We start from the raw sequence: 110117 nt of genomic DNA, 5'->3' as shown, positions 1-110117 counted from the left end.
GGATCCGTGGCCGGGCTTTTCCATCGGCCTCTCCAACTGCCGCCCGTCCAGCCGCGGCGAGATCATGATCCGCTCCAGCAATCCGCTGGACTATCCCAGGATCGTCGCCAACGCCTATTCCACCAACGCCGATGTCGACGAGATGCTGGCGGCGGTGAAATTCGTGCGCAAGATAGCCTCGATGCCCGCCATGGCCGAGATCATCACTGAGGAGGTTTTGCCGGGCCCATCGATCCAATCGGATGCCGATCTGATCCAGGATTTCAGGAAGCGCTCAGGCACCGTCTATCACCCGGTCTCGACGTGCCGCATGGGGCCGGGCGCCGGGGCCGCCGTCGTCGACCCGCGCCTGAAAGTGCACGGGCTCGCAGGTCTGCGTGTCATCGACGCCTCGATCTTTCCCGCCAACATCACCGGCAACACCAACGCCGCCTCGGTCATGACCGGATGGAAGGGCGCCGAACTGGTTCTGGAGGACCAAAAATGAAGATCACCGACGTCAAGACCTGGGTAGTCGGCAACCCGCCGCCCGGCATCGGCGGCAAGTATTTCATCTTCGTCAAGCTGACCACCGATGGCGGCGTCGTCGGTTACGGCGAGGCCTACAACGCCACCTTCTCGGCTCACATAACAGCGAAGCTGGTCGAGGACATGGCCGAGCGTTACCTGATCGGCCACGATCCGCATGACATCGAGACCTTCTTCCGCCGCGCCTATTCCTCAGGATTTACCCAGCGCCCCGACGTTACCGGCATGGGCTGTTTCTCGGCGCTGGAAATGGCCTGCTGGGACATTGTCGGCAAGGAAGCCGACAAGCCGGTCTACAAACTGCTCGGCGGCCAGGTGCACGAGACGCTGCGCTCCTACACCTATCTCTATCCGCACACCGGCAGCGTCCATTCGGAGGACGCGCCGGACGGCCGGAACGTCTACAATGACCCCGAATTGGCGGCCGCCTGCGCGCTCGAATATGTCGAGCAGGGGTTCAACGCCGTCAAGCTCGACCCGGCAGGCCCCTACACCGCCTTCGACGGCCACCAGCCGCGCCTGATCGACATCGATGTCTCCACCCGCATGGTCAAGTCGATCCGCGAAGCCGTCGGCACCCGCGCCGATATTCTGTTCGGCACGCATGGCCAGTTCACCGCATCGGGTGCGCTGCGCATGGCACGCGCCATCGAGCCCTACGATCCCTTGTGGTTCGAAGAGCCGGTGCCGCCCGACATGCCCGAAGTGATGGCTCAGGTGGCGCGAGGCACGTCGATCCCGATCGCCACCGGCGAGCGGTTGACGACCAAGTTCGAATTCGCCCGAATCATCGAGAACCGCGCCGCCACCATCCTGCAACCGGACCTTGGCCGTTCCGGCGGCATTCTCGAAACCAAGAAGATCGCCGCCATGGCCGAGGCATACCACATCCAGATCGCGCCGCACTGCTATTGTGGGCCGATCGTTGGGGCCGCCAACATCCAGCTGGCGGTGACGCTGCCCAATTTCCTCATCCTGGAATCGCTGAAGCAGTGGGACGGCTTCCACGCGACACTGCTCAAGAAGAAGATCGAATGGCAGGACGGCAATGTCATTCCATCGAAGGAGCCGGGCCTCGGCGTCGAGCTGGACGAAGCGGTCTGCGACGCGCATCCCTACACCGGCAAGGACCTGCATTTGCAGATGATGCAAACGCCGCTGATGCCGTGAGCGAACGCTACGCCTTCATCGGGCTTGGCCATCTCGGCGGCAACCTTGCCGCCAGCCTGTTGCGCAACGGTTTTGTCGTCATCGTCTTCGACCGCGACCCCGCCGCCGTCGAGCGCCTCGTGGCGCTCGGCGCCACGGCCGCGACCAGCCCGGCCGAAGCGGCGGCACAGGCCGGCAATGCCATTACTTGCCTGCCCTCGCCCAAGGTCAGCGAAGCGGTGCTGGCTAATGCCGGCGGCCTGCTCGAGGGTCTGCCCAGGGGCGGCTCCTGGATCGAGATGTCGACCAACGGCCGCGACGAGATCCTGCGCCTCGCCGCCCTCGCCGCGGCCAAAGGCATCGAGACGCTGGAGTGCCCGGTCACCGGCGGCGTGCATCTGGCCGCGGTCGGAAAGATCACCGCGCTTGTCGGCGGCGATGCTGCGCTTTACGAGCGCCATCGTCCGGCCATCGAAGCGATGTGCGCAAAGTCGTTCCTGATGGGTCCGGTCGGCTCCGCGGCGGTGATCAAGGTGATCACCAACATGCTGGCCTTCATCCATCTCGTCGCCGCCGGCGAGGCGCTGATGTTGGCCAAGCAAGGCGGCCTCGACCTCGCGCAATCCTACCACGCCATCGTCGCCTCCTCCGGCAACAGCTTCGTCCATGAGACCGAAAGCCAGCTCATCCTCAACGGCTCCTACGACATTGGCTTCACCATGGACCTGGCACTGAAGGACCTCGGCTTTGCGCTTGCGATGGGCAGAGAGTTCAGACTGCCACTCCAACTGGCGCCGCTTGTGAGTGAGATTTTCCTGATGGGCAAACAGGAATATGGCGGCGGCGCCTGGTCGACCCAGATCGTCAAACTGCTCGAGGATGCCGTCGACATGGATCTGCGCGCGCCCGGTTTCCCAGCCAAGCTGGAAAGCTAAGCCGGGTAAATATGTCCTGCGATTTCAGGCCTTTGGCCGGTTCGCCGGAATCGCCGCTCAAACCACCTGAATCAATCCCTCAACGCCTTGATTCAATATCTCAGCGTCAGCGCTCCGGGCAGGATCTCAAACGTCGCGGGTATACGCCCCGGCGACTCGCCATCTATGTCGACCAGCGCGCCGTTCTTCTCGACATCGCCGATAGGTTCGACCACCACTTTCCGGCCACGCAATATGGTGATGGCCGGATGGTTGCGGTGCCGGCCGCCATAGAGCAGCCGAATATCCCAGATCAGCTTCAGCTTGCCGGCCGCGCGCAGGATGACGATGTCGAACTGGCCGTCGGCGAGTTCGGCGTCCGGGGCGATCATCATGCCGCCGCCGAAGAACTTTCCGTTGGCGACCGCCACCAGCGCCATGCGCGCCTCGACCGGGGTGCCATCGTCGACGGTGATCCTGACGTCCTGGAAGCGGTAGCGGATGAACTCGACCACGGTGCGCCAGAAAAACAGCGCCTTGGCCGACATCCTGCCCTTGCGCTTGTCGGCATTGACCGCACGGTCCGTGGCGCCGGATAGGCCGAGGCTGGCGATATTGATGAAGTGCCGGCTGGCCAGCGCGCCATGGTCGTCGATGTAGCAGATGCGCCCTGCATCGACCTTGCGCGCCTTGGCTTCGGCGATCCGCTTCAGCACCGCATCCACCTCTTTCGGCAGCCCGAGCCCGCGCGCGAAATCGATGCCGGTGCCGCAAGGCAGCAAGGCAAGTTCGGTTGTCCGGCCGCTCTCATCGAAAGCCTGCAGCAATCCGTCGGCCACTTCGCTGGCGGTGCCGTCGCCGCCGGCCGCGATCACCAGCTCGAAGCCGCTTGCCGCGAGGTCGAGCGCCAGCCTTTCGGCGTCGCCCTCGGCCTGCGTCTCGCGCAGCTCGAATTCGCCGAAATGCTTTTTCAGCGAAGCAGCCACCTCCGGCCAATGCCGTTTCAGCCGGCCGCCGCCGGCAATCGGATTGAGCACCACCCCGACTTTCAATGCGCACCCTCCCCGCACCGAGCCGATAGGCTTGATGCTTTGCCGGCATTGAAGCCCGCGCCAGCCGGCGGAGCAAGGGGCACAGCCGATCAGGCGCCAAAAAGCGGGCGGGCTGTCTAATGCAGCTGGAGTCGAAATTCCGAGCTTTGTGGCAAACGATCCCCGATAATCCCGTTATCCACAGGCTCACGCCCATTCCCCAAAACCCTTACCCAGCGTAAGTTTAGCCCATCTCAGGCGGCTACCGATCGCCACGCCGAAAGGCAAAGCGAAAAGGCGGATTTCCTGAGGCCCGTACGGCCCGAAGCGAGAGCAGGCTTGCCTGTTCGAGGGACGGATGCCGAGACCTACGGGGCCGCGGAAAGCGTGCGAACGCCAACGGCGGACCGATGCTGCCATGAAGGACGGCGAAAACCTTCGATGGCGCGCCGAACGAAGCTCGCAAGGGTGGAGAACGGCGTGGTCTGGAACGGGCACTGCCCTCGGGCGGTGACTGGCAGGACCGTCAAAATCAAGGCCGGCATGGCGCGACGACTTCACGGAAGTTGCTGCCGCGACCGTGTCCTGATTTGACAGGGAGGCGCTGGGAGAAATCCCGGCGCCGACTGTCTTTTGGGCCAAGGGTCCGGTCGGCGAAGCGACGCGTAAGAAGCCGATACTTTGCTGGAACGCGATTTCGGCGCTGACGGCACCATCTTCATCACCAGGCGCGGTCAGCAATTCACCGACATGATCCCGCGCCTGATCGACAGAGGCGTGTCCTTCGTCGAGATCGGTGGCAACGACGCGATCATGCTCACCGTGCTTTCGGCGGCAGACTTCGCTCCGCCCGAAGGCGCCCGGGCGCTGTTCAGCCAACCGTTCCGATCGATCCGGCCACCCGTCGCACCGGGCTGATCGTCGCCGTGCGCAAGCTGCACATCGTGCTGCCGGCGCTGTTCGAAGCAGGCGCGAGGCTGGAGCGCGTCTACAACTGAAGCCGCGCCCTGCACCGCGGCCTGCCCGGCGGGCCAAGCTACTTCTTCGGGCCGATGCCCGGGATCAAATTGAGGCCAGCGTTTATATATTCCGGCCGTATGGCGCCGCTGATGAGCGTGAAGGTGGCGAGCATGATGCTGGCCAGCGCACCGTCATGCCATGGCCTGAGGGCCAGCGCGTTTACGGCATAGGCCCAGAATGGGAAGGCGAGCATCGACATGACGATGTTGGCTCCCGGAGCCTCCGCATTGTCGGCTGAATCGCTGACCGATTTCAGATACACCGGCGTCATCGCCAGCGCGACGATCAACATGATCCATGAAATGGTCCAGACGCTGATACCGGCCATTTCAATCTTATAGATGGCTGCCTGCACCTTACCCGGAATGTCCCCCGGATTGCCTTTGGTCTCTTCCGCCACCGCATCGGTCAACGCCTTGGCAACCGGCTGCTCAGTGGCATTGACCAGGATGGAGTTGACGAAGATGAAAAATGCCACGACTTCGGCAGGCACGTACTTCGCCACCCGGTCGAGATAGCCGTCGCCGCCTTTCGATCCTTGATCTTCTTGCTTGTCATCGTCGACGCCGAGCGGAGCATCGCCTGGAATGCCCTCGAGCGTTGAATCCCTTTTCGGCACAGGCTCAGCGGACCGAACAATTCTTCCCATGACAAACCCCTCCTATATTGTTGTATCGCCCCGTGAGTATCGTAGTAGAAAACCGGGCCAAGAAACAGTTGTCGCGGCCATAGCCAACAAGATTTATTCAGGCTTCTTCCTGCAAATGCATCACGCTCCCGCCCTATCTGCTACCGGGTGTCTCGAAATCCACCTATAGTGAGCCGTACCCGAAAAACGCATCCCCCGGCTCATCGCGTGATCGCGGCCAAAATCCCGCCTTGTTCGCGCGCGATGGAAGGACTGGCTGCCGGGGGGCAATCCGAAGGACAAGACCGTGATCAAGACCGCCCTTGTCGCCATGACCATTGTCGGCTGCGACTGCGACGCCAAGCTTTGCGAATATATCGGCGAGACGCCGGCGAAGTGGGCGACTATCGCCGACTGCGAAGCGGCGATGAAAAGCCAGATGCTGCACCAGAAGAACTTCGACTATCCGCTGGTCTCTGGCATCTGCCGCAGCAAGGGGTCGGCGTCTTCTTCGCAACTGGCGGCGGCCGCATCCCGCCCGGAACTGAAGCCGGCCAGCCGGAATGTCCAAACCCCGTTGCCGCCGGAACTGAGCCATCGGCCGAGCGTTCCCGTCGGCTCCCCGACGACGGCCATGGAGGCAGCAGCGGTACGGCCCGTCGCCTACGAGCAAGTGGTCGATGGCGGAACAGGCGTGCTCTACCGCACCAGGAACGGCTACGCCGTGGTCAAGACAGATCTCGGCCGCGTCGCGTCGGCAACGGTCGGCATTGCCAAGCGGTCCGCGAACTGGCTGGCAGGGCTGGTGCCGAGCGGGTTGTGAGCGGCCTGCCGTTCGGACCATACCACGCTGTCGCACTGCCGTTGAAAACTCCAGATAGATGCATGATGGTGTCAGGCATCGACACGCAGGAGCGCCATTTCATGAAGCATGCAGTTCGAACCGTGCTGTCCCTGGTGCTGGCCTTGGCGCCGATTCCGGCCGGTGCGCAGGATTCCGGCCAGGGCGGCGACAAGGTTGTAGGCGTCGCCAGGGACGATCCGGAAATGGCGGCGGCCATTGCGCAGGCGCGCGCCAGCCTCGATGAATTCCTGTCCTTGTCGGATGCGCCGCCAGCCGGGACAACCAGCTACAAATTGAAGGTCGAGGTCAGGGACGGAGACGCCTCGGAACATTTCTGGATCATCCCCTTCCACAAGACCGCGACCGGCTTTGCAGGAACATTGGCCAATGAGCCGCAAGCGGTGCACAATGTCGTGGCCGGCCAGGAACTCGAATTTAACCGGAACGATATTTCCGACTGGGGCTACACCAGAAACGGTCGCCAGGTCGGCAGCTTCACCGTCTGCGTGATGTTCAAGACGATGGCGCAAGAAGATGTCGAATATTATCGCCAGAACTACGGCTTCGACTGCTGAGGCGCGGCGACATGAAAGGGGCTGAATATCCCGGCGAAAAATGGAACGTCGTATCGGCGGCCGATGCCGGATGGAACGTCGATCTCCTCGCCGAGGCGAAAGCAGCGGCACGGCAATTTGGTTCGATAGCGTCTGTGGCCATCCATCGCGGATCTGTCGTCGCATCCAGCGGTTCGGCCTCGAAAAAAGTCGTCATCCGCTCGGTCCGCAAAAGCCTGCTGAGCGCTCTAATCGGCATCGAGGTCAAGCGCGGACGCATTCGTCTGGACAACACGCTGGGCGAGCTCGGCATCGATGATGTCGCGCCGTCGTTGAGCGAAGCCGAAAAGCAGGCAACAGTCGGCGATCTCATCAAGGCTCGGTCCGGGATTTACCACCCGGCGCTCGCCGAATCCGAACAGATGAAAGCCAACCGGCCCGTCCGCGGCAGCCACCCCAGGGACAGCCACTGGTATTACAACAATTGGGACTTCAACGCCCTTGGCACCATCTATGAGAGGGCAACCGGCCGCTCCGTTTTTGACGGCTTCCATGCCGACATCGCCGTCCCGCTCGGCATGCAGGATTTTCACCCTGACGACGGCGCGTATTTGCGCGGCCCCGAATCGGAGCACCCCGCCTATCATTTTCGCATGACCGCGCGCGATCTTGCCCGATTCGGCCTTCTGTACCTGCGCAAAGGCAGCTGGCGCGGCACGGAGATCGTGCCGCGGGCGTGGATCGAAGACAGCACAAAGGCTTATTCGATCACTCCAGACGGAAGCGGCTATGGTTACATGTGGTGGACGACCGGCCGTGATGGCGAAGCCCAGTCCGAAGCCACCGTTCTTCGCAATGCGGATTTGCCCAGGGTTCGCTATTTCGCCCATGGCGGTTTCGGTCAGATGATCGGCGTCTTGCCGGCAGCCGAACTGGTAGTCGTCAACCTCGCGGTCAGCCGCTCCAGATCCGCCGAGGAGCAGCGCAGGCTCGGCGATATTGTCCGCCTTGTCGCGAGAGCCGCACCCGGATGAATGGCGGCTTGTTGCAATCGGGAACTGCCTAGCTTGCGGCCGCCTCGCCATCCGTCGCGCCGATCTTGCGCACCAGCGCCGCGGTCGCCAGGATCGCGCCCATATCGGCGATCATCGGGGCGATGTGCTTGGTGTAATCGAGTGGCACGGAAATGGCGGGCAGTTCGAAGAAATTCTTCGGCTGCGGCAAGAGCAGGAAACCATCGCTGCCATTAAGTGCCACCCGCGCCGGATCATCGCGCCATGTCTCGTGCAGCCATTTCAGCGCCTGCGCCAACCGGCCGCTCACCAGCGGCTGCGCGGCGGCGACATTGTCGGTGCGAAATTCGTAGTCGCCGTCGAGCAGCGGATCGCCGCTGGACAGTTCCTGCATCTTGCCGGCGAAGATGCCGCGGAAGAAACCGACCACCGCGTTGCTGCGGCGCGTCGCGACCAATATGCCGGGGAACGGCGCGATCGTCTCGAACGCAACGATGACGCCCTTGAAGACCGTCGACGAGCCTTTGCCCGAACCTTGGCGCAACTCCGCCTCGTAGAGCTCGAACGGAAAATCCTCGTAGCGGCCTGACACGATGTCGTCGAAGCTCTGCCGGTTGAAGGCGCCGACCACGGCGCGCGGCAGCCGGTCGAAGGAATTCGGCGTCACGCTGTGCTGATAGCGCACATCCCTGATGAAGCCGAAGATGATCGGCAGCAGCGTGTCACGGAACGATTGCTGCAGCCGCGTCGCCGGCCTGATCGCCAGGAAGTACAGCAGCAGCGCCGCGAAGAAACCGCCGACATAGAGGAACACATGCGGCGTCGAGAACCATTGCTCGTTCAAGTCGGCGACCTTGTTGAACAGCCAGGCCACCAGCACGACAAAAACCAGCAGCAGCCCCAGAAACACCGGCACCCGCCAGCGCACCTGGCGGCAGGCCGAAGCCCGTCCAGCCTCATAGATCTCGATATTCTTCCTGATGCCGGCGACCACCGCTTCATCAGGCATGAACTCAGCTGCTTCCATCGCCCCCTCGCAAAGTCCTATTATACCTATGATAACGGGAAAGTTGTCAGTCGCCAAAGATCGCCTTCAGCCTGGCCTGGACCTTGCCCTTCATCCGGCCAGTCAGCGCCTCGACCGGAACCAGCCGCTCATGCCCGCCTGCGCGCAGCCGCATGAAGGGATGCATCCGGTACCCGGCGATCGCACCGCGCATGCCGAGATCTGCGCTGACATCGACGACGAAAATGCCGGCGATGCGGCCGGGCCAGGGCTGCCGCGCCAGCGCCGTGCCGAGGAAGTCGCCAAGCCCGTAAGCCACGAGCGTCTTGCCGACCCATTGCACCGGCTGCACGACATGGGCGTGGTGCCCGGCAATCAGCCCCACGCCGTGACCGGCCAGCAACCTCGCCAGCGTTTGCGTTTGCGGCTGCGGAAAATGCCGGAACTCCCAGTCCCAGTGCGGCACCGCACAGGTGAGATCGATGTTCTTGTCGGCCGCGCCTCTCGGCCATGCCGCCGGATCGCCTTGCATCGAGACAAGCTCGGTGAATGGCCCGGCGTCACCATTGCGCCACAGTGTGAAGGCGGCAAAGCCGATCGTCAGCGGCCCGGCCTTGACCTGCTCGACCGATCCTTTTTTCGCGGTGCCGATGGTGCGGATTCCAAGCCGCTTCAACGCCGCAACGGTCTCGTCGAAACCGGCGACGCCCTGGTCGAGCACATGGTTGTTGGCCAGCGACAGCACGAGCTTTTCACGCGCGATGCCTACGGCAGCAAGCGCCGCGGCAAGAAACCGCTCGCTCATCGCATGGTGAGTGCCAAGCCGCGTGCCAAACGCCACGCTCGGCCGCTCGACGACCGGACTTTCGCAATTGCCGATCACCAGATCGGCTGAGCCCAAGAGCTTTGCGATTTCCGGATCGCACTCCGGCGCACTACGGTTGGCCACCGCCGAAATATCGCCGACAAAGGCCAGCCGCACCTTCCGCCCCGGCGGCGGATCGATGATCGTCGTCGCCGCCCTCGGTGCGAGATCCCTGACATCGCCGCCGAGAGACGGTTTCAGGAAGCGCGGCAGCCATGACAGTTTGTAGGAAAGCGGATAGTTCGACACGCGACGCCCAATCGTTTGCCCAATCGGTTAGCTTGTGTAGACGGTCTGCCCGGGGAGTGTCGACCGTCAGTCCTTGAAACACTGCCGCCGGCAGACACGGCGCCAAATGCGTGTAATGTCTGCGCATCACATAGTGGAGGGATGAGATGACACGTTTTGCAGGCCTGCTGGCGTCCGCCTTCCTCCTGTTGCTGCCGCTATCTTCGGCCCGCGCCGCCGCGCCCAAAGCGGCAACCGCTTTGGTCGAGGCCAAAACGGTGACCGAGCGCAACCGTGCGCTCACAACGCTTGAGTCTGCAGCGAAAGGCGATCCGGCGTCAGCCTACGCCGCCGGCGCCGGCGAATTCTTCACCGCCCTGGAAATCCTGGCCGGCGGCCTGCACCGCCACGGGTTCGAAAGCCCGCAATCCTTCATGCTGCCGCTGATGCGGCTGCCGATTCCGGACAATCCCAATCCCGAACCGCTGACCTATGAGCAGTTCCGCGCCATTCTGGTCGCCTTCCGCGACCGGCTGGAGACATCCGCGGCCACTCTGGGCTCGGTACCCGCCGATGCCGATATCGGCATGGTCGTCGACCTCACCCATGCCGGCATCGATCTCAACGAAGACGGTGCCATCGCGCCGGATGAAAGCATGGCCGCGATCATGGCCTCGCTGTCGCGCGGCGGTATCTCGTCGGACGGCGCCGCTCCCTCGCTCACATTCCGCTTCGACCGGGCCGACGGTTTCTGGCTGCAGGGCTATGCCGAATTCCTGATGGCGCAGGCCGATTTCTGGCTGGCGCATGATTTCAGGACCATGTTCGACGGCTCGTTCCACATGCTGTTCCCGCGCGCCAAACTGCCGCTGCAGGACGTTCTGGTGCCTCCCGCCGGGGACATGGGCAGCAGCATCTTCTCATCGGAATGGCGCATCGCGGATTTCATCTCCATGGTTCACCTCGTCAACTGGCCGGTGGTCGAGCCCGAGCGACGTCAAGCGGCGCGCCGCCATCTGCTCGAAATGATCCGGCTGTCGCGCCAGGACTGGAAGGCGATCCGCGCCGAGACCGACAATGACCGCGAATGGCTGCCGGGACCGCAGCAGAAGGGCGAGAACCCGCTCACCGGGCTCGAAGTCGGCGAGGAGCAGGTCGAGGCCTGGCTCGCCACTCTGACCATGGCCGAAGACCTTTTGGAAGGCCGCAAGCTGCTGCCGCATTTCCGCATCACGGTCAGCACCGGCCAGGGCATCAACATGAAGCGTTTCTTCGAAGAACCGAAGCCTTTCGACCTAGTGCTGTCGATTACCGGCCCGGCCATCGCGCCCTACCTCGAGAGCGGTGAGATCGTAACCAGCGGCGAGTTCGACCAGATCCAGCGCCAGTTCGGTGGCGGTGGGTTTTTGACCTTCGCGCTGTGGTTCAATTGAGCAGGCGGCCTGGCTTCGCGTAACACAGCTCCTGACACCCTTGTGTCAGGAGCTTCGACCCCGCTTAGCGCCCTTCGCCACTGCACTCTTTCCATTTTGGCGGACTCTGCCCATATTTGGGGCATGGCCAAACTCCCTGACAAAAAGACACCGTCTCCGGCGGGTGACAACGGCGCTTCGCCGCCGAAGCGGCGCAGCCCGCTGACCGATTTCCTCGATGCCTCGGAGCCTCTGCACAGAGGCGGCTTCGCCGAGGCGCCGCAGGCCGACTTCACCGGCACGCCGCTGAGCGGCTCGATTGCCGACTGGGCAGAGCAGATAGAGCAGGAGGCCGAGAAGGAAGGGCGTAGTTCCGGCGGCGCCAAGCCGCCGAAGGTGGCGAAGAAGATTCCGGAACGCTCAACCTCCCCCGGCCGCAGTTCGCGCGGCACCTCGATGGGCGGCGCGGCCACGGCCCGCGAGCGCACCGCCGCCGGCCTCAACCCGGTCGCCGGTCTCGACATCTCGCTGGAAGACGCCGAGACGATGGCCTCGGGCAGCGTCACCGCGACGGTCGCGGCGCTGTCGGCGCTGATCGAATCCGGCAACCCGCTGCACAAGGACGGCGTGCTGTGGACGCCGCACCGCCCTGCCCGCCCGGAAAAATCCGAAGGCGGCATCGCCATCAAGATGGTGTCGGATTTCGAGCCGGCCGGCGACCAGCCGACCGCCATCAAGGATCTTGTCGAGGGCGTCGACAACAATGATCGCACTCAGGTGCTGCTCGGCGTCACCGGCTCCGGCAAAACCTTCACCATGGCCAAGGTGATCGAGCAGACGCAGCGCCCTGCTTTGATCCTGGCGCCCAACAAAACGCTGGCCGCGCAGCTCTATTCCGAGTTCAAGAAATTCTTCCCCGACAATGCGGTCGAGTATTTCGTCTCCTACTACGACTACTACCAGCCGGAAGCCTACGTTCCGCGCACCGACACCTTCATCGAGAAGGAATCCTCGATCAACGAGCAGATCGACCGGATGCGCCATTCGGCCACGCGTTCGCTGCTCGAGCGCGACGACGTCATCATCGTCGCCTCGGTGTCCTGCATCTACGGTATCGGCTCGGTCGAGACCTACACGGCGATGACCTTCCAGATGCAGATCGGCGACCGGCTCGACCAGCGGGCTCTGCTCGCGGATCTCGTCGCCCAGCAATACAAACGCCAGGACATCAATTTCGTCCGCGGCTCGTTCCGCGTGCGCGGCGACACGATCGAAATCTTCCCGGCTCACCTTGAAGACCGGGCGTGGCGCATCTCGATGTTCGGCGACGAGATCGAGGCGATCACCGAATTCGATCCGCTCACCGGCCAGAAGACCGGCGAGCTGAAGAGCGTCAAGATCTACGCCAACTCGCACTATGTGACGCCGCGTCCAACGCTCAACCAGGCGATCAAGTCGATCAAGGAGGAGCTCAAGCACCGGCTGGTCGAGCTCGAGCGCGCCGGCCGCCTGCTGGAGGCACAGCGGCTCGAACAGCGCTGCCGCTTCGATCTTGAGATGCTGGAAGCCACCGGCTCCTGCGCCGGCATCGAGAACTATTCGCGCTATCTCACGGGACGCCAGCCGGGCGATCCGCCGCCGACTTTGTTCGAATATATCCCCGACAACGCGCTGGTCTTCATCGACGAAAGCCACGTCACCGTGCCGCAGATCGGCGGCATGTATCGTGGCGACTTTCGGCGCAAGGCGACACTGGCGGAGTATGGTTTTCGCCTGCCCTCCTGCATGGATAATCGCCCGTTGCGCTTCGAGGAATGGGACGCCATGCGTCCGCTCTCCGTCGCGGTTTCTGCGACACCCGGCGCCTGGGAGATGGAACAGGCCGGCGGCGTGTTCGCCGAGCAGGTCATCCGCCCGACCGGCCTGATCGATCCGCCGGTCGAAGTCCGCCCGGCGAAAAGCCAGGTCGACGATGTCGTCGGCGAAATCCGCGACACCACGGCCGCCGGCTACCGCACGCTGGTCACCGTTTTGACCAAGCGCATGGCCGAAGACCTGACCGAATATTTGCATGAGCAAGGCGTGCGCGTTCGCTACATGCACTCCGACATCGACACGCTGGAGCGCATCGAGATTCTACGCGATCTCCGCCTCGGCGCTTTCGACGTGCTGGTCGGCATCAACCTGCTGCGCGAAGGCCTCGACATTCCTGAATGCGGTTTCGTCGCCATCCTCGACGCCGACAAGGAGGGCTTCCTGCGCTCCGAGACGTCGCTGATCCAGACCATCGGTCGCGCCGCCCGCAACGTCGACGGCAAGGTCATCCTCTATGCCGACCAGGTCACCGGCTCGATGGAGCGGGCGATGGCCGAGACCAACCGCCGCCGCGAAAAGCAGATGGAATGGAACGCGGCCAACGGCATCACCCCGGAATCGGTGAAGTCGCGCATCTCCGACATTCTGGACTCGGTCTACGAGAAGGACCATGTCCGCGCCGATATCTCGCAGTTCACCGACGGCGCCGGTGCGATGATGGGCAACAATCTCAAGGCTCATCTCGACGCCATGGAAAAGCAGATGCGCGACGCCGCCGCCAATCTCGACTTCGAGAAGGCCGCCCGCATCCGTGACGAGATCAAGCGGCTGCGCGAGATGGAACTGTCCATCTCGGAAGACCCGCTGGCCAAATACGCCGACATGGAAAGCCCGGTCTCCGGCCGCGAGAAGGGCAAGCACAACAAGGGCGTGGCCAAGCACCGTACGGCTGAGGAACAGGAGCGTTTCCGCAAGTTCGACGACGCACGCGCGGCTGAAGAGGCGGCCAGGGCTGCCCGGTCCAACCTCTTCCGCAAGCCGGCGCTCGACGAAATGGGTGCCGAGGGCGCCGTGCCGGTGAAGAAGCCGCTATTTGCCAAGCCGTCGATCGACGATATGGGGCCTGGTACCGACATGCCGACGCCGTCAGGCGCGGTGTCGCGCTCGCTGTTCAAGAAACAGTCGGCGCAGGAAGCGCACGGCTCCGACTTCGGCATTCCGGGCGACGCGACTAGGCCCCTGTTCAAGAAGAACTCACTGGACGAGATGACGGTTCGGCGGACCGAAAAGCCGGTCGAAGGAAAAATGCCGGCCAAGCCCCAGCCAATCTCCCCCCAGCTGGGGGAGATGTCCGGCGGGACAGGCGCGAAGGATCGCGACGCCAAGCCAATGATTCGCCAGCGCGCCGGCATCGGCTCCTACGAAGACCCAGGCGACGCCCGCCGCGAAAAGCGCCGGCCGGGCAAGACGGGACGGCCGGGGAAATAGACCTCTTCCCTTCTCCCCTTGTGGGAGAAGGGAAGAGCGCTCCACCACCGCCGCATCCGTCGCCCACTTGCCTCCACCCCCGCCTTTGGTGTAATCGCTCCACACACTCAAAGTTTTGTCTTGAAAGGAGGGCTGCGTGTCTATCGATCACCATCGTCAGCGTGGCCCGATTTCTGCCCTGCGAGTTCGCTTGCAGGGCTGACCAGGGACATCACGGGTTTTTTCCCGCTTCGATTTTTTTGGTCTGCCCTTCGTGGTGCGCAAAGCTGAGCCTGATGGCCGGCACGCGCACCGTCAAAGTGCATTGAGCCGGACACCGGCAAGACCAGAGAAATCACAATGGCCCTGATCAGCCTCAAATCCCTCGGCGTCACCATGAGTGCGCCGCTGTTTTCCAACCTCGACCTCACCATCGGCACCGGCGACCGGCTCGGCATCGTTGCCGCCAATGGCCGTGGCAAGTCGACCTTGCTGAAGTGCCTGACCGGCGCAATGGAGCCGACCTCCGGCGACATTTCCCGCACGCGCGGCCTGCGCGTCGGCCATGTCGAACAATCCGTTCCTCCTGCCCTTCTCGGCCGCAGCTTCCACCAGGTGGTGGCCGACGCCTTGCCGGCGGGGCAGGCCGACAGCGAGATGTGGCGGGTCGACGTGGCGCTGGATTCGCTCGACGTGCCCGAGCCGATGCGCGAACGGCCGATGCAGGCGCTGAGCGGCGGATGGCAGCGGCTGGCGCTGATTGCCCGCGTCTGGGTCACCGACCCCGATGTGCTTTTGCTCGACGAGCCCACCAACCATCTCGACCTCGCCAAGATCAGCCAGCTGGAAAGCTGGCTGAACGCCCTGCCTCGCGAGGTGCCGGTGGTCATCGCCAGTCACGACCGCGCCTTTCTCGACGCCGTCACCAACCGCACGCTGTTCTTGCGCCCGGAGGACTCGCCGGTGTTTGCACTGCCCTATTCCAGGGCGAGGCAAGCGCTCGACGACCTGGACGCTTCGACGGCGCGCCGGTTCGAGCGCGACATGAAGGTGGCGCAGCAACTGCGCAAGCAGGCCGCCAAGCTCAACAACATCGGCATCAATTCCGGCAGCGACCTTTTGACGGTGAAGACCAAGCAACTCAGGGAACGGGCGGAGAAGCTGGAAGACGCCGCGGTATCGGCGCATCGCGAGAAATCAGCCGGCGCGATCCGGCTGGCCAACCGCGGCACCCATGCCAAGGTGCTGATTACGCTGGACGACGCCACGGTGGAAACGCCGGACGGCATGCTGCTGTTCAAGACCGGCAAGCGCCACATCTGCCAGGGCGATCGCATCGTGCTGCTCGGCCGCAACGGCGTCGGCAAGTCGCGTTTCGTCAACCTGATCCGCAATGCCATCTCCGAGCCTGACACGGTGCCGAACGTCAAAGTGACGCCGTCGACGGCGCTCGGTTACAGCGACCAGGCGCTGGCCGGCATCAGTGGCGACGACACGCCGCTGGCCATGGTCTCGCGCCGCTACGATGTCGGCGAGCAGCGCGCCCGTTCGCTGCTTGCCGGCGCCGGCGTTGTCATTGAGATGCAGGAGAAGAAGATCGGCGTGCTGTCCGGCGGCCAGAAGGCGCGGCTGATGATGCTGGCGCTGAGACTCGCCAACCCCAACTTCTACCTGCTCGACGAGCCGACCAACCATCTCGACATCGACGGCCAGGAAGCGCTGGAGGAGGAACTGCTCAAGCACCAGGCGAGCTGTGTGCTCGCCTCGCACGACCGTTCCTTCATCCGCGCCATCGGCAACCGCTTCTGGCTGATCGACAAGCGGAAGCTGACCGAAGTCGAAGACCCCGAGGATTTCTTCCGCTCAGTGGCTGAAACGGCGGGCTGAGGAACTACCACCATGGGCCGCACTGTGTTGCGGCCCATGGTTTCACATCTCCCAGAATATTTTCAGCGCTCTGTCGGATCGCCTGAACCTGCTGCGTCCTTGGGATGCCGACACGATGATGCCGGCTTCATCTGAGGAGAACGCATCATGTCCATCCTGTCATCCATAGGCCGCGTCGCCGCCCGTTACGCACAGAACCGCGCCCGCTATCGCAGCGAGCGCGAGCTTCTGGCCCTGCCGATCGAACTGCGCAAGGATATCGGCTGGCCGGAAATCCTCATCGACGCGCAAAACGGCCCGCGGATCTGCAGGGCGCCCTGACCATGGGTCGGGAAAGATCGATGCAGGCCGCCGCGGGGCGACCGTTGCTCAGTCATGCGTATCGCCCGACAGCGGCGTCGCCTGCATCGATCGACGCTTTTCGAACGCCTCGAACCAGCGCGTCAGCCGCGCCCGCGCGCGAAAGGACGGCAGCTGGCGGAACGCCATCCAGGACAGCGTGGTGGCAAGCGCTATATGGCCGACATGGAGCGGTGTCTCGTCGTCCAGCGCGCTTTCGATCCAGTCATAGCTGGCCTCGATTTTTTCCCGGTAGCCTTCGGCAAGCGCTGCATAGCGCAACTGTTCGGGCCGCCTTTCCGTCTCCCAGCGCAGGCCTATGCCCGTCTGCGCCAGGCCTTGGGCGACCGCCTGCAACCGCAACGCCTGCCAGCGCGCTTCGCCGTCCTGCGGCAGCAATTTGCGGCCGTCATGCAGCGTATCGAGATAGGCGCAGATGACATCGGAATCGAAGAGCGGCGGCGCATCCGGCCGCAGCAGCACCGGCACCTTGCCGAGCGGGTTTTCGGCGTAGACACTGGCATTGCGCAAGGTCGGGCTGGTCTCGTGATGAATGACCTCGAGCCGGTCGGCAAGCCCGACCTCATGGGCGAAGACGAGCGCTTTGCGCGCAAAGGGCGAATGGGTCTGGTAATAGAGGATCATTGTCGTCTTAGCGGGGTTAAAGGAGCAGTCCCCTTTCTAGCCTGCTGACAGCGAGCATTGCGCTCTGATTGGGCGCCGCCGACGCAAGTTCGTTTCGCCAGAAAATCGCATCAGACATGTAGGATCGCGGCCGGCTCGTTCGTCCTAGGGTTCGCAAGGCCAAACCAAATGCCCAGACCAAACCCAAAGAGGAACAAGACATGACCGACCAGACCCCCATTCAGCCGGCCGCGAAAGTTCTCGGTGGATTGACCCCCTATCTGCAGCTGGACGGCGCCTTCAAGGCCGCCGAATTCTACAAGAAGGCTTTCGGCGCCGAACAGGTGTTCTTCTATCCGCCCGATGAGCAGGGCCGCACGATGCACATCCATCTCCACATCAACGGCTCGACGCTGATGATTTCCGATTTCTACCCCGAAAACGGCATGCCTGCCGTCAAGCCGCAGGGCTATACCATGCAGCTCCATCTCGGCGCCGACGAGATCGATGGCTGGTGGAAGCGCGCGGTCGGTGCCGGCTGCGAAGTCGCAGTGCCGCTGCAGCTGATGTTCTGGGGCGACCAGTGGGGCAACATGCGCGACCCCTTCGGGGTCGAATGGGCGATGAACGCGCCGGCGAAGAAAGACTGACCACCGCTGACAAAGCTCCTCACCGGCTGACGCCGGTAAGGAGCTTTGTGAGATACTCCAAGGAAAACCCAATGTCCTATGTCGATGGTTTCGTGCTCGCCGTGCCGAAGGCAAATATCGATGACTACAAGAAGCTGGCCAACCTCGCAGGCCCGATATGGAAGGAACACGGAGCGCTCGCCTACGTCGAATGTACCGCCGACGACGTGCCCTATGGCGAGTTGACCTCGTTTCCGCGTGCCGTTCAGGCAAAAGACGACGAGATCGTCGTCTTCGCCTGGGCCGTCTATTCGTCCAGGCAAAGCCGCGACGCGGTAATGGCCAAGGTTATGGCCGATCCGCGTTTGACGCCCGATTCGGGGCCCATGCCCTTCGATATGAAGCGCATGATCTTCGGCGGCTTCCAGCCCTTCATCGAGCTTTAGCCGCTGCTCAGGCCAGCTTGTCCAGCAGCGGCTTCAACCTGTCGCCATAGCGCTTCCAGAGATCGACCGAGCCCTGATACATCGGCTGGCGCACCTGCGCGGCCGAGGCCGTGCGCACCGGGCGGTCGGTCTCGTGGAACGACAGCGCCTTGTCGTCCCAGGACAGGCCGAGATGCCCGATCAGCGCCCGCGTCTGTCCCTCCTGGTCGGCCACGAAATCCTCGTAACGCACGTCATGGACGACGCCCGGCAGAACATCGTGCCAATGCGCCATGATGTCGGTGTAGATGTTGTGGAAATCGGCGAGCTCGCCCAGATCATAGCCGTAGCGGTGGTTGTCGCCGCGGAAATGCACCTTGTAGATCGAAAGGCAGGTCGCCGCCGCATCGCGCGCGCAATGGATGATCTTGGCTTTCGGCAGCATCATATGGATGAAGCCGATGAGCAGGAAGTTGCCGGGCATCTTGTCGGTGACATGCCTGAAGTTGGGATAGCGCTCATGCAGCATGTCGAGATAGGCTTGGCCCGCCTCCGCAAACTCCGCGTCGGATACATCGACCAGTCCCCAGGGGAAACCTCCCGGCATGGTCAGCGGAAATTGCTTGCCGACCGCGGTTTTCAACATGCTGAGCTCGCCCGCGCCATAGACTTGTGGATGGCTGGCGATGATCTGTTCGACCAGCGTGGTGCCGGAGCGCGGCATGCCGACGACGAAAATCGGCGTGTCGTCGGAGATTGCACTTGGCTTGTGCTTTTCGAAAAAGCCGGCGTTGAACACCGTCTTCATCGCCTCGAATTCGGCCCGCGTCCTGACCGGATCATAATCGATGCCCTTGCGGCGGATCGCATTGCCTTCAGCGAAATAGTCGAAGGCCCTGTTGTAGTCCTTCAAATCGTCATTGGCCTTGCCGAGACCGAAGGACAGCTGCATGCGCGCCAGGCTGTCGGCCGGCGCCTTGGCATGCTGGGCCTCCATGCCGGCGAGTTCGGCGTCGCGCTCCTTCTGGCGCTTGACCTGCGTCAGCATCAGCCAGGCTTTTGCCATGCCTGGCGTGATCGCCAGCGCCTGCCGGAACAGGTCGGCCGCCTCATCGAGCTTGCCTTTTTCCATCAGCCCGACGCCGAGCCCGTGCAACAGGTCGGCATCCCTGGGCCGGATCGTCAGCGCCTCGCGAAAGGTCGCCAGCGCCTCGTCCAGACGACCGGCTTCCTGCAACGTTTCGGCAAGCCCGATGCGGGCGCGGACATGGAAGGGATTGCGCCCGATTGTGCCGCGATAGATGTCCTCCGCAGCCTCGAACTGGCCGAGCTGTTTCAACGCCGAACCCAGATTGTCGCGTGCCGCGAGCTGGTCGGGCTTGAGATCTACCGCGCCGCGGAAGAAATCGGCGGCCGCTGCGATGCGGCCGAGATCGCGCATCACCGTGCCGAGATTGTTGAGGAAATCGGGATTCTTCGGCTGCAGACGCACAGACTGCTCGATCAGCTCCAGGCCTTCGGGGTTGCGCCCGGTCTGGTGCAGCAACAGGCCCAGGAAATGCGCCGCTGCCGGGTGATTGGCCTTGCGCGCCAGCACCTGCCGGTACAGCGTCTCGGCCTCCTGCCGGCGCCCGGCCTGATGCAGCTGCAGCGCCTGCTGCACATATTGGTCGAGGCCCAGCGGCGGCTGTCCGCCAGCTCCAGCACCCGCCGCTCTTCTCTGATCTCTGTTGATGGGAAACCTGCCGTGTTTTGTCCGCTTGCCGCGATCTAGGCCATCGGCGCTGCAGGTTCAAGGGAAGAGTGGGCTCGCCAAGGGCGCGGACCTCTTCGAAACTCTAGAGGAATTCCAGGAAATGTAGCGTTCAAATCAGCCGGTTGCTCTCGGCGAGCCGGCGCTCCCGCCGTTGCGTGCCGTCGGTGTCGGCAATCTTGCGCCGTGCCGCTTCGTCGCTTCTTATCGTCAGGCGCACTGATATTGCCTTGGGGAAGAGGACGATTGGCTCGATTGTTGCGGTCGGACGATCCGGCGTTTTCATGAATCTCATATATTTTTGCCTTTCGTAAAAAATAATCTTAGGGGCACCGGAATAATTATTCCGATGCGCTCTAAATAAGAAATTGGCTGATATTGTTCCACGATAGCAGATTTATTAGGGGTTTATACGAGAAATTTTTTATACCGGTCGAGCCGTGGCGGAAATCAGCTTGAATAGCCAACAATTTCGGATTATTGATCTGAGATCGTTTTTTGGGTCAAGCTTGGCATATAGCGGCGTCGGAGATACTCGACCCGCCAAACTCATTCCAATCGCCGATGGTTGAGTTCCCGGTTGATGCCGGAAAGCATCGACGAACCAGAGCCAAGCCAATGCCGGATCGCACCACCCGTTCCATCGCCCATTTCGCGGCACCCTTCGTGCTTGGCGGGCTGGAAGGGCAACTGCCGGCCGGCGACTATGACATCGATCACGACGAAGAGCTGATCGAGGGCATGTCGCGGCTTGCCTGGCGTCGCGTCGCCACCTTCATCCATTTGCCGGCAAGGGCGGTGAAGAACCCGGCCACCAGCCAGCTTGTCGCCATCGACTACCTCGAACTCGAAACAGCGCTGAGGCGCGACCAGGAGAACGCAGCATGATCCGCTTCCAGCAGAATGCGCGTCCGCGCACCGACACGCCCTCGCACCTCTTCGCCATCGGCCAGACCGTGCGCATGAAGAGCCGCAGCGGGCTCGCCCAGAAGACCGCCGAGCTGTTTCAGATCAAGAGCAGATTGCCGGTCAAGGATGGCTCGCCGCAATATCGCATCCGCAGCGAGGAGGAGACCTATGAGCGGGTCACCACGGAAGACAACCTCGAAGTAGCGGACGCCCCGGCTGTCCCCGACAGCCAGGCAGTCTGACACCGCACCCACCCAGCACGTACGAAGGAGCAGACGGATGGCCAAGGGTCAGCAGCGCAGCAATCGCGAAACGCGCAAGCCCAAGAAAGACAAGGTGGTGGCCAAGGCCGCCTCCCCGTTCGGTTCCTCGGTCAAGCAGGCAGAGAGCAGCCTGAAGCCGAAGTCGAAGGGCTGACCAGGCAGGGCGCGCCTGGCGCACCTGCCGGCAATGGACTGACGATCTCGGACTGACGATCTCGCCCAAAACTCTGCAACGGAGGCTTGCTTGACGTTCTTCGTCGAGCCGCTCGCGCGACGTCGACGAAGCCACGCTCGACAAGGTATCGCTGGACGCGCCGAACCTGCGCGCCGCCCTGCAGGGCGCCACCGCGCTGTTCCACAGCCTCGCCATGCCGCAGATCCCCGACCGTCTGCGCATTTGCGACGAGGACGGCGCAGAGCTTTATGCCGGCCCGGCCGACGGGGCGTATTCGGCGTAGGCAACCACTCCGATCCGCGACCTTGCCTTCTCCCTTGGGGGTGAGAAGCGGTCCGCGCAGCAGACGAAAAGCCAATTGTTGGCTTTTCGAGTTTCGAACGCCCTGAGCCTGCGAAGGACCAAGGGTGGTCCGGTCCACCCGCCCGGTCCCCGCTGCTTCGCAGGGTCCCGGCATTCGCCGCCTTTTTTATCGTGTCAGTGGGACGGTGAATTCGCCTCCGGCGGACTCACCCGACAGGGGAGAAGGAAAAATCAGCAGGGGCCGTCCTCGACGACGCGGTAGTCGGCGGCACGGGCCTCGCAGGCGTTGGGAAAGGTGCGCAGCTCGCCATGGCGGCGGGCGCAGACCGGGGCGTATTCGCGCGTGCAGAATGTCGGCTCTTCGCCACCACCGCCACCACCGCCGCCGTCGCGGCAAGGGCCGTCGCGAACGATGCGGTAGCCTTCCCGTTCGGCAAGGCAGGCATTGGCGAAGGTCTGGCGGTCACCGCCGCGCCGCGCGCAGACCGGCTCGTATTGCCTGGTGCAGAATTCCGGTTCCGGCCGTGGCGGGCGCGGACGTGGTCCCGGCCCGTCATCAACGACGACGGTGCAGGCCGCAAGAAGACCCGACAGGAAGAGAATAGTAAAACCCTGGCGCGAGAAGATCGTCGCAAGAAATCTCATGAATATGCCTCCCTCGAGACCCCCGTCCCCGGCGCAAAACGCGCCTGTCGATCCTCGCCATTCCCTTGCCAAATGCAACCCCCGTTTGCGGCGCGGGAGCCATGCGATGCCCGGCCCGCGCATTGCTTTGGCCCTGGACCAAACCGCTGGACCATGCGTGGCCGGGCTCTGGCTGATGAACTCTTAAGAACCCAGGTTTATCGAAACGCCTTCGTTGGGATGCGTCGATGGACGCGGCCCGCGGCGCTATCTTGCAACGATCACGTTTCCGTGCGATAAATTTTGTGTTCGGGCATTTGCGACCCGGAGAGCGGAACGTTTTGGACGACCTTTCCCCGATACTGTGAATCTCTGACGGCCCCATTTTCGGCGGGGGGTTTTACCATGCGCAAATGCAGGACTGCCGAAGCAACCACCGGGACTTGCCCACGATGCCAGGCGGCGGGCAAACCATAAGACTGACACGGGTGAAGGAGTTTCCCCAATGGCCCAGACCGGCACCGTTAAATTCTTCAACGCGACCAAAGGCTTCGGCTTCATCACGCCCGACGGCGGCGCCAAGGATGTGTTCGTCCACATTTCCGCGATCGAGGCCTCGGGCCTGCGTACCCTCGTCGACGGCCAGAAGGTCACCTTCGACGTTGAACCCGACCGCATGGGCAAGGGTCCGAAGGCGGTCAACCTCCGCGCGGCCTGAACCGGCGGTGCCCGCGCGCCCGTCAGGGCGCTCGAAAAAGCACCTAAAGCGTGTTTGAACCGGCTTTGTCAGCCGTCCAGAGTTTCGAAGGCGCGACGTTTCCCGTTGCGCCTTTTTCATGACGCCGTCGCCGGAGGCAAAGGACGCTTTATCGGTCAATGCCGTGGCTGATCGCCGGAGCAATCGTCTGGCGCGAATTGCCTTCGGTGCCACGATCTATTTGAGCAGCCTTCAGCGTTGCCGCCGTCGCCAAAACTTTCTCTTGCCGATAGCGCTAAAATAAAGGACAAATTTCCCTTCGGGCATTTGCCGGCCCGAAACTGGACTTTATGGGATCAAAGGGAGCTTCCCATGCCGCAGACCGGCACCGTCAAATTCTTCAATCATGCCAAAGGCTTCGGCTTCATTACGCCCGACGACGGGCAGAAGGATGTCTTCGTTCATATTTCGGCCGTGCAGGCTTCGGGTCTTTCCGGTCTGGAGGATGGACAAAAAGTGACATTCGACACCGAGCCGGACAAGCGCGGCAAGGGTCCAAAGGCCGTCAACCTGTCGGTCGGCTAAGCCGGCTCAAGACAGTCCGGACGGAGATTGACGAGGCGGAGCGCCTTGCGTACGCGCTTGGTTTTGCCGCAAGAACTGGATCGTATCAGCCAATTCCGTTCAGCCCCCGTTCAGCCACGGTCTTCTATTAATCGTCCCCTAGGCTGGACCGCATCCCCGAAAACTATCCGGGCCGGCACGAAGGAGACCAAAATGAATCGCATTTTCAAGACCGCCATCCTGGGCGCCGCTCTCGCCGCGACCACCCTCGCCACCTTGCCTGCCGCCAATGCCAAGGACTGGAACCACTGGCATCATGGCCATGGTCGTCATCATAATGGCGACGCGCTTGCGGCCGGTGTCGTCGGCCTTGCGGCCGGCGCTCTGATCGCCGGTGCGCTGAGCAACCCGCAGCCGCGCTACAGCAGCTATGATGACGATTACGACTACCGCGAAGTGCGGCCGGCGCCGGTGCGCCGTTACTATGCCGAACCGCGGGTCGTCTATGCCGACCGCTATGCCGAGCCGTGGACCCGCGACTGGTACGAATACTGCTCGGACCGCTACCGGAGCTTCAATGCCCGCAGCGGCACGTTCACCGGCAATGACGGTGAGCAGCATTTCTGCGTCGCGAATTGAGCTTCCCTGTCCCACAAAAAGCGCTGACCGCAAGGCCAGCGCTTTTTTTTTGGCAGAAAGACATCGCTAAGTCAGGAAGGGATTGGTCCGCCTCTCCTCGCCAAAGCGGCCACCCGGGCCGTGGCCGCAGATGAAGCCGATCTCGTCACCGAGCGGCAAAAGCTTGTTCTTAATCGAGGCGATCAGCGCCGCATGGTCGCCGCCCGGCAGGTCGGTGCGCCCGACCGAGCCGCGAAACAGCACGTCGCCGACATGAGCGAACTTCGCCGCGCGATTGTAGTATACGACATGGCCGGGCGCATGGCCGGGGCAGTGCAGCACCTCGAACATATGTGAGCCGAACGAAACCGTCTCGCCCTCTGCGAGAAACCGGTCGGGCACGCAGTTGCGCGCCCCGGCAATGCCGTAGCGCTGGCCCTGGTTCTCGAGATTGTCGAGCAATAGCTTGTCGGCTTCGTGCGGGCCGATGATCTCGATGCCGAGTGCTTCCTTCAGCTCCATGGCGCCGCCGGCGTGATCGATGTGGCCATGGGTGATCCAGATCGCAGCGGCGGTGATCGCATTGTCCTTCAGCACCGCCAGCACCTTGTCGATGTCGCCGCCCGGATCGACGACGACGCCATGCTTGTCATCCATGTCGAACAGGATGGTGCAGTTCTGCTGGAAAGGCGTGACCGGCACGATGCCGGCATTGAGCTGACCCATGATTGTCCTTTCGCTGTTCCAGCGTGATGTAGAGGCGCGGGCGAAGGCCGTCCACTGCTGAAAGGCAAACAGTCCGTCCCAAAACAGAAATGGGCGGCCCAACGGCCGCCCATTTGACGAAGCCTGAGTCTCGAGCAATTCCAGGAAAAGTGTAAAGCGGTTTTCCGTCCGGAATTGGGTAAAACAACAAACTAGATCATTCGCCGTGAAACGGTGAATGATCTAGAGGCTTACTTCTTCATCGCGCCCATGACCGCACCGATGATGCCGGTCAGGATGGCGCCGCCGCCGGCGCCGCCGAGCAGGTTTTTGAGGTTCAGCGTATCGCCCAATCCGCCCGCTGCCGTTGCAGCCGCTGCCGGGTCGGCCGTGCCGCCGAGCAGGCTGCCGAGGATCGCCGCCCCGCCAACGCCGCCAACCGCGCCGCCGAGGATTTTGGTCAACTGGCCCATCGCCGCATTCTTCAGCGCAACGCCGACCGCCTGACCACCGACAACACCTGCAATTACCTGTACAACGAGCGCAATGAGCGTATTCGTATCCATGTACCTAGTCCCTCCATAGCTGCCAGCCTCCCGGGCCGACACCATCATGAGACGCTGAATTGTACGAAAGTCAAATGCACAGATGCTGAAATAAAGGGGCCGGCCTCAAAACCGCCCCTGCTTGCGAAAAAAGCTGTGACTTTCGTTATTCTGCGGCTATCGCATGCTTAGGTTGCACCGCAGCAGAATAGTCGTTCATCAAAGTCTTGGCGATCTCGCCGACCTCGAATCGGTACGGACCGATCTCGGAGACCGGCGTCACTTCCGCTGCCGTTCCGGTGAGGAAGCACTGTTCGAAGCCTTCGAGTTCCTCAGGCATGATGGCGCGCTCGACGACTTCAAGGCCGCGGTCCTTGGCGAGGCCGATGACGGTGCGGCGGGTGATGCCGTCGAGGAAGCAATCGGGCTTCGGCGTGTGGATCTTGCCATCCTTGACGAAGAAGATGTTGGCGCCCGTTGCTTCGGCGACCTGGCCGCGCCAGTCGAGCATCATGGCATCGGCATAGCCCTTGGCCTCGGCGGCATGCTTGGACATGGTGCAGATCATGTAGAGGCCGGCGGCTTTCGACTTCGACGGCGCGGTGCGCGGATCGGGCCGGCGCCATTCCGCCAGATCGAGACGGATGCCCTTGAGCTTCTGCGCCGGGTCGAAATAGCTCGGCCATTGCCAGATGGCGATGGCGCAGTTGATGCGGCTGTTCTGCGCCGACACCCCCATCTGTTCGCTGCCGCGCCAGGCGATCGGCCTGACATAGGCGTCCTGGAAACCCTGCTTCTTCAGAAGCGTGGTCGAGGCGTCATTGAGCTCGGCCACGGAATAGGGAATATTGAAGCCGAGCAGGCGCGCCGATTCATGCAGACGCTCGGTGTGCTCGTTGAGCTTGAAGATGGCGCCGCCATAGGCGCGCTCGCCCTCGAAGACGGCGCTGGCATAGTGCAGGCCGTGGGTCAGCACGTGGATCTTGGCATCGGCCCATTTGACGAACTCGCCGTTGATCCAGATGAAGCCGTCCAGTTGGTCGAAGGGAACGGATGCCATGGAAACCTCCCGCGGGCGGCGACCCGCACATCATTAGTGTTGTTCTTGTTGCGCGACAGCCGCGTCGGGCGGCCCTTGAAGCGTAAGCGGAGAATCGAACTCTGGCAAACTCAGGAAGTTCCGGAAAAACCGCACTCCCTTGCCTTTTCGTTCGCATTCAGCCGAAAAGCTTGTCAAAAATTACCATTGCGGGGAAATTACGTCAATAGTACTGACATAATTTCCCTCTATGGACGGAGAAATGATGACGGATCGAAGCCCAGCTGCCGGAAAACCGATCAAGACGCCGATCACCGACGAGGACGGCATCGACTTCGCCATCATCGAACTGTTCTTCTTTGCGTATCGCGATTTCACTTCCGATCCGGACCAGATCCTGGCCGATTACGGCTTTGGCCGCGCCCATCACCGGGTGCTGCATTTCGTCAACCGCCGGCCGGGACTGACGGTCGCTGAACTGCTCGACGTGCTCAAGATCACCAAGCAGAGCCTGGCGCGGGTGCTCAAGCAGTTGATCGACACCGACCATATCGTGCAATTGCAGGGTCCGCGCGACCGCCGCCAGCGGGAGCTCTATCCGACAGCCAAGGGGCGCGCCCTGGCGCTGGCCCTGGCGCGGCCACAGTCACGCCGCATCCGTGCTGCATTGGAAGATTCCGGAGCCAGCGAGCGTCCCTTGATCGAACGATTCCTGGAAGCCATGGTCAATCCGGAACTAAGGGCGCAGATCGACATTGTGCCTGCAAACATGTCAGGGAAAAGCCATGGAGACCATTGAGAGGGTGGACCAGCCGACGGCGCCGGACGATGACGCGCCGCATCTGCTTGTGGTCGACGACGACACCCGCATTCGCAATTTGCTCAAGCAGTATCTGACCGAAAATGGTTTTCGCGTCACAGTCGCCGGAAATGCCGGCGAGGCCAGGCGAAAGCTTGCAGGACTCGACTTCGACCTCCTTGTCCTCGACGTCATGATGCCCGGAGAGACCGGCGTCGACCTCACCAAGGCGCTGCGGGCGGAGAAGAACGTACCGATCCTGATGCTCACCGCGCTATCGGAAACCGACAGCCGCATCACTGGGCTCGAGGCCGGCGCCGACGACTATCTGCCCAAGCCCTTCGACCCGCGCGAACTGATCCTGCGCATCAATAACATTCTGCGCCGCGGCGGCCCGGCGACGACGCCCAAGGTCGAGCAGCTGGTCTTCGGCCCCTACACCTTCCAGATCGCCAGGCGCGAGCTGAAGCGGGGCGGCGAGGCGCTGAAGCTGACCGACCGCGAGCAGGAGATCTTGGCGATCTTTGCCGCGCGGGCCGGCGAAACGATCCCGCGTCACGAGCTTGTCGGCGACGATTCGGAAGTCGGCGAGCGCACCATCGACGTCCAGATCAACCGCCTGCGCCGCAAGATCGAGCGCGATCCGTCCAATCCGGTCTGGCTGCAGACGGTGCGCGGTATTGGGTATCGGCTCAGCGTGGAATAGAATGCCGCTGACGGCCGCCCTTGGCCATAGATGTGTGGCCATCGACCAGCGGCCATCGACCCAGCGAAAGGACAAATGGCGACCACGCAACTGGAACGGCCGGAACAGGGCGGCTTTGGCGCGCGCGTATCACGCGCGCTGAAAGCAATGCCGCGTGCCTGGAAGCGGTTCTGGCGGCTGGTTGCGTTCTATATGCCCAAGCGGCTTTATGCCCGCTCGCTGATCATCGTCATCGCGCCGATGATCCTTCTGCAGTCGGTCGTCGCCTTCGACTTCATGGAACGCCACTGGGCAACCGTGACGCAGCGCCTGTCGCAGGCCACCGTGCGCGACATCGCCGCGATCATCGACATGATCGAGACCTATCCGCACGATGGCGACTACGCGAACATCATCCGCATCGCCCAGGACCGCATGCAGTTGAAGGTCGACCTCTTGCCGCCCGACCCGTTGCCGGCGCCTGGACCCAAGCCCTTCTTCTCGATCCTTGACGACGTCCTTTCCACCGAGATCACCCGCCAGATCAACCGCCCGTTCTGGATCGACACGGTCGGCAATTCCAACATCGTCGAGGTCCGCATCCAGCTCGAGGGCAAGGTGCTGCGCGTCTTCGTGCGCCGCAGCCAGGCCTATGCCTCCAACACCCACATCTTCCTGATCTGGATGGTCGGGACGTCACTGGTGCTGCTGACGATTGCCATCCCCTTCCTTCGCAACCAGATCCGGCCGATCCTGTCTCTGGCCGAGGCCGCCGAAAGCTTCGGCAAGGGCCGGCCGATGCCGCGCGATTTCCGCCCACGCGGCGCCGAGGAGGTTCGCCGGGCCGGCTTTGCCTTCATCCAGATGCGCGAGCGCATCGAACGCCAGCTGGAACAGCGCACCGCCATGCTGACCGGCGTCAGCCACGATCTCAGAACCATCCTCACCCGCTTCAAGCTGCAGCTGGCGCTGGCCGGCGGCAAGCCCGAGACCAAGGCCGCGCTCAACCAGGACATCGACGACATGCAGTCGATGCTGGAAGGCTATATCGCTTTTGCCCGCGGCGAAGCGTCGGAAGATGCCGGCCATTTCGATCTCGAGGCCTATTTCCAAAAGCTCGGCGAGGAGGCGTCGCTGCACAAGCGCAAGCTATCGACCGTGCTTGCCGGTGATCCGGACGTGCATGTGCGCCCGCACGCTTTCGCCCGGCTGTTGTCCAATGTCGCCGGCAATGCCTTGCGCTATGCCAAGACGGTGGAGATCAGCGCCGATCACGGCCGCGGCTCACTCGTCGTCACCATCGACGATGACGGTCCGGGCATCCCGCCGGAAAAGCGCGAGGACGTGTTCAAACCGTTCGTGCGGCTCGACGAGGCGCGCAACCTCGACGCCAGCGGCACCGGCCTTGGTCTCTCTATCGCCCGCGATATTGCCCGCAGCCATGGCGGCGACATCATGCTGGAAGACAGCCCGCTCGGCGGCCTGCGGGCGGTGATCAAGGTGCCCGCCTGACCAAAGCATGATCTGGAAGTCGGGCTCGGCCAAAAACCACCTTCATCCGCGCGTCATGAAACCATGGTCAAGAGCGCGCATGAAGCGCGCGACCTCAGTTGATTCGGCTCAGCCGCCTTACTTCGACCTCGTGCCTGCCCGGGTGCGGTGGAGCGAAGCGAGGGCAGCCGGGCCGTACCGCTATCGCATCAAGGCAACCGTCGACCCGAGCAAAGGACCGCCATGCGCATCCTGATGGTCACCGACGCCTGGCGGCCGCAAGTCAACGGCGTCGTCCACACGCTGGAGCGGCTCACCGAAACGCTGAAAACCTTCGACGTTGCGGTCGACTTCCTGACCCCGAACATCTTTCGCACCTTGCCGTTGCCGACCTACCCCGACATCAGGCTGGCGCTGACCACGCCCGGCCATGTCGCGCGGCTGATCGAGGCTCGCAAGGCCGACCATATCCATATCGTCACCGAAGGCCCGCTCGGCATCATGGCGCGGCGCTATTGCCGCAATGCCGGCCGTCCCTTCACCACCAGCTATCACACCCGCTTTCCCGAATATCTCAGCGCCCGCCTGCCGGTGCCGGAGAGCTGGGCCTATCGCTGGCTGCGTGATTTCCACAATTCCGGACAAGGCACGCTGGTCGCCACCCAGTCGCTGGCGGAGGACCTTGCGTCGCGAGGCTTCACCAAGCTCAGGCCGTGGACGCGGGGCGTCGACACCGATCACTTCCGCCCCGACAAGAAGAAGGACCTCGGCTTCCCTGGCCCGGTATTCCTGTGCGTCGGCCGCGTCGCCATCGAGAAGAACCTGAGCGCCTTCCTCGATCTCGACCTGCCCGGCAGCAAGGTGATCGTCGGCGAAGGACCGGAACTGGCCAGGCTCAGGGCGAAGTACCCGCAGGCGCATTTCCTCGGCCATCGCCCGAACGATGAGCTGGCCGAGATCTACGCCTCGGCTGATGTTTTCGTCTTCCCCAGCCGCACCGACACGTTCGGCAACGTCATCATCGAGGCGCTGGCCAGCGGCACGCCGGTGGCCGCCTATCCGGTCACCGGACCGATCGACATTGTCGGCGACGGCATCGGCGGCTCGGTGTCGACCGATCTGCGCGAGGCCTCGCTCGCCGCGCTCAATGTCGACCGCGCCGAGGCGCGCGAACGCGCCATGCGCTACAGTTGGAAAGCCTGCGCCGAAATGTTCATGGACACGGTCGAAGAGGCGCTGAGCACAAGGCGCAAGCTGGCCGCCTGACGCAATCTTCCTAAAACAACCTGCCGCCGTCCGGCACCTTGCGCTCGATGGCGCCAAGGACCACGGCGCCTTCCTCATCAGGGAAGCCGAGCGTGAGCACTTCCGACATGAACGGACCGATCTGGCGCGGCGGGAAATTCACCACCGCAAACACCTGCCGTCCCACCAGCGTTTCCGGCGCATAGTATTTCGTGATCTGTGCCGAGGATTTCTTCACGCCGATCTCAGGGCCGAAATCGATCTTCAGCTTGAACGCGGGTTTGCGCGCCTCGGGGAAAGGCTCGGCCTCGACGATCGTGCCGGCACGGATGTCGACACGATCAAAATCGGCAAAGCTGATCTCGGGCTTGCGCGCGCTGCTCGAACTCATGGAAGCTCAAGCGTTACCATAGGTCTCGAACAGGACGCCGGCCAGCGCATCCTTGGCCGAGGTTCCCGACCAGACAACGAACTGGAAGGCCTGGAAATAGCACTCGCAGGCTTCAAGCGCCGACGACAAAAGCACCTCGACCTGCTGGCTCGACGGTTCGACCCCGCCGGCGAGCAGCAGCGACTGGCGAAACATGATCGCGCCCTCCTGCTCCCAGAGATCGAAATGGCCAAACAGCATCTGCTCGTTGATCAGCGACAAAAGCCGCATCACTTCCAGCGCGCGGGCTTCCGGCACCTTGATGTCGAAAGCACAGGCCAGATGCAGCGCCTCGAAGTCCTCCATCCACGAGAAGGAGACGTGATAATCGGTCCAGCTGCCGGCAACCGAGATCGAGATTTCGTCATCGCCGGCCCGTTCGAAGGACCAGTCATTGTTATGGGCGACCTGCTCGATGACATCCACCGGATGGATTTCGCGGGAGAATTCGAGTTCGAGAAGTTCCATGGAATGCTTCCTGTGTTCAGGGGAGCGCCACACGCTCCGCGGGGCACACACGACGAACAATCTTGTCTTGAACTCGGACGGCCAGGACTTCACGACACAAAGACCCCGGACCGGACCCCACCGCCCGGCCGCATGACCCTGCTCCGAATCATGCAACAAATTCAGTCTATTGATCGGGAGTCGCGTGAACAGCCTAATTTTTCGCACTGCGTCATCAGCATGTGGAAAGGCGCTGTCACAAAGATTCATGCATTGCCGGTAAACGATTCACGGCAAAGCATTTTTTCGGATTGTGCTTTGTGGAAAAGTTCAAATTTTATTTTTTTGCTTTGGGCTTTGCCGCAGCCGCAGGTGCGGCCTGTCCGGTCAATTCGGCAAGCCTGGCCTCGAGCGCGTCGATGCGGGCGGCCAGCCTGGTGTTTTCTTCGCGGGCCTTGGCAGCCATGTCGCGGGCAGCCTCGAACTCCTCGCGCTGCACCACATCCATGGTGTTGAGGATGCGCTCGGCCTGCCCCTTGAAGGCAGTCTCCACCTCGCGGCGCACGCCTTGTGCGGCACCCGCGGCATCGGTCATCAGCTTGGCGAATTCATCGAGAATGCGGTTCGGTCCGGTCGACATGGCAAATCCTCGCTTGCTGGAATTGACGTAGTGGCACTGCCTGCGGAATGCAAGAACGTTGAAGCTGGTGCGGCTTCATGTCGGACGCGATTTGGCTCACGGTCCGGCCGACAGATTGCTATTATCGCAAATGGATTCTTGGAACGACGGTTGCCGTGACGGACAGTGCGGACTTGGAGAAGCGCTTTGCAGCACTCGATGCAGCACTCGCAAAGGGCATTTCGGATGCCGGTGCGGGCCGGGTCTAGCCTGGCGACGAGGTGCTGGACAGGCTTGAAGCCAAATACAGGGCAATGGCAGAGAGAACCAAGTGAAGTTACTGGTCTTCACAGACCAGCGGCCTAGTTTTCCTCACGACTTGCTCCAGGCAAGAGTCACTCTCATTCAGGATCAACCAATGGCAACGCCCCCGCGCCGACCGACCAATCCGATGGAAGCCGCTGAAGCGGCCTTCAAGCCGGTCAAGAAACCCGCGCCTCCCATTCGCGAACCCTCCGCCGCACCAAACGTTCGCGAGCTTGTCTCGATCAGGATCGATCGCGCCGTGCTCGACCATTTCCAGGAAGATGGCCCCGGCTGGCAAGACAGGATCAACGATGCGCTCAGGCAATTGGTCGCCGGCAAGCCGCAGGGTTGAGCCCATTATCTCTGACGATCAGGCTACCGTCACCTTGCCTTGACCCCGCCAAAGCCCTGCCGCATGGTCCGCGCCCTAACGCGAGCCCTCCCAGGAGATCCTGTTGAACGACTATTTCCCGCTGCCGATGGCGTCGCTGTCCTTCCCCAACATCGACCCGATCCTGGTTCAGATCGGCCCGCTGGCTGTGCACTGGTACGGCATCGGCTATATCGTCGGCATCCTGTTCGCCTGGTGGTACGCCAAGCGGCTCGTCACCAACACAAGGCTGTGGCCTGATGGCGTCTTGCCGATGAAGCCGATCGACCTCGACGATTTCATCGTCTGGGCTGCCGTCGGCGTCGTGCTTGGCGGACGCACCGGCTATGTGCTTTTCTACGATTTAAAGCGCTATATCGACCACCCGCTCGACATCTTCGCCGTTTGGCAGGGCGGCATGTCGTTCCATGGCGGCCTGCTTGGCGTCATCCTCGCCATGACGCTGTTTTCCCTCAAGCGCGGCATCCGCACCTGGACGCTGTTCGACGTGGTGGCAGCCGGCGTGCCGGTCGGGCTCGGCCTCGTCCGCATCGCGAACTTCGTCAATGCCGAACTCTGGGGTCGCGTGACCGACGTGTCGTGGGGCGTCGTCTTCTGCAACGAGCGTCTCCAGCAGACCGTGGCGGGTTGTGTCGCGGGCCTGGAGCCTCGCCATCCGAGCCAGCTCTACGAAGCGCTGCTCGAGGGCGCGGTGCTGTTCCTGGTCCTGCGCTTCCTCACCCATTCGCGGCTGAAGCTGAAGACGCCGCGCTTTGTCGGCGGCGCCTTCATTTGCGGCTACGGCCTGTCACGCATCTTCGTCGAGTTCTTCCGCGAGCCCGACCAGCAGCTCGGCTACCTCCTCGGCGGCTGGCTCACCATGGGCATGGTGCTGTCGCTGCCGATGGTGCTGGCCGGTATCTGGGCGATGGCCACAGCCAAACCGGCGCCGCAACCACAGCCGGCATGACACGGCTGAAGACCCGCATCGTCGACCTGATCGGCGCGCTCGGCCCCCTCCCCGTCAACGAGTACATGGCGCTCTGCCTGTTCGATCCCAGCGACGGCTACTACACCACGCGCGAGCCGTTCGGCGCCGCCGGCGACTTCGTCACCGCACCCGAGATCAGCCAGATGTTCGGCGAACTCGTCGCCGTCTGGCTCTATCAGGCCTGGCTGGCGATCGGCCGACCCCTGCCGGTCACCATCGCGGAGATCGGGCCTGGCCGCGGCACGCTGATGAAGGACATGCTTCGCACCCTGACGCGGCTCGATCCGGCTATCGCCGCCGGAGCATCCTTCGCTCTGGTCGAGACCAGTCCGCGGCTGACTGAAATCCAGAAGCAGACGCTTGCCGAAACTTCGGTTGAGCTCGGCTGGCACGAAACCATCGCCACACTACCGCAGGCGCCGTTGCTGATTGTCGGCAACGAATTGTTCGACGCTGTGCCGATCCGCCAGTTCATCCGCGCCGGCGCCGGCTGGCGCGAACGGGTGATCGGCCTCGATGTCTCAGACGAGTTGAGCTTCTTCGCCGGCGCCGGCTCGGTCGAGGCGATGCTGCTGCCGGAAGACGCCGCCGAGGCGCCACAAGGCTCTATTTTCGAAATAGCACCGGCCCGCGCGGCACTGATGGCGACCATTGCCGAACGCATAGCCGACCACGGCGGCGCCGGGCTGTTCCCTGATTACGGCCATCTCCAGCCCGGTTTCGGCGACACATTGCAGGCCGTGCGCAGGCACGCCCCAGAAGATGTGCTGGCCAATCCCGGCGAAGCCGATCTCACCGCCCATGTCGACTTCGCGGCACTGGCCGCCGTCGTGCGGGCGCATGGCCTCGATGTGGAATTGGCGACGCAGGGCGACTTTCTGCTTGGCATGGGATTGCTTGAGCGAGCTGGCCAGTTGGGCAGCCAGGCAAGCCAAGAGGCACGACAAACCATTGCCGATGCCGTCGAGCGCCTGGCCGGACCCGACGGCATGGGCACGCTGTTCAAAATCCTGAAAATCCTGCCGCATCAGCCAGTCTGACCCTCAGAGATCGTTACAAGCCGTCCCGCCATGTCGCTTGTGGTCGCATGCCTGCTTTTGGCCAATGCAAAGTCGACGCGGCAGCACTGTCGCAATCACTCGGCCGAACTTCGCCTTGACGAAAACGCCGGCGCGGACAACAAACCCATCCATGCTGAATCAGACCAAACCGGATCCTGTTCGCTCGCCGCTGCTGGAAGCGGCCAAGCCACGAGGTATCCGCCATGGCTATTTCACCCGTATCGGCGGCGTCTCCGGCGGCATCTATCAGGGACTTAACATCGGCACCGGGTCGGATGACGATCAGATGCTGGTCGCCGAGAACCGCCGCCGCGTCGCTGCCTGGATGGGTGTGCCGGCCAGCCATCTCCTGACCGCGCATCAGGTCCACTCGCCCGATGTCGTTATTGCCAGGGAACCCTTTCCCGGCCCGCGGCCCAAGGCCGACGCCATCGTCACCGACCGGCCGGGCATCGCCATCGGCGCCTCGACGGCCGATTGCGGCCCGGTGCTGTTCGCCGATGCGCAAGCGCGCATCATTGGCGCTGCACACGCCGGCTGGAAGGGTGCTTTCACCGGTGTGCTTGAAAACACCATTGCCGCGATGGAAAGCCTCGGCGCCCGCCGTGAGCGCATCATTGCGGTTCTCGGTCCTTCGATCGGCCCCGACAATTACGAGGTCGGGCCGGAATTCGTCGCCCGTTTCGTCGAAGCCGATGCCGAAAACATCGGCTATTTCGCGCCTTCGGCCAATCCGGCGCATGCAATGTTCGATCTCAACCTCTATACGGTCGACCGGCTGAAGAAGGCTGGCGTGACCGCCGAGGGGCTTGGCCGCTGCACCTATGCCGAGGAGGATCTCTTCTTTTCCTACCGGCGCGCGACGCATCGCAAGGAACCGGACTACGGTCGGCAGGTTTCGGCAATTGTTTTGGAGAACGGATAATGGCGCTGCATTTCGAACGGTCGGAATTTGACGCCCGGCGTGACCGGTTGATGATCGAGATGACGGAAAAGAAGCTCGATGCTGTACTGCTTTTCGCCCAGGAGAGCATGTACTGGCTAACCGGCTACGACACGTTCGGCTTCTGTTTCTTCCAGTGCCTGGTTGTGAAGGCTGACGGCTCGATGGTGCTGCTCACCCGCTCGGCCGATTTGCGCCAGGCGCGCCACACATCGATCGTCGACAACATCGTGCTGTGGACCGACCGCGACGGCGCCAACCCGGCGGTCGACCTCCGCAACCTGCTCAACGACCTCAATCTCCTCGGCGCCCGCATCGGCGTCGAATACGACACCCATGGCCTGACCGCCTTCAATGGCCGCCGCGTCGACGAGCAGCTGCAGACCTTCGGCCAGATCGCCGACGCCTCCGGTATTGTCGGCCGTCTGCGCCTGTTCAAGAGCCCGGCTGAAATCGCCAAGGCCGAAAAGGCCGCCAACCTTTCCGATGACGCGCTCGAAGCGGCCCTGCCGCTGATCAAGCAGGGCGGCGACGAAGCGCTGATCCTTGCCGCCATGCAGGGCGCGGTGTTTGCCGGCGGCGGCGACTATCCGGCCAATGAATTCATCATCGGCTCGGGCATCGACGCGCTGCTCTGCCGCTACAAGGCCGGGCGCCGCAAGCTGACCAAGAACGATCAGCTGACGCTCGAATGGGCCGGCGTGTTCCATCACTATCACGCGCCGATGATGCGCACCGTGCTGACCGGCAAGGCGTCGAAGCGCCATCAGGAGCTGTTCGACGCCGCCCGCGCGGCTCTTCTGGCGGTCGAGAAGGCGATGACGCCCGGCAACACCTTCGGCGACGTGTTCGACGCGCATGCCCGCACGCTGGAGGCGCACAGCCTGACCAAGCATCGGTTGAACGCCTGCGGCTATTCCGTCGGCGCCCGCTTCACCCCGTCCTGGATGGACATGCCGATGTTCTACCAGGGGAATCCCGAGCCGATCGCGCCCAACATGACATTGTTCGCGCACATGATCATCATGGACTCCGAAACCGAGACGGCGATGACGCTTGGCCGCACCTACCTGACCACCGAATCCCAGCCGAAGCCGCTTTCGCGCCATGATCTCGACTTGATCGTACAGTGAATCCATAATGGTTGGTCCACGCGGGGGCGTTCGCGACTAAGGAGTTTTCGGGCAGATGAGACGATCGCATGTGACGACCGTGTCATTGCTCGCAGCGCTTGTGCTGGCCGCTTGCACCAATGCCAAGGACGTCCTTGAGCCGTCCGCCATCACGCCGCCGGCAGCCTCGGCCCAACCGGCTCAGCCCTTGGCTGCCCCGGGCATCGCGCCCGCCGCCACACCAGCGCCGGCCGTCGGCGCCACGACACCCGCCAATCCCGCGCAGAGCGCCGCCGCTTTGTCGAAGACCCGGCTGCAGATCGCGCCGATCGTCGGCGCCTCGGTGGAAGCGGCAACGCCGCTGACGGCCGAACTGCAGACACGCGCCAAGCAGCGCGGCATCACCCTTGCCGGCAGCGCCGACCAAGCCGCCACCCATGTGCTGAAGGGCTACTTCTCGACGATGACGGAAGCCAAGGACACCACCGTTATCTATGTCTGGGACGTCTATGACCCCGCGGGCAACCGGCTACACCGCATCAATGGCCAGCAGAAGGCGCCCTCGGTCAATGCCGCCGAAGGCTGGCCCGCGGTTGCACCCGCTACCATGCAGGCGATCGCCGACCAGACGATCGACCAGTTCGCGGCCTGGCTCGGCGGCAGCGCCGGCTGATCCGCCTGTTACCGGCTTCCGTTCACTGTTGACGTTTTTGAGATTAGCCGGCGGATTCCCGTCAACGAGGCTTGCAATACCGGCACGGCTCGCTACAAGCCCGATTAAGAGGACCTCCCCATCCTTCGCCAGGAACGGTGCATGAAGCTTTTCGCGGGCAATTCCAACCGGGTGCTGGCCGAAGCGGTCGCCCGCTATCTCAATGTCCCGCTGGGCAAGGCCAGCGTCAGACGCTTCGCCGATCAGGAAATCTTCGTCGAAATCCAGGAAAACGTGCGCGGCGAGGATGTCTTCATCCTGCAGTCGACCTCGTTCCCGACCAACGATCATCTGATGGAACTGCTCATCATGATCGATGCCTTCATGCGCTCCTCGGCCAAGCGCATCACCGCGGTCATCCCATATTTCGGTTACGCCAGGCAGGATCGCCGGGCCTCGGGCCGCACACCGATCTCGGCGAAGCTGGTCGCCAACATGATCACCCGCGCCGGCGTCGACCGCGTCTTGACGCTCGACCTCCATGCCGGCCAGATCCAGGGTTTTTTCGACATTCCGACCGACAATCTGTTCTCGGTGCCGGTGATGGCCCGTGACGTGAAGGCAAAATACAAACAGCTTGCCAATGTCGTCGTCGTCTCGCCCGACATCGGCGGCGTGGTGCGCGCCCGCGCGCTCGCCAAACGCTTCGACGCACAACTGGCCATCGTCGACAAGCGCCGCGAACGTCCCGGTGAATCCGAAGTGATGAACATCATCGGCGCGGTCGCCGGCAAGGATTGCCTGCTGATCGACGACATCGTCGATTCCGGCGGCACGCTGTGCAACGCCGCCGATGCGCTGCTCGCCAACGGCGCTACCAGCGTCACCGCCTATATCACCCACGGCGTGCTGTCGGGCGGTGCGGTCGCCCGGATCAGCGGCTCGAAGCTGCAGGAACTGGTGATCACCGATTCCATCCAGCCGACGCAAGGCGTGCTCGACGCCCCGAATATCCGCGTCATCTCCATCGCCGACCTGATGGGCGAGGCGATTTCGCGCACAGCGACCGAAGAGTCCGTGTCGAGCCTGTTCGATTGATCCATGTTGCCCAAAAGCGTGCCCACGGGCCCTAGCTCGGGGGGTGATCTCGTTTTTGGAATCTGCCCAAACCCGTCGCGGAAGGAGCGCAGCTGATGCGCAATCGAATCAAGGCTGCAGGCATCGCAGGAATGCTTCTCGCAATCGGCATCGCCAGCGCGGCCTATGCGCCGACAATCGCTCCGGTTTCGACCGCGCAGGCGCAAACGGAATATCTTCCCACCGAAAAGGATTTCATCGGCAAATGGAGCATCGCAGGGTCCGCAATCCGGCCACCGCGTGATCTGAAAGAGCCGGCGAAGCCCGACCAGGAAGCGGCTGCGACCGAATTTCAGCAGACTGTGACCGCCTTTTATGGCGCCTTCGACTATCTGGAGATCACGGCGGACGGCCGCTACAATTTTCACCAACCGGGTGACCCGGCATCGGGGCCTTGCGTCTGGTGCGGGACATGGTCGTTCAAGAACGATTCCGTGTGGCTCGAACTGGACACGGCACCCAGGCTTGACATCTACACCGAGGGCGGCGACATGCAGATGACCTACACGGCCGAGCCTGAAGAGACGTCACGATACAAATGGCTTGTTTTCAGCTGGACCAAGGCTGATTGAACTGAGGGGTGAGGCGTTCTCGCGCACGCCAACCGAAGCATCGGTGTCAAGCCCGATCTCCTGAGGCGGGCAGTCAGTCCATGGTTGCATTGTGCGAGGAGTTCACCATGGCCATACTGCCCCTCCAATCAACGGAGGAGTAGCAGATGCGGCGTAGGACTTTGCTCGGGCTCGCGGTTTCCATCGCAGCCACCCTTTCAGTACCGGCGGCCTGGGCCGCCGATTTTCCGGACCGGACCATCACCATGGTTGTCCCCTTTTCCGCCGGTGGCTCGACGGATCTGGTCGCGCGCCTAGTCGCCAACAAGATATCCGAAAAGCTGGGCCAGCAGATTGTCGTCGAAAATGTCGGCGGCGCCGGGGGCAGCATCGGCGCTGCCCAGGTCGCCCGAGCCGAACCGGACGGCTACACGATCCTGATGGGCACGGTCGCAACCCACGCGCTCAACCCGCTGATCCTGAAGACAAAGCCCTACGACGCGGAGAAGGATTTTGCGCCGATATCGTTGCTCGTGCTGGTGCCAAACGTCCTGGTCGTAAACCCTGAATTCCCCGCCAAGGACGTCAAGGAACTGATCGAGATGCTGAAGAAGGACCCGGACAAATATGCCTACGCCTCATCAGGCAATGGCACCCCGCTGCATCTCTCCGGCGAGCTTTTCAAGACGATGGCCGGCGTCAGTATGCAGCACATTCCCTACAAGGGCGCCGGACCGGCCTTGAACGACGTTATCGGCAATCAGGTGCCGATGATGTTCGACAACCTCCCCTCTTCATCGGGCCATATCAAGAGCGGGACGCTGAGAGCGCTTGGCGTCACCACCAAGGAGCGCGTTCCCTCCTTCCCCGACATACCGGCCATTGCCGAAACCATTCCCGGCTATGAAACCTACAGCTGGAACGCTCTGTTCGCGCCCGCAGGCACGCCGCCGGAGGTCGTCGCCGTTCTTCAGAAGGCGGCAGTTGAAGCCCTGAAAGACCCTGATGTGATCGCCCGCATGGCCCAGTTCAGCGCCTCGATCGTGGCCTCCACCCCGGAAGAGCTTGGAGTGCATGTGAAGGCCGAACTCGCCAAATGGGAACCGATCGTCAAGGCCAGCGGCGTTCAGCTGGACTAGGGCCTACGGCAAAGTACTGCGGGCTTTTCCTGGCGCTACGGCGCCGGGGCCTCAAGTCGAGGCTGAGCCCGCCGCATGCCTTCGTCGCGGGCGCCGCGCATATAGCCGCGCGGCGAGGCGCCGAGCATGCGCTTGAACATGGTTATGAATGCCGGCACGCTGTCATAACCGAGGTCGAGCGCCACCCTGGTGATCGGCTCGCCATCGGCGAGCCTGGGCAGGGCCGCAAACAGGCAGGCCTGCTGGCGCCAAGTCGACAAGGACAGTCCGGTCTGGCGGTGAAAGGCGCGGGTGAACGAACGGCGGCTCATGCCTGCGGCATCCGCCCACTCGTCGATCGTGGCGTGCGGCGAAGGTGCCGCGACAAAGCGTCGGCAGAGCGCCGCCAGCTTCGGGTCGGACGGGAACGGCAGCCCGAGCGGCCGTTCCGGCAAGGTCGGGATCTCGTGCAGCAACAGGTTCATGATCAGCCCGCCGCGGCCTTCCAGTTCGCCGCCTTGCGGCAGCTTTTCCGATTCGACGATCAGGCTGTGCATCAGCTCGGTGATGCCGACGACGCGCAAACCTTCCGGCAGGCCGGGGATAGCGCCCGGCATGACATAGACCGAGCGCATCGAGACATCGCCCAGCATTTCGACAGAATGCTCGGTGCCGGCCGGTATCCACATTGCGTGGTCGGGCGGCACCATCCAGCGCCCGTACCTGGTCGTCACCAGCACGACACCGACCAGCGCATGCAGCAGCTGGCTGCGGCTGTGGCGGTGTTGCGGCACGAGGTAACCGTCGGGATATTCGGTCGGCAAAGCCACCGCCGGCCCGGAAACCTCCTCCAGCCACTGCCAGCGGCTTTCGTGCAATCGGCCGAGATCGGCATTGCCGGCGCGGAAGATGTCCCTGCCATGTGGCATCGGCTATGGCCCACTTGCGAAACTATTGGACCAAACCACGAAAGAAGTCGCCTCGCAAGCGGCTTATAAGGCAGCCATCCCCAAGGCGCTCCGCAGGGGCGTCGCCCAAGCGCTTCAGACGAGCGTCCTTAAGGCGGTCCGCGGGAGCGGCCGCCAAGCCTGCCCGCGGGCAAACACCCGCCAAAAAGACCTCGGAGCCTGCCTTGACCGATACGACAGCCACCAGCATTGCACCGCAGCCAAGCGCCAGCCTCCCTTCAGCCCAGGCGACCGCCTTCACCGTCATCCTGGCGGTGAGCTTTTGCCACGGCATCAACGACATCATGCAATCGCTGCTGCCGGCGATCTATCCGCTGCTGAAAGAGAATTACGGTCTCGATTTCTGGCAGATCGGTCTTCTGACCTTCACCTTCCAGGTCACGGCGTCGCTGCTGCAGCCTATCATCGGCATGATCACCGACAAGCGGCCAATGCCCTATTCGCTGCCCTACGGCATGGCGTCCTCGCTGATTGGCCTGATCGTTCTGGCCTATGCCGGCGACTATGCGCTGCTTCTGGTCGGCGCCTCGCTGATCGGAATCGGCTCGGCGATCTTCCATCCGGAATCCTCGCGCATTGCCCGCTTTGCCTCCGGCGGCCGCTTTGGCCTGGCGCAATCTTTGTTCCAGGTCGGCGGCAATTTCGGCCAGTCGATGGGGCCGCTGCTCGCTGCCTTCATCGTTGTGCCCTTCGGCCAGACCAGCATTTCATGGTTCGCCGTCGGGTCTCTGATCGGCATCATCGTTTTGTCGCGGGTCGGCGGCTGGTACAGCCGGATGCGCGCCGCGCAGGGCAATCGCAAGGCGGCAAGCTTCGTCTCCCCCTTCCCGCGCAAGAAGGTGATGGGAGCGCTGGCGGTGCTGACGCTGCTGGTGCTGACCAAGAACGCCTACATCGCCTCGCTCTCCAGCTACTACACCTTTTATTCCATCCATAAGTTCGGCGTGTCAGTGCAGATGAGCCAGGTCATGCTGTTCCTGTTCCTCGGCGCCTCGGCGCTGGGCATCCTGCTCGGCGGACCGTTCGGCGACCGCTACGGCCAGAAGGCGATGATCTGGTTCTCGATCGTCGGCGTGCTGCCCTTCACGCTGGCGCTGCCCTACGCCAATTTCGAATGGACGATGGTGCTGACGGTGCTGATCGGCCTGATCCTGTCCTCGGCCTTCTCCAACATCGTCGTGTTTGCGCAGGAGTTGGTGCCGGGACGTGTCGGCACCATCGCCGGGATCTTCTTCGGCTTCGCCTTCGGCATGGGCGGCATTGCAGCCGCCGTGCTCGGCGTCGTCGCCGACATGAAGGGCATCGATTTCGTCTTCCAGATCTGCTCGTATCTGCCGCTGCTCGGCCTTCTGACGGTGTTCCTGCCCAACATGAAGGAAGCCAGGAAGGCGCAAGCGGCGGCCAGATAAAACCGGTCGATTTTCCGGAAATGACACCAGGGGCGCGGCATTTGCCGCGCCCTCTTTGATTCTCCGCCATACGCCGGTTGAGAAGCCTGTTAGGAGATAGTCATCAACGAAGGCTTGGGGCCCTCCGACGAATGACCGCTCATGGTCGGTGGGGAAATGCTGATCGACGGCGGCTTGACCATCGCCCGATAGCACAAGGCACTCGCCTGACCGCGGCTTGTCAGCCGCGCGCTGTTGACCGTAGGTTAGTTGCTCAACCTCTCTGGAGAATAATATGCGCAAGATCGTATTGGCCGTATTGGGTGTGCTTCTTGTTACCTTGCCGGCGACGGCACGCATCGTTCCCTTTCCGCCGGGTTTCAAGACGCAGTCCGTCGAAACCAACGGCACCAAACTCTATGTGCGCGTTGGCGGCAAGGGTCCCGCCGTCGTGCTGCTGCACGGCTTTGCCGATACCGGAGACATGTGGGGCGCCGCGGCCATCGCCCTCGCAAAGGACCACACCGTCATCGTGCCGGACCTGCGCGGCATGGGTCTGTCGGCCCACCCGGAAGCGGGCTACGCCAAGAAGAACCAAGCCGTCGACATCGCCGGCGTGTTGGATGCCCTGAAGATCGACAAGGCAGATCTCGTCACCCACGACATCGGCAACATGGTCGGCTATGCGCTCGCCGCTCAGTATCCCAAGCGCATCACCAAATGGGTTATCATCGACGCGCCGCTGCCCGGCATAGGCGACTGGGAAAAGATCAAGCAAAGCCCGCTGCTTTGGCACTTCAACTTCCGCGGCCCTGATATGGAGCGGCTGGTCGCGGGGCGCGAGCGCATCTATCTCGACCGCTTCTACAACGAGCTGTCGGCTGACCCCAAGAAGATCGACAAGGCGACGCGCAGGCACTACGCCAAACTCTATGCCCGCCCGCATGCGATGCATGACGCTTTCGAGCAGTTCAAGGCGTTTGACCAGGACGCGATCGACAACCAGGCGATGCTTGCCGCCGGCGGCAAACTGACCATGCCGCTACTGGCTGTCGGCGGTGAAAAATCCGCTGGCACTACGCAGGCCGATCTCCTGCGGCTTGTTGCGACCGATGTAACGGGCGGCATCGTGCCCGCCTCCGGTCACTGGATCATGGAGGAAAACCCCGAAGACACCGTCAAGCTGATCACTGGTTTTCTCGATAAGTAGGCACTGTCCCGCTGACATTTCGACGAAACCAAAAGCACCCGCCTGACGGCGGGTGCTTTGCCTATCCAGGTGGACGATTCTAGGCCTTGAAGAAGGCCAGCAGGTCGGCGTTGATGACATCGGCATGGGTGGTCGCCATGCCATGCGGGAAGCCCTTGTAGATCTTGAGCTCGCCCTTCTTGAGCAGCTTGACCGAGAGCAGGGCGGAGTCGGCGATGGGAACGATCTGGTCGTCGTCGCCATGCATGACCAGCACCGGCACGTCGATGGCCTTCAGATCGTCGGTGAAGTCGGTTTCCGAGAACGCCTTGATGCAATCAAAATGCGCCTTGGTGCCGCCCATCATGCCCTGGCGCCACCAATTCTCGACGACAGCCTGCGATACCTGGGCGCCGGGGCGGTTGAAGCCGTAGAACGGGCCGGCCGCAATATCGTGGAAAAACTGGGCGCGGTTGGCTGCCTGGGCGGAGCGGAAACCATCGAACACCTCGATCGGCAGGCCACCCGGATTGGCCGCCGTCTTCAGCATGATCGGCGGCACCGCGCCGAGCAGTGCGGCCTTGGCGACACGGCCACCGGAACCGTACTTCGCGACATAGCGGGCCACTTCGCCGCCACCGGTGGAATGGCCGACATGGATCGCGTCCTTGAGGTCGAGATGCGCCGCAAGCTCCGCGACATCAGCGGCGTAGGTGTCCATCTCGTTGCCGGTATCGGTCTGGGTGGAGCGGCCATGGCCGCGCCGGTCATGGGCAATGACGCGATAGCCCTTGGACAGGAAGAACAGCATCTGGGCGTCCCAGTCGTCGCTGCTCAGCGGCCAGCCGTGATGGAAGACGATGGGTTGTCCCGTTCCCCAATCCTTGTAGAAAATTTCGGTGCCGTCCTTGGTGGTGATCGTGCTGCTGCCGGGCTTGGTCATCTCGCTCTCCATTGATTGCTTCCGCGATAATCAATATCGCGATAACCATACGACTAGCGCAGGTCCAAATCCTTGTCTACAGAAAATATGTATCGCGATACCATTTTTCGTGGTACATATTGATGTGCTCAGTCGGCAAAGGAATGCCTCGTGCCTCTCCCGTTGGACAACCAGCTCTGCTTCACGCTTTACGCCACCAGCATGGCAATCAATCGCACCTACAAGCCCATGCTGGACGAGATGGGCATCACCTATCCGCAATATCTCGTGCTGAACGCACTTGCCGAAGCCGGTGGGATGTCGGTCGGCTCGATTGCGCACAGGCTCGCTTTGGAATCGAGCACCATCACGCCGCTGGTGAAGCGCATGGAACAGGCCGGTCTCGTCACCCGCCAGCGCAGCCAGACGGACGAGCGCCAAGTGCAGGTCGACCTGACGCCTGCCGGCCGCGCGCTGCTCGTCCAGTGCAACTGCCTCAACGAAACCCTGATCGAACGCTCGGGCATGACGATGGCTGATCTCGATGCCTTGAATCGGCGGATCCAGGCGCTGCGCGAAGCGTTGAGCAGCAAGCCGGACTAGCTGCCCTACAAACACGCCAGGCTTAATCCTTGCCGGCCAGCCAGCGCATGATGTTGGCCATCAATATGCCGTAGAGCGGCCATCCCAAAAAGTCCTGCGACAGCCAGTGTGGGCCGATGTCGGTCGCCCACGCGACGGTGCGGCCACGGCCATGCTCACGAACCGCAAGCAGCGGCCAGTCCGTGCCACGATAATGGCAGGTCGCCAGAAGCTGGGACGAGCCGTCGCGCCTGAAATCGAGTTTGTTCATGCCGAGGATCGGCGGCAACGGACCCGCGACACCGGCAAGGATCGGATGCGACGCCTGAAGGATCGACGGCTGCAGGCCTTGCGGCACTTCCAGCCCGTCCGAGAATGGCAGGCAGCGCACGGGCAGCACGTCCTCGACCGGGGTGTCGTGGAAACGCGCCGTGCCGAACATGCCTTGGAACCCCATATAGCCGCCGGCCAGCATCAGCCCGCCGCCGCCTTCGACATAGGCCTTGAGGACGTCGAGGCGGTTGACGCCGATGCGCCCGGCGCGGGCCTCCGGCGTGACCAGCAAGGTCAGCGCGCCGACATCGGAGATCACCACCGCCTGGTATTCGGCCAGCGCGTCGAGGTCATACGGAAATTCGGCCGCACAGCGATCGCCACCGATCTGAGTCACCGCTATGCCCTCTGCGGCAAGGGCGGCATTGAAGGCCGTCGCGCCATTCACCCATGTCGCACTTGTCAGAACGTCGCCGCCGGCAGCGACCGACGTCGTCGCCGCGAAGGTCTCGCCTGCCAGCAAGAGTTTCATCGTCGCCCTCACGCTTTTCGACTGACAATTGAACGAGCGGGCGCCGGCTTGAACCGGCGCCCGCCGGGCCTTGGGAGGCTTAGAACTTAAACTCGGCCAGGTTTTCCGGCGTCACGATCTTGGCCGGGCCAAGGATCAGTTCGCCGCTGGCCCCGATCGTGTATTCGCCGAGCCTGCCCGCCGTGAACTTCTCACCTTCCTTGCCGGTGATCTTGCACTGCGCCAGCGCCTGGGCCGCCTGATAGGTCAGGTAGCCGAGATCGGTGACATTCCACCAGATATCCTGGGCAGAGCCATCCTTGATGTATTTCGAAATCAAAGTGGCTGGCGCAAGGCCGGTCAGCTTGACCTTGCCGATCATGCCGGCTTCCTCGAGTGCGCGCGCGGCCGCCGGAAGGCCAATGCCTGCCGGCACGATGATCACCTTGAGATCCGGAAACGCCTGCACCAGCGCCAAGGCCTGCTGCTGGTTGACCTGCTCGCTCTCCTCGCCATAGGCGACCTGCACCAGTTTCATCTTGGCGTATTTCGGCTCTGCCGCCATCTTCGCCTTCATGAAGTCGATCCAGGCGTTCTGGTTGGTCGCCGTCGGCGTCGACGACAGGATGGCGAACTCGCCTTCGCCGCCGCTGAGGTTGAATGCGCTTTCCAGCATCATTTCGGCCAGACTGTCGCCCTTCACCTGGTTCACGAACACCGCGCGCGCATCGGCCGCGACGTCGGAATCGTACGAGATCACCCGGACGCCTTGCTGAACGGCGCGCTTCAGCGCAGGCGCAACCGCATTGGCGTCGTTGCCGGCGATAGCGATGACCCCGACCTTCTGCGACACAAGGCTGTTGATGAATTCGATCTGTGCCTCGGCCGTCGCTTGCGAAGGGGCAACCTGGGTGGCGGTGCCGCCAATTTCCTTCGCAGCCTCCTCGGCGCCGCCGAAAGCCACCTTGAAGTAGGGATCGGTGTCGAGCTTGGGCAGGAAGCCGACGGTCACCGGTTCCTTGGCGCATTCCTGGCTGTAGGCCAGCGAGGCCGGCGCAAGCAGAACCGCGGATGCGAGCAGGGCTATTCTAAACGCTTTCATTGTGTCTCCTCCGTCAGAATTCGGGCTTGAAGAAAGGGGCCCGAGATCACCCCTTGGTTTCGCGCAGGACGCGCGATCTTGACAGCCGCTCCTCCAGGGAGCGCCAGTAGTTGCCGACCAGCAGCGAGCCGATCAGGAGCAGGCCGATGATCATGCCTTGGGCGTCGCCGCCGATCTGATTGAGCGCCAGCACGTTGCGGATGATGGCGATCAACAGCAGCGCCAGCATGACCCCCGTGAGCCGCCCCTTGCCACCGAAGACGCTGACGCCGCCGAGCAGCACGATGGTGATGACGTCGAGTTCCATGCCGAGCGCATTGTTAGCGCGGGCGTTGGAAAGGCGCGCGGTGTAGACGATGCCGGCGATGGCCGCGACGAGGCCCGAAACGACGAAAAGCTTCAGCACCATCTGGCGCGTGTCAATGCCGGAATAGCGCGCCACTTCGGGGCTACCGCCAAGCGCATAGATGCGCTTGCCGGTCGGCGTCTTCTGCAGCACCACCGCGAAGATCGGCGCCAGCAGCAGGAACGGCACGATGGTCCACGGGATTTGTGTGCCCGGCAGATTGCTGATGCCGAAATCGACAACCGCCGGCGGCAATATGTTGACCGAACCGGTGCCGAGCAGGATGTAGCCAATGCCCCGATAGAGCGCCATGGTGCCGAGCGTCACCACCAGCGACTGCAACCCGAGGCCCGACACCAGATAGCCGTTGAAGGCGCCGAGCAGGCCGCCGAAGACGAGCGTCAGCGGAATGGCGGCCAGCGTCGGCACGCCAGCCTGGACAAGCAGGCCAAAAATCACGGATGTCAACGCCAGCACCGAGGCGATCGACAGGTCGATCTCGCGGGTGATGATGAGCAGCGTCATCGGCAGGATCAGCAACGCCTTTTCCGAGGCGCTCGCCGCCAGCTGAGAAAGGTTAAAGCCGGAAACGAAATTCGGCACGAAGACCGCCGCATAGATAAAGACGGCGAGGCAGGCGGTCGCCAGCAGCAGATCCCAGAAGTCGATCGAGCGGATAAACTTTCTCATCTCGCCCTCGCCTGTCTTGCCTGTTCGGCACGCCGCACGATGAAGGTGTCGATGCCGATGGCAACCAGGATCACCAGGCCATAGACGCCCTGCAGCCAGAGCGGGTCGACACGCACCAGCGTCAGCCCGTTCTTGATGACCAAGAGCGTGAGCGCGCCAAGGATGATGCCGAGCAGCGTGCCCGAGCCGCCGCGGATGGCGACGCCGCCGACCACCGCAGAGGCGATCACCGTGAGTTCGAAGCCGAGCGCGACGCGGGCATCGATGGTGGCGTAGCGCGAAGCCCACAGGGCGCCGCACAGGCCGCCTAGCAGGCCGGCCATGCCGAAGGCCAGCAGGATGCGCCGGTCGACCGGAATGCCGATCAGCCTTGCGCCGTCCGGGTTGGAACCGGTGGCAAACAGCTCGCGCCCGGTTGCGGTGCGATAGAGCAGCACATAGCCGGCGCACAGGATGACAATAGCGATGATGACGATCAGCGGCACGCCTGCGATCTTCAGCCCGGTCATGTCGAGCCAGGCTTGCGTGACTTCGTCGGCGCTGACCTGGTCGCCCGCCGCCCAGATCGAGTTGAAACCGCGGAAGATCGACATCGAAGCCAGCGTAACGACGATGGCCGGGATCTTTCCCCTGGTAACGACAAGGCCGTTGAGCAGTCCGGCAAAGCCGCCGACCGCGCAGGCGGTGATCAGGCCGATGCCGATGTCCAATCCGGGATAGGCCTGAACCATGCTGGCCGCCATATAGGCGGAGAGGCCGATCACAGCTGCGATCGACAGGTCGATGTTGCGGGTGATCAGCACCAGCATCTGCGCCAGTGCGGCGATAATCAGCAAGGCCGCGTCCATCGACACAGCGGTGAGGTTCGCCGCGCTCACCATGCGCGGGTTGATGATGGTGACCGGAATGGCGACGGCGAGCATCGCCGCAAGCAGGCCGAATTCCCGCCGCTTCAGAAAATCGAACGGTCCTTTTGCCTTTTCCTCCCGGGCCGCGCGTTCTATCTGCGCTGCCTGGCCGGCGCGTTCATCGGTCCTGGTCGCCGCTTCCAGTACTTTTTCCTGCGTGGCTTGCCCGCGCGAAAACTCGGCAGTCTGGCGGCCTTCGCGCAGCACGACAATGCGGTCGCACATGCCGATCAGCTCGGGCATCTCTGACGAGATCAAAAGGATTGCCATGCCTTGCGCGGCAAGGTCCGCGATCATTGCATGCACTTCCGCCTTGGTGCCGACATCGATGCCTTGCGTCGGCTCGTCGAGGATGAGCACGCGCGGCTCGGTGCGCAGCCATTTGGCCAGCACCACCTTCTGCTGGTTGCCGCCGGATAACTCTTTCACCGGCTGCCCATAACCGGAAAAGCGCAGCTTCATGCGCTTCAGCCAGTCCGCCACCAGACCGATGGCGCGGTCGGTGCCGTAGAGACCGCGTTGTGCGGCCTTGTCGAGAACAGGTAGCACCGCATTGTCGAGGATGGAGAAATCCATCACCAGGCTCTGGCCCATGCGATCTTCCGACACATAGGCGATGCGCGCATCCATGGCGTCGCGCGCCGAGGCGAACTGCACGGGCTTGCCGTCGATCAGGATTTCGCCGGCGTCGGGCCGGTCGATACCGAACAGCACGCGCGCAATCTCGGTGCGTCCGCTGCCGACCAGGCCGCCAAGCCCCAGCACCTCGCCGGCGTGAAGCTTGAGGTCGATACCGGCAAACCCGCCGGCGCGCGAAAGTCCCTTCGCCTCCAGCACCAGCGCGCCTGAGGCATGGCGCCGTTCGGGATAGAGGTCGGTGACTTCACGCCCGACCATCATGCTGATGGCGGCAGCGCGGCCAAGCTCGGCCTTCGGCTTGACGCCGATCAGGCGCCCGTCACGCAGCACGGCGATGCGGTCGGCGATGCGGAAGATTTCATCCATGCGGTGGCCGACGAACATCATCGCCACGCCATGCAGCCTGAGATCGGCAACGACGGAAAACAGCCGCTCGACCTCGCGCTGTGACAGCGCCGCCGTGGGCTCGTCCATGATCAGCACGCGGGCATCCAGCGACAGCGCGCGGGCGATCTCGACCAGTTGTTGTTCAGAGGTACGCAGTGTTCCCAGCCGCGTTGCCGCCGGCACGTCGAGCCCGACGGTAGCCAGCACCTTGCGGGCGCCGGCCAGCATGGCGGCATTGTCGATGCCGCCAAAGCGGTCGCGCGGCATGTGGCCGAGATAGATGTTCTCCGCCACCGACAGATCGGGAAACAGGCCAGGATGCTGGTGCATGACCGCAATGCCGGCCGCCTGCGCGTCATGCGGCGAATGGAAGACGGCTGATTTGCCGTCAACCTCGACATGACCGCTGGTGGGAGAATGCACACCGGCCAGAAGCTTCACGCAGGTGCTCTTGCCGGCGCCGTTTTCGCCAAGCAGCGCCAGCACCTCGCCGGAGCGCAATTCGAAGGAGGCGTCCTTGAGCGCAATCGTGCCGCCGAAAGCCTTCGTCGCCTGAACCAGGGCAACAGGAACAGCCCGCACCACCGCAGCGTCGGCTTCGCTTTGTGTGCCCGAGTGCAGCACGTCTCCTCCCTGACCAGTTATTTTTTCAATTTGCTATATTAAATAGCGCAAAGGCGCAACGGCAAAATTGACTTCCATGGCTCCGACGCGCACTGTCGCCGCCAACATAGGCACCGCAGGGTGCGCTCGGTCGCAGGTGGTTTGCGGGCTTCGCGCCGGGAACGGGACATTTGGGGAGTGTGCGGGTTTTGTCAGGGAAAGGCAGCAATTCTGTCAAAGTTCGGCACTATAATGAGCGTTTCGTGCTCGACGCCATCCGTCGCCTCAAGGAAGCCTCCAAGTCCGATCTGGCGCGCGCGGCAAGCCTGACGCCGGCGGCCGTCGCTGCCATCGTCGACGGCCTGGAATCTTCCGGATTCGTAAAGCAAGTGGGAAAAAGGTTCGGGCAGCGCGGTTCGCCCTCCACGCTGTACCGGCTGACGCCGGAGCGCGTCTACAGCGTCGGCATCAAGATCGGCCGGCGTGCGCTTGAAGCCGTTCTGGTCGACTTCGCCGGTGAAATCCGCGCAAGAGAGTCGCACGAATACCGCTTCCCCGATCCTGATTTGGTGCTGAAGGCCGGCAACATGGCGCTGGCCACCTTCGAAAAGCTGGTGGATGGGCTTGGCGAAGCCAGCATCGTCGGCGTCGGCATTGCCTCACCCTATTTCCTCGGCGGCTGGAGCGAGGAACTCGGCTTTCCCGACGATCTCGGCAGCCGCTGGGAGGCGATCGACCTGACGACATGCTTTGCCACTCCGGCGAAGACGCCGGTGTTCGTGGAAAACGACGCCACGTCGGCGGCGCTGGCCGAACTTGTCCAGGGCGCCGGCGCCCGCTTTCGCGATTTCATGCACATCTCGATCGACACTTTTGTCGGCGGCGGCCTGGTGCAAGGCGGCAGGGTCCATACCGGGCCGCATGGCAACAGCGCTGCCCTCGGACCCTTGCCGGTCTCGCCCTCAAGCCTCGATTCGGTGGCGGCGAAGCCTGCGCGCTACCAGAGCCTGCTGCATCGCGCCTCGATCTATGTGCTGGTCAATCACCTGAGGTCGCGCGGCGTGGTGATCAATCGTGTGCGGGAACTCGATCCGTTGCCACCCGAAGCGCGCTTGCCGCTGTTCGAATGGATCGACGATTGCGCGAGCGCGCTGGTCGAGGCGATCATCGCCATCACCTCCATCATCGACATCGAGGCCATCGTTCTCGACTCGATCCTGCCCAGGCCGATCCATCTCGAACTGCTGGCAAGGGTGCAGACCCAGTTCAACCAGGCCAGCGCAATCGGCATCGTGGCGCCGGAGATCGTGTCGGGGCAATTCGGCCCTGAGGCCTCCTCGATCGGCGCTGCCATGCTTCCGTTCTCGGCGCTGCTGGCGCCCGACAGCGGCGTGCTCATGATCGGCAAGGACCGGACGAAACTGCTGAGCGCTCTGTCCACGCTCGGTGGCGCCAAGGGAAACGGATCAAATCCGCCCACCGACCTGCCGGCCTGAGCGCAATGCGGCGCGCCCAACGCAGGCATCGGCCGCCCTTGCCCGCCATGGCTTGCACGCCTGCCCGCCTTCCGCTATAGAGCCGCCACCCGCGTAGACACCCTTGGAGGCAACGCGGCGGAAGGCTGCCTTCCCTTGTGATCCCGAACAAAGCTCCGCGTATGCGGTTTCTGGCATTCGGACATCCAGGCCTGGCGGCTTTCGACGTTTACGGTCCAGGCACACTGCCACCGCAAACGCTCCATAAAACGCGAAAGGAAATGCCATGAGCCACGATACTTACGAGCTCAAGGCCGAAGCGCGCGAACAGGTCGGTAAGGGGTCCGCCCGTGCAGTTCGCCGCAACGGTAAAGTGCCTGCAGTTATCTACGGCGACAGACAGCCTCCCCTGGCGATTGCGCTGAACTACAAGGACGTCTTCTACAAAATCCATGGCGGCGGGTTTTTGACCACGATCGCCACGATCGATGTCGACGGCAAGAAAATCCAGGTTCTGCCCAAGGATTTCCAGCTCGACCCGGTCAAGGATTTCCCGGTCCATGTCGACTTCCTGCGCATCGGCAAGGACACCGAGGTCAACGTCGACGTGCCCGTCCACTTCATCAATGAAGACAAGTCGCCCGGCATCAAACGCGGCGGCGTGCTCAACATCGTGCGTCACGAAGTCGAGTTCCACTGCCCGGCCAATGCGATCCCGGAATTCATCACCGTCGATCTCACCGGCGCCGACATCGGCGATTCGATCCACATCTCGGCGGTTACCTTGCCGGCCGGCGTCAAGCCGGTGATCTCCGATCGCGATTTCACCATCGCGACCATTGCCGGCTCCTCGGCGATGAAGCCGGAGACGGAAGAGACGGCGGAAGCGGCAGCCCCCGAAGCGGCGGCTCCTGCTGCCGAAGAGAAGTAATTTTCGGGCCCGGAGTTCACGATGCTTGTCTTTGCAGGCCTCGGCAATCCGGGCGCGAAATACGCTGATAACCGGCACAATGTCGGCTTCATGGCGGCGGACGCAATTGCCCGCCGCCATTCGTTTTCGCCCTGGTCGAAGAAGTTCCAGGGCCTGATCGCCGAAGGCACGATTGCCGGCGAAAAGATTCTTCTGATCAAGCCGCAGACCTTCATGAACCTGTCGGGACAGCCGGTCGGCGAAGCCCTGCGCTTCTACAAGCTCGGCCCCGAGGCGCTGACCGTCTTCTACGACGAGATCGACCTGCCGGCCGGCAAATTGCGGGTCAAGGTCGGCGGTGGCGCCGGCGGACACAACGGCATCCGTTCGCTCGACCAGCATGTCGGCAAGAACTTTCGCCGCGTGCGCATCGGCGTCGGCCATCCCGGCGTCCGGGAAATGGTGCAGTCCCATGTGCTCGGCGATTTCGCCAAGGCCGACCGCGAATGGCTGGACGTGCTGCTCGACACCATCGCCGACGATGCCGGGCTGCTGGCCAAGGGCGACGACAGTTCTTTCATGAACCGGGTGACGCTGGCCTTGCGCGACAAACTAACGCCAACCGGCGACGACGACCGGCCGCCGCCAAAGGCGCCGAAGGCTGAGGGCCCGAAAGCTCAAAGCCACATCCGCCAGGCACGGCCACAGCAGGCGCCGGCCAAGCTGCCGGAAAGCGGCCCTATGGCCGCCATGCTGAAGAAACTGTTCGGCAAGAAGGACTGAGCGTCGATAGGATCGGGACCGCGGGGCTTGACGTTGCTCACCCCTATCGCCCATAGCCCTCATCAAATTTCTAGTTTCCCGATAGGACCGGACACATGGGTTTCAAATGCGGCATCGTTGGCTTGCCCAACGTCGGCAAGTCGACGCTTTTCAACGCATTGACCAGGACGGCGGCGGCGCAGGCCGCCAACTATCCGTTCTGCACCATCGAACCGAACACCGGCGAGGTGGCGGTGCCTGATCCGCGGCTGCAGAAGATCGCCGCAATCGCCAAGTCTAAGGAGATCATCCCGACCCGCATCTCCTTCGTCGACATCGCCGGCCTGGTGCGCGGCGCCTCCAAGGGCGAAGGGCTGGGCAACCAGTTCCTCGCCAACATCCGTGAGGTCGACGCCATCGTGCATGTGCTGCGCTGTTTCGAGGATGACGACATCACCCATGTCGAGGGCAAGATCGACCCTGTCGCCGACGCCGATACGGTCGAGACCGAGCTGATGCTCGCCGACCTCGACAGCCTCGAGCGCCGCATCGTGCAGATCCGCAAGCGCGCCGGCAGCAAGGACAAGGAAGCAACCACCGTGCTGCCGATGATGGAGGCCGCACTCGAGCTCCTCCAGGCCGGCAAGCCGACCCGCATCCTGCTCAACGGCATTTCAGCGGAAGACCTGCGCATCCTGCAGGGACTGAACCTCTTGACCTCGCACCCCGTGCTCTATGTATGCAACGTCGCCGAAGCCGACGCCGCCACCGGCAACGAGCACACCAGGGCCGTGGAAAAGATGGCGACCGCGCAGGGCGCCGGCACCGTGGTGATCTCAGCCGCGATCGAAGCCGAAGTCGCCCAGCTCTCCGACGAGGAAGAGATGGAGTTCCTGTCCTCGCTCGGCCTCGACGAACCTGGCCTCAACAAGGTCATCCGCGCCGGCTACGATCTGTTGCATCTCATCACCTATTTCACCGCCGGGCCGAAGGAGACCCGCGCCTGGACGATCCACAAGGGCGACAAGGCCCCGCAGGCGGCCGGCGTCATCCACACCGATTTCGAGCGCGGCTTCATCCGCGCCCAGACCATCGCCTATAACGACTACGTCACACTGGGCGGCGAAGTGGCGGCCAAGGAAGCCGGCAAGGCGCGCGACGAAGGCAAGGAATATGTCGTCCAGGATGGCGATGTCCTGCTGTTCAAGTTCAACACCTGAGGCGCCGCGGCTGGCGCGCTGACGGCGACCGATCACGGCTTCGTCAAGTGGAGGAGCCGGCATGCCGCTTCGCTTGACTGCCCTTGGCACCGGGTCTATGGCCGTTTGCATGCGACTTGGCCATCCCCGTGGGAACGGCGGCGCGTGCAAGACCCATCGCTATTAAACGAAACCTTGGGCTCAACCAACGGAGACCGGCGATGATCAAGGCCTTCGTCGTCGACAATGATCGCCTGCGCCTCGCCGACGATCTCGTGGCCAATGGCGATCAGGTCGTCTGGGCCGACCTTCTCAACCCGACCAAGGAAGAAGAAGCGACGATCGAGACCTGGCTCGGCGTTGCCATCCCGACGCGCGAGGAGATGGAGGAGATCGAGATTTCGAGCCGCCTCTACATCGAGGACGGCGCCTACTTCATGACCGCCACCTTGCCGGCGCAGACCGAAATCGATGATCCCTTGATGTCACCGGTTACCTTTGTGCTTGCCGGCCCGAGACTGGTCACCATCCGCTATCATGAGCCGAAGGCGTTCAAGACCTTTCCCCTGCGCGCCGAGAAGGTGGCGACAGGCTGCACCACCGGCAACACCATCCTGATCGGCCTGCTGGAGGCGATCGTCGATCGCCTAGCCGATATTCTCGAACGCGCCGGCCGTGACATCGAGACGATCTCGCGCGATATCTTCGAAGCGCGGTCGACCAAGGTGAACAAGCGCAATCGCGACTTCCAGGAACTGCTCAAGGCCATCGGCCGCAAGGAGGACATTGCCTCCTCGATCCGCGACAGCCTTATCTCGCTGCAGCGCCTCACCGGCTTCCTTGCCCATGTCGCGACCCAGATCAAGATGAGCAAGGACGTCCGCGCCCGCATCAAGACAGTATCGCGCGACGTGCTGTCGCTCGCCGACCACGCCACCTTCCTGTCGCAGAAGATCTCGTTCCTGCTCGACGCGACGCTCGGCATGATCTCGATCGAGCAGAACGCCATAATCAAGATCTTCTCGGTCGCCGCCGTCATCTTCCTGCCGCCGACGCTGGTGGCTTCGATCTACGGCATGAATTTCGACGTCATCCCGGAGCTGAAATGGGAGCTCGGCTATCCCTTCGCCATCGGCCTGATGATCCTGTCGGCGATCCTGCCGTTCTGGTATTTCCGCCGCCGCGGCTGGTTGTAGGCCCAATAGAATTCGCTTGACCAAACGCCGCCCGGACGGCATCCGGATGCCCGGTGATCGTACAACCGGATTGGGATCATGACCGCAAAAAGCTGGGCCTACGAGGATTTCACCGAGGGCGCATCGATCGACCTCGGCGCCAAGCAGGTGAGTGCGGCCGAAATCATCGAATTCGCCACCGAATTCGACCCGCAGCCGATGCATCTCGACGAAGCCGCCGGCAAGGCCAGCATCCTTGGCGGCTTGGCCGCCTCCGGCTGGCACACCTGCGCGATCTTCATGCGCATGCTGTGCGACGCCTTCCTGCTCGACTCGACCGCGCAAGGCGCGCCCGGCATCGACCAGGTCAAATGGAAGAAGCCGGTGCTGGCCGGCGACACACTGGCCGGCAGCACCAGCGTGCTTGCCAGGCGCCTGTCGAAATCCAGGCCTCAGCTCGGCCTCGTCACCTTGCGCAGCGAACTGTTCAACCAGCGCGGTGAAAGCGTCTTCGAACTTGAGAACACTGTCATGTTCTTGACCCGCGAGGCCGGCGCATGAGCCTCGACGCGTTCTTCCGCATCGGCGAAACCATCAACCTCGGTTCGCACACATTCGAAACCGAGGCGATCAAGGCGTTCGCCTGCAAATACGATCCACAGGTCTTTCATGTCGACGAGGAGGCGGCGAAGAAAAGCGTGTTCGGCCGCCTCTGCGCCTCAGGCTGGCACACCGCGGCCACCTGGATGAAGCTCAATCTCAAAAATCCTATGGACGCTTCTCAATGGACCGGACCCGGCCCGGTACCAGAATTCGGCCCCTCCCCCGGCTTCAGGAACCTGAAATGGCCAAAGCCGGTCTATGCCGGAGAAACCGTCACCTTCATGCGCACGGCCCTGTCCCACCGCCCGCTTGCCACCCGCCCCGGCTGGCGCCTGCTGGCGCTGCGCTCGGAAGGTTCCGATTCGGCAGGCGACAAGGTGCTGGAGTTCGACAGCGCCGTGCTGGTGAAGGCTGGGTAGTGAATAGTGAGTAGTGAGTATTCAATATCAGAGTGTGTGAGTAAGCCTAGCGCCTGTCATTGAACGCTGACATTCACTATTCACTATTCACTAATGCCCCTCAAACCCGATCAACGTCCGCACCGGCACGCCCAGCGCTTCGAGCTTCGCCCGTCCGCCGAGATCCGGCAGGTCGATGACGAAGCACGCGGCAAGAATATCGGCGCCGATCTGCCTTAGCAGCTTGACCGCCGCCTCCGCCGTGCCGCCGGTCGCGATCAGGTCGTCAACCAGGATCACCTTCTCGCCCGGCGCAACGCCGTCCTTGTGCATCTCCATCTCGTCCAGCCCGTACTCCAGGCTGTAGGCGACGCGTACCGTCTCGTAAGGCAGCTTGCCCTTCTTCCGGATCGGCACGAAACCGGCCGAAAGCTGGTGCGCGACCGCACCGCCGAGGATGAAGCCGCGTGCCTCGATGCCGGCGATCTTGTCGATCTTCTGCCCGGCATAGGGATGCACCAGCTCGTCGATGGCGCGGCGGAAGGCGCGCGCATTGCCGAGCAAAGTGGTGATGTCGCGAAACAGGATGCCGGGCTTGGGGTAGTCCGGAATGGTGCGGATCGCGGCGAGCAGCGTGTCTTCGAGCGAGGATTTCATGGGTCGAGATTACCTGAAACGGAGGTTGTTGCGCGACAATTGTTCGATCGAACTGCAGCCCATCAGCTTCATGCCGCGCTCGATCTCGACCCGCATCTGCTCCAGCGCCCGCTCGACGCCCGGCTGTCCGGCCGCCGCCAAGGGGAACAGATAGTAGCGGCCGACGCCAACAGCCTTGGCGCCGAGCGACAGCGCCTTCAGCACATGGGTGCCGCGCTGCACGCCGCCATCCATGATGACGTCTATTCTGTCGCCGACGGCATCGACGATCTCGGCCAGTTGGTCGAACGCCGCCCGCGAGCCGTCCAGCTGCCGGCCGCCATGGTTGGACAGCACAATGCCGCTGCAGCCGATCTCGACGGCGCGCTTGGCATCCTCCACCGACATGACGCCCTTGAGACAGAACGGACCTCCCCACAGTCTGACCATCTCGGCAACATCGTCCCAGGTCATCGACGGATCGAGCATCTCGGTGAAGTAGCGGCTGATCGACATCGTGCCGCCGCCCATGTCGACATGCTCGTCGAGCTGCGGCAGCTTGAATCCCTCATGGGTGAAATAGTTGATCGCCCAACCCGGCTTCAGCGCGAACTGCAGCATGCCGGCAAGGTTGAGCTTGAAGGGGATGGCAAAGCCGGTGCGCTTGTCGCGCTCGCGGTTGCCTCCGGTGATGCTGTCGACGGTCAGCATCATCACTTCGACTCCAACCGCTTTCGCCCGCTGCATCATCGCCCGGTTGAGGCCGCGATCCCGGTGGAAATAGAACTGGTAGACCTGCGGGCTGCTGCTGATCTTGCGCGCTTCCTCAAGACTGACAGTGCCGAGCGAGGACACGCCGAACATCGTGCCGAATTTGGCCGAAGCCTTGGCCACCGCGCGCTCGCCTTGATGATGGAACAGCCGCTGCAAGGCGGTCGGCGAGCAATAGACGGGCATGGCCAGCTTCTGGCCCATCACCGTCACCGACATGTCGATCTCGCTTACCCCGCGCAGCACGTTGGGAACGAGGTCGCTGCGCTCGAAGCTCTCGGTGTTGCGGCGGTAGGTGACCTCATCGTCGGCCGCGCCATCGATGTAGTTGAAGATTGGCCCCGGCAACCGCTGCTGGGCCATGCGCCGGAAATCGGAAAAGTTGTGACAGTCGCGTAGCCGCATCATCGATCCCAAATGCCCCTTTAGCCGGCGATCCGCCGGGCGCGCGTGCAATACCAATCGCATGGCGGCGTGCCAACGGACTTCTTACTGGACGGCTGCTGCGCCAAGATGCGAACCATGTCCGGTTTGGCAAGCAAAAAGGGCGTCCGAAGACGCCCTTTCCATTTCCGAGGAATAAGATGCGGCTTAGTGCGCCACGCCTTCCCACACCTTGCGCTTGGTCAGATACATCAGCGCCCCGAACAGAAGCAGAAACACCAGCACGCGGAAGCCGGTCTTCTTGCGGTCTTCCATATGCGGCTCGGCCGCCCACATCAGGAACGCCGAGACGTCGCGCGAATACTGGTCGATCGTCTGCGGCGAACCGTCATCGTAGGTCACCTGGCCGTCGGAGAGCGGCTTGGGCATCTTCAGCGACACGCCGGACATGAAGTATGGATTATAGTGGGTGCCTTCGGGGATCACCATGCCGGCAGGTGGCGTCTCGTCGTAGCCGGTCAGCAGCGAATGGATGTAGTCCGGGCCGCCCTGCGCATATTGCGTGAAGATGTCGAAGACGAAGCGCGGGAAGCCGCGCTCGACGCCGCGCGCCTTGGCCAGCAGCGACATATCCGGTGGGGCAGCGCCGCCGTTGGAAGCGGCAGCCGCCTCCTCATTGGCGAACGGCGCCGGGAAATGGTCTGACGGCTTGCCCGGCCGGTCGAACATGTCGCCGGCATCGTTGGGTCCATCATGGATGGTGTACTCGGCCGACAGCGACTTGATCTGCGCTTCCGAATAGCCGAGGTCCTCCAGCGTGCGGAACGCCACCAGGTTCATCGAGTGGCAGGCCGAGCAGACTTCCTTGTAGACCTTCAAGCCACGCTGCAGCTGCGCCTTGTCGTAGGTGCCGAACGGACCGGCAAAAGTCCAGTCCATCTCCTTCGGCTCGTGGATCGGGAAATGCGTCGGTGCCGCCGCGTTGTGCGCCTCTTCAGCGGCGATCGCCACACTGCCGACGGCTCCGATGCCAGCGGCAAACACGCCTAGCAGGGCGAGCGAGGTGAGAATCTTTTTCATGCCAAATCCCCTTAGATTCTCACTCAGCCTTTGGTTTCCGGCGCCGCGGTCGCACCGGCCGGATGTCCCCCTCCGGCACCCTTGTTCTTCTCCAGCACCGCCTCGGTGATCGAATTCGGCAGTCTGCGTGGCGTCTCGATCAGGCCAAGCACCGGCAGGATGACGAGGAAGAAGGCGAAGTAGAACAGTGTCGCCGCTTGAGCGTAGCCAACGTAGTTGCCCGAGACCTCACCTATCAGGAGGGTCAACAGACCGCCGCCTTCCGCCGGCTGCGAGCCAAGCCAGCCAAGCAGGACAGCGTCGGCGACGAACAGCCAGAAGAACAGCTTGTACCAGGGCCGGTAGACCGCCGAGCGCACCTTGGAGGTGTCGAGCCACGGCACCAGGAACAGCATGACGATGGCGCCGAACATGCACAGCACGCCACCGAGCTTGGAGTTGATCGGCCCGATGTTGAAGGTGATCGCGCGCAGGATCGCGTAGAACGGCAGGAAGTACCATTCCGGCACGATGTGGGCCGGCGTCTTCAGCGGGTTGGCGATCGTGTAATTGTCCGGATGGCCGAGAAAGTTCGGCAGGTAGAAGACGAAATAGGCGAAGAAGAACAGGAACACGATCATGCCGAATGCATCCTTGATGGTCGCATAGGGCGTAAAGGCAACGGTGTCGGTCTTCGATTTCACCTCGATGCCGGTCGGGTTCGACTGGCCGACCACGTGCAGCGCCCAGACGTGCAGCACGACGACGCCGGCGATCATGAACGGCAGCAAATAGTGCAGCGCAAAGAAGCGGTTGAGCGTCGGGTTGTCGACGGCGAAACCGCCGAGCAGCAGTTCCTGGATCCAGTTGCCGACCAGCGGAATGGCACTGAAGAAGCCGGTGATGACGGTGGCGCCCCAGAAGCTCATCTGACCCCAAGGCAGCACATAGCCCATGAAGCCGGTCGCCATCATCAGCAGATAGATGATGCAGCCGAGGATCCACAGCAGCTCGCGCGGCGCCTTGTAGGAGCCGTAATAAAGCCCGCGGAAGATGTGGATGTAGACGGCGACGAAGAAGAACGAGGCGCCGTTGGAATGCATGTAGCGCAACAGCCAGCCCGAATTGACGTCGCGCATGATCTTCTCGACCGAATTGAAGGCGAGGTTGGTGTCGGCGGTATAGTGCATGGCCAGCACGATACCGGTCAGGATCTGCGCCACCAGCATGATCGTGAGGATGCCGCCGAAGGTCCACGCATAGTTAAGGTTGCGCGGCACCGGATAGGCGATGAAGCTGTCATAGACCATGCGCGGCAGCGGCATGCGGGCGTCGAACCAGCGTTCGATACCGGTCTTGGGCGTATAGGTCGAGTGTCCCTCGCTCATCGAATTATCCCCTGCCTCAACCGATAAGGATTTTGGTATCGGAAATGAACTTGAATACCGGCACGGCCATGTTTTCCGGCGCCGGGCCTTTGCGGATGCGGCCGGCGGTATCGTACACCGAACCGTGGCACGGGCAGAACCAGCCGCCGAAATCGCCTTCCTGGCCAAGCGGAATGCACCCCAGATGCGTGCAGACCTGCACCATCACCATCCAGGCTTCCTTGCCGGGCGTGGTGCGGTTGGCGTCGGTCGCCGGCGCATCGGCGGGCAGATTGGCGTTGCGGGCAATAGGATCCTTGAGGTCGGCAAGGTTCACGGCCTCGCCGTCCTTCATCTCCTGCTCGGTGCGGTTGCGCACCACGACCGGCTTGCCGCGCCATTTGACGATCAGCGACATGCCAGGCGTCAGCGAGGCGACGTCGACCTCGACCGAGGCCAGCGCCAGCGTCGAGGCATCGGGGCGCATCTGGTCGATGAAGGGCCAGGCAACGGCGCCTGCGCCAACCACTGCGGCCATGCCGGTGGCGACGTAGAGAAAATCACGACGGTTGGGATCCTGGGTGTCGGTTGCGCTCACGGGTGCCTGATCCTTTCGCCTCTTCCGAGCCGGCGGCCGAGCTTTGTCCCCGCTCCATCGCGCCGGCCCGACAGCGCATGGCGAACAAGCTAGCGAATTCCTCCGGCATTTGGATTTCGGTTTATGCGTGAAGCCCGTTTTTGTCCAGCGGGCTGAGGCCACAAGGGCAGATTGTCGCGGGCGTTCCGCACGAAGAGAAATTTGACGAGCTTGGCCGAATGTAGCAATATGTCTACATCTTCCGGATGGAGGTGTTGATATGAATATCTCGACGAAGACGATAACCATCATGTCGAGCCGTGAATTCAACCAGGACACGGCGCATGCCAAACGGGCAGCCAAGAACGGGCCGGTCATCATTACCGACCGCGGCAAGCCCTCCCATGTGCTGATGTCGATGGAGGAATATCAGCGTTTAGAGAAGAAGCCGAGAAGCCTCGCGGACGCGATTGCCGATGATCGCCCCGAAGCAGATTTCGACTGGGAACCACCTCGCCTGGAAGGACCGTTTTTCAAGATTCCCGAACTCGACTGATGTTCATTCTTGACACCAATGTCGTTTCGAATCTGCGTCGTCGGGACAAGGCCGATCGCAACGTTTTGGCCTGGTCAGAGACCCACGACATCGCCAGCTTTTTCATGTCGGTGATTTCGATCCTGGAACTCGAAATCGGAACATTGCTCTTGTCGAGGAAGGATACTCGCCAGGCCACCATGTACCGTGAGTGGTTGGATCAGACACTCATTCCACAGTTTGACGACCGGATATTGAGCATAGACACGGCTGTTGTCGTGCGTTGCGCAAACCTCCACGTTCCCGATCCAAAGCCGGAGCGCGACGCCCTCATAGCCGCTACCGCGCTCGTCAAAAACTTGACAGTCGTGACCCGCAACACCAAGGATTTTGAAGGCACCGGCGTGAAGCTTTTCAACCCCTGGATACCGACGAAGGGTTAGAGGCTATGGCACACATCATCGACCGCGAGACCTGGACCAGGACGCCCGGCCGCTGGCAGGGCGAACTGCAATGCGGCGCCTACGACTCCAACTCCTGCCTGATTTTCAACTATCAGGAAGAGATTGGCGGCGGCCCGCGCGTGCACACGCATCCCTATTGTGAAATCTTCATCATCCGGCAAGGCACCGGCCTCTTCACGATCGGCGACCAGCAGATCGAGGCCACGGCCGGCCAGATCCTGATCGTGCCGCCCGATACGCCGCACAAATTCACCAATCTTGGCCCAGGCCCGCTCGAAACGACCGACATCCACGAAAACGGCAGCTTCATCACCGAATGGCTGGAATGAATGTTGCCGGCTGGTGACCTCTAGCTTGCACCGAGCCTGACCAGCACGGCCCTTGGGATATCGTATTCGCGGATGACCGACTCATGCCGGCGCAGGCCGCAGAGTTCACGCTGGATGAAATAGGCGTGCACCGCTGCGGCAGCCTCCTTGAGCAGCCGCGGTCGCTGCTCCTCGTCGTCGTTGTTCTGACGGAGCTTGGCCAGCGTTTCCTCGACCCGTTGGCCGGCACGGCCGAGCGCTGCGGCCTTTTCAGCCAGTATCTCATGGCCGAGGGCGTCGAACGCGGCTTCGGCAGCCGAGGCGCCTAGGGATGGCGGACGCAGTGACATCTCAGCCTCCTTTTCTGTCTTGAGAGAGCATCATGCGGTGCGTGACGAATTCTTCGCCCACCACCGGCTGGAAGCCAAGCCGTTCATAGAACCCAAAGGCTCCTTGTGGCGCGCGGGTGTTCAGCACGGCAAAATGCTGACGTGCCCTGTCAATGACGGTCTCGACCAGCATGCGGCCAACGCCGCTGCGGCGATGACGCGCGCTGACGAACAGGTGCCTGACCCGGCCGTGGTCCCTGCCTTCGAAATAAGGATCGATGTTCAACCCGCACACACCAGCGAGTTCTCGGCCATGCCATGCGCCAAACAGCGCCTCGCCTCGTTTCAGGAACTTATTGCAGCCGCCTGCCCAGCCATCCGCCAGCCGCACCAGCATCCAGTAGCCCTCCAGCCGGCTCTCCTCCTTCAGCGCATCGAAGGCCGGCGCGGTTGGCCGCAGCCGCTTGAGGACGTAGCCGATATCAGGCGACGCTGCCATGCCCTACTCCGCCGGCCGTGTCTCTTCCAGCACGCTTTCCTCGTGGTAGAGGAAGCCGCCGGACTGCCGCTTCCACAGCCGCGCATAGAGCCCGTCGAGCGCCACCAGCTCGTCATGCGTGCCCTGTTCGATGATGCGGCCTCCGTCCAGCACCACAAGACGGTCGAGCGCGGCGATGGTCGACAGCCGATGGGCGATGGCGATGACCGTCTTGTTCTCCATCAGCCTGGCCAGATTCTCCTGGATCGCCGCCTCGATGTCGGAATCGAGCGCCGAGGTCGCCTCGTCGAGGATCAGGATCGGCGCATCCTTGAGGAAGACGCGGGCGATCGCGACGCGCTGGCGCTGGCCGCCCGACAGTTTCACGCCGCGCTCGCCGACAAAAGCCTCGTAGCCGGTACGGTCCCGGTTGTCGCGCAGGCCCAATATGAACTCGTGCGCCTCGGCCTTCTTCGCCGCCGCGATCACCTCGGCGTCAGTTGCATCCGGCATGCCGAGCTTGATGTTGTCGCGCAGCGAGCGGTGGAACAGCGCCGTGTCCTGGCTGACCACGCCGATATTGGCGCGCAGCGAGTTCTGCGTCACCTCGGCGACGTCTTGCCCGTCGATCAGGATTTTGCCGCTCTCGAGGTCGTAGAGGCGCAAGATGAGGTTGGCGAGCGTCGTCTTGCCCGCGCCCGACGGCCCGACCAGCCCGACCTTCTCGCCAGGCTTGACCACAAGGTCGATGCCATTCAGCACGCCAAAACCCTTGCCGTAGTGGAACTCGACATTCTTCACCTCGATGCGGCCGCCGGCGACGACAAGCTCTTTCGCATCCGGCGCATCGACAAGGCCAAGCGGCTGCGAGATCAGCGCCTTGGAGTTTTCCAGGACGCCGAGATTTCGCAATATGCCGTTGAGCTGCATCATCACGCGCCCGAGCAGCATGTTGAGCCGCAAGACCAGCGACAGCGTGAACGCGACGGCGCCGACGGTGATCGACCCTTCGACCCAGAGATAGACGGCAAAGCAGCCAATCGCGGTGATCATGATGCCCGACAGCGTCGTCAGCGCCATGCGCACGCCGGTCAGCCGGCGGGTGAAGGGCCGTAGTGCATCGAGATAGATGTCGAAGCCGTTCTTGATGTAGCGGTCGTCGCCGTCGGCCGAGAATAGCTTCAGCGTCTGCACGTTGGAATAGGAATCGATGATGCGCCCATTGATCATCGAGCCAGCTTCAGCCGTGGCCTCGGCATGCCTGCGGATCGAGGGCAGATAGAGCTTGGCCAGCCAGGCGAACGCGAGGATCCAGATCAGCACCAGCACGGCCAGGCGCAGATCCAGCCCGGCGACCAGCGCCAAGGTCGTCACCGTATAGATGAGCATGAACCAGATGACCTCGATGAAGCTCTCCATCAGGTCGCCGGTCGCCTGCCCGGCCTGCCAGACTTTTGTCGCGATACGGCCGGCGAAATCGTTCTGGAAGAAGGTGTAGGACTGCCGCGACACATGCCGGTGCGCCTGCCAGCGCACCAGATTGTAGAAGCCCGGCGTGATCGTCTGTTCGTTGACCAGCGCCGACAGGCCGACGACGACTGTGCGGATGACCGCCACCACGACGATCATGAACACCAGTTCAGGACCGGCGGCGGTCCACAGCGCATTCCAGCTGCGCTCGCCAGGAAGCTGGTCGAGAATATCGACCAGCCGCCCGACGAAGTAGAACAGCCCGGCCTCGATCAGCGGCGCAATGCCGCCGATGACCAGCATGGCGAAGAAGGCGAACTTCGCCTGGCCGACATAGTGCCAGAGGAAGCCGCCGACGCTTGACGGTGGCCGAAGGTCCGCCGGCTCCCTGAACGGATAGACCCAGTCCTCGAACCAGCGATAGACGGCTGTCATCATGCTGACGTCATCACTCTGCGGCTTCACCCTTCACGCCGATGTCGTTGGCAACAGCGTCATTGGCGGCATCGACCGGACCGTCATCGAGCAGGAACCCGCCCGACTGGCGCTGCCAGAGCTGCGCGTAGAGCCCGCCGCTGGCGACGAGTTCCTCGTGCGACCCCTCCTCGATGACACGGCCCTTGTCGAGGACGACGAGCCTGTCCATCGCCGCGATGGTCGACAGCCGGTGCGCAATGGCGATGACGGTCTTGCCTTGCATGAGCTTGTAGAGATTCTCCTGGATGGCGGCCTCGGCTTCGGAATCCAGCGCCGACGTCGCTTCGTCAAGGATAAGTATCGGTGCGTCCTTCAACATAACGCGAGCAATGGCGATGCGTTGCCGCTGGCCGCCGGACAATTTGACGCCGCGGTCGCCGACATGAGCGTCGAGCCCTTTACGTCCGGTGTGATCCGAAAGCCTGCCGATAAACTCCAGCGCCTCGGCCCGCCCGGCTGCCTCGACAAGCATTTCCTCCGTCGCATCGGGCCGCCCGTAAAGAATGTTGTCGCGCACGGAACGATGCAGCAGCGAAGTGTCCTGCGTCACCATGCCGATCTGCGCGCGCAGCGAATCCTGCGTCACCGAAGCGATCTCCTGGCCGTCGATCAGGATCCGGCCGTTCTCGAGGTCGTAGAACCGCAACAGGAGATTGACCAGCGTCGACTTGCCCGCGCCCGAGCGCCCGACAATGCCGACTTTCTCGCCGGGCTTCACCGTCAGCGACAGGTTCTCGATGACGCCCTTCTGCTTGCCATAGTGGAAACGAATGTCGTTGAAGCGGATCTCGCCCTTGGTGACGGCAATGTCCTTCGCCCCCGGCCGGTCTTCGACCAGGCGCGGCAGCGAGATCGAGGCGATACCGTCTTGCACCGTGCCGATGTTCTCGAACAGGCTCGACATTTCCCACATGATCCACTGCGACATGCCCCACATGCGGAGCACGAGGCCGATGACCACGGCGACGGCGCCGATCGTCACCGCCTGGCCGAGCCACAGCCACAGCGCCGTCGCCGTCACCGAAAACAGGAGCAGCGCGTTGAGGATATAGAGCAGCCCGTAAAGCACCGTCACCAGCCGCATCGACCGGTAGACCGTGTCGAGGAAGCCTGCCATGCCTTCTTTGGCGAACGTTGCTTCGCGCCGTGCATGGGAAAACAACTTGACCGTCTGGATGTTGGTGTAGCTGTCGACGACGCGGCCGGTCATCGTCGAGCGCGCATTGGCCTGCGCCTCGCCGACCTTGCCCAGCTTCGGGATGATATAGCGCAACAACCCGATATAGCCGAGCAGCCAGACGCCGAGAGGTGCCGCCAGCCGCAAGTCGGCCGAGCCGACGATGAACAGCATGCCGAGGAAATAGACGATGACGTAATTGAGCACCTCGATCACCTTGATGACGCATTCGCGCACGGCGAGTGCCGTCTGCATCAGCTTGGTGGCGATGCGGCCGGCAAATTCGTCCTGGTAGAAGCTCATCGACTGCTTCAAGAGATAACGATGCACCTGCCATCGGATGCGCATGGGGTAGTTGCCCATCAGCGTCTGCTGGTTGAGCAAAGAATGCAGCCATACCGTACCCGGCAGCGCGAACAGCACGACGAAGGCCATGCCGGCGAGCTTCCAGCTCTCGGTCTGCAGGAAGGTTTCGCGGTTCTGCCCGGACAGCCAGTCGACGATGTGGCCCATGAAGCCGAACATCCACACTTCCGCGATGGCAATCGCCGTCACCAGCACCGCATCGACGATGATGTATGGCCAGGCGCCGCGCGTATAATGCACGCAGAAGGCAACCAGCGTCTTCGGCGGCTCGACCGGTTCCGCTGCGGGGAACGGATCGAGCCTTCTTTCAAACCAGCTAAACATAGGGATGCTCACAAAACTGTTGTCCGCTCATGCGGCGCGGGAAAAATCCCCGGGGCGCTCCGCGTCCCCAGACCGTACGTCGGCGGGGACTGACGGCCCGGAATCACCCGGGCCATCGGTCCTGCTTCGCGCAATATAGGGACTTGCGGGCTTTTCACCGACAGAAGCGTTCGACTGAACTGACGGCACGCCGCCGCCAGCCCGGTTTTTCGCGCCCGGCCGGATCAGCCGGATGATCCGGCGCACCAGCGACGGCCGGCTGTGGTCGGGAACCGCACGCGAGAAATCGACATCCGGCAACATGCCGCGATGCGGACGCCGGCGCGTCTCGGCATGAACCGCCGACGAATAGGTCTCGCCGACCAGCAACGCCCAGGTCGCCGTCTTGCGTTCGTGCAGGCTTGTTGAACCAGGTATCTTATAGGGATCGAACATCGGTCCGTCCTCCGTGTGAAAATAGACATAAAAAGGCGAAGCAATGTCGTGCGCCGGCATTCGGCCGGAGGCACGGATTGCATCCGTCGGGACACGAGGATAGGCCTCGGTCGCGACATGCTCAGCTGGGGCGCTTGGCCCCTTTAACCGGTTGAAAAACATCGCAGGATTCCTTCGAGAGCCGAAATTGGGTTCGGCGGGAATCGGTGCGATCAGATCTAAGAAATCAGGTAAATCGTCGTACCGAAACCGCCGGAAGGCAGGTAAGCCCACGGGAGGGGCGCTGGATGTGCATGGTCATCATGAAATACCCCTCCATCGGTTCGGGTTGACAATGCGTGCGGTATAATCGACTTCGCAGAAAATGGCCACCCGCAGGTCCAGCAATTTCCAAAACCAGCCACCCGCTGTGGCCGATCTGCCACTTATTAGAAAGACGCGGAAATGAACCACCGTCTCCGCATCGCCCTCTACCAGCCTGACATCGCCGGCAACACCGGAACTATCCTGCGCTTCGCCGCCTGCCTCGGCCTTGGCGTCGACATCATCGAACCAGCCGGGTTTCCGCTCTCCGACAAAGCGCTCAAGCGTGCCGGGATGGACTACCTCGAAATGGCTGCCCTGACCCGCCATGTCGACTGGAACGCCTTCGAGGATTGGCGCAAGGGCGAAGCCTGCCGGCTGGTGCTGCTCACCACCAAAGCCGCGACCCCCTATGCGGGCTTCAGCTTCGCCCAAGGCGACATCCTGCTGTTCGGCCGCGAATCCGCCGGCGTGCCGGATCCTGTCCATCAGGCGGCGGATGCGCGGCTGACGATCCCGATGCAGCCGGGCACGCGCAGCATCAACGTCGCGCTGTCGGTCGCCATGGTCGCCGGTGAAGCCATCCGGCAGCTCGGCTAGACCCTTCAGCGCGTTGTCGTCATCGCCAACGGCCGTTGCGTCTTGCATCATTCTCACCCAGGCGCACATCGCCTTCTCCTCAATTGCCCTATCGACGTTTCCTGGCTACAAGCTCAACTTAAGTTGAGGTCAAGCGGAAAATCGAGATGGCTCCGGTAAAGGAATTGACGGTCGGCCAGGTGGCGATGCGCAGCGGCGTGGCGGTGTCGGCGCTGCATTTCTACGAGGCGCGCGGGCTGATCCGCAGCCACCGCACGTCGGGCAACCAGCGGCGCTATGGCCGCGACGTGCTGCGGCGGGTGGCAATCATCCGGATCGCCCAAGAGGTCGGCATTTCGCTAGCCGAGATCGGCGCCGCACTTGAATCGCTCCCAGAAGGCCGTACCCCGACGCGCGAGGACTGGAACCTGTTGTCGACCGGCTGGCGCGACGACCTCGATCGCAAGATCACTCAGCTAAAGAAGCTGCGCGACGGCCTGACCGACTGCATCGGCTGCGGCTGCATGTCGATCGACAAATGCCCGCTGCGAAACAGGGAAGATCGCTTGAGTGCGCAAGGGCCGGGCGCAAGGCGACTGCTTGCGGAATTCTAATCCGCCGCAGGCAGCCGCCGTATCGTGAATTCGATGACGTCGCCTGGCCGTTCGAACCAGCTTTCGATCTCGGTCCAGTAGGCCTGCTTGGGAAAGCGTTCGAACCATTCCTTGGCTTTGAGCCGCGCATCGGGGCGCGGCAAGACAAAGGTCTCCCGCAAAAACCCGTCACGCGGCATGCGCTCGCGCTCGGCGCGTGAACGATCGAGCCTTTTCTTCAGGCCATGCAGCGGCGGTCTTGCCGGCGTGCGCATGAAAGAACTCCTGGGCCGAACCAGATGACACTTGACCCTTGCCCCTAAGAGATTAGGGATCGCGCCCGGAAAAGGCTAGTGGTCCGATTCCAACATTCGCCTCCCTAATCCCCAGGCGCCGTTGCGAATGTTGGAATCACAAGGACCGCTAGCAAGTTTATGTTTCTGGTGGAGTTTTCGAATTTGACATTTGGATCGTGCCCTGCGCCACGCTGTGTGCAAATGTCAAATTCACTCCACTAGATCCTTTGTCGGCCGCGACCGGAGACAGCATTTTGGAACGACCAGAAATACCGGCAGGCCTGCCACCCGACATCGAACAGAAGAAAATGAAGGCCAGGCTCTGGTTCGAGACGCTGCGCGAGCGCATTTGCACAACCTTCGAGCAGATCGAACAGGAACTGCAGGGACCACTGGCCGAATGGTCGCCCGGCAGCTTCGAGAAGACGCCGTGGGAACGCGACAATGGAAAGGGCGGCGGCGGCGCCATGTCGATGATGCGCGGCCGCGTCTTCGAGAAGGTCGGCGTCCATACTTCGACCGTCTATGGCGAATTCTCGCCCGAATTCAGGAAGCAGATGCCCGGCGCCGAGGAAGACCCGAGCTTCTGGGCATCAGGCATTTCGTTGATCGCGCATCCCTGGAACCCCAACGTGCCGGCCGTGCACATGAACACCCGCATGGTCGTGACGTCGCGCCACTGGTTTGGCGGCGGCGCCGATCTGACGCCGGTGCTCGACCGCAACCGCACGGAAGATCACCCCGACACGGTCGCCTTCCATCGAGCCATGCAGTTCGCCTGCGAGAAGAACGCTGCGATCGCCGACCACCCCAAATTCAAGGCCTGGTGCGACGAGTATTTCTATCTGCCGCACCGCCACGAGCCGCGCGGGGTCGGCGGCATCTTTTTCGACTGGCTGCATTCGGGGGAGGAGAAAGGCGGCTGGAATGCCGATTTGAACTTCGTCCAGGATGTCGGGCGTTCTTTCCTTGTCGTCTACGGACACCTGGTTCGCGCCCATTTCAACGAGAACTGGACCGACGACGACCGCGACGAGCAGCTCATTCGCCGCGGCCGCTACGTCGAATTCAACCTTCTTCACGATCGCGGCACCATCTTCGGCCTGAAGACCGGCGGCAATGTCGCTTCGATCCTGTCCAGCCTGCCGCCGGAGGTCAGGTGGCCGTAAAAAATCGGTGAGCGAAACGTGAGCCGCATTGACGTCCCATTCGCCGAATCTGGGCAGCCAATGTGGCATCGCCATTATCTTTTTCGTCTAATAGGCGATTGAAATAAAACGACTATTTGTCGTTTCGGGCCGGGAAGCGCCGGCGGTTCAGTCCCGAACCGCGACACGACGCTACCGGACGGCCCTGAACAAGGCGGAGCATTTTCCAAACGGATGCCCGCATTTCCAGGAGTATTACATGCGAAAGCTCATTGTTTCGGCAGCCGCCGCTGCCCTTCTCGCTTCCGGCTCGATTGCCTTTGCCGCGGTCAAGCACACCACGGGCACGGTCAAGACTTATGATGGCACGGCCATGAGCCTCGTTCTGGACGATGGATCGACCTTTACGCTGCCCAAGACCTTCAAGGATCCTGGCCTGAAGGCCGGCGAAAAGGTCCGCGTTTCCTGGGACATGAGCGGCAAGAACAAGGTTGCCGAGTCCGTCAAGATCGTGAAGTGACCGGGACAAGACCGAACGGTCTCGCCTTGGCTTAGCCTGACAAGAGGGGCGGAGCAGCGCTGCTCCGCCTTTTTCGCACCCACGGCAACCAAAATGGTCGAACCGTGTTATGCTAGCTCCCCCGTGCGTGCCCCCGAAACCGACTGCTGTGACAGGGCGCGGAACAGAGACGGCGGAGCTTCGTGTGCCCATGAGAGGCACAGGCTCCAAGGAGGAAAGGAGAAAATCCCATGAAGGAATTCCATTGCGGCTCGCTGGTTCCCGGCTGTGAGTGGCACACGCGTGCCGGTGAGGAAGCCGAGGTCATGCGCCGCGCCGTCGACCATATGCGCGAGACACATGGCGAAACGGTCATTCGCGAGACGATGATCGAGGCGATCCGCTCGCGCATCGAGAAAGTTCGCGACGCGGCCTGAGCAGTCCTATCTGGCCTTCAAGGCTTCCGCGGCGCGCTCCAGCAGCGCGTCGCGATCGAGCGCAAAGCCGGACCCGATCCATTCCTTTTCCAGGTTTTTCAGGATCGCACCGAGTATTGGCCCCGGCGACGCGCCAAGCGCCGTCAGATCGCCGCCCTTGACTGGGAACACCGGTTTTTCCCATTTCAGCGCAAAAGCGAGCAGGCGCGAAAACCCGCCGGCCTGAACCAGCGCGTCATTGTCCTCGAGAGCCCGCGCTCGCGCCGACGCCAGCGACAGCCGCAGGCGATCGAGAAAACCCTGGCGCTCGCCGGAATAGAGTTTCTTGGCCAGTTCCGCTTCGCTTGTCTTGGGCTCGACGGCAGCCGTCAGCGCCCAGTGGCGCAGGCGCTCCGCCTCAGTGGTCGAAAGTTTCAGCCGCTTGGCCAGTGTCTTCATCCTCTCCGCATCGGGCGGCACGATCGCCTCCAGCCTGAGCAGCGGGTCCGGCGCCCAGCCCAGATCCTTTTCTGTCTTGGTCAGCCCATGAATGGCATCGATGCCCCATTTCTCGCTTTCCGGCAGGGCGCTGGTGAGCACGCCGGCCTGGCGCATCCACAGCAAGGCGCGCGACGGATCTGGGGCCGATAACAACTTCTTCAGCTCGGACCAGATGCGTTCGGCCGAGAGATGGGCGAGACCGTCCTTGAGCCGGGCGCAGGCCTTCAATCCCTCGGCATCGGGCCGACCCTCGCCATACCAGGCAAAAAAACGGAAGAAACGCAGGATGCGCAGATAGTCTTCGCGGATCCGCTGCTCGGCATCGCCAATGAAGCGCAGCCTTCGTGCCTCGATATCGCCGACGCCGCCGACCAGGTCGACGACCGTCCCGTCAGCCTCCGCATAGAGCGCGTTGATGGTGAAATCGCGCCGTTCGGCGTCGGCCTTCCAGTCGCGGCCGAACGACACTTTAGCGCGGCGGCCATCGGTCTCGATGTCGGCGCGCAGCGTGGTGACCTCATAGGGCGCGCCGCCGGCAATCACCGTGATCGTGCCGTGCTCGATGCCGGTCGGCACCGCCTTGAAGCCCGCCGCCTCGGCGCGGCGAACGGTTTCCTCGGGCAGGCAAGTGGTAGCAAGATCGATATCGGCGACCGGCTGCCCAATCAGCGCATTGCGCACCGCACCGCCCGCGATGCGGGCTTCCTCGCCGCCCTGCGCCAGCACGGCAAGCAGCCGCTGCAGATGCTTTTCACCCAGCCAGTCGGCTCTGCCCGCCAGCGACACCGGATCACTCAAGCATAGAGCCTTTCATAGAGGGTGCGGATGATGCCGGCGGTGACGCCCCAGATGCGCTGGCCGCCATAGGGCATATCGTAGAAGAACCATTCCAGATCGTTCCACATGCGGCTGTCCCTGGTGTGGTTGGCCGGATCCATCAGGAACGAAAGCGGCACTTCGAAGGCGGCGTCGACCTCGTCGGAATTGAGCGACAGCGTAAAACCGGGCTCGACGATCGCCAGCACCGGCGCGATGCGATAGCCGCTGCCGGCGACATAATCGGGCATGCGGCCGATGATCTCGATGCGGTCCTGGCCGAGCCCGATCTCCTCGAAGGTTTCGCGCAAGGCCGCTGCTTCCGGGGTCGCATCGGTGGGATCAATGGTGCCGCCGGGAAAAGCCACCTGCCCGGAATGGCTGCGCAGTTTTTCCGCCCGCTTGGTCAAAAGCACGGTCGCATCGCGTCCATGATCGACGACCGGGATCAGCACCGCGGCGTCGCGCAGCGCTTTGAGCTGCGTCAACCGTGGATGGCCGGGGTTGAAGCGATGATCGCCATAATCGTCGCCGGCATGGGCTTCAGCTTGCGCCGCGACCCGCACGCGAAAATCCGCTGTGGAAAACGGCGGCGGCCTCACCTGATCCATCATGCGCTCAGCCGCTTCAGTTTTTCCGCCGGCATGATCGGATAGATTTCGCCTTTCGAGCGCACGGCAAACATCGTCTTGCCGCCGATATCGATCTCCTCGCCATGCTCGACCAGTTCGTACATCACCGGCCGCGCCACCAGCGCTTCCAGCCGCCCGCGCACCAGCACATAGGGCTTCAGGCCGCCGGTCTCGTTCTCGTCGACGAAGCGCAGCGGATGGCCAGGTCCGGCCTCGACGACATCGCCGACATTGGTGCGGAAAGTGATGGTCTGCTCGGCGCCGGCGCCGGAAACATCCATTTCAACCGCGATGAAAGGCGCGTCCACGACGCGGATGCCGACCCGTTCGACCGGCGTCACCAGATAGGTCCTGCCATCCTCGTCCTTGCGCAGCACGCTGGAAAACAGCTGCACCAGCGGCATGCGGCCGATCGGCGTGCCGAGATAGAACCACGTTCCGTCCTGTTTGACCTCCATGTCTAGATCGCCGCAAAAGTCGGGATTCCAGCGCTCCACCGGCGCCGCGCCCTTGCCGGCGCGAGCCGCACGCGAGATCAACGCTTCGAGACCGCGCGCCTCGGTTGCGGCAGCAAGGCTGTGTTCGCGATGTTCGGAGCGTTCCGTCATGGTCACGAAATAGTCACTGTTGTTCCGCTTGTCAGCCTAAGTCTGTGATTTAAATTCATTCGTAGGCGCCAGGCGAAGCCGAATCGCGGCATTCTAAGGCACTACAGTGCAAGCCGGTACTTCCAGCACAAGGATCGATGCGGCATGAGCGTAATGGTCAAGGAAAGCCCAATCAGCGAAAAGGACATGATCGCCCAGGCCGAGACGGCGCTGGCCGATATTTCCAGGGTGCGCGACGGCGTCGGCCGCGTCATTTTCGGCCAGGAAGTGGTGGTCGAGCGCACGCTGGTGGCGCTGCTTGCCGGCGGCCATGCGCTGCTGGTCGGCGTGCCCGGCCTTGCCAAGACCAAGCTGGTCGAAACGCTCGGTGTCGTGCTCGGCCTCGATTCGCGCCGCATCCAGTTCACACCCGACCTGATGCCGTCGGACATTCTCGGCTCAGAGGTGATGGAACAGGACGAGGCCGGCAAGCGCTCCTTCCGCTTCATCTCCGGCCCGATCTTCGCGCAATTGCTGATGGCCGACGAGATCAACCGCGCCTCGCCGCGCACCCAGTCGGCGCTGCTGCAGGCAATGCAGGAATATCACGTCACCATCGCCGGCATTCGCCACGACCTGCCCGCGCCCTTCCATGTACTGGCGACGCAAAACCCGCTGGAGCAGGAAGGCACCTATCCCCTGCCCGAAGCGCAGCTCGACCGCTTCCTGATGCAGGTCGACATCCTTTATCCCGAAATCGAGGCCGAGCGGCGCATTCTGCTGGAGACCACCGGCATCGAGGACGCCAAGGCGCAAAACGTGCTGCAGCCGGCGCGGCTGAGGGAAATCCAGACGCTGATCCGCCGTATGCCGGTGCCCGAAAGCGTCGTCGACGCCATCCTCAAACTGGTGCGTTCGGCGCGTCCCGGCCAGGGCAATGCCGAGACCGACAAGCATGTCGCCTGGGGTCCCGGCCCGCGCGCCAGCCAGGCGCTGACGCTGTGCGCCCGTGCGCGCGCGCTTTATGACGGGCGGCTGGCGCCGTCGGTGGACGACATCCGCGCGCTGGCCGAACCGGTGCTGCAGCACCGCATGGCGCTGACCTTTGCCGCCCGCGCCGAGGGCACGACCGTGCGCGACGTGGTAGCGAAACTGGCCAAAGGAATCTGATGGCGCGTATCGGCGAAGTCCAGGCACCGGCAGCGACGCGCGACGCGCTCGCCAGGGGCCGGTTGCGGGCTTCGCTGGTGCCGGACCTGCTGGTCGAGGCACGCCGTATCGTCAATACGGTAATTGCCGGCTGGCATGGCCGCCGCAAGCGCGGCATCGGCGAGAATTTCTGGCAGTTCCGCCCCTATGTCGAAGGCGATTCCTCGCGCATCGACTGGCGCCGTTCGGCCCGCGACGACCACACCTATGTGCGCGACCGCGAATGGGAAGCAGCCCACACCGTGTGGCTTTGGGCCGACCCATCGCCCTCCATGCTCTACAAATCGACTGGCGCCGGCGTTTCCAAGGAATCGCGCGCGCTGGTGCTGGCACTGGCCATGGCCGAATTGCTATCTCGCAGCGGCGAGCGCATCGCCTGGCCCGGCCTGACCGATCCGTTCACCGCCCGCAACGGCGCCGAGCGCATCGCGGCGCAATTGATGCACGCCGCCGACCCGCCAGCAAAGCCTGACCTGTCCGCCATCCGCCGCTTCTGCGACATCGTCGTCGTCAGCGATTTCCTCGACCCGGTCGAGGAGACCATGGAATGGCTCGATGTGCTGGCGCGGCATGGCGTGCGTGCGCATCTGATCGAGGTTGCCGATCCGGCGGAGGAGACCTTTCCCTATGCCGGCCGCACCGAATTCACCGATCCCGAGACCGGCGACAAGCTGACCGCCGGCCGCGCGGAAATGCTCGGCGACGAATACCGCCTGCTCTACACCGCCCGCCGCCAGGAGCTGGCCAGCTGGTGCAAGCGCCTCGCCTGGAGCTACACCGTCAACCACACCGACCGCCTCGCTTCCGAGGCGCTGGTGCGCATCCACATGGCGATGACCGCCGATGGCGCATTCGTGGGAAGGGCCGGCGCATGAGCTGGCTGCCGCTCTCCTTTGGCGCTCCCATGGTGTTGTGGGGCCTGCTCGCGCTGCCGGTGATCTGGTGGCTGCTCAGGCTCACACCGCCCAAGCCGCAGTCCGAAATCTTTCCGCCGCTGAAGATCCTCGCTCGCGTGCTGAAGCGCGAGGAAACGCCGCAGCAGAGCCCGTGGTGGCTGACGCTGCTGCGGCTGTTGATGGCAGCCCTTGTCGTCGCGGCATTAGCCGAACCCGTCTTCAATCCGCGCGAAAAATTGCCGGCCGAGGGCGCCGCCCTGGCGCTGGTCATCGACAATGACTGGGCGAGTGCCGCCGACTGGGGCAAGCGCGTCGCCACCGCCCAGCGGCTGATTGCCGATGCCGGTTCGAACGGCGTACCGGTCGTCATCGCCTTCACCGCCGAAAAGCCGAACGCCGAGATCGGCCCCTTCGATGCGGCGGCTGCCCTCGACCGGCTGCGCGCCGCCAAGCCGAGGCCGATTCCGACCGACCGACCCGCTGTCTATGCCCGCGTCGCCGGCGTGCTGGAAACCTTGCCCGGCGCCAGCGTTGCCGTTCTCGCCGACGGCCTTGCGGCAAAAGGCGACGAGGCCGCCTTCAACACACTGCTGTCGAAAAACGCCGCCCGTGTCGTCTGGGCCGATTCCGACCGGCTGGCGCTGACTGGGCTCACCGGCGCCGAGAACGAGGTCGACGGCTTCGCCCTGACCGCCATCCGCGCGCCCGGCGACCCGGCGCCGGCACAAGTCACCGCCGGCGCCTTCGACGACAAGGGCCGCCGCATCGCCGACGCGACGCTGACCTTCGCGCCGGGTGAGACCACCGCCACCGGCACGATGGCGGTGCCGTTCGAACTGCGCAACGACTTCGCCTCGATCGCGCTCGACGGCGAACGCCAGGCAGGTGCGGTGCGCGTGCTCGACGAAAGCTCCAAGCGCCGCCGCGTCGGACTTTTATCGCAGGCCGAGGCCGACCAGGCGCAGCCGCTTCTGTCGCCGCTCTATTACATCAGGCGGGCGTTGCAGCCTTTCGCCGATCTGGTCGAACCGTCGAGCGTCGATCTCGCCGACGCCATCCCGCAGCTTCTCGACCAGAAGCCGGCGATGATCGTCATGGCCGACATCGGCACCATTCCGCCGCAGGTCCATCAGCGGCTGGTCGACTGGGTCGACAATGGCGGCACGCTGGTGCGCTTCGCCGGTTCGCGGCTGGCCGCCGCCGGCAATGACGACGACCTTCTGCCGGTCAGGCTGCGCACCGGCGAGCGCTCGCTTGGCGGCGCGCTCTCCTGGACGACGCCGCAGGCGGTGACCGAATTCCCGAAGAACGGCCCGTTCGCCGACCTCGCACCGCCGGCCGAGGTCACGGTGAGCCGGCAGGTGTTGGCCGAACCGACGCCAGACATCGTCGAACGCACCTGGGCAACCCTTGCCGATGGCACCCCGCTGGTGACCGGGTTGAAGAAGGGCAAGGGCACGCTGGTTCTGTTCCACATCACCCCGGAAGCGACATGGTCGACGCTGCCGATCTCCGGCAGCTTCGTCGAGATGCTGCGGCGCATCGTGCAGCTGTCGCGCAACCAGGGTGCGGCGGTTGCCAACGCCGAAGCCGCTGCTACGTCGCTGGCGCCTTATCGCATGATAGCCGCCGACGGCACTTTGGTGCCGCCGACGCCGGACGCGCGACCGCTGGTCCCCGGCGCCGGCTCGCTGCCGGTGACGTTCGAGAACCCGCCCGGCCTCTATGGCTCGGAAACCGGCGTTTTCGCCCACAATCTGCTCGACCCGGCCACCGCCTTCGCGCCGCTGGTGCGCCCGCAATTCACAGTGCCGGTGACCAATATCCAGTACGCTTTCGATGAATCGCGCGACCTCAAGGGATCGCTGGTCACAGCGGCACTTGTGCTTATGCTGCTCGACACGCTGGCGGTGTTCTGGATGGGCGGGCTGATCTCGCGCCGGCCGCGCCGCGCCCGATCGGCCGCGGCAACGACAACTGCGCTGCTGCTTGGCCTTGGCATGCTGTTTGGCCATGCCGACCTCGCCCGCGCCGACGACGCCAAGCCCGGCGATGCCGCCGCTATCGAGGACATTGCCAAGACCCGCATCGCCTATGTGCTGACCGGTGTGCCCGGTGACGATTCGATCAGCCGCGCAGGGCTCGAAGGCTTGACCCGCTTCCTGATCGAGAAGACCGCGCTCGAGCCGGGCGCGCCGGCGGGCGTCGATATCTCGAAGGACGAGCTTTCGTTCTATCCGCTGATCTACTGGCCGATCGATCCCTCCGCGCCGATGCCGAGCCAAGCCGCGATCGCCCGCATCGACGCCTATATGCAGCAGGGCGGCACGGTGCTGTTCGACACGCGCGACCAGTTCGCCAACGGCATCGGTGCGGATTCGGCGAGCCCGGCGACGGAACGGTTGCGCGACATTCTCGGCAATCTCAACGTGCCGCCGCTGGAGCCGGTGCCCGCCGACCATGTGCTGACCAAATCCTTCTTCATCCTGCCCGAATTTCCCGGCCGCTTCTCCGGCAGCCCGCTCTGGGTGGAAGCCTCGCTCGAGGCCAGCAATGCCGAGAATCGGCCGGTACGCGTCGGCGACGGCGTCTCGCCGATCCTGATCACCGCCAATGATTTTGCCGGCGCCTGGGCCGTCGACGAGAATGGTGACCCGCTTTTGCCGACCGTGCCATCGGATCCGATGCAGCGCATCTATGCGCTGCGCGCCGGCGTCAACATCATGATGTACATGCTGACCGGCAACTACAAATCCGACCAGGTGCACGTGCCGATCCTGCTCGAACGGCTGGGGCAGTAGGATGGCAGTATTGGCTAATTTCGTCTCGATCCTGTCTGGCGCCGGCGGCGCAGCCTCACCCTCCCCCTTTTGGGGAGGGTTGGCTCGCTGTCGCAGCGAAGCGAAGACAGTGAGCCGGGGTGGGGGTGCAGCGCCAGCGCTCTGTCGCCTACCCCCACCCCGCTCCGCTACGCGGATCGACCCTCCCCACAAGGGGGAGGGTAACCCATGAACTGGTCGATTTCCTTCGAACCGCTGCTGTCCTGGCCCTTGCTGGCTTTGGTGCTCGCACCGCTGCTGGTGCTGGCGGCTGTCGGCTTGTGGTTTCGCCAGCGCGGCGCGATCTTCCGCTTCGCGGCGCTGATTGCGCTGGGCGCAGCACTCCTCAATCCGGTCTTCCTCGATGAGGAGCGCGAGGCGCTGAAGAGCGTCGTTGCCGTCATCGTCGACCGCAGCCAGAGCCAGGATATCGGCGACCGGACCAAACAGACCGACGAAGCGCTTGCCGGTTTGCAGCAGCGCCTTGGCCGCTTCAAGCAGTTCGACGTCCGCGTCGTCGAGGCCGGCAAGTCGGAAGCCGCCGACGAGCGCACCGAGACCAAGCTTTTTGCAGCGCTTGAAGGCGCCTTCCGCGACGTGCCGCCCTCGCGCATCGGTGGCGCCATCATGATCACCGATGGCGAGGTGCATGACGCACCGGCCGCCCCCGACTTCAATGCGCCGCTGCACGCGCTGATCACCGGCAACGAGCACGAGAAGGACCGCCGCATCCGCTTCGAGAACGCGCCGCGCTTCGGCCTCGTCGGCAAGCCGCTCGACATGACCTACCGCGTCATCGCCACCGACGGCGAAACCGGCCCGGTCGATGTCCGCGTCTCGGTCAATGGCGAGCAGGTCGCGGTCGAAGAGGCGACCATCGGCCAGGCGATGCTGCTGCAGGTGACCATCCCCGGCGCCGGCCGCAACATCGTCGAACTCTCCATTGACCGCGAGCCGGGCGAACTGACCGACGCCAACAACCGCGCCATCGCGCTGATCGACGGCATCCGCGAGAACTTGCGCGTGCTTTTGGTTTCCGGCGAACCGCATGCCGGCGAGCGCACCTGGCGCAATCTGCTGAAATCCGACGCCTCGGTCGATCTCGTCCATTTCACCATTCTGCGGCCGCCGGAAAAGCAGGACGGCACGCCGATCAACGAACTGTCGCTGATCGCCTTCCCGACCCGCGAGTTGTTCGTCGAGAAGATCAAGGATTTCGATCTCATCATATTCGACCGCTACCAGCACCGCGACGTGCTGCCGATCCTCTATTACGACTACATCTCCGAATACGTCGAAAAGGGCGGCGCGCTGCTGATCGCCGCCGGGCCAGAATATGCCGGCGACGCCTCGATTGCCCGCACCCCGCTAATGTCGTCGCTGCCGGCAATGCCGACCGGCGAAGTCATCGACAAGGCCTTCTATCCGCGCCTCACCGATCTCGGCCAGCGCCATCCGGTGACGCGCCGCCTCGACGGCTCGGCGACCGAGCCGCCGCGCTGGAGCCGCTGGTTCCGCACCATCGGCGTGCAGAACCCCGAAGGCGAAGTAGTGATGAAGGGCGCCGACAACCGCCCGCTGCTTCTGCTCGACCATAAGGGCGAAGGCCGCGTCGGCATGCTTCTGTCCGATCAGGGCTGGCTATGGGCGCGCGGCTTCGAGGGTGGCGGGCCGCATGTCCAGCTTTACCGCCGCATCGCCCACTGGCTGATGAAGGAACCTGAACTCGAGGAAGAGCGGCTGACCGCCGACGGCCGCGGCATGATGCTGGAAATCCGCCGCCAGACGATGAGCGACGATCCCGGCCCGGCGCAGGTGATCACCCCTTCGGGCAAGGCGCTGATCGTCAAGCTGGAGAAGTCCGAACCCGGCGTTTTCCTAGGCAGCATCGAGACCAAGGAGATCGGCCTCTACCAGATCGGCAATGGTGACCTGACCGCACTCGCCCATGTCGGCCCGGTCAACGCGCCGGAATTCTCCGACGTCGTCTCTACCGAGGACCGCTTGAAGGCTCCGACTGAGGCCACCGGCGGCAGCGTGCGCCGGCTGGCGGCCTCCACCCTTGGCCAGCTCACCGGCAGCGTCGCCCTGCCCTCCATCGTCCCGGTCCGCGCCTCCGGTGCGGCCTCGGGCGCAGACTGGATCGGCCTGCGCAGCACCGACGACAGCGTGCTCAAAGCCGTCTCGCGCGTACCCCTGTTCGGCGGCTTCCTCGGCCTTTTCCTGCTGCTGCTGGCCATGGGCGCGATGTGGTACAGAGAGGGACGGTAAGGATCCCTTCTCCCCGTCACTATACGGGGAGAAAGACGCTCAACCTACTCCTCCGGCTCCGTCGTAAACAGCAGCGGGTACCCCTTGGCCTTGGCCGCGTCGATGGCCCGTGTCGCCTTGGTCTCGGCGACATCCCTGGTGAAGACGGCAACGACGCAAACGCCGAGCCGGTGCGCGGTGATCATCACCCGGTTAGCCTGGTCTTCGCTGAGCTTGAACTCGCCCTTCAGCACCGTCACCACGAATTCGCGCGGCGTAAAATCGTCATTGATGAGGATGACCTTGTAGAGCTTCGGCCGCTCGGTCCGCGGCTTGGTCTTGGTGCGGGGTTTGGAACTGATTTCAGGCATCGGGAACCGGTATCGCTAGAGCATGATGCCGAAAAGTGTGAAACGGTTTTCGGACGACATCATGCTCTATTCCTTGATTTAGAGCCGGATTCAGATTTCAGGTCGAACAGACCTGAAATCATCCGGCTCTGGGGTCGCTCTCACTTTGTCATGGGGGAAAGCCGTCGTCCATTTTGATCGGCGCGCCAAACCGGCTTCCCGGAAGTGCTGCCGTTCACAAATTTAGGAAGTGTATGCTGCGGTTCAACGGCCCTGGCGATTGGCGACGCGACGAGCCTGGAATTGCCGTGCGCTGGATGCCGCATCCGGCCTTGATCCGGCCGCCTTGTATTCGACCCAGGCGACCGCGAGCCAGCCGAAGAAGCAGGCCAGCGCCGCGCCGGTGATCACGGTAAGCAGCAGGCTTTGCCATGGTGTGATGTATTGCCAGCTGCTGGAGATTGCCGGTGCAAACAGCGACGGCTCCGTGCGCCCGCTCACCGGATCGGGCACCGGGCTGGCGGTGAACTGGATCAGCACCCTGACCATTGCCGAGGCCACAAGGCCGCCGATGGCCATCGAGCGCAGAATGGATGAAAGCCGCTTCTTCATGCGGGCTATCCTACCGGATCTGCATTGCAAACGGGTTAAAGTCCTGGGTGGCCGGCACCCATCAACGGGTAATCATGCTCACACGACAAGGCCGCTCCAGCCGGGGGGGTGCTGGAGCGGCCTTGTTACAGACAAGCCTGTTGGCTGTCTGGATCAGGCCTTCGGGGCGTCCGTCTTGACGACCTTCTTCGCCTTCTTGTGCTTCTTGACGGGCTTCTTGGCGACGACCTTCTTCACCGGGGGCTTGGCGGTCGTGGTCGCCGGAGCGGTGGTCGTGGAAGCAGCCGGAGCAGCGGTCGTGGTGGCAGCGGCATTGCCCAGAGCCGGCATTGCGAAAGCGAGAACGACGGCGAGACCGGTGGCGGAGAGGATGGACTTTTTCATGGCTTCATTTCCTTCTTTGTGCGGGTCGAGTTTCGAGTGTCACTGAACCGGGTCGATCGGTGTCACTCCAAGCAGCTTCAAAGCGTTCGCGAGCATCCGGATACCCTGTGCCTGTTTCTTGTTGGCGCAGAACCGGTTTCCCTTTCTTTGCAGTGCTTTCGCCGCGGTGACCTGCGTTGCCGCGGCATGGGTTTCAAGGGCTTCGTCTACCTGGCGATTGAGATCGATGCAGCGCTCGCTCCTTGTGATCGGCGTCACCTTTGCGTTTGTGGCTCCGACCGCGGCTGTGACGAGCGGAATGCTGAGCAGCGCACCCATCAAGCTGATCGTGAACCTGTGCATTGGTGATGTCCGTTACTCCGGAGACTTCGCGTCGCAGCCGATGTACTGACCGCCACGGCACCCTTTATGCCCTTGATTTTTTTCGGGAGTTTTTCCGGACTATAGAATTTTGTTTCTGAATTGTTTCTGGCAAATCGGCTTTGCCGGCGATCATCGCCGCTGGCCAACATGTGGCCAGAATTCTATCGTGTGGGTGACGCCACAGAAGCAGACTCAGAAGGCAGCCGCCGACCGGCCGCCAGCAATGACAGGATCGCCGTGAAATCCGATGCGCACATACTGATCGTCGACGACGACAAGGGCATTCGCGACCTGCTTCAGGAATTCTTCCAGAAGCGCGGCCTGCGCACCACGGTTGCCGCCGACGGCGTCGAGATGGAAGACATACTGCGCCGCACGCAGGTAGACCTGATCGTGCTTGATGTGATGCTGCCGGGAAAGAGCGGGCTGGAGCTCTGCCGCGACCTGCGCGCCAGCTACTCGACGCCGATCATCATGCTGACGGCGGTCACCGAGACCACCGACCGCGTCGTCGGCCTGGAAATGGGCGCCGACGATTATGTGCCCAAACCCTTCGATCCGCGCGAGCTGCTGGCCCGTATCCGCGCCGTTTTGAGGCGCAATGGTGCTGCCGAGCCGAAGCGGGCCACCACCAAGCAGATCTATCATTTTGCCGGCTGGACGATGGACTGCTCGCGCCGGCGGCTGATGGCGCCGGGCGATGTCAGGGTCGAGCTGACGATGGCGGAGTTCAACCTGTTGCAGACCTTCGTCAAAAGCGCGCAGCGCGTGCTCACCCGCGACCAGCTCATCGAGCTTTCCGGCGGTGACAGCGACTATTCCTTCGATCGCAGTATCGACATCCTGGTCAGCCGTCTCAGGCGCAAGATGGAAGACGACCCCAAGACGCCGAAACTGATCCTGACTGTGCGCAGCGGCGGCTACCAGTTCCTGCCCGAGACCACCTCCGAATGAGACGTTTCCTGCCGCAAACCCTGCCGGTCTGGGTTTTGCTCATCGTCATTGCCGGCCTGCTGATCAGCCAGGTCGCCACGCTCTACATCGTCTCGCGCGATCGTGCCGTCGCCAATGACGAGGTCGATCTCTACCGGCTTAACGACCGCGCCTATTCGCTGGTGCAGCTGATGCATGACGACACGCCGGAGCAGCGCAAGCTGACGGCCTCCGGTCTGTTCAACGCCACCTATGCGCTCACCGTTTCGGACACGCCCGCGGTCACCTCGTCGATCGCCGGCGACGACGAACTGGCCGAGCTCGAGGACATTCTGGTCGGGCGGCTGTCGAAATTCGGCATCACCGACGCCCGCGTCCGGCGCGATCCGGCAACCCAGGCAGCCAACGCGCCTGGCGGTGTGGCCGTGACCAAGGATGTTGGCGCGGTGGAGCGCGACCTGTTATCGCTGGCGGCCAGCTTCGCCCAAAGCGACAAGCTGACGGCCTCTGTCCGCTTCGCCGACGGCCAATGGCTGAATTTCACCGAGCCCAACACGCCGGTCGGACCGATATTGAGCTTCGACAGCCTGCCGCTCTATTCGCTGATCGCGGCCCTGGTGGTGATCATGTCGATCTGGTCGCTGCGCCGGCTGACGGCGCCCTATCGGATGATGGAAACCGCGGTCAACCGGATCGGCACGGATCTGAAGAGCCCGCCGATCGCCGAGACCGGCAGCCGCGAAATCCGCGCCGCGGCCAAAGCCGTGAACGCCATGCAGGTGAGGCTGCGCGACTATGTCGAGGACCGCGAACATCTGGCCGCCGCGCTCGCCCACGATCTGCGCACGCCGCTGACCCGCATGCGGCTGCGCCTCGAACTGTTGCGCAGATCGACGGCGCGCGAGGCGCTCGCCCACGACCTCGCCGACATCGAGAGCATCGCCAGCTCCGTCATCGACTTCGCCACCTTCGAAGTCACCGAGGAGAAGAGCGAGCGGATCGATTTCTGGTCGCTGGTGGAATCCATCGCCGACAGTTTCGAGGACGTCACGTTCGACCATGACGGCGCCAGGCCGCGTGGCATGATCTGCATGGCGCGGCCGGTGGCGCTCAAGCGCTGCGTCAACAATCTGGTCCAGAATGCCGTGACCTACGGCAAGAAAGCCCATGTCAGCCTGCGGCAGTCGGACGGCACGGTCACGCTGGTTATCCGCGACGAGGGGCCGGGCATACCGCAGGCGCAGCTCGATCAGGTGTTCGGTTCCTTCGTGCGGCTGGAGCAATCGCGCAACCGCCAGACCGGCGGCCTCGGCCTCGGCCTGACCATTGCCCGCAACATTGCGCGTGCCGCCGGCGGCGATGTCAACCTGTCCAACCATCCCCGCGGCGGCCTGCTGACGGAGCTCAGCCTGCCGCTGGCGGCATAAGGCAGCAGACTAGCGTCTCGATGGGCTCCGGGGGTGGATCAACCAACCCGCCCTTGCAATAGTGCGGCCGCTCGAACAGGAGGAGATCGCCGCATGTTTTACGCCATCCTGGCCTATCACGTCGAACAGACCATCCAGTCCCTGACGCCGCAGCAGGATGCGGCGCTGATGCACGACCTGCTCGAAGTCAACGCCAGGCTGACCCGCGAAGGCAAGCTTGGGCCGGCGGCAAGACTGGGCGCGACCGCCGAGGCCGTCACGCTGCGCGGTCCGGGCGAAGGCATCGTCATCGACGGGCCGTTTGCCGAGACCAAGGAACAATTGCTGGGTCTTTATGTCCTCGACTGCGCCACGCAGGAGGCGGCGATTGCGGCTGCGCGCGACTTGCGCCGCGTGAATCCCTCGGCAGTCTACGAAATCCGGCCGATCACATTTTACCTTCCCGGCGTGACGTTTCCCGCTACGGAGAGCGATTTAAAGGAGGCCGCCAGCGGCTGAGAACTACCCCATGGCCGGTCAGGCAGAAGCGATCTCGTTGCCCAGGCGGACCGTTTCGGCGACGAGAAGGTCGAGATCCTCGCGCCGGGTCCGGTGGTTGTTGATCGCCACCCTGAGGCAATGCCGGCCTTGCACCGTGGTATCGGAAATGGCGGCGGTTCCGTCTTCCTGCAGCCTCAGCATGATCTCGGTGTTGAGCGCTTTCGCGCGCTCGCCATCGAGACCATCCGCGCGATAGCGGAAGCAGACGATGTTGATGCTGGTCGGCGCCGTCAGTTCGAGCGCTGACTCGGCCGCGATCAGCCCTGAGAGATACTGCCCCTGCGCAATGTTCTGGTCGATCAGGCGGCCGAATTTTTCGACACCGTGTTCTCGCAACGCCATCCACACTTTGAGTGCCTTGAAGCCACGTGTCGTCTGCAGGCCATAGTCGTGCAGCCATTGGCCGGAGGCGAGGCCGCGCGGTGTCGATTCCAGATATTCCGGCGTCACCGCGAAGGTCTTGCGATGCGCCGAGGCATCCCTGACCAACGCGCAGCCTGCCTCGAACGGCGCATGCAGCCATTTGTGCGGATCGAGCGCGATGGAATCGGCCCATTCGATGCCGGCGACGCGATGCGCATTCTCGGGCGCGATCGCGATCAGCGCGCCGATGCAGCCGTCGACATGGAACCAGAGATCCTCCTCATGCGTCAGCTTGGCCAGCGCCTGCAGATCGTCGATGGCGCCGGTGTTGACAGTGCCGGCATTGCCGATGATGCAGGCCGGCTTGAACCCGGCCGCGCGATCTTCCGATATCGCCGCCCGCAAAGCTTCGATGTCGATGCGAAGTCCGGCGTCGCTGGCAATGCGCCGCAGCGCCTTGTTGCCGAGGCCGAGCGCTTCCATCCCCTTGCGGTGACAGGAATGGACCTGGTCCGAGCCATAGAAACGCAACGGCTTTTCGATGGCGGCAACGCCGTGCTCGCGCACGTCGATGCCGGCCTTGGTGTTGCGCGCCACGGTCAGCCCGATGATGTTGGCCATCGAACCGCCGCTGACCAGCGTGCCGCTGGCCGAAGCCGGCATGCCGGTCATCTGCTTGCACCAGTCGACCACCTGGCCGTCCATCAGGGCGGCGGCATGGTTGCCGCCGCCGAGATTGGAGCCCTGGATTGCCGCCAGGAAATCGCCGATCGCGCCGGTAAAATTGCTCGACCCCATATACCAGGACCAGAAGCGCGGATGGATGTTGCCCATCGGATAGGGCATCACCTTGTCCACGACATCGCCATAGATGTCGGCAAGCGGGGTCGGCGATTGCGGCAGAGAGGCGGTGAAGAAATCACTCACATCTCCAGGCATCTCCTGCCACACCGGCCGTTGCCTGACATCGCGCAGGTAAGCGACGGCATCGTCAACGATCCGATGCGACAGGCTTTGCACATCGGCCCAGTCCGAGGGGTCAAGCGTTTCCTCGGTACTGGTAGCCGAGTGTCCAGGCATCGCGTCCATGCAATTTGCTCCCGCGTCATCATGCCGGGAACTGGCAACCGGGCGTCGAGCGCGAGAGAGCAAGCTCTTCCGCATTCATCTCGGCCTCGATGCCGTCGAACAAAGGCGTGGTCATGTAGCGTTCACCGGTATCGGGAAGCATGCACAGGATCACCGATCCGGCCGGCGCCGTGCCGGCGATCTGGCGCGCCACGGCAAAAGCCGAACCGCCGGAAATGCCGGTGAAGATGCCTTCCTGCTGCGCCAGCGCCTTGGCCCATTTCATGCCCTCCGGCCCGGCGATCGGCATCACCTCGTCATAGAAGTTGCCATCGATGGCCTCCTGCAGGACGTGCGGGATGAAATCCGGCGTCCAGCCCTGGATCGGGTGCGGTTCGAAAGCCGGATGGCTGGCGGCCGGCGCTCCGCCGGCGCCACGCATCTGCGGCTTGCCGCTGCCGACAAGCTGCGCATTAACCGGTTCGGTGAGCACGATCCGAGTCTCAGGCCGCTCGCGGCGCAGCACCCGCGCCACGCCGGCGACGGTGCCGCCGGTGCCGTAGCCGGTGACGAAATAGTCGAGCCGCGAGCCGGCGAAATCGTTGACGATCTCGCGTCCCGTGGTTGCTTCATGGATGTCGGCGTTGGCATTGGTCTCGAACTGGCGGGCCAGGAACCAGCCATTGGCTTCGGCCAGTTCCACCGCCTTCTTGTACATGCCGAAGCCCTTCTCGGCGCGCGGCGTCAGCACCACCTTGGCGCCCAGCATCCGCATCAGCTTGCGGCGCTCGACCGAGAAACTGTCGGCCATCGTCACCACCAGCTTGTAGCCCTTCTGCGCACAGACCATGGCAAGACCGATGCCCGTGTTGCCGCTGGTCGCCTCGACGATGGTCTGTCCCGGCTCGAGCGCGCCGGTGCGTTCACCTTCCTCGATGATGTTGAGCGCCAGCCGGTCCTTCACCGACGCAGCCGGATTGAAGAACTCGGCCTTGACGTAGATGGTCGCATGCGCCGGGCCGAGATTGTTGACGCGGATGACCGGCGTGTCGCCGACCGTATCGAGAATGCTGTCGAAAAGGCGGCCGCGGCCTGCCCTGGTTCTGATTTTCTGCTGATGCAACATGGGTAAACTCCTGGTTCTTGCTCACGGGCCGGTTACACACCGGCGGTTTGGGCGGCGAGATTTCGACACCTTGCCGCACTACAGGTCCTTGACGTGCGGCAGTGTGGTAAACACCACATTCGGCGCACAAATTTTGCGAGCCGGGTGCACTTTGTCGTGCTCGGTGGTAAAGCAGGGGTCGGCAGGTCAGCGTGGGAGCAGGCGTGGTATCTGGCGTGGAATCGAGCCTGGCGAGCAGCCATCAAGGTGTTGTCGTGCGCCTGTTTGGGCCGCCGACGATTGCGCGCGACGGCGTCCCGGTGGTCTTGCCGGCATCGCGCAAGCTGCGCGCGCTGCTGGCCTATCTGGCGCTGGCGCCCCATCCGGTCGGACGTGGCAAGCTCTGCGAGTTGCTGTGGGATGTTCCAAATGATCCCAGGGGTGAGCTTCGCTGGTGCCTGAGCAAGCTGCGGGCCGCGCTCGACGAACCGGGCCGCCGCAGGATCGAAACATCGGGCGATACGATCGCGCTCGACCTCGACGGCATCTCAGTCGACGTTCTGGATGTCGCGGCGGCGGCTGCCGCAGGCATCGAAACGCTCGAGCCGACGCGACTGCAGTTGCTCTCCGACCTGTTCGTCGGCGACTTCCTCGAAGGGCTGGAAATCGACCGCAGCCCTCTCTTCAACAGCTGGCTGACCGCGCAGCGCCGCCGTTTCGGTTCCTGCCAAGCTGCTATACTGGAACATTTGGTCAAGACGCTGCCGGCCGATTCCGAAGACGTCTCCGCCCATCTCGAAAAATGGCTGGAATTGACCCCGTTCGACAGCAGCGCCCATGTCGCACTCCTGGTGAGGCTGGCGCGGCGCGGCCAGTTCGGTGCCTGCGAGGACCATCTTGCCGCAGCAGCATCGCTCTTCCAATTGGAAGAGCTGGATTTCGGCCCTGTGCGCCAGGCGTGGCTTGCCATTCGCGCGGAACGTCACTGCGCGACTTTGCCGGCACAGCCTGCGGTAGCGCCGGTGGCGGGCCACAGCCCGATCGCGCGTGCCCCCACCGAAGCCGCGACGCCCCACAAAGCTTCGCTTGCCGTGATGCCATTTGCCGAAGATGCCCGCGGCGTTTGTGGTGGGCTGGCCGACGGCTTGACCCACGACATCATTACCCGCCTCGCCAAGCTCAGGGACTTCTTTGTAATCGCCCGGGGCTCGGTCTTTGCGCTGGCAGAAAAGAACATCGCGCCGGAAGATGCCGGCCGCAGGCTGAATGTCGACTATGTCGCCACCGGCATGGTGCGCAGCCTGACCGGCCGCCTGATCGTCACCGTCGAGCTTCTCGAGGTGCGCACGGCCAGGATCGTCTGGGCCGAGACCTTCGAGCGCAAGCCCGAGGACATCTTCATTGTCCTCGACGATATCGGCAACAGCATCGTGGCCTTCATCTCATCCGAGATAGAGATGGTCGAGCGCAACCGCGCCATGCTGAAGGCGCCCAATTCGCTCAATGCCTGGGAGGCCTACCATCGAGGACTCTGGCATATGTATCGCTTCACCCGCAGCGAAAACGAGCAGGCCAGGCATTTCTTCGGCATCGCACTGCAGCAGGATCCGACCTTTACCCGCGCCTATGCCGGCCTGTCCTTCACCCATTGGCAGAGCGCCTTCCAGCGCTGGGGCGACCGCGACCAGGACAGCGCGCTTGCCTTTGAGGCGGCCGGCCAGAGCGTTTTGGTCGACGATCATAATCCCGCCGCGCACTGGGCGATGGGCCGGGCGCTGTGGCTGCGCGGCGAGGGTGATGCGTCCGTGCTAGAACTGCAAAGAGCCGTCGACCTCAGCCCGAACTTCGCGCTTGGCCACTATGCGCTGTCCTTCGTGCATTCGCAGTCGGGCGACCCGCACGCGGCGATCGGATCGTCGGATCATTCGCGCCATCTGTCGCCGTTCGACCCGATGCTGTTCGGCATGCTGGGCGCACGCGCCATGGCGCATGTCCGCCTCGGCCAGTTCGACGAGGCGGCCGAATGGGCGCTGAAGGCGGCCGCCCGCCCCAACGCACATGTCATCATCCTGTCGATCGCCGCCCACTGCCTGGCGTTGGCTGGGCGGCTGGACGAGGCGAAAAACTTCGCCGCCGCCATCCGCAAGACGCTTCCGGATTACCGAGCCGACGACTTCATCGACACCTTCCGCTTCGACCGGGATGCCACAGCCCTGTTCAAGCTCGGCGCCACGCGCATCGGGCTGGCTTAGAGCATGATCCCAAAAAGTGGGTACCGGTTTTTGGAAAAGATCATGCTCCAACAAAGGGTTAGATCATGATGAGATTTCAACCAAATCTCATCATGATCTAGCGCCGCAACACCGCGCTCAGCACATCGCGTATCCCGATCGCGCCGACAAAGCGCGACTGGTCGTCGAACAGCGCCACGGGTGCCGTCTGCGAGCGGTGCATGGCCAGCATCACCGTCTTCAGCGAGGTCCCGGGGTTGGCCCAGAACACTTGCGCCGTCTCCTCCGGCTGCGCCTCGACATCGGCGCACGACACCCATACCGCCGGTTTGCCGTCGCGTTCCGCCGCCGCCACCAGCCCGTGCTCGTCGATCTTGAAACGCGTCGTCTTGCGCCGGTCGAGCCACACCCAGCCATTATCGCCGTGCTCGAGGTCGCGGCTGTCGCGCATGACGTTCCAGGCGGTCAGCACCGACAACGGATTCACATTGGCGATGAAGTCGCGGACATAGTCATTGGCGGGCTTGAGCACGATGTCTTCCGGCGCCCCGGTCTGCACGATGCGACCGCCCTCCATGATGGTGATGTGGGTGCCGATCTTCAGCGCCTCTTCCAGATCATGGCTGACGAAGATGATGGTCTTCTTCAGCTCCGCCTGCAGCTGCAGCAATTCGTCCTGCAGCTTGGTGCGGATCAGCGGATCGAGCGCCGAGAACGGCTCGTCCATCAGCAGGATCGGCGCCTCGGTGGCGAAGGCACGGGCCAGGCCGACGCGCTGCTGCATGCCGCCGGACAGCTCATGCGCGTATTTCTTCGACCACTGGTCGAGATTGACCAGTTTCAGCTGGCGTTGCACGCGCTCCTTGCGCTCTTGCTCCGGCACGCCGGCGAGTTCGAGGCCGAGGCCGACATTCTCCTCCACCGTACGCCAAGGCAGCAGGCCGAACTGCTGGAACACCATCGCCACCTGCTTCTGCCGCAGCCGCCGCAGCGTCGCCTGATCGCAGGTCACGACATCGACGATATTGTCGCCGTCCTTGACCAGCACCTGGCCGCGCGACACCACGTTGAGCCGGTTGACCGCCCGCAGCAGCGTCGACTTGCCGGAGCCGGACAGGCCCATCAGCACCGAGATTTCGCCCTCATGCACGGTCAGGCTGGCGCCGGCGCAACCCAGCACATTGCCGGTCTTTTCAAGGATTTCGGCGCGCGTGGCGCCGCCGTCGATCAGAGCCAGCGAACCGGCCTGGTCGGAGCCGAAGACGATATCGACATTTTTGAAATCGACGGCGACGGTCATTTCTTGCCTCCAACGCCGATACGCGTCATCCGGTCGAGCACGATGGCGAGTACGACAATCGCCAGGCCCGCCTCGAGCCCGAGATCGATGCGGCGCGAGCCGAGCGCGCGGTTGATTTCAGTGCCGAGGCCGCCGGCGCCGATCAGTGCTGCAAACACCACCATCGACAGCGACAGCATGATCGATTGCGTCAGCCCGGCCATGATGGTCGGCAAGGCCGAGGGCAGCTCGACCTTCCACAGCAGCTGCTGCTTGGTGGCGCCGAACGCCTCGCCGGCCTCGATGATCGACTTCGGCACCGAGACGACGCCGAGATGGGTGAGCCGGACCGCGGTCGGGATGACAAAGATGATGGTGACGATGAGGCCGGGCGCGTTGCCGAGACCGAACAGGGTCAGAACCGGGATCAGGTAGACGAAGGTCGGCAGCGTTTGCATCAGGTCGAGCACCGGCAGCATGATGCGGTAGACCTTCGGCTTGTGCGCGGCCCAGATGCCGAGCGGCACGCCGATGGCCATCGCCATGGCGGCGGCGGCCACGACCAGCACCAGCGTCTGCACCGTCTGCTTCCAGAGGTTCTGGTTGATGATGAAGATCAGGCCGAGAAAGACGCCTATGGCCAGCGGGCGCGAGCGCTGCAGCAGCCAGGCGATGATGGCGATGATCAGCGCCAGCAGCACCGGCGGCACCATCAAAAGGATGCCAACCAGCCCGTCGAGCAGGAAATTGAGGCCATTCGAGAAGGCCCTGAACACGGTGTCGAAATTGTCGGTGAGGAAACCGAAGAACGCCTTTCCCCAGGCGCCGATCGGTATCTTGTGATCGACCATGAATTTCGAAATCGGATCCATATCGCCCCTCTCATGCGAGAGACCGCCTGCTTCCGGCCTCCGCTCTCATTAGGTCATCTTCTCACAGGATATGAAAAAGGGCAGCCTTTTCTAGATTGGCTGCCCTTCCTGGTTCGGCTTGGCCGAATTAGTCGGCTCAGCTTCCGAGCGCGGTCTTGACCGCCGCTGCCGCATCGCCGCCATCGAAGGTGGTGACGCCGGCAATCCACGGCGCAACCGCGTCAGGGTGCTTCTTCAGCCAGTCGGCTGCGACCGTGTTGGCGTCGCCGCCCTTCAGGATCGCGTCCATCATCTCGCCTTCCATGTCCAGGTTGAACTTCAGGTTGGCGATGAACTTGCCGGCATTCGGGCATTCGGTGGTGTAGCCCTTGCGCACATTGGTGTAGACGGTGGCGGCGCCGAAGCCGCTGTCGCCCATGCCGTCGAGATAGGTGAGCTTCATGGCGCCCATCACCGGATGCGGCGTCCAGCCGAGGAACGCGATCCACTCATTGTTCTTGATCGACTGCTCGGCCTGCGTCAGCATGCCGGCTTCCGAGGACTCGACCAGCTCGAAGCCTTCGAGATTGTCCTTCGGGTTCTTGATCATGTCGAGGATGATGCGGTTGCCGTCATTGCCCGCCTCGATGCCGTAAATCTTGCCGTTGAACTTGTCCTTGAACTTGCCGATGTCGGTCAGCGACTTGACGCCGGCCTCCGCGACATAGGTCGGTACGACGATGCCGTAGCCGGCGCCGGTCAGGTTGGTGCCGATCGTCTCGACCGAACCATCGGCGGTGTAGTCCTTGATGTCGTTGGTCATCGACGGCATCCAGTTGCCGAGGAAGACGTCGAGATCCTTGTTTTTCAGCGACGCCATGGTCACCGGTACCGATAGCTGGATCGTCTGCGGCTCGTAGCCGAGCGCGGTGAGCAGCACCGAAGCGACGCCGGTGGTTGCCTGGATGTCGGTCCAGCCGACATCGGAAAGGCGCACCGCCTTGCAGCTCTCCGGATCGCCGGCAAGTGCAGCGCTCGTGGACAGAAAAGTCGCCAGGCCGAGGCCGGCGACGAAGGTGTTCATACGCGACATTGGCAGTCTCCCATTGTGATTCTTTGGCGAAGCGTAGTTACGGTTTCTCTGCCCGCCTTGTTTCGTCAGCCAAACACCATTCTGGTGTGGTTTCAAGCGCTAAGACAATCACGATCAACGGCGCGGACTGGCCAAACAGCGACACGCCCGCCGCTTTTTCGATTGCAGACGGCTTTTCCCATCAAATGCAGCGGTGCCCTCTCCCCGCGCCGCGCCAACTCGGCTTAAAAGGACGGCATGGCCAAGCTCTACTTCCACTATGCGACGATGAATGCCGGCAAAACGACAATGCTGCTGCAGGCGTCCTACAATTATCGCGAACGCGGTATGACGACGATGCTGTTCGTCGCCGGCCACTACAGAAAGGGCGACACCGGGCTGATCTCGTCGCGCATCGGCCTGGAGACGGAGGCCGAGATGTTCCGCGACGGCGACGATCTCTACGCTCGCGTCGCCGAGCATCACGAACATACGACGGTGCATTGCATCTTTGTCGACGAGGCGCAATTTCTCGAGGAAGAGCAGGTCTGGCAGCTCGCCCGTATCGCCGACCGGCTGAACATCCCGGTGATGTGCTACGGCCTGCGCACCGATTTCCAGGGCAATCTGTTTTCCGGTTCGCGAGCGCTTCTCGCCATCGCAGACGATCTGCGCGAAGTGCGCACCATCTGCCGCTGCGGCCGCAAGGCGACGATGGTCGTGCGTCTCGGCGCTGACGGCAAGGTGGCCAGACAAGGCGAACAGGTTGCGATCGGCAAGGACGTCTATATCTCGCTCTGCCGCCGCCACTGGGAAGAGGAAATGGGCCGTGCCGCGCCTGACGATTTCATTGGCTTCACCAGAGGCTGAACGCCGGGGCAACATGAAAATTCTGCAGTTCACAGTCGATTGCCCGTTTCCGCCGATCTCCGGCGGCGAGATCCGGAACGCCGTCAATGCACGCGCTTTGGCAACGATGGGCGAAGTCCTTACGGTAAGCCTGACTGGCGCCCCGGCGGCCTCCACACCGCCGAACATCCGTCACCGGATCATCGAGGCAGCGCGCGGCAGGGCGCCCTGGGGCAGGCGCGGCCCGCACCCGACCGTGCATATGATGCCGGACGACGAGCTGGCCGAGGCCGACGCCATCTGGAGGGAATTCGCGCCCGATCTCGTGGTAATCGAGGAGATCGTGCTTTCGCAGCTGCTGACGCTGGCGCCGAAGCATCGCGCGCGCACCGTCCTTGACCAGCACAACATTGATTCCCGGACGGTGTCCGACCGGATCGCCGGCCTGACGCTCTGGCAGCAAATTCGAGACTGGCGCCAAAACAAGCGAAGGAAGGCAGAGGCGCGCGAAGCCGACAGGTGTGCGGCTGCCCTGGCCGACCAGGTCTGGGTTTGTTCGCGGGCCGACGAAGCGCTTCTGTCTGCTCTCGGCCCCGTCAACGACATTAGGTTCGTCGCCAACCCCATTCCAGACGAGAGCGTGCTCTCCCTGCCAATTGCTGCCGAGCGCTTCAGTGAGCTCAGCCTGTGCTTCATCGGGCATCTCGGCTATTTTCCCAACATCGACGCCGTCAAGCAGATCGGCCGCGCGATGGCGCCGTGCCTCGCCGCCTCCGGCCGGCCCTGGTCGATCACCGTCGCCGGCAGAAACCCGCGCGATGTCGTGCGCGGTCTATGCACCAGGCATGGTCTGCGGTTGATCGAGAACCCGCCGCATCTGCCGGAATTGCTTGGACGCGCCGGCTATGCGCCGATCCCGCTGCGCTTCGGCGGCGGAACCCGCATCAAGGTGCTGGAGGCGATGGCGGCGGGCCTTGTCGTCGCCGCCACCGAAAAGGCCGTCGAAGGGCTTGGCCTGCAGGCGGGCAGGCATTTCCTGTCCAGCGACGATGCCGGCAAGTTGGCATCGAAAATCATCGATCTCGCGACACGCCCGCAAGCGGCCGCCGAGATGGCGGAGATCGGCCGCGCTTTCGTGCGCGATAATCATTCGTCGGCGGCGATTGAAAAGCAGGTCAAGCAGGCGGTCGCGGCGATCCCGCGCACGGATTGAGCCCGGCTGCTATCCAGCGGCATACGGCGTTTGTTAAGGCCTGCAGCCTATTTTGCCCTCAGCCAGAGCCAGCCGGGAACCGCCATGCTTCGAGCCATTTCATCAGGCCTTGTCATTTACTTGGCCGGTATCTTCGCCGCGCTGGCCGACGGCGATGCAGCACTTGGCAAGAAAGTGTTCTACCGCTGCATGGCCTGTCACGAGGCGGCAAGCGACCGCGACAAGGTCGGCCCGCATCTCCTCGGTATCGTCGGCCGCACCGCCGGCACCGCCCAGAACTTCAACTATTCGCAGGCCATGAAGGACGCCGGCGCGGCCGGCCTGGTCTGGGACGAAGCCAACCTCAAAGCCTATCTTGGCGCTCCCAAGCTGAAAGTACCCGGCAACAGGATGGGCTTCTCCGGCCTGAGCAGCGACGAGGACATCGCCAACGTCATCGCCTATCTGAAGGCGGATCCGAAGCCTTGAACGGCGCAATGCGTAGCGTGATCTCGCGCTTGCAACTCATTGGGCCCTCTATCGAATTCGGGACACCTACACTGTCCGAGATCGACTGCTTCGCAGACGCCAAAGTTCAATGACGGTTGAACAATACTTGGCCGGCTGGTTAATCACGCCATGACCCGCCTTCATTGCCTTTCAAGACGACCGCGTATTTTTTTGTTTTCGGGGCGGGTCTTGTCTTGCGTCTTTCAATCCCCTGATACCCCACATATATTCGCCGCTGTTCGCAGCCAGCGACCGGAAGCCGAAGCGGGAGGCCCCTATGGCGACATTGCAGAATTTCGATGCCGAAATTGCCAAGACCAGGCAGGTCGTGCAGGACATGCGCTCCAAGATCGAGCAGTCGGGCACGGTGCTTGATACGCTGGCCACCGCCGACAAGAAGATCGGCGACGCCAATTTCGACATCGAGAATGCCCGCATCGAGGACGTGCTGAAGCAGCAGAAGGTGATGGAAGGCAACATCGCCGACCTGATCATCGGGCTGGAAGACGCCACCAACGTCTTCGGCACTGAATTCGAGAGCATGAAGAACTACACCGGCTGGGAAAGCTTCGTCGGTGTCTTCTCGGCGCAACGCAAGCAGCGCATGCGCACCGACCGCGTCCGCAACATGTCGCTGGCCGGCAATCTGCAGGAGCTTCTGGTCAAGTCCGACACCATCGTCGGCATCCTGAAAGCGCAGAAAGAGGTCCTCGACCAGCGCTACAAGACCTCGGAAAACAGCCTGTCGCAGGTGATCGAGCGCCGCAAGGTCACCATGACCAACCTCGAGGCGGTGCAGAAGCGCATCGAGGAGGTCAATCCGCTGCTGCTCGACATCGAAAACAAGATCGCCGCTTCTACCAGTCAGAAGGAGCGCACGCAGCTTGAGGGCGAGCGCTCGAAACTGGCGACCGAATACAATGAAAAGCAGGCCAAGGAGCAGGAGCTTCTGGCCGAAAGCCAGACGCTGGAACGCTACACCTCGATGTTCCAGACCTTCGTCGATTCGCTCAACAATCAGATCGCAGCGCAGTCGACGCTGATCAACAAGCTGACCATCGATACCGAGCAGCGCATCGTGCTCTACAAGGCACTGGAAGATTCCTTGAAGACCGCCGCCCAGCAGGATGTCGCCCACAAGATCAACACGCTGGGCAGCCAGGTTGACAACACCGCCGAAGAGACCATGGCCGGCATTGGCGCCGCCTCGCAAAAGCACATCGGCGATCTCCTCGAAATGCACGAGAAGAACATGGTCGCCAGCTCCGACATCCAGCGCCGCAAGAAGCTCGCCGACGACGCCTTCGCCCGCCGTTTCGACGACGTGATGAAGAAGCACAATTCGGCCAACTACGTGCAGTCGTAAGGAGCGGCTGCACGCGGGCACACCGGCATGACTCCCGAAAACGAAGCGGCGGCGCGCTATTTTTCCGCCATCACGGCGGCACTCAGCGGCCTCGAAGTGTTCATGCGCGACGACCGCTCGCCGCTTTACCGGCACGGCATCGTCGCCAAGATTGTCGCCGAATACATTGCCCGGCTGGACAAATCGTTTTCCTGCTGGCGCAACCGGCTCGGCTTCATGGACACGTTCCGCATTTCGCGCGCCGACAGCGGCTATCCCGTCTTCCAGAACCTGCTCGAACTGGAAAACGACCGCCGCCAGGCCGAGGCGCGGCTGGCCAACATTCCGCTGGCCGGCGAATTGCGCGAGGAAATGGCCGACTTCATCCTGCGCCACAAGGAATTCCCCGAAGCGCTGCAGAAGTCGATGGCCGAGCGGCTCTATCTCGAGGACGTCAAGAGCGAACAGACTTTTGGCCCGTTCTCGCTGGCGCAGACGGCCAAGGTCTCGGTCAATCCAAAGACCGGGCGTCCCTATTACCTCGTGCACTGGGCGAGCTTCGACGGCAGCGCCAACCTGCCGCTGGTCTACATGGTGACGGTGGAGGATTCCTCCGAAAGCATGATCCGGCAGCTCGTTGACAGCAGCGGCAAGCTCAATGAACGGGTCGACATCCCGCTGCCGGTGGACGGCCTGCTCAACCCCGAACTCGCCCATCGCTTCGACGATTTCACCGAGAAGAATTCCGCCTACACGCTTTCGCCCGCAACGATTGCGGTCAATCTCGACAAGGATTTCGAGCCGCTGCACCCTAAGCAGCTGCGCCGCGTCGTGCTCGGCCCCTTTTATTCCGCAGGCATTACGGACAACAATTCGACCGTGACCGAGGTGCTGGCCAAGGTGCGCAAACCGGAAAATGCCTGGCTGCTCACCTGGACCATCCAGGAGGTCTACTCCAAGGGCGAGAAACCCGGCCGCAAGGGGCTGTTTTCGAGCGAGAAGACGACGCAGGAATTCTTTATCAACACCGACGATCTCGAAGCCGCGCGCCAGGGTGTGTCGAGCTACGAGAACCACGCCCTGATCCCGCACGAAGCCTATCAAGCACTCTACGCCGCCGGCGAAGCTCAAAAGATCTTTTCCGGCTACAAGGTCCATATTCTGTCCAACGGACAGGTGATCAGCGATGTGTGAGGTGGCATTTTTGGTGGGCCTGACAATCTCCGGGGCGCGGTCAGGGGCAGAAGGCGATTGTGATCGAAACGGATAACCTTGCTTCCCGCAGTAATGAATCGCCCTACCGGGTTCTCGCTTGGTGGGATGTCGATATGCATATCGGTGCTTACAAGAAGCACAAACTGACCGCCCGACCATTGCGTAACCTTGAGCGCATTCTCGGACACCGGGTTCACGTTGAAAGTCGGTGGCGTCATCGAGGATTACCGGATGGGGTGCGGAAGCTTGAAGCTTTCAATTATATCGATGTTGCAGACCCGGCGCTTGCCGCGTTTTTTGTTCTTCAACAAATTTCCGGCTTATCCGAATGGTTTTCCGGGTTCGGCTACAGACCGGTTACTTCGCGGTCTGAAGATGAAAATACAGACGGTGACACGATCTGTACTTTCTATTGGTACGAATTGGATCAATATGAAGCATACCGTCACATTCGATCCGGAGGCGTCATGCTCGTTCTGGTCGAAAAATTACCTGTCCGAACACGTAATTCATCCCGTCCGATCGTTGGAATAAGACAGAGTCGGCAACCAAGATATAGCTACAATGTAAAAATCGTGATTCAGTTCTTTTGCGACAATAGACAAAAGCTTGTCGAATATCACTGGCCAAGATTGATGAAAAGATATGCATTTGAGCCAGAAGACCGTGTTGAATTCGGACCGCCATCTAACAACGGAAAACCGAATCAGATTTGCGTTAGCGCGATGTTAGCGGACCTAACTGAGTACCAGGCTGTCGCTTATTGTCTTGCACGGACTGAGCGTTGCCGTTTCAAGCTTGGAGGGCCGGGAGAGGCCATCTTTCAAGCCGAACGCTTTCCCGATCACGAACCCTTTGACGGGATGTTTTCAATTTTGCTCACGCGAGGGCAGGCACAAGAGTGAGTCGCGAGGAGGATTGATACGATGGACACCGGCCTGACCACCATCCCGGAAGCCGCAATCGAAAAGCACCGCGCCACGGCGCAGAGCTTCATCACCCGCGTCGTGGTTCTGGAAGACCCTGCGCGCGAATCCGGCACAGCACTTGCCGGCACCAATCGCCGCTTTGTCTCGACAGTCTCGGTCGGCTCGGTGCGCCGTACCCGCGAGGTCGAGCTTACCAAGACCGTCGCCGCGATCCATCCCGACGACCAGTTGATGAGCATCCCGCAGCACACGCTGCTGTTCCGCGCCCGCCGCGGCCTGGCGATAGCGCTCGCCATCTCCGACGTCTTCGCCGAGGGCTCCGACCTCGAAAGCCTCCAGGCCAAGAACACCCGTGCGCCTCTTGAGGGCGATGAGGCGGCGACCTTCAAGAAGCTTCTGTCAGCCTCTGCTTACGTTTCGGCCTTCAGCCTTGCCTCCTATCTGTTCCAGCTGATCGACAGCGATGGCGAGGCGCCCAACGATATCCCCGAACCCGACTTCCTGTTCGACACGCCGCAGGACGCGGTGAAGTCGATCGTCGCCGGTCTCGACAAGGCGATTGCGGACTCCAAGGACGATGGCGACCTGACGACGCGCGCGCGAGCTTTTGCACGGGTCGCCATTGATGGGCTGCTGGCCCGCAAAGGCCGCTTCGACGGCATCGGTCCGTTCGAGAACGCCCACATCCGCATCGACGCCGACGATTTCACCCTCGACGGCTTCGACGTCGCGCCCGGCAAGCGTTCGAAACCGCTGGTGATGACCTTCAAGAAGCCCGAAGAGGTCGTCGGCAACCACATCGCCAAATACCAGTCGGTTAAACTCGCCAAGATGCTGATGGCCTATGATTTCGAGCGCGAGCTGAACCCGTTCGTCGAGCTCGGCGGCTTCCTCTTCACCTTCATCGGCGATGGCGCGCCGGGCACCGGCAAGACGACGCTGATCCAGATGATCGCCGGCCTCGTCAACAATTATTGCCAGGTTGCCGGCTATCCCTTCGCCTATGAGAACTTCGGCGTCGACCAGATCTCGTCCTACCAAGGCAAATCCGGCCAGAATTGCCGCCAGTTCATCAACAATGTCTTGAACCCACGTGTCATCGGTTTCGGCACCGTCGACGACATCGACCAGGTGGCGGCCCGCCGCTCCGACGACCGCGCCTCGGCCGGCCAACAGGAAATCACCGGCGTCTTGATGGACGCCTTTGCCGGCGCCGGCACGGTGGTGCGCGGCAATTGCTCGTTCGGCATGTTTTCCAACTATCCCGAAAATGTCGACGATGCGCTGCGCCAGCGCGCCGGGGCCCGCTGGCTGGTCGACGGCCCACAGAGCCGCGACGACTATATCGACATCTTCGTCCTGCTTGCCGGCAAGAACCACAAGATCCCACTCGGCGACCACAAGCTCTACGCCGCGCAGGAGATCCAGCGCGCGGTGACCGAAGCCTATGAGGAGCACGAGAAGCCTCAGGAAGACGGGCTGATGAAGGTCTATGAGCGCTACATGAAGGAGAATGGCGCGCCGAAATCGATGGCCGACATCGGCACCTATCTGCACCTGATCAAGGATGCCGAGCCGCGCTTCACCGGCCGAGCCATCAAGAACGTCACCGACGCCATCAAGATGCGCGCCATGGACATCGAGCTGCCCGACGACTGGTTCGAGAAGCCGGAAGCCTTCATGCACAAGGGCTACGACGAGAAGAAAGCCATGATCGAGGAACTGCGTGGGCCGTTCTCGATGGACATGGTCATGCAGGAGATCAACCGCTACGCCGACTCGGAGTTCCGCTATTCCGACAAATCCGACGACGCCGCGGTGGAGAAGCTGCTGCGCGACGCACGCCTGCGCGAACGGGCGGGGCGCGAGATGGAGGAGATGAAGAAGAAGGGGCTGTGGAATGCGTGAGCTTCCTTCGCTGCCCGCGGGTGCTGAAAGGCTTGGCGCTAACGCTGACGCCCCCCTCTCCCCGTCCTTCACGGGGCGAGGGCAAGGGTGAGGGGCGGCGCATGCGTGGACCAGAGATCGCTACGACCATACTGGCAGCTATCGAACAGCACCTCGATCGGCATATCCGGACCAATGATCTTCGATTTATTGCCGCCAAAGGCCATGGGGAGACATGTCCTTGAATGCTAGCGCTACCCCTCACCCTTGCCCTCTCCCCGTGCAGAACGGGGAGAGGGAGGCGTCAGCGTTGGCGCTTCGCCACAACAGGCAACGCCACTCGGAACGTTCTGCATGAGCCACGCCAAAAAGCCCGACCTTCTCCGCGACAATGAGCTGATCTACGGCCGCTTGCTCACCGTCGACGAGCCGCACCTCATCCAGCGTTACAACAAGGCGCTTGTCGCCTTCGGCCTCAAACCGACCAAGCTGAAGAGCTTCCAGATCGACCGCACCGGCTTCTCGCCCGAAGTGGCCGAGGAATGCGGCGATTACGATTATCTCGACCCCAACGAGGTCAACCGCCGCTTCATCATCCTGACGCCGTCGCAGATCGATCTGCCGGTGGTGCACACCGCCTTTTCCAACACCTCGCAGCTGATGTTCGAGTTCATGTCCAAGAACCAGCGCGCCATCGATGCGCTGACGATCAAGGATGTCATCTACGGGGAGATCGAGGATTCCGTTCCCCTGGTCAACGACATCGAGGATCTGCTGTCGATCAGCCAGGTCGAGTTCAGGGTGCTTTCGGCCGAGGACGTGCTGGGCAAGGCCGCCGAACTCGGCAAGCTGGTCGACCGGCTGAAGCAGGAGCCCGATGCCTGGCGCGACAACACCATGCTGAGCCGTATGGTGGAGCTGGCGAAGGTCTGCGGCGATATCCGTGAGAATGCGCTGGTGCCCGACCAGGTGATCTTCCGCCACAACGCCTACTGGACCAGCCATTTCGGCGGCGTCTACGTCTTCGTCGATCCTGATATGACCACCGTCATCGGCGACCCGGCCGCCCCCGGCTTTCGCCGTTCGCGGCCCTGGCAGGTCAGCTATCTCTCGATCAACGATGCCGACAAGGTGTTCAAGTTCCTGGCCAGCACCGGCCGCATCGAACTGCCCCGTGCGTCATGGGTCGAAAGCTCGGGCTATCTCGAGCATCGCGCCGAGATGGTGGTGCGCGCTCTCATCCGCGACACAGAGCCGAACCGCAATTTGACCGAGGTCGACAAGGTCTGGCTGCAGACCTGGATCCATGGCCATGCCGATCTGATCACCAAGGACGGCAATTTCCCCTTTCTCAACGCCGCCAAGCGTGAGATCGCCCAGCTCGGCCATCTCAAGATCGAGGATGTGTTTCCGCAACAGCGCTTCCTGGTCGTGCGTGGCAAGCCCGACCATCCCGACGCCTGGCTGACCAACCAGCTGATCTCGGATTTCGTGCCGCAGGACTTTGTCTCGCGTTACGTCTTCAACAAGCCGGGCTTCTACAAGGACTATGACGGCTACAGCGACGCCTGGCGGTCGCATGTTGTGGACGTTCTGAAAACCACATATTTGAAAGACAAAGTGGCGTTTCGCACGCGCCTTTACGGCCTGACTGACTGAGGGGTGAACGAGAGCCATGCTTGATCCGATCGTGAATTTCTTCACCCGCATCTTCCAATGGATCGGCCGCGGCATCGGCCTCGTCATCGGCGCGATCCTGTGGCCGTTCCTCTGGGCTGGGCGCTGGTATACGCAGCGCGGCTGGATCCTGAAGGCTGTGGTCGGCCTCGCGCTTCTGGTATTGATCGGCCTCTACGCCAATTTCTTCTACGCCACCCAGTGGTGGAACAAGTTCGATCCCAACTACGTCGACAAATACACCTTCGAGAACCGCAACATTTCCGCCGGCGAACAGGTCGCCGCCGGCGCCGGCACCGACACCGCCAAGACCTGCGGCAATTCGGGCATCGCCCAGGTGGCGGCCGACCTGACGGACTTCAACGTCAACCAGAATGCCTGGATCTCGTCGATGATCCTCTACAAACTCGGCCTGTTCGGCATCGACTGGGACAACACGCCGTTCATGGACAACAAGGCCTCGTTCCAGCGCGGCATCAACCAGGCGGTGCGGCGTACCGCCACCGAGCTTGCCGACAATCTCGGCCGTGTTCGCACCACATCGCAGATCGACGGCGACCTGCAGGATGCGCGCGGCAATCTGCAGTTCGACGAGGAGACCTGGTATTTCGGCCTCAACCCGTTCGGCCCCAAGACGCCGACGCCGAGCTATTATCGCGATGCCGTCACCAAGCTACGCTCCTTCAACGCCCGCCTCGGCAGCTGCCAGGCGACGTTCGATGCCCGCGCCGACAATCTGAAGCAGTATATCGACCGCATCTCCTCCGACATCGGTTCCACCTCCGCGATCCTCAAGGAGCGCGCCGAAAACCATAACAATGGCTGGTTCGACTTCCGCGCCGACGACCGCTTCTGGTTCGCCTATGGCCAGCTCTATGCCTATTACGGCCTGATGAAGGGCGCCCAGGCCGACTTCGAGGACGTCATCAAGGAAAAGCATCTCGGCAATCTGTGGGACACGATGGATGCGCAATTCGTCTCGGCCCTGCGCATCCAGCCCTTCATCATCGCCAATGGCCGCGAGGATGGCTGGATCATGCCGACGCACCTGACGACGATGGGTTTCTACGTGCTTCGCGTGCGCTCCAACATGGTCGAGATCAGCAACGTCCTGACTCAGTAGCGTCCACAGCTTTCCCGGCGAGCGATGGCGAATTTGCGCCGTCGCCTCTGTCGCATTCCGTGCATTGGGCGGCTGTTTTGAGACGGCGGAACGTCGCGTCCTCTGGCTTCTATACGGCGCGGCAACGGAGCCAGGAAGAACCGGCGACAGGTCGGCCGGCCGCGGAGACACTTTCTTCATAGGAAACATAGTTGCATGCAAGTTGACGCCGCGGGAGCGACAGGGTTAGAACATGCCCGCGCCCTGGTTCAACATGCCTGCTAGTGAGATCAAACCCGTCCCCTCCACCGTCCAATCCGAAGGAAAGCCGTCATGGCCGAAGTGAAGTCCGACATCGAGATCGCGCGCGGCGCCAAGAAAAAGCAGATCCAGGAGATCGGCGCCAAGATCGGCATCCCGACCGAGCACCTTTTGCCCTACGGCCACGACAAGGCGAAGATTTCGGCCGAATTCATCAAATCGGTGAAGGGCAACAAGGACGGCAAGCTGATCCTCGTCACCGCCATCAACCCGACGCCGGCCGGCGAAGGCAAGACGACCACCACCGTCGGCCTCGGTGATGGCCTCAACCGCATCGGCAAGAAGGCGATCGTCTGCATCCGCGAGGCTTCGCTCGGCCCGAATTTCGGCGTCAAGGGCGGTGCCGCCGGCGGCGGCTACGCGCAGGTCGTGCCGATGGAGGACATGAACCTCCACTTCACCGGCGACTTCCACGCCATCACCACGGCGCACAATCTTCTGTCGGCGCTGATCGACAACCACATCTACTGGGGCAATGAGCTCGGCATCGACACCCGCCGCGTCGCCTGGCGCCGCGTCATGGACATGAACGACCGGGCGCTGCGCGAAATCATCTGCTCGCTCGGCGGCGTCGCCAACGGTTATCCGCGCGAGGCAGGCTTCGACATCACCGTCGCCTCTGAAGTGATGGCTATCCTGTGCCTGTCCACCGACCTCAAGGATCTGGAAAAGCGCCTCGGCGACATCATCGTCGCCTACCGCCGCGACAAGACGCCGGTCTATGCCCGCGACCTCAAGGCCGACGGCGCCATGGCGGTGCTGCTGAAGGACGCCATGCAGCCAAACCTGGTGCAGACGCTGGAGAACAACCCTGCCTTCGTGCATGGCGGCCCGTTCGCCAACATCGCGCATGGCTGCAACTCGGTGGTCGCCACCACCACGGCGCTGAAGCTCGCCGACTACGTCGTCACCGAAGCCGGCTTCGGCGCCGACCTCGGAGCCGAAAAATTCTTCGACATCAAGTGCCGCAAGGCGGGTTTGAAGCCGGCGGCTGCCGTCATCGTCGCCACCGTGCGCGCCATGAAGATGAATGGCGGCGTCAAGAAGGAAGACCTCGGCAAGGAAAACATCGAGGCAGTCAAGAAGGGCTGCCTCAATCTGGGCCGCCACATCGAGAATGTGAAACAGTTCGGCGTGCCTGCGATCGTGGCGATCAATCATTTCACCACCGATACCGAGGTGGAAATCCAGGCGATGAAGGATTTCGTCGCCTCGCTCGGCGCCGAGGCGATCCTGTGCAAGCATTGGGCCAATGGCTCTGCCGGCATTGAGGAGTTGGCGCGCAAGGTCGTCGAGATCGCCGAATCCGGCGCCTCGCAGTTCGCGCCGCTCTATCCCGACGCAATGCCGCTGTTCGAGAAGATCAACACCATCGTCCAGCGCATCTATCGCGGCGACGAGGCGATCGCCGACAAGTCGGTGCGCGACCAGCTGCATGCCTGGGAGCAGGCCGGCTACGGGCACCTGCCGGTCTGCATGGCCAAGACCCAATATTCCTTCTCGACCGACCCGAACCTGCGCGGCGCGCCGACCGGGCACACCGTGCCGGTGCGCGAGGTCAGGCTTTCGGCGGGCGCCGGCTTCGTCGTCGTCATCTGCGGCGAGGTCATGACCATGCCCGGCCTGCCCAAGGCGCCGTCCTCGGAAAAAATCTTCCTCAACGAGGCCGGCCAGATCGAAGGCCTGTTTTGAAAATTTCGAGATCGTTGCGAGATCCAAGAAGGGCGGCCACTGGCCGCCCTTTTGCTTTTCGGGGACAGATTTGCCTATGCAGCGTTGCGCGCCAGCGCGCGCTGGTTGGACGCATAGGGCGTGTCGCGTTCGGGCAAAGCACCGGTCTTCAGGCAATCGATCCATTCGGCGGTCTTGAGCACGGCCGCAAAGCGCGACTGCAGGATGATGGACACCACGCGGTGGATCTCCTCGGCCGAGGCGTAGCCGGCGCTGTTGGCGTAAGGCAGCGAACCGGTGGCGTCGGACAGGAACTCGACCGCAAAGCCGACATGCGCGGCGTGGATGATGCTCGACAGGTCGCAATTATGCGTCATGTAGCCGATCACCGTTATCGTATCGATGGTATTGGCGCGCAGCCACGCCTCGAGGTCGGTGCCGGCAAAGGCGCTAGGCAGTGACTTCTCGACATAGTGGTCGCGGCTTCGCCGGGCGATCTCGGGATGCAGTTCGCCGCCATGGCTGCCCTTGGCGAAGACTGGCGAGGTCTCGGGCGCCATCTGCTTGACGACCACCACCTTCACGCCGGCCGCAGCGGCGGCATCCATGGCGCGCGCGACATTGACGACGCTGTCGCGGAACGGCGGATACTGGATGGCGAGGTTGCCGCCATCATAATCGTTCTGGACATCGATGACGATGAGCGCGCGGCGCGGCGTGATATTGGCGGACATGGTGTTCTCCTTCGGGCTTGAATGGGACAGGTCGAAAATAGGCGGATCGCCCGACTGCCAAAAGTGGCCCGATTGACATCATTCGAAAGAATTAGGACAATTCGCTTTTCGCTTGCTGGAAACACGCATGGCCGACCCGATCATTGCCGTTCTCGCCTTTGACGGCATCAGCCCGTTCCACCTCTCCGTGCCGTGCGTGGTGTTCGGCACCGACCGCACCAAGCTTGGCTTGCCGCGTTTCGACTTTCGCGTCTGCGCGCTCGACGATGGAGCGATCCACACCGATGCCGGGCTGACCATCGCGGTGCCGTATGGCCTTTCCGCATTCGACGATGCCGACATCGTCATCATTCCGAGCTGGAAGGATCTCGAGGCCCCAATTCCGCCGCCGCTCCTGGCAGCGCTCACCCACGCGCACCGGCGCGGTGCGGTGATCGTCGGCCTCTGTCTCGGCACCTTCGCCATTGCCGCCGCCGGGCTGCTTGCGGGCCGGCGTGCGACGACACATTGGGCCTCCACCGACCGGCTGCAAACATTATACCCGGACATCGAAGTCGACGCCGACGTGCTCTATGTCGACGACGGCGACATCGTCACCTCGGCCGGCGTCGCCGCCGGGCTCGATTGCTGCCTGCACATTGTGCGCGCCCGCTATGGCGCAGAGGTAGCGCTGCGGCTGGCCAGGCACATCGTGCTGTCGCCGCACCGGCAGGGTGGGCAAGCGCAGTTCATCGAGCGCCCGCTGGCGAAAACCCCGGCCACCGACCGCTTCACCCTGGCGCTCGACACGGTGCGGGCAACGCTCGGACAAACGCACAACCTCGACCGCATCGCGGAGGCCGCGGGCCTGACCCGGCGCACTTTCACCCGCCGTTTCCAGAAATCGATCGGCACCAGCTTTGGCGAATGGTTGGCCGGCCAACGCATCGAACTGGCGCAACGGCTGCTGGAGGCGACGGAAAAATCGATGGACATGGTGGCCTTCGAAGCCGGCTTCGGCAGCGCCACCTCGCTGCGCCAGCATTTCGCCGCACGGCTCAAGACGTCACCGGCCCAATACCGGCGTGAATTCTCGCGACGAGCCGGTCCGGACGAGCGCATGGCACGCACGGCTTCATACTGACCGCCCACGACGAGTTCAGCCCCGCTTGACCGCCCGCGCCGGATTGCCGACCACCGTGGTGTTGTCAGGGACGTCGCGCGTCACCACCGCGCCGGCGCCGACTATGGCGCCATCGCCGATGCTGATGCCGCCGAGGATGATGGCGCTGCCGCCGATCCAGGCGTCATCGCCGATGGTGACCGGCCTGGCAATCTCCAGTCCCGACTGACGGCCAGCGGCCTCCTTGTGGTGCTCGGCGCAGTAGATCTGCACATTGGGGCCGAGAAGCGTCCGCCTGCCGATACGCACCGGCGCGGTATCGAGGATGGTGCAGCCGGCATTGAGGAAGGCGCCGTCGCCGAGATGGATGTTGAAACCGTAGGCGCAGTGGAACGGCGCCTCGATGCGGGAGCCTGCGCCCGCGCTGCCGAGCAGCGCCAATAGCGCCGGGCCGATATTGCCGCGTTGCTGGGGCCGTAGCGTATTATGCTCGAACACCGCATCGCGCGCGATCGCCCGCAGCGCCTCCAGTTCGTCGTCGATGCAGGTGTACCATTCGCCTGCAATCATCCTTGTGCGTTCGCTTCCGGCCATCACAGCGACTCCGTCCCTTCGTCATGTTCGACTGGTTACCAAAGTACAATGCTCGCTGATGGAAGAAGCACCATCGCCTACTCTCGTCAAACGTAGGACCTATGCTAGCTTGCCCTCGTGGGCCAGTCCCGGGCCTGCTTTCGAGGGGAT

116 protein-coding genes (1 of these 116 only partly in view) are annotated in these 110117 nt (G+C 62.9%); 70 read left to right on the top strand and 46 right to left on the bottom strand.

What is annotated here, in order from left to right:
• The 3 genes in view from NKI64_RS07155 to NKI64_RS07145 are tightly spaced (each overlapping or abutting the next) and all read left to right on the top strand, a layout consistent with a single transcriptional unit that may run on beyond the window.
• Positions 1–487: the final stretch of a GMC family oxidoreductase gene (locus NKI64_RS07155; RefSeq protein ID WP_352667208.1), read on the top strand. Its footprint begins 1130 nt before the window's first position; only the last 487 of its 1617 coding nucleotides appear in the window; its start codon lies off the left edge, out of view; its stop codon occupies positions 485–487.
• Positions 484–1698 (top strand): mandelate racemase/muconate lactonizing enzyme family protein, encoded by a 1215-nt coding sequence (locus NKI64_RS07150; RefSeq protein ID WP_352667205.1) that lies wholly within the window; start codon positions 484–486, stop codon positions 1696–1698. The genes NKI64_RS07155 and NKI64_RS07150 overlap by 4 nt, the downstream gene beginning before the upstream one ends.
• Positions 1695–2612, top strand: coding sequence for an NAD(P)-dependent oxidoreductase (locus NKI64_RS07145; RefSeq protein ID WP_023683741.1), 918 nt, complete (start codon positions 1695–1697; stop codon positions 2610–2612). The genes NKI64_RS07150 and NKI64_RS07145 overlap by 4 nt, the downstream gene beginning before the upstream one ends.
• Before the next feature lie 92 nt (positions 2613–2704).
• On the opposite strand, the gene NKI64_RS07140 is transcribed toward NKI64_RS07145, so the two are convergent.
• A complete protein-coding gene (locus tag NKI64_RS07140) occupies positions 2705–3643 on the bottom strand; it encodes a diacylglycerol/lipid kinase family protein (RefSeq protein ID WP_023683740.1) in 939 nt (312 codons plus the stop codon).
• A gap of 660 nt (positions 3644–4303) precedes the next feature.
• On the opposite strand from NKI64_RS07140, the gene NKI64_RS07135 reads away from it, so the two are divergent.
• On the top strand, positions 4304–4540 hold the full coding sequence (locus NKI64_RS07135; protein ID WP_023683739.1) for a hypothetical protein: 237 nt from the start codon (positions 4304–4306) through the stop codon (positions 4538–4540).
• Between the two features lie 118 nt (positions 4541–4658).
• Here the strand turns inward: NKI64_RS07135 and NKI64_RS07130 are convergent, their stop codons facing one another.
• Positions 4659–5291 (bottom strand): hypothetical protein, encoded by a 633-nt coding sequence (locus NKI64_RS07130; protein WP_155923215.1) that lies wholly within the window; start codon positions 5289–5291, stop codon positions 4659–4661.
• A 286-nt stretch (positions 5292–5577) separates the two neighbouring features.
• On the opposite strand from NKI64_RS07130, the gene NKI64_RS07125 reads away from it, so the two are divergent.
• The 3 genes from NKI64_RS07125 (at position 5578) to NKI64_RS07115 (ending at position 7702) form a co-directional block, all read left to right on the top strand.
• Positions 5578–6093, top strand: coding sequence for a hypothetical protein (locus NKI64_RS07125; protein ID WP_023672002.1), 516 nt, complete (start codon positions 5578–5580; stop codon positions 6091–6093).
• Positions 6094–6194: 101 nt separating this feature from the next.
• The gene (locus NKI64_RS07120) at positions 6195–6689 is read left to right on the top strand and encodes a YegJ family protein (RefSeq protein ID WP_352667200.1); all 495 of its coding nucleotides are present in this window, start codon (positions 6195–6197) and stop codon (positions 6687–6689) included.
• Between the two features lie 11 nt (positions 6690–6700).
• On the top strand, positions 6701–7702 hold the full coding sequence (locus tag NKI64_RS07115; protein ID WP_023823422.1) for a serine hydrolase domain-containing protein: 1002 nt from the start codon (positions 6701–6703) through the stop codon (positions 7700–7702).
• Between the two features lie 28 nt (positions 7703–7730).
• On the opposite strand, the gene NKI64_RS07110 is transcribed toward NKI64_RS07115, so the two are convergent.
• Positions 7731–8708, bottom strand: a complete 978-nt coding sequence (locus tag NKI64_RS07110) for a DUF3137 domain-containing protein (RefSeq protein ID WP_023741083.1) — start codon at positions 8706–8708, stop codon at positions 7731–7733.
• A gap of 46 nt (positions 8709–8754) precedes the next feature.
• Positions 8755–9801, bottom strand: coding sequence for a CapA family protein (locus tag NKI64_RS07105; RefSeq protein WP_031199227.1), 1047 nt, complete (start codon positions 9799–9801; stop codon positions 8755–8757).
• A 146-nt stretch (positions 9802–9947) separates the two neighbouring features.
• Between NKI64_RS07105 and NKI64_RS07100 the strand changes: the two genes are divergently transcribed.
• The 4 genes from NKI64_RS07100 (at position 9948) to NKI64_RS07085 (ending at position 16682) form a co-directional block, all read left to right on the top strand.
• Positions 9948–11213, top strand: a complete 1266-nt coding sequence (locus NKI64_RS07100) for a hypothetical protein (RefSeq protein ID WP_352667195.1) — start codon at positions 9948–9950, stop codon at positions 11211–11213.
• A 123-nt stretch (positions 11214–11336) separates the two neighbouring features.
• Positions 11337–14495 (top strand): excinuclease ABC subunit UvrB, encoded by a 3159-nt coding sequence (gene uvrB, locus NKI64_RS07095; RefSeq protein ID WP_023672007.1) that lies wholly within the window; start codon positions 11337–11339, stop codon positions 14493–14495.
• A 339-nt stretch (positions 14496–14834) separates the two neighbouring features.
• Positions 14835–16361: an ABC-F family ATP-binding cassette domain-containing protein gene (locus NKI64_RS07090; protein WP_023672008.1), complete on the top strand. Its 1527-nt coding sequence runs from the start codon at positions 14835–14837 to the stop codon at positions 16359–16361.
• A gap of 147 nt (positions 16362–16508) precedes the next feature.
• The gene (locus NKI64_RS07085) at positions 16509–16682 is read left to right on the top strand and encodes a hypothetical protein (protein ID WP_023672009.1); all 174 of its coding nucleotides are present in this window, start codon (positions 16509–16511) and stop codon (positions 16680–16682) included.
• A gap of 48 nt (positions 16683–16730) precedes the next feature.
• On the opposite strand, the gene NKI64_RS07080 is transcribed toward NKI64_RS07085, so the two are convergent.
• Positions 16731–17345, bottom strand: a complete 615-nt coding sequence (locus tag NKI64_RS07080) for a glutathione S-transferase family protein (RefSeq protein WP_023672010.1) — start codon at positions 17343–17345, stop codon at positions 16731–16733.
• Between the two features lie 200 nt (positions 17346–17545).
• On the opposite strand from NKI64_RS07080, the gene NKI64_RS07075 reads away from it, so the two are divergent.
• Together NKI64_RS07075 and NKI64_RS07070 are read left to right on the top strand one after the other, a co-directional pair.
• Positions 17546–17974 (top strand): VOC family protein, encoded by a 429-nt coding sequence (locus NKI64_RS07075; RefSeq protein WP_023691563.1) that lies wholly within the window; start codon positions 17546–17548, stop codon positions 17972–17974.
• 71 nt (positions 17975–18045) lie between these two features.
• The gene (locus tag NKI64_RS07070; RefSeq protein WP_023733342.1) at positions 18046–18399 is read left to right on the top strand and encodes a DUF1428 domain-containing protein; all 354 of its coding nucleotides are present in this window, start codon (positions 18046–18048) and stop codon (positions 18397–18399) included.
• A 7-nt stretch (positions 18400–18406) separates the two neighbouring features.
• On the opposite strand, the gene NKI64_RS07065 is transcribed toward NKI64_RS07070, so the two are convergent.
• On the bottom strand, positions 18407–20041 hold the full coding sequence (locus NKI64_RS07065; RefSeq protein ID WP_023691564.1) for a tetratricopeptide repeat-containing sulfotransferase family protein: 1635 nt from the start codon (positions 20039–20041) through the stop codon (positions 18407–18409).
• Between the two features lie 202 nt (positions 20042–20243).
• Entirely contained in the window at positions 20244–20426 is a 183-nt protein-coding gene (locus NKI64_RS07060) for a hypothetical protein (RefSeq protein WP_023683727.1), read from the bottom strand.
• Between the two features lie 323 nt (positions 20427–20749).
• Between NKI64_RS07060 and NKI64_RS07055 the strand changes: the two genes are divergently transcribed.
• Genes NKI64_RS07055 through NKI64_RS07045 form a run of 3 tightly spaced genes read left to right on the top strand, consistent with a single transcriptional unit; the run spans position 20750 to position 21457 of the window.
• On the top strand, positions 20750–21019 hold the full coding sequence (locus NKI64_RS07055) for a hypothetical protein (RefSeq protein WP_023672014.1): 270 nt from the start codon (positions 20750–20752) through the stop codon (positions 21017–21019).
• On the top strand, positions 21016–21282 hold the full coding sequence (locus tag NKI64_RS07050; RefSeq protein ID WP_023672015.1) for a hypothetical protein: 267 nt from the start codon (positions 21016–21018) through the stop codon (positions 21280–21282). The genes NKI64_RS07055 and NKI64_RS07050 overlap by 4 nt, the downstream gene beginning before the upstream one ends.
• A gap of 37 nt (positions 21283–21319) precedes the next feature.
• The gene (locus NKI64_RS07045; protein WP_023683725.1) at positions 21320–21457 is read left to right on the top strand and encodes a hypothetical protein; all 138 of its coding nucleotides are present in this window, start codon (positions 21320–21322) and stop codon (positions 21455–21457) included.
• Positions 21458–22012: 555 nt separating this feature from the next.
• Here NKI64_RS07045 and NKI64_RS07040 read toward each other — a convergent pair.
• Positions 22013–22426 carry a Kazal-type serine protease inhibitor domain-containing protein gene (locus NKI64_RS07040; protein ID WP_023672018.1) on the bottom strand — a complete coding sequence of 138 codons (414 nt, stop codon included), beginning with the start codon at positions 22424–22426 and terminating at the stop codon, positions 22013–22015.
• Positions 22427–22910: 484 nt separating this feature from the next.
• Between NKI64_RS07040 and NKI64_RS07035 the strand changes: the two genes are divergently transcribed.
• The 3 genes from NKI64_RS07035 to NKI64_RS07025 all read left to right on the top strand — a co-directional run bounded on the left by NKI64_RS07035 (position 22911) and on the right by NKI64_RS07025 (position 24305).
• A complete protein-coding gene (locus NKI64_RS07035; protein WP_006202520.1) occupies positions 22911–23123 on the top strand; it encodes a cold-shock protein in 213 nt (70 codons plus the stop codon).
• A 351-nt stretch (positions 23124–23474) separates the two neighbouring features.
• A complete protein-coding gene (locus NKI64_RS07030; protein WP_023672019.1) occupies positions 23475–23687 on the top strand; it encodes a cold-shock protein in 213 nt (70 codons plus the stop codon).
• Between the two features lie 192 nt (positions 23688–23879).
• On the top strand, positions 23880–24305 hold the full coding sequence (locus NKI64_RS07025) for a BA14K family protein (RefSeq protein ID WP_023737823.1): 426 nt from the start codon (positions 23880–23882) through the stop codon (positions 24303–24305).
• Between the two features lie 66 nt (positions 24306–24371).
• On the opposite strand, the gene NKI64_RS07020 is transcribed toward NKI64_RS07025, so the two are convergent.
• The 3 genes from NKI64_RS07020 to NKI64_RS07010 form a co-directional block, all read right to left on the bottom strand.
• On the bottom strand, positions 24372–25010 hold the full coding sequence (locus tag NKI64_RS07020) for an MBL fold metallo-hydrolase (protein ID WP_023695789.1): 639 nt from the start codon (positions 25008–25010) through the stop codon (positions 24372–24374).
• A gap of 230 nt (positions 25011–25240) precedes the next feature.
• Entirely contained in the window at positions 25241–25555 is a 315-nt protein-coding gene (locus NKI64_RS07015) for a hypothetical protein (RefSeq protein WP_023672022.1), read from the bottom strand.
• Between the two features lie 145 nt (positions 25556–25700).
• Positions 25701–26594 (bottom strand): branched-chain amino acid aminotransferase, encoded by an 894-nt coding sequence (locus NKI64_RS07010; protein WP_023672023.1) that lies wholly within the window; start codon positions 26592–26594, stop codon positions 25701–25703.
• 244 nt (positions 26595–26838) lie between these two features.
• On the opposite strand from NKI64_RS07010, the gene NKI64_RS07005 reads away from it, so the two are divergent.
• The 4 genes from NKI64_RS07005 to NKI64_RS06990 all read left to right on the top strand — a co-directional run bounded on the left by NKI64_RS07005 (position 26839) and on the right by NKI64_RS06990 (position 30814).
• Complete coding sequence (locus NKI64_RS07005) at positions 26839–27372, top strand: MarR family winged helix-turn-helix transcriptional regulator (RefSeq protein WP_023683723.1); 534 nt, start codon at positions 26839–26841, stop codon at positions 27370–27372.
• On the top strand, positions 27359–28078 hold the full coding sequence (locus NKI64_RS07000) for a response regulator (RefSeq protein ID WP_023672025.1): 720 nt from the start codon (positions 27359–27361) through the stop codon (positions 28076–28078). Before NKI64_RS07005 ends, NKI64_RS07000 begins: the two co-directional genes overlap by 14 nt.
• 75 nt (positions 28079–28153) lie before the next feature.
• A complete protein-coding gene (locus tag NKI64_RS06995; protein WP_023672026.1) occupies positions 28154–29569 on the top strand; it encodes an ATP-binding protein in 1416 nt (471 codons plus the stop codon).
• Positions 29570–29791: 222 nt separating this feature from the next.
• Positions 29792–30814, top strand: coding sequence for a glycosyltransferase family 4 protein (locus NKI64_RS06990; RefSeq protein ID WP_023737822.1), 1023 nt, complete (start codon positions 29792–29794; stop codon positions 30812–30814).
• A 10-nt stretch (positions 30815–30824) separates the two neighbouring features.
• Here the strand turns inward: NKI64_RS06990 and NKI64_RS06985 are convergent, their stop codons facing one another.
• The 3 genes from NKI64_RS06985 to NKI64_RS06975 all read right to left on the bottom strand — a co-directional run bounded on the left by NKI64_RS06985 (position 30825) and on the right by NKI64_RS06975 (position 32310).
• Positions 30825–31184 (bottom strand): tRNA-binding protein, encoded by a 360-nt coding sequence (locus tag NKI64_RS06985; protein ID WP_023672028.1) that lies wholly within the window; start codon positions 31182–31184, stop codon positions 30825–30827.
• Positions 31185–31190: 6 nt separating this feature from the next.
• Positions 31191–31691: a type III secretion system chaperone family protein gene (locus tag NKI64_RS06980; protein WP_006202532.1), complete on the bottom strand. Its 501-nt coding sequence runs from the start codon at positions 31689–31691 to the stop codon at positions 31191–31193.
• A 316-nt stretch (positions 31692–32007) separates the two neighbouring features.
• Positions 32008–32310, bottom strand: coding sequence for an accessory factor UbiK family protein (locus tag NKI64_RS06975; protein ID WP_023711152.1), 303 nt, complete (start codon positions 32308–32310; stop codon positions 32008–32010).
• 77 nt (positions 32311–32387) lie between these two features.
• Between NKI64_RS06975 and NKI64_RS06970 the strand changes: the two genes are divergently transcribed.
• From NKI64_RS06970 to NKI64_RS06925, 10 genes are all read left to right on the top strand, one after another.
• Positions 32388–32558 carry a hypothetical protein gene (locus NKI64_RS06970; protein ID WP_352667190.1) on the top strand — a complete coding sequence of 57 codons (171 nt, stop codon included), beginning with the start codon at positions 32388–32390 and terminating at the stop codon, positions 32556–32558.
• Positions 32559–32707: 149 nt separating this feature from the next.
• On the top strand, positions 32708–32947 hold the full coding sequence (locus NKI64_RS06965; protein WP_023683720.1) for a BrnA antitoxin family protein: 240 nt from the start codon (positions 32708–32710) through the stop codon (positions 32945–32947).
• 103 nt (positions 32948–33050) lie between these two features.
• Positions 33051–33935 (top strand): prolipoprotein diacylglyceryl transferase, encoded by an 885-nt coding sequence (gene lgt / locus NKI64_RS06960; RefSeq protein WP_023672032.1) that lies wholly within the window; start codon positions 33051–33053, stop codon positions 33933–33935.
• On the top strand, positions 33932–34996 hold the full coding sequence (locus NKI64_RS06955; protein WP_352521345.1) for a class I SAM-dependent methyltransferase: 1065 nt from the start codon (positions 33932–33934) through the stop codon (positions 34994–34996). Before lgt ends, NKI64_RS06955 begins: the two co-directional genes overlap by 4 nt.
• A 151-nt stretch (positions 34997–35147) precedes the next feature.
• Complete coding sequence (pgeF, locus tag NKI64_RS06950; protein ID WP_023705898.1) at positions 35148–35942, top strand: peptidoglycan editing factor PgeF; 795 nt, start codon at positions 35148–35150, stop codon at positions 35940–35942.
• Positions 35942–37093, top strand: coding sequence for a M24 family metallopeptidase (locus NKI64_RS06945; protein WP_352667186.1), 1152 nt, complete (start codon positions 35942–35944; stop codon positions 37091–37093). Before pgeF ends, NKI64_RS06945 begins: the two co-directional genes overlap by 1 nt.
• A gap of 55 nt (positions 37094–37148) precedes the next feature.
• Entirely contained in the window at positions 37149–37745 is a 597-nt protein-coding gene (locus tag NKI64_RS06940; RefSeq protein ID WP_352667183.1) for a hypothetical protein, read from the top strand.
• A gap of 141 nt (positions 37746–37886) precedes the next feature.
• Positions 37887–38822 (top strand): ribose-phosphate pyrophosphokinase, encoded by a 936-nt coding sequence (locus NKI64_RS06935; protein WP_023686119.1) that lies wholly within the window; start codon positions 37887–37889, stop codon positions 38820–38822.
• A gap of 95 nt (positions 38823–38917) precedes the next feature.
• Positions 38918–39433: a hypothetical protein gene (locus NKI64_RS06930; protein WP_023670049.1), complete on the top strand. Its 516-nt coding sequence runs from the start codon at positions 38918–38920 to the stop codon at positions 39431–39433.
• Positions 39434–39579: 146 nt separating this feature from the next.
• Positions 39580–40551, top strand: a complete 972-nt coding sequence (locus tag NKI64_RS06925) for a Bug family tripartite tricarboxylate transporter substrate binding protein (protein WP_352667180.1) — start codon at positions 39580–39582, stop codon at positions 40549–40551.
• Between the two features lie 35 nt (positions 40552–40586).
• Here NKI64_RS06925 and NKI64_RS06920 read toward each other — a convergent pair whose 3' ends face one another.
• The gene (locus NKI64_RS06920; RefSeq protein ID WP_352513945.1) at positions 40587–41459 is read right to left on the bottom strand and encodes an AraC family transcriptional regulator; all 873 of its coding nucleotides are present in this window, start codon (positions 41457–41459) and stop codon (positions 40587–40589) included.
• Between the two features lie 203 nt (positions 41460–41662).
• Between NKI64_RS06920 and NKI64_RS06915 the strand changes: the two genes are divergently transcribed.
• Together NKI64_RS06915 and NKI64_RS06910 are read left to right on the top strand one after the other, a co-directional pair.
• Positions 41663–42907, top strand: coding sequence for an MFS transporter (locus NKI64_RS06915; RefSeq protein ID WP_352667177.1), 1245 nt, complete (start codon positions 41663–41665; stop codon positions 42905–42907).
• Positions 42908–43181: 274 nt separating this feature from the next.
• The gene (locus NKI64_RS06910) at positions 43182–44096 is read left to right on the top strand and encodes an alpha/beta fold hydrolase (protein WP_027049909.1); all 915 of its coding nucleotides are present in this window, start codon (positions 43182–43184) and stop codon (positions 44094–44096) included.
• Between the two features lie 79 nt (positions 44097–44175).
• Here the strand turns inward: NKI64_RS06910 and NKI64_RS06905 are convergent, their stop codons facing one another.
• Positions 44176–45018, bottom strand: a complete 843-nt coding sequence (locus NKI64_RS06905; RefSeq protein WP_352667174.1) for an alpha/beta fold hydrolase — start codon at positions 45016–45018, stop codon at positions 44176–44178.
• Between the two features lie 150 nt (positions 45019–45168).
• Here NKI64_RS06905 and NKI64_RS06900 point away from each other — a divergent pair, with 150 nt between their 5' ends.
• Positions 45169–45600, top strand: a complete 432-nt coding sequence (locus tag NKI64_RS06900) for a MarR family winged helix-turn-helix transcriptional regulator (RefSeq protein ID WP_023670043.1) — start codon at positions 45169–45171, stop codon at positions 45598–45600.
• A gap of 22 nt (positions 45601–45622) precedes the next feature.
• On the opposite strand, the gene NKI64_RS06895 is transcribed toward NKI64_RS06900, so the two are convergent.
• From NKI64_RS06895 to NKI64_RS06880, 4 genes are all read right to left on the bottom strand, one after another.
• Positions 45623–46384, bottom strand: coding sequence for a glutamine amidotransferase (locus NKI64_RS06895; RefSeq protein WP_352667171.1), 762 nt, complete (start codon positions 46382–46384; stop codon positions 45623–45625).
• Between the two features lie 79 nt (positions 46385–46463).
• Positions 46464–47465 carry a rhamnose ABC transporter substrate-binding protein gene (locus NKI64_RS06890; protein WP_031203833.1) on the bottom strand — a complete coding sequence of 334 codons (1002 nt, stop codon included), beginning with the start codon at positions 47463–47465 and terminating at the stop codon, positions 46464–46466.
• A gap of 46 nt (positions 47466–47511) precedes the next feature.
• On the bottom strand, positions 47512–48501 hold the full coding sequence (locus NKI64_RS06885; RefSeq protein WP_023686128.1) for an ABC transporter permease: 990 nt from the start codon (positions 48499–48501) through the stop codon (positions 47512–47514).
• On the bottom strand, positions 48498–51059 hold the full coding sequence (locus NKI64_RS06880) for an ATP-binding cassette domain-containing protein (RefSeq protein ID WP_352667166.1): 2562 nt from the start codon (positions 51057–51059) through the stop codon (positions 48498–48500). Before NKI64_RS06880 ends, NKI64_RS06885 begins: the two co-directional genes overlap by 4 nt.
• A gap of 242 nt (positions 51060–51301) precedes the next feature.
• Between NKI64_RS06880 and NKI64_RS06875 the strand changes: the two genes are divergently transcribed.
• The 7 genes from NKI64_RS06875 (at position 51302) to NKI64_RS06845 (ending at position 57581) form a co-directional block, all read left to right on the top strand.
• On the top strand, positions 51302–52534 hold the full coding sequence (locus tag NKI64_RS06875; RefSeq protein ID WP_352667163.1) for an ROK family transcriptional regulator: 1233 nt from the start codon (positions 51302–51304) through the stop codon (positions 52532–52534).
• Positions 52535–52799: 265 nt separating this feature from the next.
• On the top strand, positions 52800–53444 hold the full coding sequence (locus NKI64_RS06870; protein WP_023686131.1) for a 50S ribosomal protein L25/general stress protein Ctc: 645 nt from the start codon (positions 52800–52802) through the stop codon (positions 53442–53444).
• 21 nt (positions 53445–53465) lie between these two features.
• Positions 53466–54206 (top strand): aminoacyl-tRNA hydrolase, encoded by a 741-nt coding sequence (gene pth, locus NKI64_RS06865; protein WP_023701571.1) that lies wholly within the window; start codon positions 53466–53468, stop codon positions 54204–54206.
• 95 nt (positions 54207–54301) lie between these two features.
• On the top strand, positions 54302–55405 hold the full coding sequence (gene ychF, locus NKI64_RS06860; protein WP_023686133.1) for a redox-regulated ATPase YchF: 1104 nt from the start codon (positions 54302–54304) through the stop codon (positions 55403–55405).
• 200 nt (positions 55406–55605) lie between these two features.
• On the top strand, positions 55606–56580 hold the full coding sequence (gene corA, locus NKI64_RS06855; protein ID WP_023741062.1) for a magnesium/cobalt transporter CorA: 975 nt from the start codon (positions 55606–55608) through the stop codon (positions 56578–56580).
• A gap of 78 nt (positions 56581–56658) precedes the next feature.
• Positions 56659–57120, top strand: a complete 462-nt coding sequence (locus tag NKI64_RS06850; RefSeq protein ID WP_023670033.1) for a MaoC family dehydratase — start codon at positions 56659–56661, stop codon at positions 57118–57120.
• Positions 57117–57581: a MaoC family dehydratase gene (locus tag NKI64_RS06845; protein WP_023749786.1), complete on the top strand. Its 465-nt coding sequence runs from the start codon at positions 57117–57119 to the stop codon at positions 57579–57581. The genes NKI64_RS06850 and NKI64_RS06845 overlap by 4 nt, the downstream gene beginning before the upstream one ends.
• 90 nt (positions 57582–57671) lie before the next feature.
• Here NKI64_RS06845 and NKI64_RS06840 read toward each other — a convergent pair whose 3' ends face one another.
• From NKI64_RS06840 to petA, 5 genes are all read right to left on the bottom strand, one after another.
• Positions 57672–58217 carry an adenine phosphoribosyltransferase gene (locus NKI64_RS06840; RefSeq protein ID WP_013529989.1) on the bottom strand — a complete coding sequence of 182 codons (546 nt, stop codon included), beginning with the start codon at positions 58215–58217 and terminating at the stop codon, positions 57672–57674.
• A 9-nt stretch (positions 58218–58226) separates the two neighbouring features.
• A complete protein-coding gene (locus NKI64_RS06835; protein WP_023749787.1) occupies positions 58227–59372 on the bottom strand; it encodes an alpha-hydroxy acid oxidase in 1146 nt (381 codons plus the stop codon).
• 186 nt (positions 59373–59558) lie between these two features.
• Positions 59559–60431 carry a cytochrome c1 gene (locus NKI64_RS06830; protein ID WP_023670029.1) on the bottom strand — a complete coding sequence of 291 codons (873 nt, stop codon included), beginning with the start codon at positions 60429–60431 and terminating at the stop codon, positions 59559–59561.
• Positions 60432–60454: 23 nt separating this feature from the next.
• A complete protein-coding gene (locus tag NKI64_RS06825) occupies positions 60455–61798 on the bottom strand; it encodes a cytochrome b (RefSeq protein WP_023670028.1) in 1344 nt (447 codons plus the stop codon).
• A 16-nt stretch (positions 61799–61814) separates the two neighbouring features.
• A complete protein-coding gene (gene petA, locus NKI64_RS06820; RefSeq protein WP_023670027.1) occupies positions 61815–62375 on the bottom strand; it encodes a ubiquinol-cytochrome c reductase iron-sulfur subunit in 561 nt (186 codons plus the stop codon).
• Positions 62376–62634: 259 nt separating this feature from the next.
• Between petA and NKI64_RS06815 the strand changes: the two genes are divergently transcribed.
• Genes NKI64_RS06815 through NKI64_RS06805 form a run of 3 tightly spaced genes read left to right on the top strand, consistent with a single transcriptional unit; the run spans position 62635 to position 63682 of the window.
• Entirely contained in the window at positions 62635–62910 is a 276-nt protein-coding gene (locus tag NKI64_RS06815) for a type II toxin-antitoxin system Phd/YefM family antitoxin (RefSeq protein WP_023701566.1), read from the top strand.
• Positions 62910–63332 carry a type II toxin-antitoxin system VapC family toxin gene (locus NKI64_RS06810; RefSeq protein ID WP_023670025.1) on the top strand — a complete coding sequence of 141 codons (423 nt, stop codon included), beginning with the start codon at positions 62910–62912 and terminating at the stop codon, positions 63330–63332. Before NKI64_RS06815 ends, NKI64_RS06810 begins: the two co-directional genes overlap by 1 nt.
• Positions 63333–63337: 5 nt before the next feature.
• Positions 63338–63682, top strand: a complete 345-nt coding sequence (locus NKI64_RS06805; RefSeq protein WP_023751250.1) for a cupin domain-containing protein — start codon at positions 63338–63340, stop codon at positions 63680–63682.
• Positions 63683–63702: 20 nt separating this feature from the next.
• On the opposite strand, the gene NKI64_RS06800 is transcribed toward NKI64_RS06805, so the two are convergent.
• Genes NKI64_RS06800 through NKI64_RS06780 form a run of 5 tightly spaced genes read right to left on the bottom strand, consistent with a single transcriptional unit; the run spans position 63703 to position 68990 of the window.
• Positions 63703–64011, bottom strand: a complete 309-nt coding sequence (locus NKI64_RS06800; RefSeq protein ID WP_023683695.1) for a DUF6665 family protein — start codon at positions 64009–64011, stop codon at positions 63703–63705.
• A gap of 1 nt (position 64012) precedes the next feature.
• A complete protein-coding gene (locus tag NKI64_RS06795; protein ID WP_352655066.1) occupies positions 64013–64489 on the bottom strand; it encodes a GNAT family N-acetyltransferase in 477 nt (158 codons plus the stop codon).
• A gap of 3 nt (positions 64490–64492) precedes the next feature.
• Positions 64493–66376, bottom strand: a complete 1884-nt coding sequence (locus NKI64_RS06790) for an ABC transporter ATP-binding protein (RefSeq protein WP_352667155.1) — start codon at positions 66374–66376, stop codon at positions 64493–64495.
• 10 nt (positions 66377–66386) lie between these two features.
• On the bottom strand, positions 66387–68282 hold the full coding sequence (locus NKI64_RS06785; protein ID WP_352667152.1) for an ABC transporter ATP-binding protein: 1896 nt from the start codon (positions 68280–68282) through the stop codon (positions 66387–66389).
• A 27-nt stretch (positions 68283–68309) separates the two neighbouring features.
• Entirely contained in the window at positions 68310–68990 is a 681-nt protein-coding gene (locus tag NKI64_RS06780) for a hypothetical protein (RefSeq protein ID WP_352667149.1), read from the bottom strand.
• A gap of 171 nt (positions 68991–69161) precedes the next feature.
• On the opposite strand from NKI64_RS06780, the gene NKI64_RS06775 reads away from it, so the two are divergent.
• Both NKI64_RS06775 and soxR read left to right on the top strand, forming a co-directional pair.
• Positions 69162–69620: a tRNA (cytidine(34)-2'-O)-methyltransferase gene (locus NKI64_RS06775; protein WP_023814986.1), complete on the top strand. Its 459-nt coding sequence runs from the start codon at positions 69162–69164 to the stop codon at positions 69618–69620.
• Between the two features lie 146 nt (positions 69621–69766).
• Entirely contained in the window at positions 69767–70213 is a 447-nt protein-coding gene (gene soxR, locus NKI64_RS06770; protein ID WP_352536625.1) for a redox-sensitive transcriptional activator SoxR, read from the top strand.
• Here the strand turns inward: soxR and NKI64_RS06765 are convergent.
• Complete coding sequence (locus tag NKI64_RS06765) at positions 70210–70467, bottom strand: hypothetical protein (RefSeq protein ID WP_023683688.1); 258 nt, start codon at positions 70465–70467, stop codon at positions 70210–70212. The two genes, soxR and NKI64_RS06765, sit on opposite strands and share 4 nt — an antisense overlap.
• 275 nt (positions 70468–70742) lie before the next feature.
• Between NKI64_RS06765 and hemF the strand changes: the two genes are divergently transcribed.
• The 3 genes from hemF (at position 70743) to NKI64_RS06750 (ending at position 72572) form a co-directional block, all read left to right on the top strand.
• On the top strand, positions 70743–71657 hold the full coding sequence (gene hemF, locus NKI64_RS06760; RefSeq protein ID WP_023821609.1) for an oxygen-dependent coproporphyrinogen oxidase: 915 nt from the start codon (positions 70743–70745) through the stop codon (positions 71655–71657).
• 238 nt (positions 71658–71895) lie between these two features.
• A complete protein-coding gene (locus tag NKI64_RS06755; protein WP_023670014.1) occupies positions 71896–72156 on the top strand; it encodes a DUF1344 domain-containing protein in 261 nt (86 codons plus the stop codon).
• 230 nt (positions 72157–72386) lie between these two features.
• Positions 72387–72572 carry a DUF1059 domain-containing protein gene (locus NKI64_RS06750; protein WP_023670013.1) on the top strand — a complete coding sequence of 62 codons (186 nt, stop codon included), beginning with the start codon at positions 72387–72389 and terminating at the stop codon, positions 72570–72572.
• A gap of 6 nt (positions 72573–72578) precedes the next feature.
• On the opposite strand, the gene NKI64_RS06745 is transcribed toward NKI64_RS06750, so the two are convergent.
• The 3 genes from NKI64_RS06745 to NKI64_RS06735 are packed head-to-tail and all read right to left on the bottom strand — an operon-like array spanning position 72579 to position 75108.
• Positions 72579–73850 (bottom strand): CCA tRNA nucleotidyltransferase, encoded by a 1272-nt coding sequence (locus tag NKI64_RS06745; protein ID WP_352667146.1) that lies wholly within the window; start codon positions 73848–73850, stop codon positions 72579–72581.
• Complete coding sequence (locus tag NKI64_RS06740) at positions 73847–74479, bottom strand: CoA pyrophosphatase (RefSeq protein ID WP_352667410.1); 633 nt, start codon at positions 74477–74479, stop codon at positions 73847–73849. The genes NKI64_RS06745 and NKI64_RS06740 overlap by 4 nt, the downstream gene beginning before the upstream one ends.
• The gene (locus NKI64_RS06735) at positions 74479–75108 is read right to left on the bottom strand and encodes a DUF1285 domain-containing protein (RefSeq protein WP_352667407.1); all 630 of its coding nucleotides are present in this window, start codon (positions 75106–75108) and stop codon (positions 74479–74481) included. The genes NKI64_RS06740 and NKI64_RS06735 overlap by 1 nt, the downstream gene beginning before the upstream one ends.
• Before the next feature lie 144 nt (positions 75109–75252).
• Between NKI64_RS06735 and NKI64_RS06730 the strand changes: the two genes are divergently transcribed.
• The 4 genes from NKI64_RS06730 (at position 75253) to NKI64_RS06715 (ending at position 82282) form a co-directional block, all read left to right on the top strand.
• Positions 75253–76257: an AAA family ATPase gene (locus NKI64_RS06730; RefSeq protein ID WP_023670009.1), complete on the top strand. Its 1005-nt coding sequence runs from the start codon at positions 75253–75255 to the stop codon at positions 76255–76257.
• Positions 76257–77171, top strand: coding sequence for a DUF58 domain-containing protein (locus tag NKI64_RS06725; RefSeq protein ID WP_023744281.1), 915 nt, complete (start codon positions 76257–76259; stop codon positions 77169–77171). Before NKI64_RS06730 ends, NKI64_RS06725 begins: the two co-directional genes overlap by 1 nt.
• Complete coding sequence (locus NKI64_RS06720) at positions 77168–79993, top strand: DUF4159 domain-containing protein (RefSeq protein ID WP_352667141.1); 2826 nt, start codon at positions 77168–77170, stop codon at positions 79991–79993. The genes NKI64_RS06725 and NKI64_RS06720 overlap by 4 nt, the downstream gene beginning before the upstream one ends.
• A 207-nt stretch (positions 79994–80200) precedes the next feature.
• Positions 80201–82282 (top strand): hypothetical protein, encoded by a 2082-nt coding sequence (locus tag NKI64_RS06715; protein ID WP_352667138.1) that lies wholly within the window; start codon positions 80201–80203, stop codon positions 82280–82282.
• Positions 82283–82326: 44 nt separating this feature from the next.
• Here the strand turns inward: NKI64_RS06715 and clpS are convergent, their stop codons facing one another.
• The 4 genes from clpS to NKI64_RS06695 all read right to left on the bottom strand — a co-directional run bounded on the left by clpS (position 82327) and on the right by NKI64_RS06695 (position 83949).
• Complete coding sequence (clpS, locus tag NKI64_RS06710) at positions 82327–82632, bottom strand: ATP-dependent Clp protease adapter ClpS (RefSeq protein ID WP_023728267.1); 306 nt, start codon at positions 82630–82632, stop codon at positions 82327–82329.
• A 243-nt stretch (positions 82633–82875) separates the two neighbouring features.
• Entirely contained in the window at positions 82876–83223 is a 348-nt protein-coding gene (locus tag NKI64_RS06705) for a hypothetical protein (protein ID WP_023713954.1), read from the bottom strand.
• Positions 83224–83376: 153 nt separating this feature from the next.
• Entirely contained in the window at positions 83377–83607 is a 231-nt protein-coding gene (locus NKI64_RS06700; protein WP_352518301.1) for a hypothetical protein, read from the bottom strand.
• Positions 83608–83646: 39 nt separating this feature from the next.
• A complete protein-coding gene (locus NKI64_RS06695) occupies positions 83647–83949 on the bottom strand; it encodes a hypothetical protein (protein ID WP_352667133.1) in 303 nt (100 codons plus the stop codon).
• A 258-nt stretch (positions 83950–84207) separates the two neighbouring features.
• Here NKI64_RS06695 and NKI64_RS06690 point away from each other — a divergent pair, with 258 nt between their 5' ends.
• The 3 genes from NKI64_RS06690 (at position 84208) to NKI64_RS06680 (ending at position 86828) form a co-directional block, all read left to right on the top strand.
• The gene (locus tag NKI64_RS06690) at positions 84208–84924 is read left to right on the top strand and encodes a response regulator (RefSeq protein WP_023670002.1); all 717 of its coding nucleotides are present in this window, start codon (positions 84208–84210) and stop codon (positions 84922–84924) included.
• Positions 84921–86330, top strand: a complete 1410-nt coding sequence (locus NKI64_RS06685) for an ATP-binding protein (RefSeq protein ID WP_023670001.1) — start codon at positions 84921–84923, stop codon at positions 86328–86330. Before NKI64_RS06690 ends, NKI64_RS06685 begins: the two co-directional genes overlap by 4 nt.
• Positions 86331–86423: 93 nt before the next feature.
• Positions 86424–86828, top strand: a complete 405-nt coding sequence (locus tag NKI64_RS06680) for a YciI family protein (protein WP_352461960.1) — start codon at positions 86424–86426, stop codon at positions 86826–86828.
• A gap of 18 nt (positions 86829–86846) precedes the next feature.
• Here NKI64_RS06680 and NKI64_RS06675 read toward each other — a convergent pair whose 3' ends face one another.
• Together NKI64_RS06675 and NKI64_RS06670 are read right to left on the bottom strand one after the other, a co-directional pair.
• The gene (locus tag NKI64_RS06675; protein WP_352667129.1) at positions 86847–88322 is read right to left on the bottom strand and encodes a pyridoxal phosphate-dependent decarboxylase family protein; all 1476 of its coding nucleotides are present in this window, start codon (positions 88320–88322) and stop codon (positions 86847–86849) included.
• A 19-nt stretch (positions 88323–88341) separates the two neighbouring features.
• Positions 88342–89427, bottom strand: coding sequence for a PLP-dependent cysteine synthase family protein (locus NKI64_RS06670; RefSeq protein WP_352667126.1), 1086 nt, complete (start codon positions 89425–89427; stop codon positions 88342–88344).
• 203 nt (positions 89428–89630) lie between these two features.
• Here NKI64_RS06670 and NKI64_RS06665 point away from each other — a divergent pair, with 203 nt between their 5' ends.
• Positions 89631–91658 carry a transcriptional regulator gene (locus NKI64_RS06665; RefSeq protein WP_352667123.1) on the top strand — a complete coding sequence of 676 codons (2028 nt, stop codon included), beginning with the start codon at positions 89631–89633 and terminating at the stop codon, positions 91656–91658.
• A gap of 97 nt (positions 91659–91755) precedes the next feature.
• On the opposite strand, the gene choV is transcribed toward NKI64_RS06665, so the two are convergent.
• From choV to NKI64_RS06650, 3 genes are all read right to left on the bottom strand, one after another.
• The gene (gene choV, locus NKI64_RS06660) at positions 91756–92937 is read right to left on the bottom strand and encodes a choline ABC transporter ATP-binding protein (protein WP_023669996.1); all 1182 of its coding nucleotides are present in this window, start codon (positions 92935–92937) and stop codon (positions 91756–91758) included.
• Positions 92934–93788, bottom strand: coding sequence for a choline ABC transporter permease subunit (gene choW / locus NKI64_RS06655; RefSeq protein ID WP_023669995.1), 855 nt, complete (start codon positions 93786–93788; stop codon positions 92934–92936). Before choW ends, choV begins: the two co-directional genes overlap by 4 nt.
• Positions 93789–93924: 136 nt before the next feature.
• Positions 93925–94860 (bottom strand): choline ABC transporter substrate-binding protein, encoded by a 936-nt coding sequence (locus NKI64_RS06650; RefSeq protein WP_023686157.1) that lies wholly within the window; start codon positions 94858–94860, stop codon positions 93925–93927.
• A gap of 237 nt (positions 94861–95097) precedes the next feature.
• Here NKI64_RS06650 and NKI64_RS06645 point away from each other — a divergent pair, with 237 nt between their 5' ends.
• The 7 genes from NKI64_RS06645 to NKI64_RS06615 all read left to right on the top strand — a co-directional run bounded on the left by NKI64_RS06645 (position 95098) and on the right by NKI64_RS06615 (position 102787).
• Positions 95098–95709 carry a thymidine kinase gene (locus NKI64_RS06645; RefSeq protein WP_023683669.1) on the top strand — a complete coding sequence of 204 codons (612 nt, stop codon included), beginning with the start codon at positions 95098–95100 and terminating at the stop codon, positions 95707–95709.
• Between the two features lie 13 nt (positions 95710–95722).
• Positions 95723–96901 carry a glycosyltransferase gene (locus tag NKI64_RS06640; protein ID WP_352667119.1) on the top strand — a complete coding sequence of 393 codons (1179 nt, stop codon included), beginning with the start codon at positions 95723–95725 and terminating at the stop codon, positions 96899–96901.
• An 84-nt stretch (positions 96902–96985) separates the two neighbouring features.
• Positions 96986–97369 carry a c-type cytochrome gene (locus tag NKI64_RS06635; RefSeq protein ID WP_352667116.1) on the top strand — a complete coding sequence of 128 codons (384 nt, stop codon included), beginning with the start codon at positions 96986–96988 and terminating at the stop codon, positions 97367–97369.
• Between the two features lie 298 nt (positions 97370–97667).
• Positions 97668–98756, top strand: coding sequence for a hypothetical protein (locus NKI64_RS06630; protein WP_023669990.1), 1089 nt, complete (start codon positions 97668–97670; stop codon positions 98754–98756).
• A 27-nt stretch (positions 98757–98783) separates the two neighbouring features.
• On the top strand, positions 98784–99929 hold the full coding sequence (locus NKI64_RS06625; RefSeq protein ID WP_023669989.1) for a hypothetical protein: 1146 nt from the start codon (positions 98784–98786) through the stop codon (positions 99927–99929).
• A 59-nt stretch (positions 99930–99988) separates the two neighbouring features.
• On the top strand, positions 99989–100855 hold the full coding sequence (locus NKI64_RS06620) for a hypothetical protein (protein WP_156933372.1): 867 nt from the start codon (positions 99989–99991) through the stop codon (positions 100853–100855).
• 21 nt (positions 100856–100876) lie between these two features.
• Entirely contained in the window at positions 100877–102787 is a 1911-nt protein-coding gene (locus NKI64_RS06615) for an ATP-binding protein (RefSeq protein WP_352667113.1), read from the top strand.
• Positions 102788–102855: 68 nt separating this feature from the next.
• On the opposite strand, the gene NKI64_RS06610 is transcribed toward NKI64_RS06615, so the two are convergent.
• Complete coding sequence (locus tag NKI64_RS06610; protein ID WP_352667110.1) at positions 102856–102993, bottom strand: hypothetical protein; 138 nt, start codon at positions 102991–102993, stop codon at positions 102856–102858.
• Between the two features lie 127 nt (positions 102994–103120).
• Here NKI64_RS06610 and NKI64_RS06605 point away from each other — a divergent pair, with 127 nt between their 5' ends.
• From NKI64_RS06605 to NKI64_RS06595, 3 genes are all read left to right on the top strand, one after another.
• The gene (locus NKI64_RS06605) at positions 103121–104425 is read left to right on the top strand and encodes a DUF6638 family protein (protein ID WP_023691610.1); all 1305 of its coding nucleotides are present in this window, start codon (positions 103121–103123) and stop codon (positions 104423–104425) included.
• Between the two features lie 16 nt (positions 104426–104441).
• Positions 104442–105566, top strand: a complete 1125-nt coding sequence (locus NKI64_RS06600; RefSeq protein WP_023686165.1) for a DUF2333 family protein — start codon at positions 104442–104444, stop codon at positions 105564–105566.
• A gap of 312 nt (positions 105567–105878) precedes the next feature.
• A complete protein-coding gene (locus NKI64_RS06595; RefSeq protein WP_023683662.1) occupies positions 105879–107558 on the top strand; it encodes a formate--tetrahydrofolate ligase in 1680 nt (559 codons plus the stop codon).
• Positions 107559–107632: 74 nt separating this feature from the next.
• On the opposite strand, the gene NKI64_RS06590 is transcribed toward NKI64_RS06595, so the two are convergent.
• On the bottom strand, positions 107633–108271 hold the full coding sequence (locus NKI64_RS06590; RefSeq protein WP_023748141.1) for an isochorismatase family protein: 639 nt from the start codon (positions 108269–108271) through the stop codon (positions 107633–107635).
• Positions 108272–108398: 127 nt separating this feature from the next.
• On the opposite strand from NKI64_RS06590, the gene NKI64_RS06585 reads away from it, so the two are divergent.
• Positions 108399–109394 carry a helix-turn-helix domain-containing protein gene (locus tag NKI64_RS06585; RefSeq protein WP_352667105.1) on the top strand — a complete coding sequence of 332 codons (996 nt, stop codon included), beginning with the start codon at positions 108399–108401 and terminating at the stop codon, positions 109392–109394.
• Between the two features lie 15 nt (positions 109395–109409).
• Here the strand turns inward: NKI64_RS06585 and NKI64_RS06580 are convergent, their stop codons facing one another.
• Positions 109410–109967 (bottom strand): sugar O-acetyltransferase, encoded by a 558-nt coding sequence (locus NKI64_RS06580; RefSeq protein WP_023686169.1) that lies wholly within the window; start codon positions 109965–109967, stop codon positions 109410–109412.
• Between the last annotated feature and the right edge of the window lie 150 nt (positions 109968–110117).

The sequence above is a fragment of the Mesorhizobium sp. M0478 genome, assembly GCF_040321305.1.
Lineage (GTDB): Bacteria > Pseudomonadota > Alphaproteobacteria > Rhizobiales > Rhizobiaceae > Mesorhizobium.
The sequence above is the reverse complement of the archived record's forward strand: the minus strand, read 5'-3'. Positions and strand labels throughout refer to the sequence as shown.

What these genes read in the sequence shown, in the direction of transcription:
- NKI64_RS07060 (WP_023683727.1), bottom strand. Translation starts at nt 20,426, where the DNA reads ATGAGATTCATGAAAACGCCGGATCGTCCGACCGCAACAATCGAGCCA.
- clpS (WP_023728267.1), bottom strand. Translation starts at nt 82,632, where the DNA reads ATGCCTGAAATCAGTTCCAAACCCCGCACCAAGACCAAGCCGCGGACC.
- NKI64_RS06705 (WP_023713954.1), bottom strand. Translation starts at nt 83,223, where the DNA reads ATGAAGAAGCGGCTTTCATCCATTCTGCGCTCGATGGCCATCGGCGGC.
- NKI64_RS06625 (WP_023669989.1), top strand. Translation starts at nt 98,784, where the DNA reads ATGACTCCCGAAAACGAAGCGGCGGCGCGCTATTTTTCCGCCATCACG.
- NKI64_RS07020 (WP_023695789.1), bottom strand. Translation starts at nt 25,010, where the DNA reads ATGGGTCAGCTCAATGCCGGCATCGTGCCGGTCACGCCTTTCCAGCAG.
- NKI64_RS06970 (WP_352667190.1), top strand. Translation starts at nt 32,388, where the DNA reads ATGTCGGACGCGATTTGGCTCACGGTCCGGCCGACAGATTGCTATTAT.
- NKI64_RS07150 (WP_352667205.1), top strand. Translation starts at nt 484, where the DNA reads ATGAAGATCACCGACGTCAAGACCTGGGTAGTCGGCAACCCGCCGCCC.
- NKI64_RS07085 (WP_023672009.1), top strand. Translation starts at nt 16,509, where the DNA reads ATGTCCATCCTGTCATCCATAGGCCGCGTCGCCGCCCGTTACGCACAG.
- NKI64_RS06890 (WP_031203833.1), bottom strand. Translation starts at nt 47,465, where the DNA reads ATGAAAGCGTTTAGAATAGCCCTGCTCGCATCCGCGGTTCTGCTTGCG.
- NKI64_RS07015 (WP_023672022.1), bottom strand. Translation starts at nt 25,555, where the DNA reads ATGGATACGAATACGCTCATTGCGCTCGTTGTACAGGTAATTGCAGGT.
- NKI64_RS06630 (WP_023669990.1), top strand. Translation starts at nt 97,668, where the DNA reads ATGGCGACATTGCAGAATTTCGATGCCGAAATTGCCAAGACCAGGCAG.
- NKI64_RS06685 (WP_023670001.1), top strand. Translation starts at nt 84,921, where the DNA reads ATGAGACGTTTCCTGCCGCAAACCCTGCCGGTCTGGGTTTTGCTCATC.
- NKI64_RS06595 (WP_023683662.1), top strand. Translation starts at nt 105,879, where the DNA reads ATGGCCGAAGTGAAGTCCGACATCGAGATCGCGCGCGGCGCCAAGAAA.
- NKI64_RS06805 (WP_023751250.1), top strand. Translation starts at nt 63,338, where the DNA reads ATGGCACACATCATCGACCGCGAGACCTGGACCAGGACGCCCGGCCGC.
- NKI64_RS06925 (WP_352667180.1), top strand. Translation starts at nt 39,580, where the DNA reads ATGCGGCGTAGGACTTTGCTCGGGCTCGCGGTTTCCATCGCAGCCACC.
- NKI64_RS06715 (WP_352667138.1), top strand. Translation starts at nt 80,201, where the DNA reads ATGAACTGGTCGATTTCCTTCGAACCGCTGCTGTCCTGGCCCTTGCTG.
- soxR (WP_352536625.1), top strand. Translation starts at nt 69,767, where the DNA reads ATGGCTCCGGTAAAGGAATTGACGGTCGGCCAGGTGGCGATGCGCAGC.
- NKI64_RS06600 (WP_023686165.1), top strand. Translation starts at nt 104,442, where the DNA reads ATGCTTGATCCGATCGTGAATTTCTTCACCCGCATCTTCCAATGGATC.
- NKI64_RS06605 (WP_023691610.1), top strand. Translation starts at nt 103,121, where the DNA reads ATGAGCCACGCCAAAAAGCCCGACCTTCTCCGCGACAATGAGCTGATC.
- NKI64_RS06800 (WP_023683695.1), bottom strand. Translation starts at nt 64,011, where the DNA reads ATGTCACTGCGTCCGCCATCCCTAGGCGCCTCGGCTGCCGAAGCCGCG.
- NKI64_RS07075 (WP_023691563.1), top strand. Translation starts at nt 17,546, where the DNA reads ATGACCGACCAGACCCCCATTCAGCCGGCCGCGAAAGTTCTCGGTGGA.
- NKI64_RS07120 (WP_352667200.1), top strand. Translation starts at nt 6,195, where the DNA reads ATGAAGCATGCAGTTCGAACCGTGCTGTCCCTGGTGCTGGCCTTGGCG.
- uvrB (WP_023672007.1), top strand. Translation starts at nt 11,337, where the DNA reads ATGGCCAAACTCCCTGACAAAAAGACACCGTCTCCGGCGGGTGACAAC.
- NKI64_RS06965 (WP_023683720.1), top strand. Translation starts at nt 32,708, where the DNA reads ATGGCAACGCCCCCGCGCCGACCGACCAATCCGATGGAAGCCGCTGAA.
- NKI64_RS07110 (WP_023741083.1), bottom strand. Translation starts at nt 8,708, where the DNA reads ATGGAAGCAGCTGAGTTCATGCCTGATGAAGCGGTGGTCGCCGGCATC.
- NKI64_RS06985 (WP_023672028.1), bottom strand. Translation starts at nt 31,184, where the DNA reads ATGAGTTCGAGCAGCGCGCGCAAGCCCGAGATCAGCTTTGCCGATTTT.
- NKI64_RS06840 (WP_013529989.1), bottom strand. Translation starts at nt 58,217, where the DNA reads ATGAAATCCTCGCTCGAAGACACGCTGCTCGCCGCGATCCGCACCATT.
- NKI64_RS06920 (WP_352513945.1), bottom strand. Translation starts at nt 41,459, where the DNA reads ATGCCACATGGCAGGGACATCTTCCGCGCCGGCAATGCCGATCTCGGC.
- NKI64_RS06895 (WP_352667171.1), bottom strand. Translation starts at nt 46,384, where the DNA reads ATGAAACTCTTGCTGGCAGGCGAGACCTTCGCGGCGACGACGTCGGTC.
- NKI64_RS07050 (WP_023672015.1), top strand. Translation starts at nt 21,016, where the DNA reads ATGATCCGCTTCCAGCAGAATGCGCGTCCGCGCACCGACACGCCCTCG.
- NKI64_RS06815 (WP_023701566.1), top strand. Translation starts at nt 62,635, where the DNA reads ATGAATATCTCGACGAAGACGATAACCATCATGTCGAGCCGTGAATTC.
- NKI64_RS07045 (WP_023683725.1), top strand. Translation starts at nt 21,320, where the DNA reads ATGGCCAAGGGTCAGCAGCGCAGCAATCGCGAAACGCGCAAGCCCAAG.
- NKI64_RS06775 (WP_023814986.1), top strand. Translation starts at nt 69,162, where the DNA reads ATGAACCACCGTCTCCGCATCGCCCTCTACCAGCCTGACATCGCCGGC.
- choW (WP_023669995.1), bottom strand. Translation starts at nt 93,788, where the DNA reads ATGGATCCGATTTCGAAATTCATGGTCGATCACAAGATACCGATCGGC.
- NKI64_RS06645 (WP_023683669.1), top strand. Translation starts at nt 95,098, where the DNA reads ATGGCCAAGCTCTACTTCCACTATGCGACGATGAATGCCGGCAAAACG.
- NKI64_RS06680 (WP_352461960.1), top strand. Translation starts at nt 86,424, where the DNA reads ATGTTTTACGCCATCCTGGCCTATCACGTCGAACAGACCATCCAGTCC.
- NKI64_RS07055 (WP_023672014.1), top strand. Translation starts at nt 20,750, where the DNA reads ATGCCGGATCGCACCACCCGTTCCATCGCCCATTTCGCGGCACCCTTC.
- NKI64_RS06940 (WP_352667183.1), top strand. Translation starts at nt 37,149, where the DNA reads ATGAGACGATCGCATGTGACGACCGTGTCATTGCTCGCAGCGCTTGTG.
- NKI64_RS06580 (WP_023686169.1), bottom strand. Translation starts at nt 109,967, where the DNA reads ATGGCCGGAAGCGAACGCACAAGGATGATTGCAGGCGAATGGTACACC.
- NKI64_RS06935 (WP_023686119.1), top strand. Translation starts at nt 37,887, where the DNA reads ATGAAGCTTTTCGCGGGCAATTCCAACCGGGTGCTGGCCGAAGCGGTC.
- NKI64_RS06740 (WP_352667410.1), bottom strand. Translation starts at nt 74,479, where the DNA reads ATGGATCAGGTGAGGCCGCCGCCGTTTTCCACAGCGGATTTTCGCGTG.
- NKI64_RS06615 (WP_352667113.1), top strand. Translation starts at nt 100,877, where the DNA reads ATGGACACCGGCCTGACCACCATCCCGGAAGCCGCAATCGAAAAGCAC.
- NKI64_RS06975 (WP_023711152.1), bottom strand. Translation starts at nt 32,310, where the DNA reads ATGTCGACCGGACCGAACCGCATTCTCGATGAATTCGCCAAGCTGATG.
- NKI64_RS06695 (WP_352667133.1), bottom strand. Translation starts at nt 83,949, where the DNA reads ATGCACAGGTTCACGATCAGCTTGATGGGTGCGCTGCTCAGCATTCCG.
- NKI64_RS06930 (WP_023670049.1), top strand. Translation starts at nt 38,918, where the DNA reads ATGCGCAATCGAATCAAGGCTGCAGGCATCGCAGGAATGCTTCTCGCA.
- NKI64_RS06905 (WP_352667174.1), bottom strand. Translation starts at nt 45,018, where the DNA reads ATGACCAAGCCCGGCAGCAGCACGATCACCACCAAGGACGGCACCGAA.
- NKI64_RS07100 (WP_352667195.1), top strand. Translation starts at nt 9,948, where the DNA reads ATGACACGTTTTGCAGGCCTGCTGGCGTCCGCCTTCCTCCTGTTGCTG.
- NKI64_RS06755 (WP_023670014.1), top strand. Translation starts at nt 71,896, where the DNA reads ATGCGAAAGCTCATTGTTTCGGCAGCCGCCGCTGCCCTTCTCGCTTCC.
- NKI64_RS06790 (WP_352667155.1), bottom strand. Translation starts at nt 66,376, where the DNA reads ATGATGACAGCCGTCTATCGCTGGTTCGAGGACTGGGTCTATCCGTTC.
- NKI64_RS07010 (WP_023672023.1), bottom strand. Translation starts at nt 26,594, where the DNA reads ATGGCATCCGTTCCCTTCGACCAACTGGACGGCTTCATCTGGATCAAC.
- NKI64_RS06995 (WP_023672026.1), top strand. Translation starts at nt 28,154, where the DNA reads ATGGCGACCACGCAACTGGAACGGCCGGAACAGGGCGGCTTTGGCGCG.
- NKI64_RS06650 (WP_023686157.1), bottom strand. Translation starts at nt 94,860, where the DNA reads ATGTCGCGTATGAACACCTTCGTCGCCGGCCTCGGCCTGGCGACTTTT.
- NKI64_RS07035 (WP_006202520.1), top strand. Translation starts at nt 22,911, where the DNA reads ATGGCCCAGACCGGCACCGTTAAATTCTTCAACGCGACCAAAGGCTTC.
- NKI64_RS06670 (WP_352667126.1), bottom strand. Translation starts at nt 89,427, where the DNA reads ATGTTGCATCAGCAGAAAATCAGAACCAGGGCAGGCCGCGGCCGCCTT.
- NKI64_RS06720 (WP_352667141.1), top strand. Translation starts at nt 77,168, where the DNA reads ATGAGCTGGCTGCCGCTCTCCTTTGGCGCTCCCATGGTGTTGTGGGGC.
- NKI64_RS07005 (WP_023683723.1), top strand. Translation starts at nt 26,839, where the DNA reads ATGACGGATCGAAGCCCAGCTGCCGGAAAACCGATCAAGACGCCGATC.
- NKI64_RS06870 (WP_023686131.1), top strand. Translation starts at nt 52,800, where the DNA reads ATGAGCCACGATACTTACGAGCTCAAGGCCGAAGCGCGCGAACAGGTC.
- NKI64_RS06785 (WP_352667152.1), bottom strand. Translation starts at nt 68,282, where the DNA reads ATGTTTAGCTGGTTTGAAAGAAGGCTCGATCCGTTCCCCGCAGCGGAA.
- NKI64_RS06700 (WP_352518301.1), bottom strand. Translation starts at nt 83,607, where the DNA reads ATGAAAAAGTCCATCCTCTCCGCCACCGGTCTCGCCGTCGTTCTCGCT.
- NKI64_RS06765 (WP_023683688.1), bottom strand. Translation starts at nt 70,467, where the DNA reads ATGCGCACGCCGGCAAGACCGCCGCTGCATGGCCTGAAGAAAAGGCTC.
- NKI64_RS06990 (WP_023737822.1), top strand. Translation starts at nt 29,792, where the DNA reads ATGCGCATCCTGATGGTCACCGACGCCTGGCGGCCGCAAGTCAACGGC.
- NKI64_RS06725 (WP_023744281.1), top strand. Translation starts at nt 76,257, where the DNA reads ATGGCGCGTATCGGCGAAGTCCAGGCACCGGCAGCGACGCGCGACGCG.
- NKI64_RS07090 (WP_023672008.1), top strand. Translation starts at nt 14,835, where the DNA reads ATGGCCCTGATCAGCCTCAAATCCCTCGGCGTCACCATGAGTGCGCCG.
- NKI64_RS06795 (WP_352655066.1), bottom strand. Translation starts at nt 64,489, where the DNA reads ATGGCAGCGTCGCCTGATATCGGCTACGTCCTCAAGCGGCTGCGGCCA.
- NKI64_RS06610 (WP_352667110.1), bottom strand. Translation starts at nt 102,993, where the DNA reads ATGGCCTTTGGCGGCAATAAATCGAAGATCATTGGTCCGGATATGCCG.
- NKI64_RS06730 (WP_023670009.1), top strand. Translation starts at nt 75,253, where the DNA reads ATGAGCGTAATGGTCAAGGAAAGCCCAATCAGCGAAAAGGACATGATC.
- NKI64_RS06635 (WP_352667116.1), top strand. Translation starts at nt 96,986, where the DNA reads ATGCTTCGAGCCATTTCATCAGGCCTTGTCATTTACTTGGCCGGTATC.
- NKI64_RS06835 (WP_023749787.1), bottom strand. Translation starts at nt 59,372, where the DNA reads ATGCGGCTACGCGACTGTCACAACTTTTCCGATTTCCGGCGCATGGCC.
- NKI64_RS06585 (WP_352667105.1), top strand. Translation starts at nt 108,399, where the DNA reads ATGGCCGACCCGATCATTGCCGTTCTCGCCTTTGACGGCATCAGCCCG.
- NKI64_RS06735 (WP_352667407.1), bottom strand. Translation starts at nt 75,108, where the DNA reads ATGACGGAACGCTCCGAACATCGCGAACACAGCCTTGCTGCCGCAACC.
- NKI64_RS06830 (WP_023670029.1), bottom strand. Translation starts at nt 60,431, where the DNA reads ATGAAAAAGATTCTCACCTCGCTCGCCCTGCTAGGCGTGTTTGCCGCT.
- NKI64_RS07070 (WP_023733342.1), top strand. Translation starts at nt 18,046, where the DNA reads ATGTCCTATGTCGATGGTTTCGTGCTCGCCGTGCCGAAGGCAAATATC.
- NKI64_RS07025 (WP_023737823.1), top strand. Translation starts at nt 23,880, where the DNA reads ATGAATCGCATTTTCAAGACCGCCATCCTGGGCGCCGCTCTCGCCGCG.
- NKI64_RS06955 (WP_352521345.1), top strand. Translation starts at nt 33,932, where the DNA reads ATGACACGGCTGAAGACCCGCATCGTCGACCTGATCGGCGCGCTCGGC.
- NKI64_RS06910 (WP_027049909.1), top strand. Translation starts at nt 43,182, where the DNA reads ATGCGCAAGATCGTATTGGCCGTATTGGGTGTGCTTCTTGTTACCTTG.
- NKI64_RS06945 (WP_352667186.1), top strand. Translation starts at nt 35,942, where the DNA reads ATGGCGCTGCATTTCGAACGGTCGGAATTTGACGCCCGGCGTGACCGG.
- NKI64_RS07040 (WP_023672018.1), bottom strand. Translation starts at nt 22,426, where the DNA reads ATGAGATTTCTTGCGACGATCTTCTCGCGCCAGGGTTTTACTATTCTC.
- ychF (WP_023686133.1), top strand. Translation starts at nt 54,302, where the DNA reads ATGGGTTTCAAATGCGGCATCGTTGGCTTGCCCAACGTCGGCAAGTCG.
- choV (WP_023669996.1), bottom strand. Translation starts at nt 92,937, where the DNA reads ATGACCGTCGCCGTCGATTTCAAAAATGTCGATATCGTCTTCGGCTCC.
- NKI64_RS07080 (WP_023672010.1), bottom strand. Translation starts at nt 17,345, where the DNA reads ATGATCCTCTATTACCAGACCCATTCGCCCTTTGCGCGCAAAGCGCTC.
- NKI64_RS06675 (WP_352667129.1), bottom strand. Translation starts at nt 88,322, where the DNA reads ATGGACGCGATGCCTGGACACTCGGCTACCAGTACCGAGGAAACGCTT.
- corA (WP_023741062.1), top strand. Translation starts at nt 55,606, where the DNA reads ATGATCAAGGCCTTCGTCGTCGACAATGATCGCCTGCGCCTCGCCGAC.
- NKI64_RS07000 (WP_023672025.1), top strand. Translation starts at nt 27,359, where the DNA reads ATGGAGACCATTGAGAGGGTGGACCAGCCGACGGCGCCGGACGATGAC.
- pgeF (WP_023705898.1), top strand. Translation starts at nt 35,148, where the DNA reads ATGCTGAATCAGACCAAACCGGATCCTGTTCGCTCGCCGCTGCTGGAA.
- NKI64_RS06980 (WP_006202532.1), bottom strand. Translation starts at nt 31,691, where the DNA reads ATGGAACTTCTCGAACTCGAATTCTCCCGCGAAATCCATCCGGTGGAT.
- NKI64_RS07115 (WP_023823422.1), top strand. Translation starts at nt 6,701, where the DNA reads ATGAAAGGGGCTGAATATCCCGGCGAAAAATGGAACGTCGTATCGGCG.
- NKI64_RS06810 (WP_023670025.1), top strand. Translation starts at nt 62,910, where the DNA reads ATGTTCATTCTTGACACCAATGTCGTTTCGAATCTGCGTCGTCGGGAC.
- NKI64_RS06590 (WP_023748141.1), bottom strand. Translation starts at nt 108,271, where the DNA reads ATGTCCGCCAATATCACGCCGCGCCGCGCGCTCATCGTCATCGATGTC.
- NKI64_RS06750 (WP_023670013.1), top strand. Translation starts at nt 72,387, where the DNA reads ATGAAGGAATTCCATTGCGGCTCGCTGGTTCCCGGCTGTGAGTGGCAC.
- NKI64_RS06885 (WP_023686128.1), bottom strand. Translation starts at nt 48,501, where the DNA reads ATGAGAAAGTTTATCCGCTCGATCGACTTCTGGGATCTGCTGCTGGCG.
- NKI64_RS06850 (WP_023670033.1), top strand. Translation starts at nt 56,659, where the DNA reads ATGACCGCAAAAAGCTGGGCCTACGAGGATTTCACCGAGGGCGCATCG.
- NKI64_RS07030 (WP_023672019.1), top strand. Translation starts at nt 23,475, where the DNA reads ATGCCGCAGACCGGCACCGTCAAATTCTTCAATCATGCCAAAGGCTTC.
- NKI64_RS06825 (WP_023670028.1), bottom strand. Translation starts at nt 61,798, where the DNA reads ATGAGCGAGGGACACTCGACCTATACGCCCAAGACCGGTATCGAACGC.
- pth (WP_023701571.1), top strand. Translation starts at nt 53,466, where the DNA reads ATGCTTGTCTTTGCAGGCCTCGGCAATCCGGGCGCGAAATACGCTGAT.
- NKI64_RS06845 (WP_023749786.1), top strand. Translation starts at nt 57,117, where the DNA reads ATGAGCCTCGACGCGTTCTTCCGCATCGGCGAAACCATCAACCTCGGT.
- NKI64_RS06640 (WP_352667119.1), top strand. Translation starts at nt 95,723, where the DNA reads ATGAAAATTCTGCAGTTCACAGTCGATTGCCCGTTTCCGCCGATCTCC.
- NKI64_RS07130 (WP_155923215.1), bottom strand. Translation starts at nt 5,291, where the DNA reads ATGGGAAGAATTGTTCGGTCCGCTGAGCCTGTGCCGAAAAGGGATTCA.